This is a genomic window from Brevundimonas sp. Leaf363, assembly GCF_001424025.1.
Taxonomy (GTDB): domain Bacteria; phylum Pseudomonadota; class Alphaproteobacteria; order Caulobacterales; family Caulobacteraceae; genus Brevundimonas.
Window position 1 is genome coordinate 501,991 of record NZ_LMPZ01000002.1, and the last position, 111,150, is coordinate 613,140.

Below are 111,150 nucleotides of genomic sequence, written 5' to 3' on the forward strand. Positions count from 1 at the left end.
GGGCGTCGCCCGACGCGGCCTTCAGCTCATAGGCGCCCTTGGCCGACAGGTTCTCGGTCGAGGCGGTGGTGCGGACCGCCGGGGTCTTCTGGCGCGACAGGGCCAGGGCCGAAGGGCTGGTCTTCGCATCCAGCGCCGCCTGCCAGCACTCCATCGCCTCGATCGTGTCGGCCGGGCGGAAGACCAGCAGGTTGGGGATGGAGCGCAGGCTGGCCAGATGCTCGACTGGCTGGTGCGTCGGGCCGTCCTCGCCCAGGCCGATCGAGTCGTGCGTCAGCACGTGGATGGCCCGCACGCCCATGAGGGCGCCCAGGCGGATGGCCGGGCGGCTGTAGTCGGCGAAGACCATGAAGGTGCCGCCGTAGGGGATGACGCCGCCGTGCAGGGCCAGGCCGTTCATGGCGGCGGCCATGCCGAACTCGCGGATGCCGTAGTTGATGTAGCGGCCCTCATAGGTGGGCGCATCATAGATGGGCGTGCCGGCCACGAAGGTGTTGTTCGAACCGGTCAGGTCGGCCGAGCCGCCGATCATCTCGGGGATGGCGGGGAACAGAACGTCCAGCGCGGCGCCGGATGACTGGCGCGTGGCCTGGGCCGGCTTGGCCTCGACCAGTTCGGCGATCTTGGCGTCCAGCGCCTTGTAGGCCTCGGCAGGCAGGTCGCCGGCCATGGCGCGGGTGAAATCGGCGCCCTGTTTGGACGCGGCCAGACGCGCCTCCCATGCCTTGCGGTCTTTCGCGCCACGCTTGCCGACCTTGGCCCAGGCCTTCTCTATGGGCGCAGGCAGGTCGAAGGGTTCGTGCGTCCACGACAGGCCCAGACGCGTCGCGGCGACCTCTGCGGCGCCCAGGGCCGCGCCATGGGTCTTGTGGCTGCCTTCCATGGTGGCGGCGCCGCGACCGATCTTGGTCTTGCAGGCGATCAGCGTGGGCTTGTCCTGCTTCACCGCCCACTTCATGGCGGCGCGGATGGCGTGCATGTCGTGGCCGTCGATGGCCTTTACGGCCCAGCCGGCCGCCTTGAAGCGCGCCTTCTGGTCCGTGGCGTCGGACAGGCTGACCTTGCCGTCGATGGTGATCTCGTTGTCGTCCCACAGGACGGTCAGCTTGCTGAGCTTGTAGCGGCCGGCCAGGGCGATGGCCTCCTGGCTGACGCCTTCCATCAGGCAGCCGTCACCGGCGACGACCCAGGTGCGGTGATCGACCAGATCATCGCCGAAGCGGGCGGCCAGGTGACGCTCGGCCATCGCAAAGCCGATCGAGGTGGCGAGGCCCTGACCCAGCGGGCCGGTGGTCATCTCGACGCCTGGCATGTGGCCGTACTCGGGGTGGCCGGCGGTCTTGGAGCCCCACTGACGGAAGTTCGACAGCTCTTCCTTGGTCGCGGCCTTGTAGCCGGTCAGGTGCAGCAGGGCGTAGATCAGCATCGAGCCGTGGCCGGCGGACAGGATGAAGCGGTCGCGGTCGGCCCAGTCGGGGCGCGACGCGTCGAACTTCAGGAAACGACTGAACAGGACGGTGGCGACATCGGCCATGCCCATCGGCATGCCGGGGTGGCCGCTGCGGGCCTTCTCCACACCGTCCATGGCCAGGACGCGGATGGCGTCGGCCATCTGTTTCGGGGTGGCCTTGGCGTCGGCGGCATCGGTCACGGGCGGTCTCGTCGAAATGCGGGATGGGTCGAAAATCGGGAAGGCGCCGCTTTACCCCGGCGGCCGGGCGCGTTCTATACGGATTCTGGAGGTTGCGACCCATGTCCGACGCGACGACCGCCGCGCGACAGCGCGTGGACAAGGCCCTGGCCGCTGTAGAGCGCAAGATGCTGGAGCTGAAAGCCCGTCCGGCCGACGCCCCGCGCCTGGCCGACGACGACCTGTTCGCCTCCGTGCCCTCCGGCGCGGGCGACACCGTACGCGTGGCCGAACTGGAGCGCGCAGCGCGCGAGGCGGCCGGGGCGCTGGCCGAGGCGTCGCGCGTCATCGACGGCCTGATCTCCGATGCCGACCGCCCTGTTCAAGAAACGGAGGCCTGATGGCCACGGTGACGGTCGAGATCAACGGTCGGCCCTACGCCGTCGGCTGCGCCGACGGCCAGGAAGAGCGCGTCCGCATCCTGGCCAAGCAGTTCGACGTACAGGTGCGCCAAGTCGCGTCCGAAGTCGGGCAGGTCGGCGACATCCGCCTGTTCCTAATGAGCGCGCTGCTCCTGGCCGACGAACTGCACGAGGCGCGGCTGCAGGCGGGAGGACGCGCGGCGCCCGCCGCCGCCCCAGCGGCCCCGGCCAGCCCCAGCAACGACGGCGTGGCGGAGGCCCTGAACGCCGTCGCCGCCCGCCTGGAGAAGCTGGCTCAGTCGATCTGAAGTTCAGCCGCCCCCGAACAGGAAGCGGTCGAAGCTCTCATGCTCGCCGTTCAGCCGCACCAGCATGTCGGCCACGCCATCGCCGTTCACATCCACGGTCAGCGAGGTGATGTCGGTCGAGGCGTCGTAGCTTAGCACCAGTTCTCCGGCGTGGCCGCTGAAGCTGTCCACGATGGTGAAGCCCTGCACCCCCGCCGTGTTCACATCGCCGTCGATCTGGCGAAAATCGATCTTGTCCGAGTTATCGTTCAGGTCGGTGATGCGGTCGGAGTCTCCCAGCGTGGAGTCCGAGATCGAGGTGAACACAAAGGTGTCGGACGAGGCCTTCCCCGTCATGACGTCAGCCCCACGACCGCCGGTAATCACGTTCCGCCCCGCGTTACCGTAGATCGCGTTGGCCTTGGAGTTGCCGGTGGCGTTGATCCAATCGTCGCCCGTCAGCGTCAGAGCTTCAAGGTTGGCGCCCAGCGTCCAGCTGATCGAGCTGTACACCCAGTCACGACCCGATGACGAGGCCTCGGTCACGAGATCGCCGACGTTATAGACGTAATATCGGTCATCTCCCATGCCGCCAAACATGGTGTCGGCACCCAGCTCTCCGCGGAGGAAGTCATCCCCGTTTCCGCCATTCAGAGTGTCAGACCCCGCCCCCCCTCTGAGGGAGTCATTCCCGTCTGCACCACTCAGGATGTTGTCACCCGCGTTTCCGGTGATTTTGTTGGCAAGCCGATTGCCTGTACCCGCAAAGTTGCCAGAGCCGTCGAGGATCAAGTTCTCGATGCTGTCTCCCAAGGTGAAGCTGAGGCTTGAGTTAACAGTGTCGCTTCCCTCGCCATCCGCTTCTACCACTCGATCATTTAAGTCATCGATCCAGTATGTATCATTGCCCGAGCCTCCACTCATGTAGTCAGCGCCTGACCCGCCGTTGATCACGTCGTTGCCGGCTCCACCGTGGAGATTGTCGCCCCCAGCGCCTCCAAGCAAGGTGTCATTCCCAGCTAGGCCGACAAGCGTATTTCTACCATCGCCCCCGCGAAGCAGATCATTCCCGGATGTTCCAGAGCGGTCATTGTCAATAATAGGGACTGACACAATCGACGTTGTTGAACCATCTGAGAAATTAAGGCCTGTCACGTTGATGGCGACTGTGAATACGCCAGGAAAATCAATCTCCCAGTTATCTTGGATATAGATGGTGCCAAGCTCGATCACGTAATCCTGCGGAGGGCTGAATACACCGGCTATCGACAATGTTCCGCCGCTATAAAAGTCATCAATTCGCCCGTCAGGACGCCCGTACATTGCCGAGGATATAGTCGCGCTCAAGAATGAGACGTTGTGAATGGTAGCGGTGATGAAGGCATACCCACCTTCCGCCACGCTCGAAGGCGCGTTGATCGTTATCTCTGGCATGCTCCGCCTCCCCCAAAGCTCCACCCTAGCTAGAAAATTGCAGATTTCAACAGCAATCGTTTTTGGCTGCGTCGCCAGTTCATATTGAAAAGAAAGCGTGATTTTGATCCATGGGAGCGAAGAAAATCAGCGTCCGATTGTATCGCATGTAGGTAGCGGCTGTCTGCTGACCGATTTGTAGCTTGCAGCGGTGAACGGGGTGCTTGTCGCTCGAACTCCGCAAGCCTATCTTGCCTCTTGGCGGGTCTTGCTGCGGCTCTCGTCGAGGGCAACATATCCTCGCGGCCTTAATTCACTCGAAGGGAGCTGTCCCTGTCTGGGCTCGAGGGCCCGGGTATATGGCGCCCACCTGGTTATCCAGGCTCGAGAGGATCAAACCGACTCTCACGGCTCTCGCGGCGCCGCCAACCCTTTCTTTTTTGAAGACGCTATCGCGACCCGCGCGCCGGGTCGCTGCTTGAGCGTTGCGCGGCCTGGGACGGCCGCGCGCCTGCCGGGCGGATGCGCTAGGGTGGGGTGTGGCGACTTCTTCAGACAAATCTGAACTTCGGCGGGCGGCGCGTGCTTTGCGGCGGCGGCTGGCGGAGGCTGATCCACAGGCGGCAATGCGGGCGGCGGAGCATGCCCATGCGCTGCCGGATGGGGCCGTGGCGGCGCTGTATCGGGCGGCGGGGAGCGAGCTGGATACGGAGGCGCTGGCGCTGGCCTTGGTGGCGGGCGGGCGGCGGTTGTGTCTTCCGGTGGTGGTGCAGCGGGATGCGCCGCTGGTTTTCCGGACCTGGGCGCCGGGGGAGGCGCTGGCGCTCGACCTGGCGGGGTGCGCCGCGCCGCTGTTGGGGGCGACGGAGGTTTCGCCCGACCTGATCGTGACGCCGCTCCTGGCCTTCGACGCGTTTGGCGGGCGACTGGGGCAGGGCGGCGGTTATTACGACCGGACCTTTGCGGAGCGGCCGGCGGCTCTGCGGGTCGGGTTCGCCTATGCGGGGCAGGAGGTCGAGCGGCTGGTGCTGGAGCCGCATGACGCGCGGCTGCATGGCGTTCTGACCGAGAGGGGCTATAGGGCCTTCCCATGAGACTTCCCCAATGAGACTGGCGTTTTTCGGCGACGTGATCGGCAAGTCTGGCCGCGACGGGATCAGTGATCACCTGCCCGGGCTGAAGCGCGAGCTGAAGCTCGATTTCGTGGTGGTGAACGCCGAGAACGCGGCGGGCGGGTTCGGTATCACCGAGCATACGGCCAATGAGCTGTTCATGGCGGGGGCCGACTGCCTGACTCTGGGCAACCACTCGTGGGATCAGCGCGAGGCCCTGACCTACATCGTCCGCGAGCCGCGGCTGCTGCGGCCGCTGAACTATCCGCGCCTGATGGATGCGCCGGGGGCGGGGGCGAACCTGTTCCAGCTGCAGGACGGGCGGATGGTGCTGGTGATGAACGCGCTGGGCCGCATCCACATGGACGCCGTCGACGACCCGTTCGGGGCGGTCGAGAAGGAACTGGCGGCCTGTCCGCTGGGCGTCGCGGCGGACGCCATCATCGTCGACATGCACTGCGAGGCGACCAGCGAGAAGATGGCCATGGGCCACTTCTGCGATGGGCGGGCCAGCCTGGTGGTGGGGACGCACACCCACGTGCCGACCGCCGACGCTCAGATCCTGCCGGGCGGCACGGCCTATCAGACCGACGCGGGCGGGTGCTGCGATTATGACTCGGTCATAGGCAACGAGAAGGAGGAGCCGCTGCGGCGGTTCACGACGCGCATCTCGGGCGGGCGGTATTCGCCGGCGTCGGGGGCAGCGACGATCTGCGGCGTCTTCGTCGAGACGGACGACCGAACGGGGCTGGCCAAGCGGATCGAGCCGATCCGCGTCGGCGGTCGGCTGAGCCAGGCTGTGCCGGTGGTGGCGTAGTGCGCGGCTGGCTGGCGGCGCTGGCCCTGCTGACGGCGACGCCTGCCGTGGCCGAGAACCCCGTCATACCGGGATGGTATGCGGACCCCGAAATTCGCATCTTCGACGGCCAGTACTGGATCTATCCGACGATGTCGGCGCCGACGGCCGAGACGGTTCTGGACACCGACTTCACGCCTGAACAGGCGGCGATGCGGACCAATCCGGAGATCTGGGCGCCGTTTCTGAAGCAGACCTTCATGGACGCCTTCTCCTCGCCCGATCTGGTGCACTGGACGAAGCATGACCGGGTGCTGAGCGTCGAGAACGTCAGCTGGGCCGCCTATGCGGTCTGGGCGCCGTCGGCGATCGAGCGGAACGGGCGCTACTACCTGTTCTTCGGGGCCAACGACATCAAGACAGACCAGCAGCCGGGCGGCATCGGCCTGGCGGTGGCCGACCGGCCGGAGGGTCCGTTCAGGGACGCCCTTGGCCATCCGCTGATCGGGGCGATCCACAACGGCGCCCAGCCCATCGACCAGATGGTCTTTGTGGACGACGACGGCCGGACCTATCTGTTCTACGGCGGCTGGGGTCACTGCAATGTGGTGCGGTTGTCCGACGACCTGACGCAGGTCGTCCCCTTCGACGACGGCGAGACCTTCAAGGAGATCACGCCGGAGGGATACGTCGAGGGCGCCTTCATGCTGAAGCGGCGGGGCCTCTATTACCTGATGTGGTCGGAGGGCGACTGGACGACGTCGGAGTACCGCGTCGCCTATGCGGTGAGCGCCTCGCCGTTCGGTCCGTTCAAGCGTGAAGGGCTGATCCTGCAACAGGACGAGACCATTGCGCGCGGCGCCGGCCACCATTCGGTCGTCAACATACCCGGCACGGACGACTGGGTCATCGCTTACCACCGTCGCCCGCTGGACGAGACGGACGGCAACCACCGCGAGGTCGCGCTGGACCGACTGGTGTTCCGCGAGGACGGCCACATCGAGCCGGTGTTGATGACGAACGAGGGCGTGACGGCGCGGCCGCTGGACTGATCGGTCGCCTGTCCGAAACTTAATGCGGCGAGGGGCATCCGGAAGCGTGCGGCGCAGGCTCTAACAGGCGAAAGCCACTGGAGCCGTCATGCTGAAAGCCCTCGTCCTTGCCGCCGCCGTCGCGTTCGGCGCATCCGCTGTCCACGCCCAAACTCAGGCCCCGGCGCCGGAGCCGATCCAGGTGATGGTGGTCGGCGCCTTCCACTTCGACAATCCGGGCATGGATCTGGCCAATGCCCAGATCGACCCGGTGACGACGCCGGCGAAGCAGGCCGAGCTGGCGCAGGTGGCCGAGGACCTAGCGCGGTTCCGGCCGACGGCGGTGGCGGTGGAGCGGATCGCGACGGACACCGCGACTCTGGCCGATCAGCGCTGGCCCGAGTTCACGGCCGCGACCCTGACCAGCAATTCGGATGAGCGGGTGCAGATCGGCTATCGGCTGGCGGCGCTGACGGGCGTGAGCCGCGTCTACGCCATCGACGAACAGCCGGACGAGGGCGAGCACGATTACTTCCCGTTCGACAAGGTCGCCGCCTGGGCAGCCGCGCATGGTCGCGAGGCCGAGTTGAACGCCCTGATCGCCGAGCCCGGGCGGCTGAGCGCCGAGATGGAGGCCAACCAGCGCATCCACACCCTGGGCTGGATGCTGCGCGACATGAACCGGCGCGATCATCCGATGCACGGCGCCATCGACTTCTATTATCGGCTGCTGAGCTATGGCGATGCGGTGGAGCAGCCGGGCGCCGAACTGAACGCCGGCTGGTATGAGCGCAACGCCAAGATCTTCGCCAAGCTGATGCTGACGGCCAAGCCGGGCGACCGGATCGTGGTCGTCTACGGCGCGGGGCACCTGTACTGGCTGCGTCACTTCATCGAGAGCACGCCGGGGTTCGAGCTGGTCGAGGCGAACGACTATCTGACCGGGCGCTGATCCAGCGACTGGTGGCCGAGGAAGACCTCGATGGTCGGATGGGCGGCGGCGAAGCGGCGGAGGCGGTCGGCGGATGCGTCGGCCTGGGTGCGGGCGGCGGCGGAAAGCGGCTGGGGCAGGCCCTGCCAGTTCAGCCGGGTGCTGGTCGCGTCGCCGGTGACCAGCTTTGGACCATCGACGGCATTGACCAGATAGGCGGTCGAGCCGGGGGAATGGCCGGGGACGTGCAGGGCCCAGACCGAGCCGTCGCCGAAGATGTCCAGCACGCCGTTGAAGGCGCCGCTCGGGTCCGGCTGGAAGCGCCATTCGCGCAAGGGGCCGTGGCCGCGCAGGATGGCGTCGGCGGGGGAGCCGAGCAGGGTGTTGATGCGGCTGGCGTCGCGGGCGTCGCCCTGGCCGACATAGACCGGCGTCGTGGGGTTCAGGTCGATCAGGCCGCCGATGTGGTCGAAATGCAGGTGGGTCAGAAAGACGGCGCGCGGTGGCGTCTGGTCGGCGAAGACCTGGGCGGTGGTGCGCTCGACGCGGACCGACAGATCGTGGACGCCGCGCCGCATAACGGGGTTCAGGCGGCTCTCCAGATCGGCGGAGACGCCGCTGTCGATCAGGAAACGACCGCGCGTGGGGTGGTCGATGACGTAGGCGTAGATGGTCGCCGTCTCCTGCCCCTTGGGCGTGGCGGCGGTGCGCGGGTCCTCGCGGTCGATGAAGGCGCCGCGTCCGGCGGTCCATTCCGCGAAGGCGATGCGGGTCAGGGTGATGACGCCTGGCTGAGTCAGGCTAGCCTCAAGCGCGCCCGGCGCGGCCGGGACGCCGAGATCGGCGGGGGTCAGGGCGTGGTGGGTCATGGGGCTAGCGCAGGCGCTAAGCGTGGCGGCGAGGAGGGCGGGCATGACGAAACGGCGGGCGGCGGTCATGCGGCGGCTCCTTGCGTGTCCTTATCGAATGACATAAAGATTTGGCTGTCAATCGGGAGATCCGTGGCGTGAGCCAGCTTCTGTCCTTTCCGCCGCCGATGCCCGAAGAGGCGCCGGCGCTGGGCCGCATCCGCCTGCTGAGCCGGCCGCTGGCTTGGCTATTCACGGGGCTGCTGGTTCTGGGGTCGGTGGTGCTGGCCATCGCCGTGGTGGCGGTCCTGACCTATACGGGCACGCGACTGCAGGTCTGGCCGGGCGGGATGCAGATCTACATCGAGGCCAGCGTACCGCCGGTCCCGCCGACGTGGACGACGGTGGGCGCCCTGCCGTGGGTGCAGAAGATCGCGCTGGCGACCTCGGCCACGGTGATGATGGGGCCGGCGCTGGCCATCCTGTGGGAGCTGCGGCGGCTGTTCGGCCTCTATGCGTCCGGCGTGGTGCTGGCGGTCGAGAATGCGCGCCGCATCGGGCGGATTGCGGCGTGGTTGATCGCCTATGCGGTCGCGCCGACCGTTGGGCATTTCATCGTCGATCTGAGCGGCTTCGACGATCGCGGCTGGCTGCGGTTCGACAGTCTTCAGGCGCTGTTGCTGGGGCTGGTGCTGTTCGTCGTCGCGCGCGTCATGCTGTGGGGGGCGCAGGTGCAGGACGACGCCTCGCGGTTCGTCTGATGCCCCTGATCGTGCGGCTGGATGTGGTGATGGCCCGGCGCAAGGTGCGCTCCAACGTGCTGGCGCGCGCCATCGGCATTTCGGAAACCAACCTGTCCCTGCTGAAGTCCGGCAAGGTGCGCGGCATGCGGTTGGCGACGCTGGATGCGATCTGCCGCTACCTGGACTGCGCGCCTGGCGACATCCTGGAGTATGTGCCCGACGCCCCGGCCGAGAAGCAGCCGGTTAGCGAGCGGCGCGAGGCCTAGGTCAAGCAGCGACGATGCGGCTGGACCCGCGCTCGAGGGCGTAGGTTGCGCGCGTGGTCAGGGCTCCGCCACGTTCGGAGACCTTGTCGAGGACCTTGAACTCGGTGCGCCAGGCGTCGGGTGTCACATCGCAGACGACGTAGCCGCGCTGGGCGTTGTTGAACTTGAGGAAGGCGTTGTCGGCCAAGTAGCGTCGGCCATCGGCGCGCTGGTCCTGGCCGTCGCCGGAGGAGCTGAGCGAGGTCACGACGAACTCCGCCGCGACGGGCGCGTCATCCGGGTTCCGGCCCTCGATGTGGAGTTCGCCCGCATAGTTCTGATGCTCGTCGCCAGTCAGGACGACGACGTTGTCGATCCGGCGGTCGCGGATGCGTCGCAACAGGCGCTGGCGCGGGATGCGATACCCGGCCCAGGTGTCGAGGCTGTAGCCGACCTCGGGACCTTCCTTGCGGTCCAGGTCCATCATCATGATCTGCTGGGCCAGCACCTTCCAGCGCGCGGCCGAGGCGTCGAGGTTGCGATAGAGCCAGGCCTTCTGCGCTTCGCCCAGCACCTGGGCCTCGGCGGCGTCGACGCCGGCGCAGGTGGCGGCGCGCGCGTTCTCGCACGGCTGGATCGAGCGGTACTGGCGGGTGTCGAGCAGATGCAGGTCCAGCAGGTCGCCCCACTGGGCGTTGCGGTACATCTGCATGGCCGAGCCGGTCGGGAAGGCCGAACGGCGCAGCGGCATGTGCTCGTAATACGCCTGGAAGGCGGACTGGCGACGCAAGCGGAAGACCTCGGGCGGGGCGCCGTCCTCGTCGAAATCGCCGACCCAGTTGCTGTGCACGTCGTGGTCGTCGAAGGTGCAGAACCAGGCGGCGGCGGCGTGGCTGGCCTGCAGGTCCGGGTCCATCTTGTACTGGGCGTAGCGGCGCCGGTAGTCGTCCAGGCTGTAGCATTCGCCGCCGAGGTGGACGCGCGGGTTTTGGATTGTCCCGCCTGAGCCTGTGTAGGTGGGGGCGGCCGCGCCCTCGTAGATGTAGTCGCCGTAGCAGTAGACGAAGTCGGCGTCCTCGGCCGCCGCCCGCGCGTGGCCGGTGTAGAAGCCGTGCTCAAACGACTGGCAGCCCAGAACGACGAAGTCGGCGTGGTCCACGACGGCGCCGGGGGCGGGCGCGGTTTTGGCGCGGCCGACGGGGCTGGCGTGGCCACCGCAGCGGAAGCGATAAAAATAGGGCCGGCTGGGTCGAAGGCCCTCGACCTCGACGTGGACGGCATGGGCCAGTTCGGGGCGGGCGACGGCCTCGCCCTGGGCCACGACGGTGGCGAAGGCCTCGTCCAGGGCGACTTCCCATGTCACCGCCATGGGCGCGGCCGGCATGCCGTGGTCGGGCTCCAGCGGACGGGGCGCCAGGCGCGTCCAGATGACGAAGCCGTCCCGCAGCGGATCGCCCGCCGCGACGCCCAGCTGGAAGGGGCTTTCCGTGAAGGCCGCCTGGGCCAGCGCGGGGCCGGTCGGGCTCAGAAGACCGAAGCCGAAGCCGGTCAGCAGGGCGCGGCGAGGGAGGTGGAGCATCGGCTCGACCTAATCGCCGATCGTGACAGGCTCAAGTATGGGGCCAGGCTTGAAGACGGGCGGCCCAAGTTGACACCCCATGGCCCAGCTTTCATCAGGGGCCAGGATCGGGCGTCAGACCCGGCGGGGGAAATCGCTATGAAGACCGTGGGATCGGCGCCGGAGGCGCGTCTGGACATGGTGGACGGGCTGCGCGGCTATGCGCTGCTGGGCCTGTTCCTGGTGCACATGAATGAGCTGTTCGAGCTCTATTGGGCCGTGCTGCCGCCCCAGAATGTGTTCCACGATTGGGTGTTCGGCATCTTCGCCGGCAAGGCCTACGCCATCTTCGCCTTCTGCTTCGGCTTCAGCGTCTTCGTCATGATGGACGGGGCGGCGAAGCGGGGCGTGGACTTCACCGGGCGGCTGGCGTGGCGGCTGCTGATCCTGTTCGTGGTCGGCTGGGTTCACGGGCTGGTCTACCGGGGCGACATCATCACCGTGCTGTCGGTATTGGGGCTGGCGATGCTGGCCATCAACCGGATCCGGAGCGTGCGGTGGCTCTGGGTCGTGGCGGTCTTCTTCTTCCTGCAGCCTTGGAATCTGTTCCGCATCGCCTCGGCGCTGGCGGGGCAGGAATGGGCCAATGCGGCGCCGAACTTCTCCAACGACCCGGCGATGGCCGTCTATCTGAACGGCGACCTGATCCAGACCCTGGCCGTCAACGTCTGGACCGGCCAGGTGATGAAGTGGTGGTTCATGTTCGAGTCCGGACGGATGTCGCAGATCCTAGGCCTGTTCGTGGTCGGGCTGATCTTCGGGCGGATCGGGTTCTTCGCGGCGGAGGACCGGTTCAGGACGGCGCGGCGCGCAGCCATCGCGGCGGTGCTGGTGGCGACGCTGGCGTTCCGCGAACTGCGTGAGCCTCTGACGGCGGCGCTGTTTCCGAACGGGCTGGGCGGAGCGGAATGGGTCTGGGGAATGACGACCGGCGCCTGGGTCGATCTGGGCTGGACGGTGCTGAGCATCCTCGTCTTCGTCGAGGTGTGGCGTCTGTTGAAGGGGCGTGGGCTGGGCGTGCTGGCGCCGGCCGGGCGAATGACGCTGACGCTCTACATCGCCCAGTCGCTGGTGTTCGTGCCGGTCTTCTACAGCTTCGGGCTGGGGGGCTATGAGACGATCGGTCAGACGCAGGCGTTCTGGATCGGCGTCGTGGCGTTCGCGGTTCAGCTGGTGTTCGCGGGATTGTGGTTCCGGCGGTTCCGCTACGGCCCGCTGGAGTGGGGCCTGCGCTCGGCGACCTGGCTGCAGAAGGTGCGGATGCGGGCGGGCTGAAATCGCTCTCCGCCCGATGGGCGGAGACAGGCCGCGAAGCGGCCAGAGGCGGGCCCGAAAGGGTCGCACCCGGAGCTTGCCCGCCTCTGCTCGCTATGCTCGCTGTCTCCGCCCAGGAGGCGGAGAGCGTGCCGTGTCAGCCCGCGATCCACTTCGGCAACCAGCCTTCGTGCCACTCGCGCAGGTGCTTGACCGGGATGCGGAACAGCTCGCCCGAGGCGAAGTCGCTGCCCGTGACGCGGCCGACGACCGAGGCGTGAAGGCCGGCTTCCTGGGCCCTGGCGATCAGGTCGGTTGGGTTCGAGACGGCGGTCAGATAGCGCGCCTGGTCCTCTCCGAAGAGGAAGATGTGGGCGTGGGTCGCCGAGGTGGCGTCCAGCTCGATGCCGACGTCCGAGGCCAGGGCGACGTCGGCTGCGGCGCCGATCAGGCCGCCGTCCGACAGGTCGTGGATGCAGGTCAGGTCGCCGCTCTCGATGAGCTCGCGCACGAAGTCGCCCGTCTTGCGCTCCAGCTTCAGATCGACCGGCGGCGGGGCGCCGTCCTCGCGGCCCAGCACTTCACGCAGGTACAGCGACGCGCCAAGCTCTCCGACCGTCTCTCCGATCAGCACCAGCACGTCGCCCTCGACCGCGCCGCCGAAGCCGGCGACCACGTCGTAGTTGGGTAGAAGGCCGACCGCGCCTACGGTGGGCGTCGGCGGAATGGCGACGCCGTTGGTCTCGTTGTAGAGGCTGACGTTGCCGCTCACGACCGGGAAGTCGAGCACGCGGCAAGCCTCGGCCATGCCGTCGATGGCGCGGACGATCTGGCCCATGATCTCGGGGCGCTGCGGGTTGCCGAAGTTCAGGTTGTCGGTGATGGCGATGGGGCGGCTGCCGACGGCGGTGAGGTTACGCCAGGCCTCGGCCACGCACTGCTTGCCGCCCTCATAGGGGTCGTTCTGGACGTAGCGCGGCGTGCAATCGCTGGTGACGGCCAGACCCTTGTCGGTGCCGTGCACGCGGACCACGCCGGCGTCGGCGCCGGTGGCCGAGTCCTGCAGGGTGTCGGCCATGACGTGGCGGTCGTACTGTTCCCAGATCCAGCGCTTCGACGCCATGTCGGGACAGGCGACGACCTTCAGCACCGCATCGGCCCAGTTCTCGGGCGCGGGGATGGCGCTGTGGTCCAGTTTAGGCTGCAGCGTCGGCTGGACCCAGGGGCGGTCGTAGAGCGGGGCGTCGTCGAACAGGGGCGCCAGCGGCACGTCGCACACGGTCTCGCCGTGGTGTTTCAGGACCAGGCGGCCGGTCTCGGTGGTCATGCCGATGACGGCGGCGTCCAGGCCCCACTTCTGGAAAATTCGGTAGCCATCCTCCTCGCGGCCGGGCTTCAGGACCGCCAGCATCCGCTCCTGACTTTCCGACAGCATCATCTCATAGGCCGACATGCCGGTTTCGCGCTGGGGGACCCTGTCCATGTTCAGCTCGATGCCCACCCCGCCCTTGCCGGCCATCTCGACCGAGGAGGAGGTCAGGCCGGCGGCGCCCATGTCCTGGATCGCGGCGACGGCGCCGGACGCCATCAGCTCTAGCGTGGCCTCGATCAGCAGCTTCTCGGCGAAGGGATCACCGACCTGCACGGTCGGGCGCTTCGATTCCGACTCATCGTCGAACTCGGCCGAGGACATGGTCGCGCCGTGGATGCCGTCGCGGCCGGTCTTGGAGCCGAAATAGACCACCGACAGGCCGGGGCCGGGGGCCGCCGAGTAGAAGATGCTGTCGGCCCTGGCCAGGCCCACGCACATGGCGTTGACCAGAATGTTGCCGTTGTAGCCGGCGTGGAAATTGGTCTCGCCCGCCACGGTCGGCACGCCGACGCAGTTGCCGTAGCCGCCGATGCCGGAGACGACGCCGGTAACCAGACGCCGGGTCTTCTCGTGGCTGGGGTCGCCGAAGCGCAGGGCGTTCAGCAGGGCCACGGGGCGCGCGCCCATGGTGAAGACGTCGCGCATGATGCCGCCCACGCCCGTCGCCGCGCCCTGATAGGGCTCGATGTAGGAGGGGTGGTTGTGGCTCTCCATCTTGAAGATGCAGGCGTCGCCGTCGTCGATGTCGATGACGCCGGCGTTCTCGCCCGGGCCGCAGATCACGCGGGGGCCGGTGGTCGGGAATTTGCCCAGATGGATCTTGGACGATTTGTACGAGCAGTGCTCGGACCACATGACCGAGAAGACGCCCAGCTCGACGTGATTGGGCTCGCGGCCCAGCCGGTCCAGCACGACCTGATACTCGTTCGGGGCCAGGCCGTATTCGGCGGCCAGTTCGGCCATGGTCTTTTCGAGAGCGCTCATGGGCGCGCTTTAGCCGGACTCGGCTCCAGTGTCAGCCTGTGCGGAGGGGAACGGGCGGCGGCGCGGCGGATTTCCTCTGCAACAGGAGAGACCGCATGACATCGCAACCCATCGACCCCGCCGCCACGCCCGAAGAGACCGACGCGCCCGAGATCGCAGCGGACGACGTCGGCGCCTCGGCCCTAGCGGAAAAGGCCGGCAAGTCCGGCCAGCCCCACGAGGGCGAAGACGGGGAGGGCGTGTGATGAGCCGCACGCCCGGCCCCACCGCGCCCACCCCCGCCGACGGCCAGCAGATGGACCGCTCCAACGACCCCGCCCTCACGGCCGAGATGGACGCAGCCGCGCCGGAGGCGGCGTTGGCCAGCCGGCGTCAGCGTCTGACGGGCTCCGCGGCAGGGGTCGGCAGCGTCGGCTTTGACGAAACGGGCGCGTTCGACGTCGGCGCCGGCGACGATCCGCGCGAGGCGGACGACGACGCGACGCCATTCCCGCGCTAGCGCTCCACCCGGCGGCTGTGGGCGACGACAATGGCCGCCGACAGGATCAGGGTGACGCCCAGGGCGATCGCGGCGGCCAGACCCAGCGGCGGATTACGGTCAGACTCGGCCGAGGCCACGCCAAACAGGCCCCACGCGATGGGGAGCGTGTAGGCCATGACGCGCAACCGCCACGTCACGGCCAAGGCCGCAGCACTAACGGCGACGACGGCCAGGATCGCCCAGATTGTCGGTGAGACGGCGGTGGGCAGCTCTCCATTGCCGGTGAGGATGGTCAGAAGGTTGACCGGCGCCGCGATCGACAGCCAGCCCGCCAGCAGGGTCAACGGCCAGACCACCAGCCAGCGCTCACGCGACCCCAGGCGAAGCGACTGGATACGCCCGCCCTCCGCCAACAGCGGAACCAGAAGGACGATCGCCGATCCGAAGATCAGAGCCACCGTGGCCCATTCCCAATCGAAGGCCGCAGCCACGATCCAGACGCCGATGCCGAGCAGGGCGAGCGCGGACGGCCATCCCAGACGGGCCATCAGCGGACTGTCGCTGGTCTGCGGCAGAACCTGCCGGACCGCATAAACCGCGAGCCACAAATAGATCACGCCCCAGATGGCGAAGGCGAAGCCGGCGACCTTCAACGTCGCGTCGCTGTCTGCGGCGAATTCCGACGGCGTCTGGCCCCAGCCCATGACCATCTGAAGCTGGGCGATGACGATCGCGAAAACCGTCGCGATGAGGATGACGATGCTGCGGCGTTGTTTCGGTGTGTCCACGACGGAGTCCTGTGAAGTCCTGCTGCGGCCTGAACGCACGACGGAGCTCTTCGGGACTGACGGCTTGTTCGTCTTGCGCAGCTTTTCGATCACAGCGTTGTTTTTCCGCGCCGCCTGCGCCCACACCTCGGCCATGACGGCGAAGGCCTCGTCGACGCCGATCTCGGCGGAATCCTCGGTCTCGGGGTAGGCGCTGAAATCATCGTCGAACAACGTCGCCTGGTCGGGGAACCAGCTGCGGCGGACCGCTTCGTTGCTGTCACGGAAGGCGTCGCAAAAGGCCTGGGCGTCCGCGCGGGCCGGACGGCGCCCCTGGCCGCCGCCCTTCACATAGCGCTGCAGGGCGCCGCGCGCCGGGTTGGATCGACCATCGACGAAGAGTGGAATGAAGGCGTTCATGCGCCGCAGAAACTCCTGACGTTCGCGGCTGAGGCTCTCGTTCGGGCGGGACGCGGGTTCCTCGGCGACGACGCCCAGAAGGCCGGCGAAATCCTGCACGACGGAAAAGTCGTGTCGGGCGTCGCGGTCGAACAGGCGCACGGTCAGCCTCTCGCGCCCGAAGACGGTGCTCCAGCGCGTCAGCAGCGCGTCATAGTCGTAGAAGGTCGTGTTGATCTGGTCGGGGTTCAGCACGCTGGCGCGCGTCTGCCCGGCGCGAAGGGCCGTCGAATAGAGACTGGTCGCGACCCGGTCCTGACGCCGCAGATAGACAACCACCTGAACCTGATCAAACAACGGCTGCAGCAGGTCATGCAGCGCCTGCACCTCCGCGATCGTGGTCAGGCGGCTGTGGCAGTGCTCGCTGGAAAAGATGATCGTCTTGTCCGCATGGCCCTCCGCCTCTCGCGCCAGAGCTTTCGCGAAACTGGTGCGGAAGCCCGCGACGTCGGCCGGCGTCCGCAACCCTTGCCGCATGCGGACGTCGTCGATGATCTGAGGGTCACGGGCGTAGGCGCAGAGCCGCGTGTTGTTCGGCCGACCGGCGGCCTCGCAGTAGCGATAGCCCGCCTGGGCCAAGACGCTGTCGGCCTGATTCAGCCAGGACTGGATCGCCGTGCTGCCGGTCTTTTCGGTGCCTATGTGCAGGATCGCGCGTCGCATTGTGCTTGGCCGTAGTGGCTCGCCGGCCCGGCGGCAACGCATCTATTGCGGAACTGGCGCACCGGGCGTGGGTTTGATCTGGTCTGGAACACCGGAGCACCGCCATGGCCGACACCGACACCCCGACTGACAACCCGCACTTCGAGACCGATACGGTCGACGCCAATCTGGCGATCGAGCGCGGGCAGGGCATCGGCGCTCGCGAACTCGCCGCTCAGCGAGATCCCGGCGGCGTGGTGACGGCTGATGAAGACGAGGACGCGGTCGATCAGTCAGAGGCCGGCGAAGGACTGGCGGACGACGATCAACAGTTGGGATCGACCAGCGACGCCTGACGTCAGGCCGCGGCCATGACGCTGCGGAACAGGATCGCGCCATCGGCGGAGCCCAGCTCGGCCTCGAAGGCGCGATCCGGGTGGGGCATCATGCCCAGGACATTGCCGCGCGCGTTCTGGATGCCGGCGATGTCGGCGACCGACCCGTTAGGGTTATCGACGTAGCGGAAGACGACCTGCCCCTCGCCTTCGATGCGGGCCAGGGTCTCTGGATCGGCGAAATAGTTTCCGTCGCCGTTGCCCTGGGTCATCACGACTTCGCTCTGGCCCTGGTAGCCGGCGGTGAACCGGGTCTGCGCATTGGCGACGGTAAGGCTGATGGGCTTGCAGACGTATTTCAGGCCCGCGTTGCGCAGCAGGGCCCCCGGCAGCATCCCGGCCTCGCACAGAATCTGGAAGCCGTTGCAGATCCCCACGACGGCCACGCCCTTGTCGGCGGCCTGCCTGATCGCGCCCATGATGGGCGACTGAGCCGCCATGGCCCCGCAGCGCAGGTAGTCGCCGTAGGAAAAGCCGCCCGGGATGACGATCAGGTCGAGATCTTCGGGCAGGTCCGTCTCGGCGTGCCAGACCATGCTGACCGGCTCGCCGGTCGATCGCTCGACGGCGACCTTGCAGTCGCGATCGCAGTTGGAACCTGGATAGACGATGACGGCGGCGCTCATGGCGCGCGCTTAGCAGGGTTCGCGCGCGATGTCAGCGCGTCGCGTCCAGCCGGTACGACACGAACCAGATCGCCGCCCCGCCGAGCGCCAGAGCGACGCCGACCCACGCCGATGAAGTCCAGCCGAAGCCCGCGGCGATGGCCAGGCCGCCGAGGAACGGGCCCAGCGCATTGGCGGTGTTGAAGGCTGAGTGGTTCAGAGCGGCGGCCAGGGTCTGGGCCTCGCCGGCGACGTCCATCAGTCGCGTCTGCAGGACGGACCCCAGGCCGCCCGTACCGCCGATCATGACCACCACGACCAGCATGGCGGGCAGGTGTGGAGCCGCGAAGGGATAGAGGGCCATCGAGATCGCACTGAGCAGCAGCAGGCCCACGGCGGCGCGGTAGCCGAAGCGGTCGGCGGCCCATGCGCCGATCAGATTGCCGGCGAACATACCGGCGCCGAACACGGCGAATACCCAAGGCATGACCTGCGCCGACACGCCCGTCACTGCCGTCAGGGTCGAGGCCAAGAAGGCGTAGACGGCGAACATGCCGCCGAAGCCGATCGCGCCGACACCCAGGGTCAGCCAGACCTGGGAGCTTTTCAGCGCGGCCAGTTCCCGCATCGGGCTGGCGCCGGCCTCGGCCGGGTCGCGAGGCGCGAACAGGGCGACCACCAGCATTGTGACCAGAGCGCAGAAGGCCGCGCCGGCGAAAGCCCAGCGCCAGCCGAAGGCGTGACTGACCGCTGTGACGATGGGCACGCCCACCACGGTTGCGACAGTCAGGCCCATCAGCAGGGTGGATACGGCCCGCGCGCGATACCGGAGAGGCACGACCGAGGCGGCGACCAGGGCCGCGACGCCGAAGTAGGCGCCGTGCGGCAGGCCCGCGAGAAAGCGGAAGGCCAGAAGCCAGCCGTAGGTCGGCGCCAAGGCGCTGAGCCCATTGCCGATGGCGAACAGGGCCATGAAGGCGATCAACAGGATCCAGCGCGGATAGCGCGCGCCCGCCACCGCCAGCAGCGGCGCCCCGACCACGACGCCGGCGGCATAGGCGCTGATCACATGGCCGGCCGTCGGTGCGTCGACGCCCAGACCCGCAGCGAAGTCGGGCAGGACGCTCATGGCCGCGAACTCGGCGATGCCGATGGCGAATCCGCCCATGGCCAAGGCGCCGAGCACCAAGGCGACGGCTCCGCGCGATCGGCTGGGAGCGGAGTGGATCAGGGCGGCCTGGGTCATGTTGCAGTGCACACTAAACAGCGTTCATGGCGCCGCAAGGGCAAGATCGCCGGCAGCGCATTTTCTCTCACTGCAAGCGCTGGCGGTCAGGCGCTGGCTCCTATCGGCAGTAGATCTTGGCCCGATCCTTCGGACCCACGATCAGCCGATACTCCGCCTGGAAGCGGATAGGATTTGGCGGCTCATGGGCGTCTTCTTCAGAGCGGGCGCGTCCGGCGCCGTCGGCGTGCTTCTCTCGGCCTCTCCGGTGTGGGCGGAGCGACTGGACGAGCCCGGCGAGCCGGTCTGGACCTGGGGTTCCGCCTATACGGCCGACGTCATCGGCGTAGTCGATGGCGCCCCGTCGCGCGCGGGTCGATTCCTGGACAATCTGGACGTCGCGCTGGACGGCGACCTGGACCGGCAGTTCGGATGGCGCGGGGCCCGCGTCCACGTCAGCCTGTTGGCTAATGGCGGCGGGCAACCGAACGCCGTGGCCCAGACCCTGGAGGGGATCGACAATATCGAGGTGGGAAGCCCCGGCGTGCGTCTGTACGAAGCCTGGGTCAAACAGACGCTGGCCGGGGGGCGGGGCTCCGTGCTCGCCGGCCTTTATGACGTCAACAGCGAGTTCTACGTCACTGCGGCGTCCGACCAGTTGATCGCCCCGCCGTTCGGCATCGGCTCGGAGCTGGCGGCCACCGGGCCGAACGGCCCGGCCATCTTCCCATCGACCTCTTTGGCGGTCCGTTTCCGTCTCGGCGATCCAGAAGGGCGCTACGCTCAGGTCGCGGCGGTCAATGCGCAGGCGGGCACGCTCGGAGACGACGGCGGCGTCGATACGACCTTGGACCAGGGCGTGCTCTACCTCGCCGAGGCCGGCTGGTCCGGCCCCGTCAGGGTCGCTGTCGGCGGGTGGCGTTACAGCGAGGGCCAAGATGACATCCGCGACGTGCTGCCCGGCGGTGACCCCGCGCTGAGCCACGCCCAGGGAGCATATGCGGTCGTGGAGGGCACGCTGTTCGAAGCCGAAGACCAGCCCACGATTCGCGCCTTCATGCGGCTGGGCGTTTCGGACGGAGATACGACGCTGTTCTCAGGGGGATGGCAGGCCGGCCTTCGCGTCGACTCCGTCCTCGCCGCCCGCCCCGCCAGCACGCTCTCGCTCGGCTTTCACGAGGGCGTTCTGTCAGACAAAGCGCGCGCCAACGCTAGAGAGGCCGGGGTCCGTTTCGCCAGGGCGGAGGGGGGAATCGAGCTGACCTATGCGGACACGTTCGGCCCCGTCACGCTGCAGCCGAACCTGCAGTGGATCTACAATCCAGGCGGCGACGCAGACCGCGACCCCCTGCTGACGGCGGGGGTCCGGCTGATCCTTGCGCTACACTAGGCCTTGGTCTCGTAGGTCGCCGTGACCGAGGCCTTGGCCAGCGTGTGGAAGTGCAGGTTGAAGCCGTAGACGGCGCCGGAATCGTCGGGTGTGACTTCCAACGTGTTCGTATCCACGGCGAAGACCGTGAAGATATAGCGGTGCGGCCCGTGTCCCGGCGGCGGGGCGGCGCCGCCGAAACCGGCCTTGCCGTAGTCCGTGCGGCCTTCGACGGCGCCCGACGGGACCGGGCCCCCGGTCGGCAGTTCACTGACATCGGCGGGGATGTTCGCCACCGTCCAGTGCCAGAAGCCCGATCCTGTCGGCGCATCGGGGTCATAGACGGTGACGGCGTAGGACTTCGTTCCCTCCGGCGCACCGGACCAGGCCAGATGCGGCGAGGTGTTCCCCAGCGCCTTCACCTGTGCATCCGGAAGCACGCCGCCATCGGTGATGTCGTTGGAGGTGAGGGTGAAGGTCATGGTCGGCTCCTGAATGCTGAGAACCGAACGATCCTTCGACCGACCGGTTCAGTCGACCTCGATCCGGTAGCTCTCGATCACCGTGTTTGCGAGCAGGGTCTCGCACATCTTCTTGGCCTCGGCGGCCGGATCGGCCGCGCCGGCCAGGTCGAACTCGATCAGCTTGCCGACGCGGGCGTCGGAGACGCCTGGCCATCCGAGACCCCTGAGCGCGCCCTCGACGGCCTTGCCCTGAACGTCCAGGACGCCGGGCTTCAGGAAGACGTGGATCTTGACCTTGGCCATCAGTGCAGCCCGCCCTGAATGACCGTGGGCATGGCCTTCATGATGCCGAGGCGGCGGGCCACTTCGGTGTAGCTTTCGATGACGTTGCCCAGATCGCGGCGGAAACGATCCTTGTCCATCTTCTCGCCTGTCGTGGAGTCCCACAGGCGGCAGCTGTCGGGGCTGATCTCGTCGGCCAGGATGACCCGCGCGAAGTCGTTCTCCCAGATGCGGCCGAACTCGATCTTGAAGTCCACCAGGGTGATGCCGACGGCGCCGAACATGCCCGACAAATAGTCGTTCACACGGACGGTCATGGCCAGGATGTCGTCCAGCTCCTGGGTGCTGGCCCAGTTGAAGGCCGTGATGTGCTCTTCGGTGACCATCGGGTCGTTGAGCTCATCCTTCTTGTAGTAGAATTCGATGATCGAGCGGGGCAGCGGCGTGCCTTCCTCGATGCCGAGCCGCTGGCTCATGGAGCCGGCGACGATGTTGCGGCACACGACCTCCAGCGGGATGATCTCGACTTCGCGGATCAGTTGCTCGCGCAGGTTCAGGCGCTTGATGAAGTGGTTGGTCACGCCGATGCCGTTCAGGCGCGACATGATGAACTCGCTGATCTGGTTGTTCACCACGCCCTTGCCTTCGAGGACCGCCTTTTTCTGGGCGTTGAAGGCCGTGGCGTCGTCCTTGAAGTACTGGATCAGGGTGCCGGGTTCGGGACCCTCATACAGGATCTTGGCCTTGCCCTCGTAGATCTTCTTGCGCTTGGTGTTCATCGTCGTGTCCTAAACACCCGGCCGCGCCGAAAACAAAAAACGCGCGGCCAGAGGCGGGTCTGGGCGGCGCGATCCGGAATCAGGCTGGCGGAAGGGTCGTCTGGGCTGTCCTTAGCGGAATCGGCACGACGACACAAACCACGCACAGGCCGCGACCGCGGCGGTCGCGATGTCATGTTGCGTTCATCGGGCGGCGAGCTATAGACGGCCGCTGCCAGAACCCAATCGTTCGGGCGAACGGAGCTTTCGAGACAGAAATGACGACCTTCGACGATCGGGAACGGGCCTTTGAGTCCAAGTTCGCCCTCGATCAGGAGCAGGAGTTCAAGGCTGTCGCGCGCCGGAACAAGCTGCTGGGCCTCTGGGCGGCCGAGAAGATGGGTCTGTCGCCGGACAGCGCCGAGGAATACGCCAAGGCGGTCGTGCGCGCTGATTTCGAACAACCGGGCGAAGAAGACGTCTTCCGCAAGGTAGCGGGCGATTTCGAGGGGTCTGGCCTGACCGTCTCGGAAGGCGAGATCCGCCGCAAGATGGACGAGCTGGGCTCCCTGGCGCGGGATCAGATCCGCTCCGGCGAATAAGCGCGAGGCCGCCGCCGGCCTCTTTCACTTTCAGTCTCGATTACAATGCGATGTGGCCCAAAAGTGAAAGGGCCGCACTCGGGGGAAAGTGCGGCCCTTAGATCCGGGGGCTTGGGGGGAAGCCTCACCCGGTGTCTTTTGCGTCTTGCGCATTGTGGAAACGGCGACTGCGCCAATTGGTTTCAGCCGCTGGGCGAATTTTTTTGAAGCGCCGTTCCGAGGGTGTGGAAGACGCCGTTGGCGCTGGCTTCGTCGGGTTCCGCGATGGTCGCGATCGCGCCCGACCCATCCATGATCGTCAGCCGTCCGTCGCGGAACGCGACCTTTAGCGCGCCGCCTTCCACGGTGGTTAGATCAAAGACGCCGCCCGCCGCCGTCGCCCGCGCGGCCAGATCCGCCGTGGTCAGGCGGCCAGGGATGATGTGGTAGGTGATCAGCGCGCGCAGCGCGTCGCGGTTCTCTGGCTTCAGCAGCGGCTCCCGCTGCTCGACCGGCAGTTTGGCGAAGGCGTCGTTGGTCGGCGCAAAAACCGTCCACGGGCCGCCTGACCGCAGCAGGGGCTCGGCGCCCGCCGCGGCGGCCGAATCGGTGAAGGTCGTCAGGTCGGGTCGCGCGGTCATGCCGCCCCACACAGTCGACGTGGGCTGTGGCTGCGCGACGGGCGGAGCGGACGGCTGAGACGGCGCGGCCTCGCGCTCGCAGGCGGCGAGAGCGCACAGGACGGCCAGCAGGATGGGGGCGCGGGTCATGCGGCCTTAACGACCGACAAACCGCAATGGCTCCGCTTCAGTCGCCGAAGACGACGGTGCGTGCGCCGTGCAGCAGAACGCGGTCCTCCAGATGGCTGCGCACCGCACGGGCCAGGACGCGGCGCTCGATGTCGCGCCCTTTGCGGATCAGGTCGTCCGGCGTGTCGCGGTGGCTGATGCGCTCCACGTCCTGGGCGATGATCGGGCCTTCGTCCAGATCGCCGGTGACGTAGTGGGCGGTGGCGCCGATCACCTTCACGCCGCGCGCATGGGCCTGATGATAGGGCTTGGCGCCCTTGAAGCCCGGCAGGAAGGAATGGTGGATGTTGATGCAGCGCCCCGCCAGCTTGCCGGCCAGGTCGTCGGACAGGATCTGCATGTAGCGCGCCAGGACGACCAGCTCGGTCCCCGTTTCATCGATCAGCGCCAACAGCTGCGCCTCCTGCTCCGCTTTCGCGTCTGCATCGGCGGAGTTCTTCAGCGGCATGTGGTGGAAGGGCAGGTCGCCCAGCTCTACGTGACCGATCATGTCGCGGGGATGGTTGGAGACGATAGCCGTCACCTCCATGGGCAGCTCGCCGATGCGCAAGCGGTACAGCAGGTCGGCCAGGCAGTGGTCGAACCGCGAGGTCAGGATCATCACCCGTCGCGCTTCGGGCCCGCGCAGCGTCCAGTCCATTTCGAAGCGCGCGGCCAGCGCAGCGAAGGCGTCGCGCAGGGCATCGGGCGTATCGCCCTCGGCCGGGTCGAAGACGACGCGCATGAAGAACTTAATGTCTGTCGTGGCGTCGCCGAACTGCTGGGCGTCAGAGATGTTCGCGCCGCGTTCGAGCAGGAAGGTCGAGACGGCCGCGACGATGCCGCGGCGGTCGGGACAGGACAGGGTCAGGATCATGGATGGCGTCGGTCGGGGAGGAAGGCGGCGAGAACAGCCCAGCTTTCCGCCTTCCAGGCAAATGGTTTCGTCAGGGCGGGGCTGGAGGAGGGCAGGTCGATGAGCGTCAGGTCGGACCGATCACCGAGGATGCGACGACCCAGCTGCGCCGCCTTGCCGCCGTTGAAGGCGACGGCGCGCAGGTTCGGCAAGGTGGCGATCAGGCCGGGCAGGTCGGCGTGGACGGGCAGGCGGATGGCGGTGTCCAGGCTGCCCGTCCGCTCGGCCGAGGCGATGACGTCCCACAAACCGACGCCGCGCGCCTTCAAGCGTTCAAGCCGGTGGGCGTAAGGCTGCTGCGCCAAATCCTCGCCAAGAACGCCGCCGATCAGTCGCCACAAGGCGTTCTGCGGGTGGGCGTAGTATTGTGCGGCTTTCAGCGAGGCATCGCCCGGCAGGCTGCCGAGTATTAGAAGGCGGGTATCAGGCGTGACGACCGGCGGGAAGTGACTGGCCCGCTCGGTCATGCGGCGGCGTTCAAGCGCGGTTGGGCCATTTCGAATAGGCAAAAACGAACAACGCAACGAGGTTGAAGATCGGCACCATGTAGAGCAGCGCCCACCAGGGGCTGAACCCGGCCTTCTTGAGGACCTGCCCAATTGGAAACATCGGCGCCAGCGTGATCAGGATGATCAACCAGTGCCAGATCGACATCGAACCCATGACGCGCCTCCCTATCGTCGAACGACGATATCAACGCGCCGAAGTTGTGCAATGCCGACTTATCCCTCGCCGAACACCCGCGCGAACACCGTGTCCACGTGCTTGGTGTGGTAGCCGAGGTCGAACAGGGCTTCGAGCTGGGCTTCGGGCAGGGTGACGCGGGCGTCGGCCTTCAGGAAGTCCAGGAAACGGCCCTCGCCGCGCCAGACCCTCATGGCGTTCTCCTGCACCGCCGCATAGGCGTCCTCGCGCGAGACGCCCGCCTGCGTCAGGGCCAGCATGACCCGCTGCGAGTGGACCAGGCCGCCCAGCAGGTCGATGTTCTTCTGCATGTTCTCCGGATAGATGTTCAGCCGCTCGACCACGTTCGCCAGCCGATGCAGGGCGAAGTCCAGGTGGATGGTGGCGTCCGGGCCGATGCCGCGCTCGACCGACGAGTGGCTGATGTCCCGCTCATGCCACAGGGCGACGTTCTCCATTGCCGGCACGACGGCCGAGCGGACCAGACGGGCCAGGCCGGTCAGGTTCTCGGTCAGGATCGGGTTGCGCTTGTGCGGCATGGCTGACGAGCCCTTCTGGCCCTTGTCGAAGAACTCCTCGGCTTCGAGGACCTCTGTGCGCTGCAGGTGGCGGATCTCGACGGCCAGGCGCTCGACCGAGGAGGCGACGACGCCCAGGGCCGAGAAGAAGGCGGCGTGGCGGTCGCGCGGGATGACCTGGGTCGAGACCGGCTCGACGGCCAGACCCATCTGGTCGGCGACATAGGCCTCAACCGCCGGATCGACGTTGGCGAAGGTGCCCACCGCGCCGGAGATGGCGCAGGTGGCGATCTCTTCGCGGGCGGTCAGCAGGCGGCGTTTGGCGCGCTGGAACTCGGCATGATAGCCGGCCAGCTTCAGACCGAAGGTGATGGGTTCGGCGTGGATGCCGTGGCTGCGGCCGACTTCCGGCGTGAACTTGTGCTCCTTGGCGCGGGTCTCCAGCGCCGCCAGCACGCGGTCGACGCCTTCGACCATCAGGTCGGCGGAGCGGGCCAGCTGGACCGCGAAACAGGTGTCCAGCACGTCCGACGAGGTCATGCCCTGGTGCAGGAAGCGTGCTTCCTCGCCGACGATTTCCGACACGTGAGTCAGGAATGCGATGACGTCGTGTTTGGTGGTGCGCTCGATCTCGTCAATGCGGTCGGCGTCGAACGTCGCGTCCTTACCCTTGGCCCAGATGGCGTCGGCGGCTTCGGTCGGGATGACGCCCAGCTCGGCCATCTTGGTGGCGGCATGCGCCTCGATCTCAAACCAGATCTTGTACTTGGTCTCTTGCGACCAGATGGCGACGGCGGCGGGACGGGAATAGCGGCTGATCATGGGCGCGGGTAAGAAAGCGATGGGACGCCTGAGTCAAGGTTGAGGGGGATGAAGATGGAGCTTCTGATCGGACCGCGCCGGGTGTCGACATGGTCGCTGCGGCCGTGGCTGGTGCTGAAGCGCGCGGGGGCGGCGTTCACGACGCGCGATGCCCGCTATGCGAGCGAGGAAGACCGGGCGGCGCTGCGGGCGGTGTCGCCGTCGGGCTATGTGCCGGTCCTGACCGTGGCCGGCGAGCAGATATGGGATTCGCTGGCCATCTGCGAGTGGGCGGCCGAGCGATATCCGGGGCTGTGGCCTGTGGATGCGACGGCGCGGGCGCTGGCGCGGTCGGCGTGTTCGGAGATGCATTCGGGATTCCAGGCGATGCGGAACCTGTGCGGGACGGCGCCGGACCGACCACTGGTTGAGGCGGGCATCCGGTTCGAGACGCCGTCCGATCCGGCGCTGACGCGCGATCTGGATCGAGTGGTGGGGCTGCTGGGCCAGATGCGGCGGCCGTTCGGGGACGGCGGCGAGTGGCTGTTCGGCGACTGGTCGATCGCCGACGCCTTCTTCACTCCGGTGGCGGCGCGGTTCCGGCTCTATCAGATCGATCCGGTCGATCACGGCGACGACGGCGAGGTGGACGCCTATCTGAAGCGCCTGCTGGCCCAGCCGGATTATCTGGAATGGTCGGTGGCGGCCTAACGCCGGTTAACCGAACGCGGTGACGCCAGTTTAAGCGGAACGGATGCAGGGTGTGGCGGTTAGGGCTGCGACCGCCCGCAGGGAGACCGCTGATGACGACCAAAGTTCTCGCTGCTGCGGCCCCGCATGCACAGCGGTCCCCCGTACTCGGTTACGGCCTTGCGGCGCTTGTCAGCGGCTGCGTCTGGACGCTGCTGCTGGCCACCCTGCTGTAGTCAGCGCGTTCCGACCGGCGGAGCGACCGCGGCGACCTCCATCGACGCCGGCTGGACCGGTGCGGGAGGGGGCGCGACGTAGTCCAGGCTGATCGGTATGGCGGTGGCGCCCGATGCAACCGCGTCCAGAGTGTTCAGCGGTCCGCCGAACATACGCTGGTAGATCCAGTAGGCCGCAACGACCTTTTCGACATAGTCGCGCGCCTGGGGGACATCGATCGTCTCGATGAGCAGCAGGGGATCGGCGTCCGGGCCCAGCTTGCGCACCGCCGCGACCATTGGGCCGGGACCGGCGTTGTAAGACGCCACGGCCCGCAGCAGGTCGCCCTGAAGCGCCGGCATCTGCAGCACGCGGTTCACATAGACCTGGCCGAGCCGCAGGTTGGTCGCCGGCTGGAACAGGCGTTCGGGATGGGCGATGAAGTCGCGGTCGCCCGTCATCTGGGCCGCCGTGCCCGGCATCACCTGCATCATGCCGTAAGCGCCAACGCCCGAGCGGGCCGAGGCGTTGAAGCCGGTTTCCTTGCGGGCGATCGCGTAGACCAGGGCGCGTTCGATGGTGAAGCCGCCCTCGGGCTCCAGCACCGGGGTGGGATAGCGGGTCGCGTCGATGGTGGCGGCTTCGGCGCCGCCCGGCGTGCGCGGCCCGAGCGCGCGGGCCAGGGCGGTCCACAGGCGGCGGGCGTTGCCCTCGGTCGCGGTGCGGATGCCGGTGCGCAGTTCGGCTTCGGCGTCCTGTCGACGGCCGACCTCGAAGAAGGCGACCGAGCGTTTGGCGCGGGCGTCGGACTGCACGAAGGCTTCCAGCTGGCGGGCGTCAACGCCTGCCTCGGTGTTGCTGTCGGCGGTGAAGCTGGCGCGTTGCAGGCCGCCGGGCTGGTAGGGCGTGGGGCCCTGGTTCTGGATCGTGGGCTCGATGCCCAGCTGACGCAGCGCGATCTGCCCATAGAAGGTGGCGGGCCATTGAGCGGCCTGCTGAAGGTAGGGCGTGACGCGATCCTGATGCCCGACGCGTAGGGCGGCGCGAGCAGCCCAGACGCCGGCCCCGGCGCGGACCCAGGCATCCTGGGTGGGATCGTCGGCGACCCGGTCGAAGGCTTCGAGCGAGGCTTGGAACTGGTTCAACCGCCAGGTGGCGAGCCCGACCGTCCACCAGTCGCCGCTGTCGCGGCCCTTATCGACGGCGTCGGTCAGGTCGTCGTTGTTGTAGGCGATGCGCGCTTGCTTGGCGGGGTCTTCCGGATCGGCGCCACCGCCCGGCGAGACTATGTTCCAGGTGCGAGAGATCAGGGTGACGGGCCGGGGCGGGGGCGCCGCGCCGTCGGGCTGGCGGCGCAGGGCCAGATTGTAGACGCGCCCGGCGCACGGCATGTCCGCATAGTCGTTCAGCCAGGCCACCAGCTCGTCATAGGTGACGCTGTAGTCGGCGTGGAACATCCGCTCGAACTCGACCTGACCCAGCAGCACACGGTCGTGGGCGGCGCGGGCGGCCGCGCGCGCGGTCTCCAGATCACCCCGGCGAAGGGCGTCGAAGGCGGTGGTGTAGTTTATGCGATCCGCGCTGCTGAGGGCCGTCGGGGCTTCCATGGCGCGCGCACCCGCGGGCGCACCCAGCATCAGGGCCGATACAAGACCCAGCGTCAGCGCGAGGTTCGCGCGGCGAAACAACACCATACAGGCGGCCCCCTCGGCGGCGTCATCCCCTGTCTCGATTCAGGAGCGACGCACTTATCGATCGGTCGTCAATCCAGAACCATGCCGGAATCCGGGGCTTTTCTCAACCGGCGGTCAGGCGATCCGCCAGCGACAAGATGTCCTGCCAGGCCTGTCGCTTGAACTGCGGCTGTCGCAGCAGGAAGGCGGGATGCAGCGTCGCCATGGCGGGAGCGGAGACGCCGCCTTCGGCCAGTCGCCACTCGCGCCACTGGCCGCGCGCCTTCATCACGCCCTCGTCGGACTGGAGCACCGCCTTGTTGGCGGCAGCCCCGACCAGCAGCACCAGCTTTGGCTGAAGCAACGTCAGCACGCGTTCGAGGAAGGGCTGGCAGATGGCCTGTTCCTGGGGCGTGGGTGTCCGATTGCCGGGCGGGCGCCAGTAGACGGTGTTGGTGATGAAGACCTGATCGGTCAGGCCGCCGGCGGCCAGCATCCGATCGAGCAGCCGGCCCGCCTCCCCGACGAACGGCTTGCCCTGGGCGTCCTCGTCCGCGCCCGGCGCCTCGCCGATGACCAGGATCGGCGCCTGGGGGTTGCCCCGCGCGAAAACGGCCTTCGTCGCGCCCATGCCGACCAGCGGGCAGCCCCGGAAACCGGCGACGGCGGCTTCCAGTGCTTCGAGACTGTCGGCGGCGGCGGCCAGGGCGCGGGCCTCGGCGATGGCGTCGGGGTTCGCCGCACCGGGCGGAGGCGCGACCGAGGCGGTCGCGCGGGCGATGGCCTTGACTACGGGCGGCGGCGCCATCTGGGTGCGGTCGATCGGCGCGTCCAGATAGCAGGCGTCCACACCGGCTTCCGACCAGAAGGCCAGCAGGCTTTCCAGCGCGCGATCGGACGGGAGGGTTTGCATCTCCATAGGTGAGGGATGGATATGCCTTGACCGCCGTTGCGTCACGTCCCGATAAGCAGGCGACGGAACAAACACCACAAAGTTGGGGACGATGGCCGAGGAAGCGATCGAGGGCGGCGCGCAAACGCCGGCCCAGGAAGCCATTCTGGACAACCTGCCGCCGCTGGAGGCGCTGCAGGGCGTCGAGCGCGAGGTGATGGAATATGACCTGGTGATCGTCGGCGGCGGTCCGGCCGGCCTGTCCGCCGCCATCCGCCTGAAGCAGCGCGCAGAGGCCGAGGGCCGCGAGGTCAGCGTCGCCGTGCTGGAGAAGTCGGCCGAGGTAGGGGGGCATATCCTGTCGGGCGCCGTCATCGATCCCAAGGCGCTGAACGAGCTGTTTCCCGACTGGAAGGAACGCGGCGCGCCTCTGGAGACCCCGGTCACCAAGGACCGCTTCATGCTGCTCGGGCCGCAGGGGCAGGTCAGCCTGCCGATGGCACTGATGCCGCCGATCATGCACAACGACGGCTGCTACATCGCCTCGCTGGGCAATGTGACGCGCTGGCTGGGGGAGCAGGCCGAGGCGCTGGGCGTCGAGGTCTACCCCGGCATGGCCGCCAGCCATGTGGTCTGGGAAGAAGAGACGGGCCGGGTGAAGGGCGTCGTCGCCGGCGTCTTCGGCATCGACAAGCACGGAGCCCCGACCGGCGACTTCCAGCCGGGGATCGAGCTGCACGGCAAGTACGTCTTCATCGCCGAGGGCGTGCGCGGCTCGCTGGCCAAGACCATCATGGCCCGCCACAACCTGTGCGACACCGCCGAGCCCCAGAAGTTCGGCATCGGCCTGAAGGAGCTGTGGCAGGTCCCGGCAGAGAAGCACCAGTCGGGGCTGGCCCAGCACACCACCGGTTGGCCGCTCGACGAGCACACCGGCGGCGGCAGCTTTATGTACCACTTCGGCGACCGCTACGTGGCCGTCGGCTATGTGGTGCACCTGAACTACAAGGACCCGTTCCTGTCGCCGTTCGACGAGTTCCAGCGGTTCAAGCATCACCCCGCCATCGCCGAACACCTGGAGGGCGGAACGCGCATTTCCTATGGCGCGCGAGCCATCACCGAGGGCGGCTATCAGTCGGTGCCGAAGCTGTCGTTTCCCGGCGGCGTTTTGATCGGCTGTTCCGCCGGCTTCGTGAACGTGCCGCGCATCAAGGGCAGCCATAACGCCATGAAGACCGGCATGCTGGCCGCCGACGCCGCCTATGAGGCGCTGAAGGCCGGTCGCGAGGGCGACGCCCTGGTCGAATACCAGGCTGCCTATGAGAAGAGCTGGGTCGCCAGGGAGCTGAAGCTGGTCCGCAACGCCAAGCCCTATCTTTCGAAGTTCGGCACCACGATCGGCGGGGCGCTGGGCGTCGTCGAGATGTGGCTGGGCTCGATCACCGGCCTGACGGTTCCGTGGACGATGAAGCACGGCAAGACCGACGCGAAGGCGACCGGCTTGGCCAAGGACTACAAGCCGCGCGTCTATCCGAAGCCGGACGGCAAGCTGTCGTTCGACAAGCTGTCCAGCGTGTTCATCTCGAACACCAACCACGCCGAGGAACAGCCGGCCCACCTGAAGCTGCTGGACCCGACCGTGCCGATCCGGGTGAACCTGCCGAAATACGGCGAGCCGGCGCGGCTTTACTGTCCGGCGGGGGTCTATGAAGTGGTCTATGCGGATGAGGTGGCGCAGACCGATCCGCGCTTCGTCATCAACGCCCAGAACTGCGTCCACTGCAAAACCTGCGACATCAAGGATCCGTCGCAGAACATCGTCTGGACGACGCCCGAGGGCGGCGGCGGACCGAACTATCCGAACATGTAGGGGGTGAGGCGCGGCGGCTCTTGCAGGCCGCCGTCAAACCCGCGAGGGTCGAGACATGACGTCTCGCCGCCTCCCGCTTCTTCTCGGTTCGTGCATCGCGGCTCTGCTGCTGACCAGCCCCGTCTTGGCGCAGGACGCGGCGCCCGTCGCGGCGCCTGTAGAGACGCTACCCGCCATCCTGCCGGCCGAGCCGACGCCCGCGCCGGCGGACGTCTCCCCGATGCCGGCGGCTGATGATGAAGACGGCGGACCGGCCAACGGCGGCCCGGAGCTGCCCGCGCTGGAGGAGCCCGCCGCGCCCGCCATTCCCGCGGTCTGGGCGCCCGTGCCGCGCGACGCGCAGGGCGCCTCGGCCTATGGGCTGTATCTCGCCGGGCGGGTCGCCCTGGCAGGAGGCGTCGGCGAGGAGGGGGCGACGCTGCTGGCCCGCGCCCAGGCCCTGACGCCCGAGCAGCCGACCGTGACCGAACAGGCTTTCATCGCCGCCTTGATGTCCGGCGACATGGGCGTGGCCGGGCGCACGGCTCCGACCGACGCGACCGCCGCGCCGCTGTTCGTCGAGACCGGCAAGCTGGTGCGCGCGGTTCAGGCGTTTTCAACCGGCGATGCGCGCGGCGCCTATGCCCAGCTGAAGCAGCCGATCGGTCAGCCGCATATCGGCGTGGTCCTGTTGTTGAAGCCGTGGGTGGCGGGCGCGGCGGGCGACTGGCGCGCGGCCCTGGCCGAACCGCCGACGGGGCTGGACCCGGTTTCGTCGGCCTTCGCGCGCGCCAACCGGGCGCTGCTGCTGGAGATGCGCGGTCGGACGGCCGACGCGGAGACCGAGTTCAAGGCGCTGTCGGAGCAGCCCGGCGCGGGCGCCCTGTTCAAGATTCCCTACGGCGAGTTCCTGGAACGGCGCGGACGGCGCGCGGAGGCGCAGGCTGTCTATGAGGCCGCCATCGCGGGCGGTCAGAACGACGTGCCCACGCATCAGGCGCTGCGCCGCGTACGGGACGGCGGCGCGGCGCCCGCGGCCCCGACCCTGAAGACCGGCGCCGCCCTGGCTCTGACCACGGCGGCGGCCCAGGCCTCGGTGGCGCGATCGAACGAGGTGGCCGTCGTCTATCTGCGGCTCGCGCTGAACCTGGATCGCGATCCTGAGGTCCTGTACCGCCTGGGTCAGACGCTGAGCCGCGCGGGCCTGACCGGACCGGCGCAACAGGTGCTGAACCAGATCACGCCGCGTGACAGCCTGCTGTACGCCGCCGCGCGTCTACAGCTGGGGCTGGCGGCCGAGGCGGCCAAGGACAATGAAACCGCTCTGGCCCGCTTGCGCGAAGCTGCCGCGGCCGCGCCCGACGACGCCGTGATCGCCCGTGTCCTGGCCAGCCAGCTGCTGAACATGAAGCGGTTCGACGAGACGCTGGCGGTGCTGGACAGCCCGCTGCTGAACACCGGCGAGCAGGATCCGGACGTACGCTTCATGCGCGGCGCCGCCTATGAGGCCAAGGGCCGGATCGAGGACGCTGAGGCCGAGCTGTGGGCCGCCTTGCAGGCCGAGCCGAACAGCGCCTCGGTGCAGAACTATCTCGGCTATCTATGGGTGGATAAGGGCCTGCGGGTCGCGCAGGGCGCTGAACTGATCGCGCGCGCCCACGCCTCCCAGCCGGATGACGGCAACATCCAGGACTCGCTCGGCTGGGCCCAGTATCGCCAGGGTCAGTATGACACGGCGGTCGAGACGCTGGAGGCGGCGGTCGCCAAACTGCCGGCCAATCCCGAGATCAACGACCACCTGGGCGACGCCTATTGGCGCGTCGGGCGCAAACGCGAGGCCGGCTTCCAGTGGCGGCGCGTCCTGACGCTGGACCCTGACGCGGAACAGAGGGCCGCCGTCGAACGCAAGCTGGCCGAGGGTCTGACCGAGGCGCCCGCCGCCGGCGCCCAGCCCTGAGGCCTGGCGTGTCGCTGACCGCCTTCGCGCCGGCCAAGGTCAATCTGCTGCTCCACGTCGGCCCGCCCGGCGCGGACGGCTTCCACCCGCTGGTCAGCCTGGCGGCGTTCGCGGACGTTGGCGACCGGCTGAGCGTGATCGAAGGCGGCGCGCCGGGCCTGACGGTCGGCGGGCGGCTGGCCGGCGAGGCGCCGGCGGGGCTGGACAATCTGGCGCTGCGGGCCGTGACCGATCTGGCGGCGGCACTGGGGCGGCCGCAGGACCTGTCGATCCGACTGGACAAGGAACTGCCCATGGCGGCCGGGCTGGGCGGCGGCTCGGCCGATGCAGCGGCGGCCCTGCGGTTGGCGGCGCGGGCCTGGGGCGTCGCGATCGACGATCCGCGCCTGCTGGCGGTGGCGGAGGGCTTGGGGTCCGATGTGCCGATGTGTCTGGTCTCGCGGCCCGTCTGGGGCGAGGGGCGTGGAGAAGTTTTGAGCGCGGCCGACTGGCTGCCGCCGCTTCACGCCGTACTGGTCAACCCTGGCGTCGCCTCGCCGACCGGGCCGGTCTACCGCGCCTATGGCGCCGATCCGCGCCCGCTGGATGCGCGGCCGGAGCGGCCCGCCGACCGGTCGTTCGCCGGTCTGATCGACTGGCTGGGCCGACAGCGCAACGACCTGGAACCGCCTGCGGTTCGGCTGGAGCCAGCGATCGCAACGGCCGTCAGCGCTGTGCGGGCCGACCCGGACGTGGCGATGGCCCGCATGTCCGGGTCCGGCGCCACCGTCTTCGGGCTGTGCGGAGATGCAGACGCGGCGGCGGCTGCGGCGGACCGGATGTCGCGGCCAGAATGGTGGGTGCGCGCCTGCGTGCTCGGGGCGCCGAAGGGAACCTGACGGCCGGGCCGGGCCTTGATTGGGCAAGTCGGACAATCCCGATCGCAGTGCGGTCGAACCAGGAGCCCATCATGCGCCTCGCCCTCATGACCAGTGTCGCCGCCGCCTCGACCCTGACGGCCGGCGCCGTCGCTGCCCAGGACGCCATGTCCGCCACGACCCCGGCGCCCGCCGGGATGAACGCCCCGAGCGGCGAGCAGGCCGAGACGGTCACCACGGTCGCTTCGCCGCCCGTTCATAACCCGACGGACGGTCAGGTGGACGGCATGCCGGGCGCCAGCGCGCCTTCGGCCGAGCCGGAGATGCCGGCCATGCCGGCGTCCAGCGAGGCCATGACGCCGCCGCCCGCGCCGACCCCTATGACCACCACCGATCCCGCGACCATGGACCTCAACGCGCCGAGCGGCATGCCGGCCAGCACGGTCACGACCGTCGCCTCGCCGCCCGTGCCCAATCCGACCGATGGTCAGGTGGACGGCATGGCGGACCCCAACGTGCCCAACCCGCCGGTCCTGCCGGACGCGGACGGCATGGAGACCGACAATCAGCCCGACACGGCCACCCCGCCCGCGCCGCAGGGCTGATCGGCTTGACGCCCCGGCGTGTATGAGGCCAAGGACGGCGGGCCCGAAACGGCCCGCCCATTCCTCGCCCAGAGCCCGCCTTGCCCGCCTCCGACCAGCCGCTCGCCTTCCAGGACCTGATCCTGACGCTCCATCGCTATTGGGGCGATCAGGGCTGCGCCATCCTGCAGCCCTATGACATCGAGGTCGGGGCCGGCACCTTGCACCCCGCGACGGTGCTGCGCGCGCTGGGCCCGCGCCCGTGGAAGGCCGCCTATGTCCAGCCCAGCCGCCGCCCCGGCGATGGTCGCTATGGCGAAAACCCCAATCGGCTGCAGCACTATTACCAGTATCAGGTGATTTTGAAGCCGAACCCCGACGACCTGCAGGCCCTGTATCTTGGCTCGCTGGAAGCCATCGGCATCGATCCGAAACTGCACGACATCCGCTTCGTCGAGGACGACTGGGAGAACCCCACCGTGGGCGCCTGGGGCCTGGGCTGGGAAGTCTGGTGCGACGGGATGGAGGTGACGCAGTTCACCTATTTCCAGGGCGTCGGCGGCATCGAGGTGGACGTGGTCTCCGGCGAGTTGACTTACGGCCTGGAGCGTCTGGCGATGTATGTCCAGGGCGTTGATAATGTTTACGATCTGAAGTTCACCAAGGAGGGGCTGACCTATGGCGAGGTCTTCCTGGAGAACGAGCGCCAGCAGTCAGAGGCCAACTTCCACGGCTACGACGTGGACGGTCTGAAGCGGCGGTTCGAAGACATGGTGGCCGAGGTGTCGCGCCTGCTGGCCATGAAGGGCCCGCAAGGCCAGGCGCTGGTTCTGCCCGCCTACGACCAGGTGCTGAAGGCGTCGCACCTGTTCAACCTGATGGACGCCCGCGGCGCCATCGCCGTCGCCGAACGCCAGAGCTACATCGGCCGCATCCGCGACCTCTGTAAGGCCTGCGCCCTGGAATGGGTCGAACAGGAAAGGGGGCGCGTCTGATGCCCCAGCTTCTTCTTGAAATCTTCTCCGAGGAAATCCCCGCGCGGATGCAGCAGGGCGCCGCGCGCGATCTCGAGCGGATGGCGACCGAGCGGCTGAAGGCGGCGGGTCTGACGTGGGAGGCGCTGACGACGTTCGGCGGGCCGCGGCGGCTGACGCTGGTGGTCGAGGGACTGCCGGCGGCGACGGCGGACGTGGAGGAGGAGCTGAAGGGCCCGCGCGCCTCGGCGCCGCCCCAGGCGCTGGAAGGCTTCCTGCGCAAGACCGGCCTGGCGCGCGAGCAGCTGGAAGACCGCGACGGCGTCCTGTTCGCGGTGATCCGCCGCCAGGGCCAGTCGACCGCCGCCATGATCCCCGAGATGGTCGACCAGATCATCCGCGCCTTCCCCTGGCCCAAGTCGATGCGCTGGGGCACGGGCACGCTGCGCTGGGTGCGGCCGATCAAGCGCATCCTCGCCCTGTTCGACGGGGCGGTGGTGCCGTTCGACATCGACGGCATCCAGAGCGATGCCCTGACCGAGGGCCACCGCTTCATGGGCTCGGGGGAGGTGCTGCGGGTCAGCGACTTCTCCGACTATCGCAGGCAGCTGGAGACGAATTACGTCCTGGTGGACGTGGCGGATCGCAAGCTGCGCATCCTGGAACAGGCCAAGGCGGCGTGCGCCGAACGCGGCCTTAAGCTGGTCGATGACGACGGCCTGCTGGACGAGGTGGCGGGCCTGGCCGAATGGCCGACGCCGATCGCGGGCGATATGGACCCGCAGTTCCTGACCCTGCCGCCGGAGGTCATCCGGCTGTCGATGAAGGTGCACCAGAAGTATTTCGCGGTGCGGCCCGCAACGTCGACACCCTCTACGCTCGATGCGGACCAAACCTCCACGTTCGTAGAGGTTTCACAGCGGCTGGCGCCCAATTTCGTCGTGGTAGCCAACGTCGAGGCGACGGACGGCGGCGAGGCGCTGGCGGCCGGCAACAGCCGCGTTTTGTCGGCCCGCCTGAACGACGCCCGCTTCTTCTGGGACGAGGACCAGAAGGTCGGCTTCGACGCCTGGCTGGAAAGGCTGAAGGGCGTCACTTTCCACGCCAAGCTGGGGACGATGGCCGAGCGGGTCGAGCGCATCGCCGCCTTGGCCCGCGAGATCGCCCCGCTGGTCGGCGCCGACCCGGACAAGGCCGCCGAGGCCGCGCGCCTTGCCAAGGCCGACCTGGCCTCGGGCATGGTGGGCGAGTTCCCGGAACTGCAGGGGATCATGGGCGGCTACTACGCCCGCGCCTTCGGCCTGCCGCACGACATCGCCGATGCCGTGCGCGACCACTACAAGCCGCAGGGCCCGGCCGACACCGTGCCGACCGCGCCCCTGACGGTGGCGGTGGCGCTGGCGGACAAGCTGGACACCCTGGTCGGCTTCTTCGCCATCGACGAAAAGCCGACGGGGTCGAAGGATCCGTTCGCGCTGCGGCGGGCGGCCTTGGGCGTGATCCGGCTGATGCTGGACAACGACATTCGCCTTCCCATCGGCGAAACGACGATTTTGGTTCACTGGGCGCACGGCACGCTGGGTCCGCACTGGCATCGACTGCTCGACGAAGGCTCGCTGAAGTACGACGTGCAAGACTTCTTCGCCGACCGCCTGAAGGTCCTGCTCCGCGATCAGGGCAAGCGCCACGACCTCGTGGACGCCGTGTTCGCGCTGGGCGACGACGACCTCGTCCGCATCGTGCGGCGGGTCGAGGCGCTGGACGCCTTCCTCGCCACCGACGACGGGGCGAACCTGCTGGCCGGCTACAAGCGGGCGTCCAACATCTTGCGCGCCGAGGCCAGGAAGGGCGAGGTGCCGACCGGCATGATCCAGACCGGCCTGCCGGGCCAGCCGGAAGCCGAGACCGCCCTGGCCTTCGCCGTCGCATCCGCCGATGGGCAGGTACGAGACGCGGTCGAGGCCGAGGACTACGCCGCGGCCATGACGGCGCTGGCGGCCCTGCGCGGTCCGGTGGACGCCTTCTTCGAGGGCGTGATGGTCAACTCCGACGTGGCGGCCGAGCGGGACAACCGGCTGAAGCTGCTGGGTCAGGTGCGAGATGTGACGAACCGCGTGGCGGACTTTGGGCTGATCGGGGGGTAGGGGGCCGCCGCGCCTCCCACAAAGCCGAAAGGCGGCCTAAGCTCAGGCGATGAGTCGCCGCCCGTGATCAAATACATCGGCTCGAAGCGCGCGTTGATCGAGCCGATCCTGACGGCCGTGCGCGGCGCCCTGCCGCAGGGCGGCCGGGTCTGCGATCTGTTCTCGGGGACGGCGCGGGTCGGGCGGGCGCTGAAGGCGGATGGCTTCGACGTCTGGTCCAACGACCTGAACGCCTACGCCCATGTGCTGGCCGCCACCTATGTCCAGGCCGACGCCGGGCATTGGCGCGAGCGGGCCGCGCAGGTGATCGCCGAGCTTGCCGATGTAAAGCCCGAGGCCGGGTGGTTCACCCGCACCTTCTGCGAGCAGGCGCGCTACGTCCATCCCGACAACGGCGCCAGGATCGATGCGGTTCGCGAGCGGATCGCGGCGATGGCGCTGGAGCCCGAACTGGAAGCCATCGCCCTGACCAGCCTGATGGAGGCGGCCGACCGGGTCGATTCCACGGCCGGGGTGCAGATGGCCTATATGAAGGCCTGGGCGCCGCGCGCGTTGAAGCCGTTGGCGCTGCGCCTGCCGGACATGCTGCCGGGCACGGGGCGGGCGACGCGGGCCGATGCGGTCGAACTGGCGGCCGAGGTGGAAGCGGATCTGGTCTATCTGGACCCGCCCTACAACCAGCATTCCTACCTCGGGAACTACCACGTCTGGGAGAGCCTGGTGCTGTGGGACAAGCCCGAAACCTACGGCGTCGCCAACAAGCGGGTCGACGTTAAGACCCGCAAGAGCGCCTTCAACCGGCGCGGCGAGATCGGTCCGGCGATGGAGGCGGTCATTCGGGATCTGAAGGCGCCCAACCTGATCGTGTCGTTCAATGACGAGGGCTATCTGAGCCGCGATCAGCTGGTCGACATGCTGTCGGCGCGCGGCCACGTCTCGGTCGTCGAGATCGCGCGGCCCCGATACGTCGGCGCCCGCATCGGGATCCACAATCGGAAGGGCGAAAAGGTCGGCCAGGTGGGGCGGCTGCGAAACGTCGAGCACCTGTTCATCGTCACCGACCGGCGCATCGAGGTGGCCGCCGCGGCCTGACGGGAACGGTCTGCCCGCGATGTCGTTTTGGCGACATGGAAACGATGCGCAACCCCACCGTCCGATCGTTCGACACCGCCCAAACCTTCGGGACCGGCTGGCGAGAGCCGGCCGCGCCCCGCTACCAGCCGACCCCAGTCGCCGACAGTGAGCCGATGCCAAGCCTGATGGAAGAGCTGCGGCGTCTCCCGCGCATTGTCTATGCGGTCGGCGGCGGCGTGTTCGCGGCGATCATGGGCGCCATGCTCGGCGGGGCCATGCACATCTGACACGCTTCCGGGCATCCCGGCGGAAGCCGGGACCCAGTGCTTTGGCCAAGATCGCAATAGCCAGCCGGGTGCGTTTAGCTCTTACTGGATCCCGGCTTCCGCCGGGATGAGCGGTTAGGCTTGTTCCCCCAACAATGCCTTGATCGGCGACCAGGACCGGCGATGCGCCGGGCAGGGGCCATGCTCTTTGAGCGCCGCCGAGTGGATAGGGGCGTTGTACCCCTTGTGGCTGGCGAAGCCGTAGGCGGGATATTCCGCGTCTAGCTCGATCATCAACCGATCTCGCGCCACCTTGGCCAGGATCGACGCCGCCGCGATGGACAGGCTCAGCCCGTCGCCGCCGACGACCGTCTGAACATCGCACGGCAGCTTGAAGCGATAGTTGCCGTCGACCAGGGCCGCCTTCGGCTCGACGCCCATCGCCGCCACCGCGCGGCACATGGCCAGGCCTGTGGCGTGCAGGATGTTCAACTCGGCGATCTCCTCCACCGAAGCGAAGCCGACGCCCCAGGCAACGGCGCGGACCTTGATCTCGATCTCCAGCGCCTCGCGGCGGGCGGCCGTCAGGGCCTTTGAATCGTCGATGCCGGACGGCAGGTCCTCGGCGTTCAGGATCACCGCCCCGGCCGAAACCGGCCCGGCCAACGGGCCCCGCCCGGCCTCGTCCACGCCGCAGACCGGCCCGCCGACCGACCGGATCAGCACCGCCTCCAGCGCCATCGTCGGAAAGGCGCGCGGTGTCTTGGGCTTGGTCGCGCGGGCAGTCGTCATGACCGGCCCATAGCCCGGACCTCTTCGTACCGGAAGCAGCGATCGACGTGGTCGTTCACCATGCCGACAGCCTGCATGAACGCGTAGACGATGACGGGGCCGCAAAAGTTGAAGCCCCGCTTCTTCAGCGCCTTGGCCATCGCGACGGACGCATCGGACTGGGTCGGATAGGGCTCGCCCGCGATCAGCCTTCCATCCACCGGCGCCCCGCCGACAAAGCTCCAGAGCCAGGCCGAGAAGTCCTCGCCGTCGTCCCGCATCTGCAGCCAGATTTGAGCGCCCCGGATCGCGGCGTTGATCTTGGCGCGGGAGCGGATGATGCGCGGGTCTGCCAGCAGCCGCTGAATGTCGGCCTCCCCATAGCGGGCGACGATCTCGGGATCGAAGTCATCGAAGGCGTCGCGGATGCCCTCGCGTTTCCTGAGGATGGTGATCCACGCCAGCCCGGCCTGCATCCCGTCCAGCACCAGCTTTTCCCACAGCGCGCGCGCGTCGTACTCGGGCACGCCCCATTCCTGGTCGTGATAGGCGACGTAGAGGGGATCGGTCCCGCACCAGCGGCAGCGGTGAAGCTGTGATTCGGACATGGACGCAGCATGGCCGCGTCCGGCGATCAGATCGAGAAGCTGACCCCGCAGCCGCAGCTGGACGCCGCGTTCGGGTTGCGCACCACGAACTGGCTGCCCGCCAGCTCATCGACATAATCGACGACCGAGCCCGTCAGGAAAGGCAAGGAGACCGGATCGATCAGGGCCGCCTGACCGTCCGCCTCGATCCGCAGGTCGTCGGCGTCCGCCGTCTCGACCAGTTCGAACCGGTACTGAAAGCCCGAGCAGCCGCCGCCGTCGACGGCGACGCGCAGCATGACCGCGTGGCCCTCGGCGGCCGACAGTTTCGCCAGCCGACGCGCGGCGCCGGCCCCCAGCGCGATCGGCGCGGAAGATGACCGTGTGGCCAGCTCGAAGGAGGGAGATTGGACGGTGCTCACGCCCGCCTATATGAGGCGGCCGGGGTCGTTCGCAAAGGCCCGCGCCGGAAACTGTCTTGACCGCCTCGGATCCAGATCGCGCCTCCTACGCCGAACGGCCCTCGCTGAGCCGGGGACGGCGTGTCCCCGAAGCCGAGAGCCGCACCCGCACCGCCTTCGCCCGCGACCGCGACCGGATCATCCACTCGACCGCCTTCCGCCGCCTGAAGGAGAAGACCCAGGTCTTCGTGGCGCACGAGGGCGACCACTACCGCACCCGGCTGACGCACAGCCTGGAGGTGGCGCAGATCGCGCGCTCCATCGCCCACGCCCTGAGGCTGGACGACGATCTGGCCGAGACCATCGCCCTGGCCCATGACCTGGGGCATCCGCCGTTCGGTCATGCGGGCGAGGACGAGCTGCAGGCCCAGATGACCGCGCACGGCGGCTTCGACCACAACGTCCAGACCTTCCGCGTCGTGACCAAGCTGGAGGTCCGTTACCCGGCCTTCGATGGTCTGAACCTCAGCTGGGAGACGGTCGAGGGCGTCATAAAGCACAACGGTCCGGTGGCTGATCGCCTGGACGAACCGGCATGGCGCGCCATTTCCGACTACGCCGCCGGCTGGGATCTGCGGCTGGGTGAGTTCGCCTCGCTGGAGGCGCAGGTCGCCGCGATCGCCGACGACATCGCCTACAACAACCACGACGTTGACGATGGCGTGCAGTCCGGTCTGCTCAGCCTGGCCGAACTGGATCAGGTGCCGCTGATCGGCCCTGCGCTGCGATCGGTGCGTGACGACTGGCCGTCCATCGACGACCGGATGCTGCGGCTTGAGGCGGTTCGGCGGATGATCGGGATCATGGTCGATGACGTCCTGGCCGAGACGGAGCGGCGCATCGCGGCGGCGGGCGTCGTGACGACCGAGGACGTCCGGCGCGCCGGACGAACGCTGGTTCAGTTCTCGGACGGGATGCTGGCGGACCTGGGCCGGCTGCGGGCCTTCCTGTTCGAGCGGATGTACCGCCACTACCGGGTCAATCGCACTCGCAGCCAGGCGCGGCGCATTCTGGCGGAGATGTTCCAGCTGTTCATGAAGGAGCCGGCCGTCATGCCGCCCGAATGGTCGGCCAAGGCGATGGTGGACGATCCGGATCGCCGCGCCCGGGCGGTGTGCGACTACATCGCCGGCATGACGGACCGTTTCGCCATCGAGGAACACAGAAAGCTGTTCACACTGGACCTGGCGCTGGACCTGTAACGTCCGGGCTGGGGTTACACTCACGGTTCGGCCCGCTGATTCGGCCGAGGGAGCAACGCCATGTCCTTTGACGACGAAGATCGCGGTCGTGACCGGGGGGCCTATACGCCGCCGACCGATGACGATCTGACGTTCCGCCGCTCGGCCTATGACGCCCGTCGCTCGGGCGGCGGCGGCGGGGGCAAGGCGCCGCCGGTGACGCTGATGGTGTCGGCCGGCGTGCTGTTGGCGCTGATCATCGCCGTGGTGGTGTTCTACAATCTCGGACACAAGCGGTCCGAGGACGCGCCCGCCATCGGCCAGCCGGTCGGCGACCTGAAGGTCGATGCGCCGCTGGAAGCCCAGCCCGTCGATCCCTCGCAAGGCGTGCGCGTCTATCGCGATGAAGCCGACCAGATCCCCGAGACACCGACCTTCGCCCCGCCGCCCGAGACGCCGGCGCCGCGCCCGACCGCGCCTACGTCCACCACGCCCCCCGTAACCGCCCCGCCGCGCGCGCCGGCCGCGACCGCTCCGGTCGTCGCACCGCCGCCGGCCAAGACGGACGCCGCTGTCCCGCCGCCGGCGGCGGGGGGATCCGCCTCGGTCCAGATCGGCGCCTTCTCGTCCACCGCCATCGCCGACCGCGAGTTCGCCGCCGTCGCCGGCCGCTTCAGCCAGTACGCCTCGGGCGCCGGCAAGCGGGTGCAGGAGGTGACGGCGTCCAACGGCTCGACCGTTTACCGGACCACCTTCACCGGCCTGAGCCGCGAGCGGGCCGTGGCCTTCTGCAACGCGCTCAAGGCCGCTGGTCGGGACTGCCTGGTCCGGTGACGACCGCCGCGATCCTCGGCTGCGCCGGAACGGTTCTCAGCGCCGACGAGCGGGCCTTCTTCGCGGACGCGCAGCCGTGGGGCTTCATCCTGTTCCGGCGCAACGTCGAGAGCCCCGAGCAGGTGCTGCGCCTGACGTCGGATCTGCGCGACGCGGTCGGTCGGGACGCGCCCATCCTGGTCGATCAGGAGGGCGGCCGGGTCCAGCGGCTGGGTCCGCCGCACTGGCGCAAATATCCGCCGGGCGAGGCCTTCCTGAAGGCGACCAACGACCCGCTGGCGGCGCGCGAACTGGCGCGGTTGGGCGGGCGGCTGATGGCGCATGACCTCAAGGCGGTGGGCATCAACATCGACTGCGCCCCGGTCATCGACGTGCCGACGCCCGGCGCCCACGACATCATCGGCGACCGCGCCTACGCCCAGGATCCGGCGACCGTGGCCCAGATCGGCCGGGCGGTGGCCGAGGGCCTGCTGGCGGGCGGCGTTCTGCCGGTCATCAAGCACATGCCCGGCCACGGCCGCGCCTTCGCCGACAGCCACAAGGAGCTGCCGACCGTCCACGCCGATCTCGACGCGCTGGACGGCTGGGACTTCGCGCCGTTCAAGGCCCTGTCGGACATGCCGATCGGCATGACGGCCCACATCGTCTTCACGGCCGTCGACAAGAAGCGGCCCGCGACGCAGTCGAAGAAGGCCATCAAGCTGGTGCGCGAGCATCTGGGCTTCGGCGGCCTGTTGCTGTCCGACGACCTGTGCATGAACGCCCTGTCGGGGAACCTGACCGAGCGGGCGCAGAAGTCGCTGAAGGCCGGGTGCGATCTGGTCATCCACTGGACCGGCGACCGGGCCGAGATGGAACTGGTCATGGCCGGCGTCGGCAAGCTGAAGGGCGGGGCCAAACGCCGGGCCGACGCGGCCCTGGCCCGCATCGTCCATACGCCGGAGCCGCTGGATCTGGCCGAGGCGCAAGACCGGTTCGACGCCCTGCTGGCAGGTCGGCTGACGGCGGCGCAGGGGCCGGATGTGGGGGAGGCCCAGGCCTGATGGGGATGGCGCCGGCATGACCGAGGCCTTCCAGCCCAATCTGGATTTCACGCCCGTCGATCCGGTCGATGACCGCGACGCCTTCGTGGTCGATCTGGAAGGGTATGAAGGCCCGCTGCACGTCCTTCTGGCGCTGGCGCGGGCGCAGAAGGTGGACCTGCTGAAACTGTCGATCACGCGGCTGGCCGAACAGTATCTGCTGTTCGTGCACGAGGCGCGGCGGCGCAACTTCTCGCTGGCGGCTGACTACCTGGTGATGGCCTCATGGCTGGCCTATCTGAAGTCCCGCCTGCTGCTGCCGCGGGGCGAGAAGGGCAAGGCCGACGAGCCGCCCGCCGAGGTGATGGCTCAGGCCCTGGCCTTCCGCCTGCAGAAGCTGGAGGCCATGCGCAAGGCGGTGGAGGCGATCACCAGCCGGCCGCAGCTAAAGCGCGACGTCTTCACGCGCGGCGACCCCGAGGCGACCGTCATCATCCCGTCGGACCGCATCGACGCCAGCCTCTATGAGCTGATGGCCGCCTATGTGATCCAGCGCCGCCGCGAGGAGGCGCGCCGTTACAATCCGACCCAGCGCATCGAGGCCTTCTCGCTGGAACAGGCGCGCGACTGGCTGCGCGACCGCTTGCCGGCGCTGGAGACCTGGACGCCGCTGGAGCAGGTGGCGCCGATCCCGTCGCAGGAGGACGGTCCGACGCGCGCCAGCTATGTCGCCTCCACCCTGTCGGCCAGCCTGGAGCTGGTGAAGGAGGGCGCGCTGAACGCCCGCCAGGCGGCGGCCTTTGAAGCTGTTTATCTGAAGCGCCGCGATGAAGGCCAGGCGCTGGAGCTGACGCCGTGAGTCGCTACGCTTTCTCCTCCCCACAAGGTGGGGAGGGGGACCACGAAGTGGTGGAGGGGCTGTTCAAGCGCTGCGCCTGTGATCGCCCCTCCACCCTTCGGGTCCCCCTTCCCATCAGGGATGGGGAGGAAAACTGATGTCGAACCTCTCTTTCACACCCGACCACGCCGAGATCGAACGCCGCGTCGAGGCCCTGTTGTTCGCCGCCGCCGGGCCGCTGTCGGTCGAGGAGATCGCGCGCCGCCTGCCCGAGGGGGCGGACGTCTCGGGCGCCATGACGGCCCTGCGTGACCGCTACGCCGGGCGGGGGGTGGAGCTGGAGCAGGTCGCCGACCGCTGGCGTTTCCGCACCGCGCCGGACCTGTCGTTCATGATGACCGAGGAACGCGAGGAGCCGCGCCGCCTTTCCAAGGCCGCGCTCGAGACCCTGGCCATCATCGCCTACCACCAGCCCGTCACCCGCGCCGAGATCGAGAGCGTGCGCGGCGTCTCCCTGTCCAAGGGCACGCTGGACCTGTTGCTGGAGATGGGCTTCGTGCGCCTGCGCGGCCGCCGCCGCACGCCGGGCCGGCCGGTCACCTATGCGACGGCCGACCGGTTCCTGGAGCACTTCAGCCTGGCCAACCTCTACGACCTGCCGGGCCTGTCGGAGATGAAGGCGGCGGGCCTGCTGGACCTGTCCATGCCGGCGGGGTTCGAAGTGCCGGACCCCACGCGCGGCGGGGCCGACGACGAGGACCCGATCGGGCCGGAGGATGCGGACGGCTCGCCGGAGTTCGCGCAGGACTTCGTGGGGGAAGAGGAGCGGTAGGATCCCCTTCAGCTGACCGATGCGAACGTCAGGTCAGGGTCGCAAGCGGACAATCGCGTGCGAGCACTCGGCCTTGGGGAACAGCCACGGACGATGAGTGGCGGTTTCGCTGTAGTCACCAGCTAAGTTTGGCTGCAAGACCCGTAGTCTCGACGGCCCAGGAGACATCAAATGACACTACGTCGTCGGCAGTTCTTCAAGGGCGTTCTGGCGGGCGGCGCGGTACCGCTTCTCGGCGCCGCTCAGGCATCCGCCGCTGCGGAGCCGTGCGAACCCGCCGCCGAACCGACGTGGGGACGCGGCCCTGAAGGCCAGCGGATCGCCGATCTGGGCGACGGGACCTTCCGCAACCCCATCGTCTCGGGCGACCACCCGGACCCGACCATCCTGAAGGATGGCGACACCTATTACATGACCTTCTCCAGCTTCCTGTCCTATCCGGGGCTGGTCATCTGGAAGTCGACCGATCTGGTGAACTGGACCCCCGTCGGGCCGGCGCTGCACAAGCCGCTGGGCGACATCTGGGCCGTCGATCTGTGCAAGCACGACGGGCGGTATTTCATCTACATACCGGCCGATCCGCACCGGACGGGCTGGTCGATCTTCGTCATCTGGGCCGACCGGATCGAGGGGCCGTGGAGCGATCCGATCGACCTGAACATCAACGGCCCGATCGATCCCGGCCACGTCGTGGGCGAGGACGGGCGGCGCTATCTTTTTGTGAACGGCATCCGCAAGATCCGCCTGACCGACGACGGCCTGGCCACGGACGGGGTGCTGGAGCCGGCCTATGAACCGTGGCGTTATCCCGACGACTGGATCGTCGAGAATTTCGCACCCGAGGGCCCCAAGCTGCTGCGCAAGGACGGCTGGTTCTATCTGGTCACGGCGGTGGGCGGCACGGCCGGGCCGGTGACGGGGCATATGGTCATCGCGGCGCGGTCCCGATCGGTGCACGGCCCGTGGGAGCATCACCCGCACAATCCGCTGGTGCGAACCCCGTCGGAGGCCGAGCCCTGGTGGTCGAAGGGACACGCGACCCTGGTCGAGGGGCCGGCGGGCGACTGGTGGATGGTCTATCACGGCTATGAGAACGGGTTCCGCACGCTGGGCCGCCAGACCCTGCTGGAGCCGATCGAGTGGACCGACGACGGCTGGTTCCGGGCGACCGGCGGCGACCTGTCACGGCCGCTGGCTAAGCCGCGCGGCGGCCGCGCCGGGCCATCGGGGCGGGCGCTGTCGGACGACTTCTCGGCTGACCGCATGGGCGGGCAGTGGGCCTTCCACGACCCGAAGCCGGAGGATGCCGACCGGCTGCGGCGCGGGGACGGCGGCCTGACCATCGCCGGGCGCGGAGCGTCACCGGCCGACAGCCCGCCGCTGACGTGCGGGGTCGGCGACCGGGCCTATGAGGCCGAGGTGTCGATCACCCTGGACGGCGACGCCGAGGGCGGCCTGCTGCTGTTCTACAACCCCAAGGCCTTCGTCGGCATGGGCTTCACGGCCCAGAGCTTGAAGCATTTCCGCTATTCGGAAGAACAGACCTGGATGCGGTCGCCCCAGACGGCGCGGACGCTGCGGCTGAAGGTCACCAACGACCGCAACATCATCACCTTCGCCCGGTCGCGCGACAACGGCCGCACCTGGAGCCGCCAGGAATTCCGCGCCGAGGTATCAGGGCTCAACCACAACGTCTTCGGCGGCTTCCTGAGCTTGAAGGTGGGGCTGTATTCGGCGGGGGACGGTGCGGTGAAGTTCAGCGATTTCAAGTATCGGGCGCTCGTGCCGGCGATCTGAGATCGGGTGCGCCGTCGAACGTCCAACGAGGTTCTTATCGACGGACAAGGCCATCGCCCCGGCCGTGTGCCCCTAAGCCTCGCGCCCCGACTTCCACAGGGTGTGGGTCAGCGGTTCGATCAGGTAGCTGAGCGCGGTGCGCTTGCGGGTCGGGACGACCACCTCGACCTCCAGGCCCGGCTGCAGGGGGCGGGTGACGCCGCCGTCGCGCAGGCGTTGGAGCTCGCTGGCCGGGACCGAGACCTGGGCGCGGAAGAAGCTGCGGCCCGACTGTTCGTCGGTGAAGGCGTCGGGCGACACCTTTTCCAGCTTGCCGTGGAGGATCGGCAGGGCGCGTTCGTGGAAGGCGGCGAAGCGGATCTGGGTGGGCTGGCCGACCGCCAGATCGTCGGCGTCGTTGGGCGAGACGCGGGCGTCGATGACCAGGCGGGCGTCATCCGGCACGATCTCCATCAGGGTCTGGGCGCCCTGGATGACGCCGCCGACCGTGAAGGTGCTGAGGCCGATGACGCGGCCGGTGGCGGGGGCGCGGACCTGGGCGCGGGCGATTTCGTCGCGGGTGGCGGCCAGGCGGGGTTGCAGCTCGTTCAGCGACACCTCGATCTGGCGCAACTGGTCGGCGACCTCCTCGCCCAGCGTGGTGTCCACGCCGTTCATCTGCAGGCGGGTCTCGCCGATGGCCTCGCCTGCGGCGGCGATCTGGGCCCGCAACTGACCCTCCGTCCCGTCCAGATCGGCGGCGGCGCGTTCCAGCGCCCGCACGCGGGTGACCGGGGCGTAACCGCGCTCGGCCAGCGAACGGGTGCCGGCCAGCTCCTCGCTGATCAGGCGGGCCTGCTCGCGGTTGCTGTCGATCTGACGCTGGTAGCCCTCGATCTGGTCGGTCAGCTGGGCGACGCGCTGGTTGAGCACGCCGGTCTGGGTCGAGCGACCCGAGCCGCGCGCGCGGAACTGCAGCTGCTGCAGGCGCACGGCCTCGTCGGCCAGCCGCTTGTCATCGCCCTGGAGGCTGAAGAACTCGGCCGGCGGGGTGAAGACGCTGCGGCCCTCGCGCTCGGCGATCAGGCGGGCGCGCTGGGCCTGTAGGCTGAAGACCTGGGCGGCGAGGCCGCGTTCGGTGGCGCGCAGATCGGGCCCGGCGATCTCGACCAGCACTTGTCCGGCCACGACGTGGTCGCCCTCGGAGACGTGCAGGGCGCTGACGATGCCGCCATCGCGGTGTTGAACCGCCTGGCGGCTGCCCGAGACGACGATCTTGCCCGGCGCATAGGCCCCGGCGTCCAGCGGCACGAAGGCGGCCCAGCCGAGGAACAGCACGAAGAAGGCGAAGGCGACGGCGCCGCCGATGATGATCTCCGGGCGCGGATTGTCGGCCAGCAGGCCTGTGCGCGTCGGGGCGGGCAGGGGTTCGGACGCGGTGGTCATTGCACGCTCGCGATGCGCGGACCGGGCTTGGGATTGAGACGCGACAACACGTCCTCGCGCGACCCCTGCATCTCCACCTGGCCGTTCTTCATCAGCAGCAGGCGGTGCGCGACCTGGAGGAAGCCGGCCCGGTGAGCGACGACGACGACCGCGGCGCCGCGCTCAGCCGCCGCGACCACGGCCTGCGCCAGCGCCTGCTCGCCCTCCTGATCCAGCGCCGAGTTGGGCTCGTCGAGAACCAGCAAGGCGGGCTCGCCATAAAGGGCGCGGGCCAGGGCGATACGCTGGGTCTGGCCCGCCGAAAGGCCAGAGCCGTCCGCGTTCAGCATTGTGTCGTAACCCTGCGGCAGACGCAGGATCAGCTCGTGCACGCCGGCCGCCTGCGCCGCGGCGACGGCGGCGGCGTCAATCTCGACCGGGGATAGTTTCTGGTCGCCGCCGAAGCGGGCGATGTTGTCCTTGATCGTGCCGGCGAACAGGACGGGCTGTTGCGGCAGATAGCCGACGTGGCTCGCCAGCCGGTCGCTGTCCCAGGCCTGATAGTCGGCGCCATCCAGCCGCACGACGCCCAGACCGGGCCGTAGTGCGCCGGATATGACGCGCGACAAGGTGGTCTTGCCCGAGCCGCTGGGGCCGATGATCCCCAGGATCTGGCCGGGTTCGAGCCGGGTGGATATCGACTTCAGCTGTGGCTCGGCGCCTTCGGCGAAGCGGACGCTGACGTTCTCGACCTCGATCCGCCCCATGGGCCGGGGCAGTTCTGTGCGGTCGTGTTGGGGGTCGGGGACCCCGGCGAACAGGGCGACCAGATTGGTCCAGGCGGTGCGGCCCTGGATCAGGTTGGGCCAGCCGCCCACGATCTGTTCAATCGGGGCGACGGTGCGGCTCAGCAAGACCGACGACGCGATGATGGCGCCGGCCGAAATCTCGCCCTTCACGGCCAGGAAGGCGCCGAGGCCCAGAGCCAGAGACTGCATGGCCAGGCGGGCGAACTTGATGGCGCCGCTGAAGCCGCCGCCCGAGAACTGGGCCTGGGCCTGGGCCACCGTGGCGGTCTCCCGCTCGGCCAGCTGGCGGCCGATCATGGCGCGCTGCATGCCCAGGGCGCGCACGGTCTCGGCGTGGCTGCCAAGCGTCTCCTGCGCGGCGTAGGCGGCCGAAGCGGCCTTCAGCGAGGCCTGCAGTTTGGGCCGGGTCGCCTTCTCGTTGGCCACGGCCAACGCCAGCAGAATGCCCGCGCCGGCCAGCGACAACAGGCCGATCAGCGGATGCAGCAGGAAGCAGACCGCCAGGTAGACGACGGTCCACGGCAAGTCGAAGGCGGCGCTGACGCCTGGGCCGCTGAGGGCCGCGCGCACGCTGTCCAGGTTGCGCATCGCCTCGCCGGCATGGCCGCGCCCACGGCCGGATCCCACGACGCGGCTGAGCACCGCCCCGGCCAGCAGGCGATCCAGCCGCAGTCCGGCGCGGTACAGCAATCTGGTGCGCAGCGAGTCCAGCGCCGTCAGCGTCGCCAGCGCGAATAGGACGATGACGGTCAGGAGCGCCAGGGTCGTCAGCCCGCCTGTCGGCACGACGCGGTTGTAGACCTGCATCATGTACAGCGTGGGCGTCAGGTAGAGGATGTTGACGAGGGCGCTGAAGACGCCCGCGACGACGAAGTGGCGCTTGCACGCCGCCACAGCCTCGGTGAGGGCCGGCGCGCCCGACGCATCGGGCAACAGCCGCTGGCCGTTGTTCAACCTGGGGTTTGACGCTCTCACAAGGCGCTTTCTAGCAGACCCGGAAACGCTCCGCATCCATCCCTTAGCGGCTGGCGGTTAAAGCCCGGTCAGCGTCGCCGCGTGCTGGCGGACCAGAGCCAGGGTGGTCGCATCGCTGTCGAACACGCCGTACCAGCCCTGCGGTTCGTGCGGGGGGTCGCCCAGGAAGGCGGTGTCGCCGCTGTGGAAGCGCCAGTCGGCGTGTCTGGCGCGGCCCTCGCCGTTCCAGGCCCAGAAGTTGGACCCCTGCAGCGGCCCGCCCTCGCGGATGCTCTTCTCCACGGCGGCGAAGATCAGGCGGTAGTAGCGGTCGCGGTAGACGGTGGTGGCGGAGGGCGCATAGCCGACGTCGCGCGGATAACCGAACTCCTCGATCACCAGCGGCTTGGCGATCTGGCGGGCGATGGTCAGGTGGCGGTCGATATAATCCTGCACCTGGGCCTCGCCGGCTGCGGCGGTGCCGGCCAGGTCATCGTCGTCCACCCAGCTCCAGTTCAGCGGCCAGATGTGGATGGTCAGATAGTCGATCTGCGGGATCGAGTGTTCGGCGACGACGCAGGCGGCCTGTTCGAGACAGCCCTTCAGACCCTCGCTGCCGGTCGAGACCAGTTGCCTGGGCGCCAGCGACTTGATTAGGACCGCCGTGTCGCGAACCCAGGCGTAGAAGTTCGGCAGGTTGGGCTCGCCCACGGCGGCCGAGCCGCCCGGGCGCGGCTCGTTGGCCAGCTGCCAGCTCATGATCGTGGGATCGTCGGCGTAACGCACGCCGGTGACGGTGTTGGTCCGGCCGACCACGGCGCGGATGTAGTCGTGATAGAGCCGGATGGCCTCGCCCGACTGGTAGAACTGGGCGTTGAAATCGGCGAAGGCGGGCCAGGGATGGGCCGGGTCGTTCATGTTGATGTATTGGCCGCCGTTGGTCCAATACAGGTAGGTCATCATCCCGCCCGACCACTCCCAGAAGTTGGTCAGATAGACGACGGCGGTCATGTCGCGCCGAGCCATCTCGGCCAGGGTGACGTCCAGGCCCTTGAGCAGGCTTTCGTTGTATTCGGCGGAGTGGTCGCGGAAGGCCGGCTTGACCGAGTTGGTCAGCGGCGAATCCTCGCCCGAGCCGGCCAGGCGGATGTTCTTGATGCCGGCGGCCTGCATCCGGTCCAGTTCGCGGGTCAGGCGGCCTCGGTCGCCGAAGGCGCCATCCGAGCCGATCCAGGCCGCGTACCACATGTTGGTGCCGACGTAGTGATAAGGCGCGCCGTTCCGCCTGAAGCCCATGCCGTCGACGCTGACGAATGCGTCCGACCCGGTCGATGCGGAGCCGGGGACGCTGGCGCAGGCCGTCGCCGTCAAAGCGGCGACGCCCATCAGAAGGTGGCGGCGGTCGAGCATCATGGCGTCCTCCCGACGATTCAGCGTCGTCTAGGAATGAGTCCTAGCGGGCCGCGACCGTCGCCGTAAAGGCGGGTTCGGCTTGACCTTTGTCGCAGGGGTCGGCACCCCTGCCGCATCGCCTCCCGAGAGAACTGAAGCGTCAATGAGCACCACGGACGAGCGCGCACGCATTGCGGGGGTCGAGCTGGGCGGGACCAAATGCGTCTGCGTCCTGGCTGATGGGGAGGGCGTGATCCTCAAGCAGGCGCGGGTCGACACGACCACGCCGGAAGAGACTCTGTCGGGCGTCGAGGCCATCCTGGACGGCTGGCGGGCGGACGACGGATTCAGCGCGCTGGGGATCGCATCGTTCGGCCCGTTGGACCTCGATCCGGCCTCGCCCGCCTGGGGCTCGATCCCGGCGACGACCAAGCCTCACTGGAGCGGCGCCGACGTGGCGAAGCGCCTGACCGGTCGCTATGGCGTGCCCTATGCGTTCGACACCGACGTCAACGGCGCAGCCTTCGCGGAGGGCCGGTGGGGTGCGGCTCAGGGTCTGAACGACTTCGCCTATGTCACCGTCGGCACCGGCGTCGGCGTCGGCCTGATCGCCAACGGCAAGGCGATGCGCGGCTTTGGTCATTGTGAACTGGGCCACATGCGTGTGCAGCGGTTGGATGGCGATGACTGGCCTGGCTGGTGCGTCTTCCACGGCGGCTGCGTCGAGGGACTGGCCTCGGGATCGGCCATCCGGGCGCGGCTGGGACGCGAGGACATCAGTAGTCTGACGGCCGACGATCCGGTCTGGGCCAATGTCGCCCATACCCTGGCGCAACTGGCGCACACCCTGTGCCTCACCGCCGCGCCGCGCCGCATCCTGATCGGCGGTGGCGTCGTGACCGGGCAGCCGCATCTGCTGCCGCTGATCGAGACCAAGCTGCGCGAGAGCCTGAACGGCTATCTGGTTCTGCCGGACGAGACGATCGTGCGTGCGCCGGGCCTGGGCGACCGCGCCGGGCCGCTGGGGCCCGTGGCGATGGCGCTGGACCAGCTTTAGGCCGCGTCGGCCGCTGCTTCGGCCTCAGGCTCGGCCCACAGCGCGGTGCCGCGTGGCAGCAGGAAGTGGCTGAGCGGCAGGATGGCGGCGCCGACGGCCGGCGCGTCTTCCGCCAGGGCGGCGCAGCGCACCGGTGCGATCACCGGAGCGGACGTGGCCCGCTCGCGCAACAGGGCGTTCAGCCGGTTGGCCAGCCGATCCACCGCCGCGACCGGCAGCCGCCCGCCGATCAGCACCGCCGCCGGATTGATCAGGCAGTTCACTGCGGTCAGCGGGTCGATCAGTCGTTCCGCCGCCGCGTCCAGCCACGTCGCGACGGCCGGATGGATCGGCCCTTCGGCGCTCATGCACTCCGTCAGCGTCAGCCCCTCGGCCTTCAGCGCCTCGCTGAGGCCGGACAGGGACACGAAGGTCTGGATTTGCTCGCGGCCGCCGCCGGGCGTCTCGCCCATCATGAACCCGAGCTCGCCGCTGCGCCCCTGCGCGCCCCTGCGGTAGGCGCCGTCGATGACCAGCCCGCCGCCCAGCGCCCATGAGATCAGGATGTAGAAGAAGCTGGAATAGCGCTGGCCGTGGCCCAACTGCACCTCGCCTGTGGCGGCCGCGGCGGCGTCGTTCTCGGTGAAGGTCGGCAGGTCGTAGGGCGCCTTGAACAGGCTCGTTACGTCCAGCCCATGCCACTGGGCGTAGTCGGCCGGACGGCCCGGCAGATCGACCAGGCCGAGGTCGTCGGGGGCGGCGACGCCCACGCCCAGCAACTGATCCGCCTTGACCCCCGCCTCCTGCAACAGCAGCGGCGCGCAATGTTGATAGAAGGCGCGCACGTCGTCCGGCAGGGCGAAAGCGATCTCCTTCGTCGCCCGGGCGCGCGTCTTGCCCAGGAAATCGACGACCACGACGGTGATGTGGTCCCGGTCGATGTTCACGCCCAAGCAGAAGCAGGCGTCCGCATTGATCGTCAGGTCGGTCGGCGGCTGGCCGCGTCCGCCGCGCCGCTGGCCTGCCTCCTCGATCATGCCATCGGCCAGCAAACGGCGCGAGATGTTGGCGATCGTCGGTGTCGTGAGGCCGGTGATCTTGGCCAGCTCGACGCGCGTCAGCGAGCCGTTGACGCGAATGGCGTGCAGGGTGATGCGCTGATTGTGATCGGCCGCGCGCACCAGATTGGTGCCGGACAGGCGGATGCCAGCTCGTGGCGGACCCATGAACGCGTGAACTCCTGCGGCGAGGGCCAGCCCCCCAAGCCGCGACGTTCTTTCGATAACGCCCTGTTACAACCAAGGGAAGCGTTTCCAGCGACCAAAAGGCGCAGCAGTCCTATTTCGGATTTCAATTTGTTGATTAGCTGAGCCGCAGCGCTAGGCTAGTCTCAAGTGTTGGACTGGCGCGCAGACGCCGGGCGGGAGGACGAACGATGCGTTGGCTTCATGGAGCGGCAGCCCTGGTGCTTGCCTTTGCGGCGTCGCAGGCGGAGGCCGGCGTGCCCGAGCAGGGTGGCCCGTATAACGTCAGCGTGCTGGCGGGCGGCGTAGGCGTCGAGCGTGACCTGAACGCGCCGGCCCTGATGGCCGAGGGGTCCAGCTTCAGCTTCAGCGCCTGGGTCCGGCCTGAGCTGGCGCAGGGCGGCACGGTCACGCTGCTGGCGTTGGGCGCGGCGGGGGCGAACTGCCGCTGTCTCGTGCTGACCGACGGCCGTCTGGGATATCAGTCAGGCGGCCAGACCCTGACCACGCGCGAGCGGATCGCGCCGGGGCAGTGGACCCATGTCGCTGTGTCCTCCGAGGGGGATCAAGCGACCCTCTACGTCAACGGTCGCCGCGTGGCGCGCGGACGTGTCGCGGCGGTCGCGACCTCGGCGAAGATCGGCGTGGCCCCGGTGGTGGGGGCGGGGGAGAGCCTGCGTCACTTCGGCGGTCAGATGGCCGAGGCGACCCTGCACGACACGGCGCTGGATGGCGCCGCCGTCACTGCCTTGGCCGGTGATCGGCCGAACTTCGACGTCGTCCATTTCTGGCGCGTGAACCAGGGCTGGGAATGGCAGAACCGCGCCAACACCGGCTACTTCCGCCCGCAGGACCCCTGGACCCTGCCGCAGGCGCGCGGCGAGGGCACGGCGCCGGTCGCCACGCCCGTCGCGGCCCGCCCCGTGCTGGAAGCCGGCGAACCTGGCCGCTGGACGATCAACGGCTGGACCCTGGCCGCCGCGCCCGAAGTGACGGCCGACGGCGCCGCCCTGTCGCAGCCGGGCTCGCCCGCCGGGACGTGGCGCCCCGCCACCGTTCCGGGCACCGTCCTGACCACCCTGGTCGACCGGGGCGTCTATCCCGACCCCTATTACGGCCTGAACAACCTCGAGATCCCCGAAAGCCTGGCGCGTCAGGATTACTGGTATCGCACCAGCTTCACCGCCCCGTCCGAGGCCGCCGGGCGTCGACACACCCTGGTGCTCAATGGCGTGAATTACGCCTCCGAGGTCTGGTTAAACGGCGAAAAGGTCGGCTCGACGCGCGGCGCCTTCGTGCGCGGCCAGTTCGAGGTGACGCTGAAGCCGGGCGAGAACGTCGTGGCCATCCAGGTCTCGCCGCCGCCGCACCCCGGCACCCCGCACGAACAGTCGATCCGTGGCGGCGTGGGCGAGAACGGCGGCCAGCTGGCCATCGACGGCCCGACCTTCGTAGCCACCGAGGGCTGGGACTGGATCCCCGGCATCCGCGACCGCAACACCGGCCTGTGGCAGAATGTCGAGCTGGTCACGCACGGCGATGTCCGTGTCGTCGATCCGCAGGTCATCACCGACCTGCCCCTGCCGCGCACCGACAGCGCCGACGTGCACATCAATGTCCCGGTCGAGAACGAGGCCGACGGGCCGCGCACCGTCACCGTCCGCGCCGCTTTCGACGACGTGGTGGTCGAGAAGACCGTCACCGCCCCGCCGGGACGCTCGGTCGTCGCCTTCGCCCCGTCCGAGTTCGCGGCCCTGCGTGTCGCCAACCCGCGCCTGTGGTGGCCGAACGGGTACGGCGATCCGGTGCTCCACGACCTGACCGTCACCGCCATCGTGGACGGCCAGACCTCGGACACGGCGACCAGCCGCTTCGGCATCCGCGAGGTCAGCTACGACCTGTCGCTGTTCGCCGCTGACGGCGAGCTGCGCCGCGTCAACGTCCAGACGACTGACGGCGGTCTGGCGGGCCAGCGGCTGATCGACGTGACGCACGAGGGGATAAAGCAGTCGCCGCGTGGCTGGGCGGAATCGCTGACGCCCGCCGGCGAGGCCTCAGCCGCCGTTGTCGCCATCGACGAGACCCTGCCGGAGCCTCACCTGACCATCCGCGTCAACGGCGTGCGCATCGCCGCGCGCGGCGGCAACTGGGGCATGGACGACGCCATGAAGCGCGTCAGCCGCGAGCGTCTGGAGCCTTATTTCCGGCTCCAGCGCGACGGCCACATGAACGTCATCCGCAACTGGATGGGCAACAACTATCAGGACAGCTTCCTCGACCTCGCGGACGAGTACGGCATGATGATCCTGAGCGATTTCTGGCAGTCGACGCAGAACTTCCAGGTCGAGCCGCAGGATCCGCAGCTGTTCCTGGACAACGCCCGCGACACGGTTGCCCGCTATCGCAACCACCCCTCGATCATCCTCTGGTTTGGCCGCAACGAGGGCGTGCCCTATCCGATGCTCAACGAGGGTCTGGACGATGTGGTCGCCGAGCTGGACGGCACCCGCTGGTTCACCGGCAGTTCGAACAGCATCAACCTGCAGGGCTCCGGCCCGTACAACTACCGCCCGCCCGTGGGCTATTTCACCGACCTGGCGACGGGCTTTTCGGTCGAGACCGGCACGCCGTCGCTGTCCACGCTGGAGTCGATCCAAAGCTATGTTCCGGCCGAGGACCTGTGGCCGCTGTCGGACACCCTAGCCTATCACGACTGGCATTTCGCCGGGAACGGCGACACGGCCACCTTCATGGCGGCGCTGGACACCATGTTCGGCGCGGCGACCAGCTTCGAGGACTTCGAGCGCAAGGCGCAGATGATGAACCTCGAGACCCACAAGGCCATGTACGAGGGCTTCCTGGGTCACCTGTGGACCAAGAACAGCGGCCGGCTGCTCTGGATGACGCATCCGGCGTGGCCGTCGAACGCCTGGCAGATCTATAGCTGGGACTACGACACCTCGGCCGCCTATTACGGTTCGCGCACGGCGACGGAGCCGCTGCACGTTCAGATGAACCTGCCGGACAACGGCGTGGTGGTGCTGAACACCACGCGAGACGACCGGTCGGGCCTGTCGGTGAAGACGCGGATCGTCAGCCTGGACAACCGCGAGCTCTTCACCCGCACCGACGCGGTCGACGCCCTGTCGAACCGGGTGACGACGGTGGGCGACACCCCGCTGGCGTCGATCCTGGAGACTGAGCGCGCGGCGCTGGTGGTGCTGCAACTGGTGGACGGGGAGGGCCGGGTGCTGTCCGACAACCGCTACTGGCGCGGCGCGACCCCTGCCGACTATCGCCGCCTGAACGATTTGCCGGCCCAGCCGGTCACGGTCAGCCTGAGCGCGGCGCGCGTCGACGGTGATGAGCGCATGGTGACGGCCGAGCTGGCCAACACCGGCGCGGCGCCTTCGTTGAACCTGAAGCTGACGCTGGTGGACGGCGAGGGGCGGCGCATCCTGCCGGCCTACTATGCTGACAACTATGTCACGCTGCTGCCGGGCGAGAGCCGCCGGATCGACATCCGTTATCCGGCGACGGCGACGGGCGCCCCGTCGGTAAGGTTGCGCGGCTGGAACGCCGTGGCGGCCCAGGCGACGGCGAACTGACGCGTTCAACCGGCCGTCGCCCGCATGGATTGCGACGGCCGGTTCGCCTTCAAATAGTCGCTACGCGAACCACCGGTTTGTTCCCCAGCGAACACGGTGTGTGGCTGTGATTCCACAGTGTCAGGATCGCAACGAAACGGTCTAGGAACGGCCCATTACTCCGCCCATTTGAGCCCCTGCTGGATGGGGCACGGCGACGAACTCCCCTTCGTCGCCACATCTAGGAGTGATAAGAAAATGCGTACTCTCATTCTCGCTGCTGTCGCCGCCACTGCCTTCGCGGCGCCCGCCATGGCTCAAACCGTCTCGTCCCCACAGTGGTACGGCACGCTGGGCTATGGCCAGGTCGATGACGACTTCGCCGACCTCGGCACGGTGACCGGCCGTATCGGCGCGCGCTTCACGCCGTACCTGGGCGCCGAGGCGGAAACCTCGTTCGGCGTCGCGGACGACAAGAAGGACTTCGGCGCCGTCAACGGTGTGGTTCGTCACCGCTATGACGCGGCCGCCTATGCCGTCGCCACCCTACCGGTCGCGCAAAACTGGTCGATGTTCGGCCGCGTCGGCTATGGCGTTACCGAGCTGCAGAGCGAAGCGGCCGGCGTGCAGAGCTCGGACCACCAGACCAGCGTCAACTACGGCGCCGGCGTGAACTATGACTTCGACGCCCAGAACGGCGTGCGGGCTGACTTCACGCGCCGCGACTACACCGACGATGCGGGCAAGGCCGATGTCTATTCGGTCAGCTACGTCCGTCGCTTCTAGGGACAGACGACCATCCCGGGCTTTGGTCCGGGGGTGCGGGGGGCGCGCTGGCGACAGCGCGCCTCTTCCAGTTTCAGGCGTGGCCCGCCAGGGCCCAGCGCTGCGATCCCTCGCCGAACGGCCGAACGAACAGGTCGCGATAGTGCTCGAGGGCCTCGACGATCATGCGCGGCAGATCGTTGACCGTCTCGCCTCGCTGGCGATGCATGGCGGCGACGCAGTCGACAACCACGGTCTGGTGCGCGGAGCCGCCCATTCGGGTCAGCACCTCGGTCACGTCCCGCACCAGTTGATCCCAGAAGTTCGGCTTGGTCTGAGCCATTCGGGCGTCCCCTTGTTCTCGACGTCTTATGGGGTTGCAAACTTGGGCCCGCGGCGCAAGCGTGGCCGCAGATAATGTGAACGCGGCAGGCGGCCGCGGCTGGGGAAAATTGTCATGGCGATCGATCCGGCGGCCGAGACCGCGCGTTGGCTGGCGACCCTGTCGCCCGAGGATACCGCGCGAGCGGTGGCCTACACCCACGGCGGCCACTGGCTGATCATAGGCTCGCTGATCGTCTCCATTCTGATCGGCTGGATCATCATTAAGACCAACTGGCTGGGGGCCGCGCGCGACTGGGTCGAGCGGAAAAAGCGGCGACCCAAGCTGGCCAGCTTCGTCGTGGCGCTGGTCTATGGCGTCATGAGCTTCGTGCTGAACCTGCCGTGGTCGGCCTATGCGTCCTGGTACCGCGAGAAGCACTACGGCCTGACGCAGCAGGCGTTCGGCGGCTGGCTGACCGAGGACCTGATCGGGGCGGCGATCTCGGTGGTGGTGTCGGCCCTGCTGCTGATCGCCATCTATGCCCTGATCCGGCGGGCGCGGCGCTGGTGGTGGGCGTGGGCGGCGGCGGTGACGGCGGTGTTCGTCATCCTGGGCCTGGTCGTCTCGCCGATCCTGATCGAGCCGATCTTCAACACCTACACTCCGGCGCCGAACGGCCCGGTCCGCGATGCGGTGGTCAAGCTGGCCGAGGAGACCGGCACGCCGTCCGACAAGATCTACATCTTCAACGGCTCGAAGCAGTCGGACCGCTACACCGCCAATGTCTCGGGCCTGTTCGGCTCGGCGCGCGTGGCGATGAGCGACGTGATGTTCCAAAAGGGCGCCGATTTGGCCGAGGTGCGCGGCGTCGTCGGCCACGAGATGGGCCACTATGTGCGCGGCCATATCCTGTGGCTTGTCGGCATGATGATCGTCATCGCCACGGCCGGCTTCTGGCTGACCGACCGTCTCTATCCGCTGGCGCGGCGGTGGCTGGGCGCGAACAAGGTGGGCGACATCGCCGACCCGGCCGGCCTGCCGGTGCTGAGCGTGGTGCTGGCGGTGCTGGGCGTGCTGGCGACGCCGGTCTTCTCGAGCATGACGCGGATCACCGAGGCCGACGCCGACCACTTCTCCCTGGTCCACGCCAATGAGCCGGACGGGCTGTCAAAGGCGCTGATCAAGACAGCCGAATACCGTGCGCCCAGCCCCTCGGCGATCGAGGAGTTCATCTTCTACGACCACCCCAGCGTCGGAAACCGCATCCGCAAGGCGATGGAATGGAAGGCGGCGCATCCGCCGGAAACGCCCGGGACGCCCGCGCCGTAGCAATCTCCGCCTCCTGGGCGGAGACAGCGAGCGCAGCGAGCAGAGGCGGGCAAGTTGTCCTGCCTCGACCTTTCGGGCCCGCCTCTGGCGCCTTGCGGCGCCTGTCTCCGCCCAGGGGGCGGAGAGCGATGCCTGCGCTACGCGCGCTTCTTCACGAACACCGTGCCCGCTGAGTAACCCGCGCCGAAGCTGCAGATCAGGCCGACGTCGCCGCGCTCGAAGCCGTCGTGGTGCAGGTGGAAGGCGATGATGGAGCCGGCCGAGGAGGTGTTGGCGTAGTCGTCCAGGATGATGATGTTCTCGCCCGGTTCGGGGTCGCGGCCCAGCACCTTGCGGCCGATCATCTCGTTCATGTTGATGTTGGCCTGGTGCAGCCACAGACGCTTGAGGCCCTGCGGGTCCAGGCCCAGGTCTCCGGCGTGGTCGACGATCATGTCCGAGACCATCGGCACTACATCCTTGAAGACCTTACGACCCTGCTGGACGAACAGCTTGTCCGACTTGCCGATGCCCTCCGGCGCGGCGTTGTTCAGGAAGCCGAAGTTGTTGCGGATGTTGTTCGAGAACACCGTCTTCAGCCGCGTGCCCAGTACGTCCCAGCCGCCGGGGCCGGCGGTGTCGGAAGACTCCACGATCACGGCGGTGGCGACGTCGCCGAAGATGAAGTGGCTGTCGCGGTCCTTGAAGTTCAGGTGGGCCGAGCAGACCTCCGGATTGACCATCAGCACCGCCTTGACCGAGCCGGAGGCGATGAAGTCGGCGGCGGTTTTGATGCCGAATGTGGCGCTGGAGCACGCCACGTTCATGTCGAAGGCGAAGCCATCGATGCCCAGCGCCTGCTGCACCTCGATCGCCATGGCCGGATAGGCGCGCTGCATGTTCGACGCGGCGCACAGGACGGCGCCGATCTCCGAGACCGGTTTGCCCCAGGCGGCGATGGCCTCGCGCGCGGCCTTCACGGCCATCTCGGCCAGGATCGACAGCTCGTCGTTGGAGCGTTCGGGCAGGTTGGGCGCCATCCGCCTGGGATCCAGCACGCCGGCCTTGTCGAGGACGAAGCGGCTCTTGATGCCCGAGGCCTTCTCGATGAAGGCGGCCGAGGACGGCGTCTTGGCCTCCAGCTCGCCCTCGGCGATGGCGCGGGCGTTGTCGGCGTTCCACTGTTCGGCCCAGGCGTCGTAGGCGGCGACCAGCTCCTCGTTGGAGATCGACTGTTCGGGGGTGAACAAACCGGTGGCGGCGATAACAGCGTTTGGCACTGGTTTGTTTTCCTATCGCTCGGCCCGCGGGGCCTCGCTGCTTGAGGAAGGTCTGTTCTTTTGACGAACGCTCAATAGGACGGTGGCGGCGTCCGGTCGAGGCTGGCGCGGATGCCCTTCCACCAGCGGGCGATCTGGTTGGAGGGGGCGGTGGGCGCTGGCGTGTCGCGCGCCTTGATCAGGGCCTCGACCAGATCCTCGGCCTCGCAGGGCCAGCCGGCGGGCGTGACGTAGACCGGGTAGGCGATCAGGGCGGCGTGGACCAGTTCGTCCAGGCTGGCGCGGCGGCTGCGACGCGGGAAGTCCAAGCGATCCTCGGTCAGGCCCCAGCCGGCGTAAAACGGGCGGCCATAGACCGATACCGCCTTATGCCTGATCAGGGCCTCGAACCCGGTCAGGGAGGTCAGGGTGGCCAGCCGGTCGCAGGCGTTCAGGCAGTCGATGATGTCCAGCCCGTCGGCCACGGCGTCCACCGCGTCCAGCGCCGAGGCGTCCAGTAGGCCCGGCCGGTTGCCGGCGAGGACGTCGGGATGGTTGCGATAAATCAGGAAGGCGTCGGGGTGATCGGCGCGGGCGGCGGCGACCAGGCCGGAGTTGGTGTTCAGATCGGGCGCGCAGCCCAGCAGGATCGACTTGTCGTTCTCGACCTGACCGACGACCAGCAGGCGCGGCCGGTCGGTCGGCCAGCCCGACGGTGGCTGACCCTTCAGATTGTATTTGGACAGACCGGTCTCGACCACGCGTTCGCGCAGGGCGGCGGCGCGGGTCAGGTCGCGGGTCGAGACGTCGCCCACCTCTATCAGGGCTTCTAGCCGCGAGGGGCGGGACGGGTCGTAATAGACGCCGAGGTCATCCAGCGCGACGCTGAGGGCGCCGAAGAAGTCCGAGCCCAGGCCGCGCGAGCGGATGAAGCCGTCCTCCATCCGCACCTTGGGCCCGTCGAAGGCGGCGGCGGCCTGACGCGTCGCCTCGCTCTCCTTGCCGGCCCACCAGATCATCCGGCCGCCGGTCGTCTGGGCATGGGCGGCCGCGCGGGCGGCCGAGCCGAAGTACCGCAGGTCCGCCTTGGGCGAGTTCAGCAGGCGGCGCACCGGCGGGCGCTTGGCCGGGGCGAAACCGACGGCGGCCCACGAGCCCGCCAGCCGGTCTGCGCGGGCGCGCAGATTGATCAGCCGCTCGATCGCCCATTCGGCGGTGCAGGGGCGGCCGGTGATCGGATCGACGTAGCGGGTGTAGGCGATCAGACAGGCGGCGGCGACGGTCTCCAGATCACGCGCGACGCCTCGACGGCCGGTGTGGACCGCGTCCTCGGTCAGGCCCCAGCCGGTGTAGAAGCCGGCGCCGAAGGTCCGCACGGTCAGGCCGCGCAGCACGGCTTCGAAGCCCAGGGCGCTGGTCACCGCATAGACCACGTCCACCTCGGCCAGCAGGTCGGCCCCACGCACGTCGGTGTCGATCAGGGTCAGGCCGTCCAGCACCTCGGGAGGAATGCAGCCCTGCTTCTTGCCGGCGGCGACGGCCGGGTGGCGCTTCACGATCAGCTGGGCGTCCGGCTCGTCGCGGCGCGCGGCGGCGACCATGTCGAGGAAGCTCTGCGGCGAGGCCAGGCCATTGGCGATGGACTGATCGCCCGCCGTCTGGTCGACGATCAGCACCCGCCGGCCGGGGCGCAGCAGCGACCGGTCCAGCGGCCCGCCCATATTGGTCTTGGACAGGCCGGTCTCGATGATGCGGTCCACAAGAAACCGCGCGCGGGCCTTCATGGCGCTGTCGCACCAGTCGGGGGCGGTCTCGATCAGCCGCTCCAGGCGCGAGGGGCGGGTCGCGTCATAATAGATGCCCAGGTCGTCGACCGACAGGCTGAGGCTGGTTGCGCCGGCTTCGCCCAGACCGACCGAACGCAGGAAGCCGTCCTCCAGCGCGATGTAGGGCAGGCCGCGCGCGGCCGCGAGGCGTCGCCCGGCGGCGGCGCTGGGCTTCAGGCCCCAACCGATGACGGCCTGCACATCCGGCGTCGGCAGACGGCGCAGGTCATAGTCGGGCAGGAAGGTCTGGAGGAAGGGAATCCTGAGCACACCGGGCGCGCTGACCCAGGCGATGGTCGGCGCGTCGGTCGAGGGGCGGGCGGCGTCGGTCAAGGTAGCGCTGGTTTAGGACGGGCAGGCGGCGACGACCAGACCTCCTGTCCTTCTCCCAGAGGGAGAGGGCTTGAGCGCACGGCGGCGATAGCCGTCGTTCTTGCGCGAAAGGGTGAGGGGTTCAGGGCTGACAAGACAGGGCGTAACCCCTCACCCCTTCGGCTTACCCAATCGCCTTCGGGTCCTGGAGCCTCAAGCCCTCTCCCTCTGGGAGAGGGAAGCCAGCAGGCGTTGCGCAGCTTCCAGATGCAGCCGTTCCGTCATCTGGCCATCGATCGTCAGCACGCCGGCCGTCGGATTCTCAGTGAAGGCGGCGACGACGGCGCGGGCGTGGGCGATGGCGGCCTCGGACGGGGCGAAGGCGGCATGGGCGGCGGCGATCTGGTTGGGATGGATCAGGCTCTTGCCGTCGAAGCCGTATAGGCGGCCCTGCGCGCACTCGGCGGCGAGGCACTCGGGGTCGTCCAGCCGGTTGAAGACGCCGTCGATGGCGGTGAGGCCGTTCAGGCGGGCGGCGGCGACCACGGCGGCCAGCCAGGGCTTCAGCGGCTCGCGGTCGGGCGAGGATGCGGTGTTTAGCGTCGCAGCCAGATCGTTGACGCCCAGCATCAGCGCCTCAAGCCGGCCCCCGGCCTCCGCGATAGCCCACAGGTTCTTCAGCGCCAGCGGCGTCTCGATCATTGCGACCAGGGCGGCCCGCCCGCCAAGGGCGCGGGCGGCGTCTGCCACGGTTTCGGGCTTCTCAACCTTTGGCAGGACGACGAGATCGACGCCCGTCTCGGCCAAGGCGACCAGGTCATCAGCGGCCCAGGGCGTATCGGCGGCGTTGACGCGCACGGCCAGTCGCGGACGGAACCCGCCTTGGCGCACGGCTTCGACAGCGGCGGCGCGAGCCGCGGCCTTGTGGTCAGGCCCGACGGCGTCCTCCAGATCCAGCACGGCGACGTCGCAGTCCAGACCACGCGCCTTCTGAACCGCGCGCGCATTGTCGGCGGGCAGGAAGAGGACGGAGCGGAAGAGGTTCATACCCGGCCCGTGACGGGGATCAGGGCGCCGGTAACGGCGCGGCTGTCGGGCGAGGCCAGGAACAGGATGACGGCGGCCAGATCGGCCGGGGCGACCCAGGCGGCCGGATCGGCGTCCGGCATATCCTTGCGGTTGGCCTCGGTGTCGATGATCGAGGGCAGGACGGCGTTGACCGTCACCGAGGTGGTCTTCAGCTCTTCGGCCAGCGCCTCGGTCAGGCGGTGCACGCCGGACTTGGCGGCGGCATAGGCGCCCATGCCGGCGGCGGCCTTCAGCGCGCCATGGGCGCCGACGTTGACGATCCGGCCTTCCGACGAGGTCTTCAGGTGGGGCAGGGCGGCGCGGCTGGCGTTCACGGCCGTGGCGACGTTCAGCGCGTGCATCTTGTCCCAGGCCGGGTGGTCGTCGTCGACCGTCTGCCAGACGAAGCCGCCGGCGACGTTGATCAGGGCGTCCAATCCGCCGAAGTGCGCGGCGGCCCGTTCTATGGCGGCCATGGCCTGGACCGGGTCCGTCAGATCGACGCCGCCGATTTCGAAGACACCGTCGCGCGCGCCCTCGCCGTCGGCGTGATCGATGGACGCCACCCGCAGACCGGCGGCCAGGGCGGCGTCGACGACGGCCTGGCCCAGGGCGCCGCGTCCGCCCGTGACGACGATGGCGCGGCTCATGCCTTCGCTCCGAAGATGCGGGCCATCAGCCGTTCCAGCGCCTCGGCGTCCTGGGCGTCGAAGGCGGCGGTCACGGTCGCGTCCACGTCCAGCACGGCGATCAGTGCTCCATCAGCATCGAAGACCGGCGTGACGATCTCGCTGGCCGAGCGGCTGTCGCAAGCGATGTGGCCGGGGAATGCGTGGACGTCCTCGACAATCTGCGTCTGGCCCGTGCGCGCCGCCGCGCCGCAGACGCCCCGGTCGAAGCCGATTCTCAGGCAGCCCAGCGTGCCCTGGTAAGGGCCGACCACCAGTTCGCGGTCCTTGGCCGGATCGACGACATAGAAGCCGGTCCAGAAGAAATGATCGAAGGCGTCCGCCAGCATGGAGGCGACCGTGGCCATGCGCGCGGTACGATCTGGCTCGCCGTCCAGCACGGCGGCGATTTCTTCTTCAAGCTCCAGATACCGCGCGGCCTTGTCGGCGGGGCGGTCGAGACGGGCGGCGTAGGCCATTACAAACTCCGAGGACGGGCCGCTCATATAGGCCTCGCGCCGATCTTGGCGAATGGACGACGGCGGCGGGCCTCTGGGCGTCCGCAGCGCCGGCGGATTCCAAGTCTGAACGAACGACGAAACATTCTGGCCGCCCTGCGGCAACGCTTATGGTGAAGCTGCGTTAACCTTGACAGCACGTTAACGGTCGCTGACCATCGGTCTGGGAGATGGTTAACGGATGGACACGCGTAAGTGGTGTCCTGAAGTGGGGTGAGGGGTATGGCGGACCGCGACATCGATGACGGACGCGCGCGACCCCGGCGTATGACGACGCCCGTCGTCAGCGTAGCGGCGGCGATCATACTGCTCATCCTTATCGTCCTCGCGCTGGCCAGCTGCGACTATCGCGGCGGCGGCGGGGGGCTTCAGTTCTGGCGCCGCGACAACTACGCGGCCAACGCCTGCCCGCGGCCGGCATCGGTGACCGGGTCCGAATTCAATGCTCAGGAGATCGGTCTGCGCCAGCTGCGCCGGGCCGCCTTCCGTGGCGATTTCTTCGCCCAGCTTGAACTGGGTTCGCGCTATTCGGCCCAGCGCGCCACCGACAAGAATATCGAAGATCCGATCGAAAGCTCGGTCTGGTACGCCATGGCGCTGACCAACGGCGAGGGCTATGCGCCGATCAATCGGCAGGAGCGCGGCGGCTTCGGCGGTTGGCGGCCGCTGTCCCGGTTCGACGACTGTCGCGCCTTCGAGCGCCACGTTGCGTACGAGCGGCTGGACCGCCAGCTGTCGCAGATGAGTCGCGAGGAGCAGGACAAGGTCCGCGACCGCGTCGTCTACGTGCTGTCGACGCAGGACGCCGAAGGCTTCCGCACCCTGGCGCGCCTGCACGACGGCCTTTACGGCCCCTTCGGCGAGCCCGAGGACAACCGCGAGGCGCGCGAGGCCTGGGGGCGGGGGCAACCGGGGCCGAACGGGCGCGGCCGCCACGGCTACTGGACCGCCGCGGGCCTGTTCCAGCGTAACGACGTGGACGCCTATCTTTACAACTATCTGGCGGTGCAGACCGGCGACGTGGGCGCCTATGTGCTGCTGAAGGACTTCGAAGCCTCCTCACCCAACCGCGCTCAGTACGGCCGCTTCGTCGAGGCCAAGGCGCGCCAGTGGGTGCCGCCCTATGAGTTCTATCCGAACGACGCGCCCCAGTCAGGCGTGCCCTTCTCGGACGAGAGCCGCCCGCGCGGCGACGCCTATGAATACGCCCTGTCGCGGATGGGCGGCGAGCTGCCCTTCGTCCACGTGGCGCGGGCCCTGCGCTATCTGGGGGTGACCGACACTGTGGCCCTGCGGCCCGAGGACCTGTCCAAGCACCAGATCGAGACCCTGGAGGCCATGCTGGGCCATCCGATGGAATCGCGCCTGTCCTATCTGGAACGGGTGCGCGCCATCCAGCTGGCGGCGGTCAACGGCTCCTCCGAGGCGCAACTGGTGCTGGCGGTCATGTACGCCGAGGGCATCGGGGTTCCGACCGACTATGCCCGCGCCTTCCACTGGTTCGACCAGGCCGCCCGCCAGGGCAGCCCGGAGGCCAAGTTCGCCATGTCCAGCTACTTCGCCCTGGGCGTCGCGGGGGTGGCCGACCAAGACAAGGCCCAGGCCGTCGCCTTCCGCATCGAATCGGCGCTGTCGGGCTTCGCGCCCTCCGCGTCGCGCCTGCAGGCGGTCCTCGCCCAGGTGTCCCGCTCGCAGCGCCGCTAAAGGAGGGCGTAAGTCATGACCATTCGCCGTCCCAAACTGATCACCGCCCTCGCGACCGGCCTGATCGCCGCCCTGGCGATCACCGGCGCCGCCGCGTCCCAGACCAGCTATGGCCAGGTCGCCGCCAAGGTCGAAAGCCAGACGCGCCCCAACTTCGGCGCCCTGCTGGATCCGCCGACACGCGGCACACGGTATCGTCCCCACCAGCGGCGCTGGAACTATGGCCAGTATCGTCATGGCCCGGGCTTCCTGCCGGCCCCGCCCATCCTGGGCGGCGAAGAAGTCGTGCTGGTGGACTGCGGCGGCAATCCGGGCTCGGGAGCGGTCGAGACGGCCGTGCAACGGGTTCGTCCCGGCGGCACCCTGATCATCCGCGCGCGCGCCGGCGGCTGCGTCGGATGGCTGAACATCGACAAGCCCATGACCGTCATGGGCGAGGGCCGCTTCGATCCGCGGGATGACGAGTTTTCGGCCCCCAGCACCCTGCAGGCGCCGGACGGCGCGCCCTGCATGACGGTGGCGCGCGGCGTGCGGGTGCAGGTGCGGGACATCGTCTTCGCCTCGCCGCGCGCCGGTGACGCGGCCTGCATCGTGTCATACGGCGGCGAGGTCGTGGCCCAGAACGTCGGCATGCGCCACACCGGCGACGAGGCGGCGATCTATGCCGACGGCGGCCTGCTGGACCTGCGCGACATGCGGGTGAACGCCGACACCGTCGCGCCCGCAGTGGTCGCAGACGGCGCGACGCTTCGGACGGATGAAGTCTACATCGCCGGCTCGTCCTCGGGCCTGGAGGTCGTGCCCGGCGCGGGCGGCCAGACGCAGATCAACCGCACCCGCATCATCGGCCCCAGCCGCCAGAGCACCTTCGGCCCGCGCGCCATCGGCATCCTGGTGCGCGCCATGCGCGACTACGGCGAGATCGCCATCACCAACTCCAAGGTCTGCGGCTATCCCGAAGGGATCGTGGTGGAGGGCGCGACGGTGCGTCTGGACCGCACGCGCATCTGCAAGGCTGATACCGCTGTGTCGCTGCATGGCGGTGAGGTCTCCATCGAGAACTCGCGGCTGGTCGCCGAGACCTATGGCGTCGCCGTGGTCGCCGGTCAGGCGACGATCAAGAACAACATCCTGGCCGATGTCAGCCGCCGGGCCTGGTACCAGGAGAACCGCGGCGTGATCGTGGCCGAGGGCAATCGCGTCTGGTCCACCAGCCTGTGCCCGCTGGGATACCAGCCGGTCTATGGCAACCGCTTCGCGCCCGTGTGGTCGGGCGGCGGCGGCCAGGGCTATACCTGCATGAGCTATCCCTATCCGCGCGAATGGTGGCGCCGGGATGAAAGCTCGCTGGGCGTCGCCTATGACCCGCGCGTGACCATCCCGGAATACTACGACCAGTTCCGCACCGGCTACGGCTGGTACGATTGCCGGGGCCGATTCGTCTCAGAAGGGCGCTATTACGGCGAGGATCGCTGGAGCCGAGGCTCTCAAGGATTCACCCGCGAATGCCCCCGCCCGCGTAACTATGGCAGCGGTTACGGCGGCGGCTATCGCAACAGCCCCTGGTCGGACGGCTACTCGGACTACGACATCGATTTCGACGCGGGCTTCTCTTACGGGCTTTGAGGCCTAGCCGAGACTGATCGCCGAGATCAGGCGGCCGAAGTCTGGCTCGTCCCTCTGGAAGGCGCGGCGGTTGGAGAAGAAGCGGGCCTCGTCTGCGCAGGTGTCGTCGCCGGTCCAGGCGGCGCGGCCGACGCCGGCGTCGCTCAGATGGCCCAGTACGTAACCGGGCAGGTCGAACTGGCGGTGCGCCGCATCGCGGCCAGGGGCGAAGAAGGCGGTCGATCGCGGATCGGGATGGACAAAGCGATCCTCGAAGGCGGCGTCGACCTCATAGGAGGCCTGGGCGATGCAGGGGCCGACGACGGCGACCATGCGCGACGGCTCAGCGCCCAGGGCCTGCATGGCCGCAACGGTGGAGTGAATCACGCCGCCCAGCGCGCCCTTCCAGCCCGCATGCGCCGCGCCTATCACGCCGGCCTGCGCATCGGCCAGCAGCACCGGCGCGCAGTCAGCCGTCAGGACGGCGCAGACCGGTCCCCGCACCGCGGTGACCACGGCGTCGCCGTCCGGCCGCTCGCCCTTCCACGGTCCTTCGGCGACCCGAACGAGGGCGGAATGGATCTGGTAGCAGGCGGCCAGATCATCGAGGTCGCCGCCCATCCAGGCGGCGGCGCGGCGGCGGTTTTCCGTCACGGCCGCTGGATCGTCGCTGGAGCCGACGCCGACGTTCAAGCCCTGATACAGGCCGGTCGAGACGCCGCCCGCGCGGGTGAAGAAACCATGGCGCACGCCGGCCTCGGTCAGCAGCGGATGGGTGATCGGCTCGGGCGCGCGTTCGGTCATTTCAGCCCGTCTTGCGCAAGCGTGTAGGCGACCACGGCGTTCGCGTGACCGTGGCCCATCCCGTGCTGGTCCTTCAGGACGGCGACCAGCTCCATGTGTTTGGCCGGGTATGCATCCCGCACGACCCGCTGCCATTCGACGATGGGGCGGCCGTACTTCTTTTCAATCGATGGGAAATAGGACGCTGGGCCTTTCACCGGTTCGGTCATGCAAGCTCCTCCTCGAATCCCGGGGCGATGAAACCGGGCGCGGTGACGGCGGCGACCTTGAACAGCCGGCCCATCTGATCGGGACCGATCAGGCGGTCCAACTGGCGGTCGATCACGCGGGCCTGATCGGGACGGCCCGACTTCAACCGATGGGCGCGGTGCTCGATCCCCAGCAGCGACAGGAAGTCGCCTTGGGTCAACAGACGGGGCGAGGCCGCGCCGGCCTCTCGCGCCGCCGCCTGGACCGTGGGGAAGTCGGCCCATTGGGTCAGGTCGGCATGGCCCGGCTCGGCCAGCGGATCGACCTTCTGATGCGCTTTCAGGGCCTGCAGGGTGTCGCCCGGGCCCGGCGCGTCGCGGCCATAGTCGATCAGCAGGGCGGCGCCGCCCGCGCGCGACACCTTGTCCGCCACGGCGCCGGCGAAGGCGATCTGGGCGGCTGAGGTCTCGACCGTCTGTCCGATTTCGACGGGCCAAGAGGGGGGCGTGAAGCCGGGAGCCGCCGTCAGGCCGAAGACGAGACCCTCCGCATCGTCCACACCGATGCGCCGCTCGGCCCAGCCGGCGTCGGTGCGCACGAACTGGCGCGCGGGCAGGCAGTCCAGCACCTCGTTGGCGATCAGGATCATCGGCGCGTCTTCGGGCAGGGCCGGAACGCTCTCGAGCCAGCGGGGGGTGAGGCCCAGCGGCTCCAGACGCGCCGCCTGCGCCGCACGCAGCGGTGCGCTGGGCTCCACCAACACCAGGTCCAGCGCCGCCATGAATTCCGGCGCCAGCCGCGCGGCGCGCAGGGCGTCGGCCATAAGCGTCCCGTCGCCCGGCCCGACCTCGGCCAGGGTGACGCGGGCGGGCGATCCCAACCGGGTCCAGCACTCGATAGCCCAGAGGCCGATCAGTTCGCCGAACATCTGGCTGACGCCGGGCGCGGTGATGAAGTCGCCGCCCTCGCCCAGACGCGGGCGCACGGCGTAATAGCCGTCCTCGGGATCGTGCAGGCAGCGGCGGACGTAGTCGGCCACCGTCATAGGCCCGGTGAGGGCGATCTCGCGCACCAGTCGCTGTTTCAGCGACACGCTTGCCTCACGCGGCGGCGGGCGGCCGGTTCCAGGCCCGCCAGATTAGATAGCCGCCGACCAGGATCATCGGGATCGACAACATCATCCCCATGGTCAGGCCCAGCGGGAAGTTCGGCATGCCGAAGTCCGGCTCGCGCACATTCTCCAGCAATGCCCGCGAGAGGCCGTAGCCGACCAGAAACAGGCCGGCGATGTAGCCTGGCTTGGACAGCAACCGCAGTCGCCAGATCGCGAAGCTGAGCACGCCGAACAGGGCCAGGCCCTCGAGCCCCGCCTCATACAGCTGGCTGGGATGGCGCGGCGCATCGCCGGCCGGACAGACGCCGTACAGCTCGATGATCTTCTGGTTACAGAAGCGGATGGCCCAGGGGACGGTCGTCTCGCGGCCCCACAGCTCGCCGTTGATGAAGTTGGCCAGGCGACCGAAGAACAGGCCGATCGGCACGACCGGCGCGACCAGGTCGGCCAAGGCCAGCAGGTTGAGTTTGCGCTGCCACGCGAACCAGACCAGCGCCGCCGTGACGCCCAAGAAGCCGCCGTGGAAGCTCATGCCGCCGCCCCACAGCTGGAACAGCTCCAGCCGCTCGCCGAGCGTGTCGCCCGTGAACAGCTGGGCGAACATCGCCGGCTGGTAGAACAATGCATAGCCGAAACGCCCGCCCAGGATGATGCCCAGCGTGATCCACAGCACCAGATCGTCCAGCTGCGGCGTCGTCACCGGCGGCTTGCGCGGCGCCCAAAGCGCCTCGTTGCGGGCCAGGCGGGCGGCGTACCACCACCCCAGAACGATCCCGGCCACATAGGCCAGGGCGTACCAACGGATGGGCAGGGGGCCGATGCTGATGAGCACCGGATCGAATTCTGGAAAGATCACGCGTCGGTCCTGAGAAGCCTGCGGCCGCCGCTGTCTAGCAAGCGGCGTCGGACACGTCGCGCGGTTTTCAACGGCGAACCGCGCCTTGCCTTGTGGTCGTCAAGGTTTCGTTCACCATATGCGGTAGACCCTCCTTAACGAAGTTCGGCTGCGCCGACCGGAGCCTTCATGCAGACCCGCAATCCAATTCTCGACGAGTTCGCCAAGCTGACGACCGGCGCCATGGGCCTGGCCCAGGCGGCGGGCGAGGAGGCCAAGTCGGCCTTCCGCGCCCAGACCGACCGCGTCGCCGCCGAACTGGACCTAGTGCGCCGCGACGAGTTCGACGCCCTCAAAGCCGAGATCGCCGCCTTGCGCGCGGAGATCGCTGGACTGAAGGGCGAAGAGCCTGCCGCCGCCCCGAAGCCGCGAAAGAAGCCTCAAACGGGAACGTCCACAGGCGGAACTCCCGCTCCGGACGCAGCCGGTTGAGCCGAATCCGACAACACGCCTACCGTCTGTCCATACGCCGCGAGTCGCGGTTCTCCCCGCCAACGAACGGAAAATCCTGATGGACGCTGCCAGTCCGGAAGTGCTCGACGCGCCCATGGATCCGCTGGACGTGGTCGAACACGTTCTGAACGCGGAGAACCTGCCGTTCGACCGCACGGACGACGGCGACCTGGCCTTCGCCCTGGCGGGCGACTGGAAGGACTATGAGCTGTGGTTCGCCTGGCGGCCCGAGGGCGATTGCCTGCAGCTGTGCTGTGCGCTGGACCTGCGCGTCGGCAAGTCGAAGCGGGTCCACGCCAACGAACTGGTCAGCCTGATCAACCAGCGCACCTGGATGGGGCATTTCGAGGTGTGGAGCGCGGACGGCGAGGTGGTGTTCCGCCACTCCCTGGCCCTGCCGCACGGCGAGCGCCCGACCCTGGCGCAGGCGGCGTCCATGATCGATGCGGCGGTCGAGGCGGCGGATCGCTACTATCCGGCCTTCGACTTCATGATCCGTGGCTCGAAGAAGCCGCAGGAAGCGATCGACGCCTGCATGTTCGAGACGGTCGGCAACGCCTGATCCGATGACCGACGGCCCGATCGTGACCGAGGGGGCTGTCGCACTGATGGGCTGTGGTCGCCTGGGCTCGGCCATTCTCGAGGGCTGGCTGAAGACGGGCGCGGTCGCGCCTGAGCGGCTGATCATCCTGACGCCGTCGTCCAAGCCGGCCGCCGAGGCCGCGCGGGCGAAGGGCGCGCGGATCAATCCGGGCGCAGCGGCGCTCGGCGAAGTCTCCACCCTGGTGATCTCGGTGAAGCCGGCCATGTGGCGGGCGGCGTCCGAGCCTGTGGCGCCGTCGCTGGCGGTGGACGCGACGGTGGTCTCGGTCATGGCGGGCGTACGCGCCGCCAGTCTGTCGGAGGTGTTCGGCCAGCGGGCGGTTGCGCGCGTCATGCCGACGACCGGCGTGGCCCAGGCGCAGGGCGTGGCCTCGATCTGGGCCGCGACCCAGGCGGCCCGGGAGGCGGCGCGCGGCCTGTTCGCGCCGGTGGCCGAAGTGGTCGATCTGGCCGACGAGGGTCTGATCGACGCGGCGACGGCCGTGTCTGGCTCGGGCCCGGCCTATTTTCATGCCTTCGCCAAGGCCCTGGCCGAAGCGGGGGAGGCCGAAGGGCTGGACCCCGCCGATGCGGTTCGGCTGGCGCGGGCGACCCTGCGCTCGGCGGCGGCGGGACTGGAAGACGGCGCCGATCTGGACGCCCTGATCGCGCGCGTGGCCTCGCCGGGCGGCACCACCCAGGCCGGGCTCAAGGCCCTCGCCGAGGCAGGCATGTCGACGGCGGCGGGGGCGGCTGTTCAGGCCGCCGTCCGGCGGGCGCGCGAGCTGTCCGCTAACGGCTGACCAGCCGCCCTTCGGCGACATTGACGGCGAAGCGGTCAAAGGCGCGGTCGGCGTCCCACCACGTGCCCATGCCGCGTGACCAGCTGATGTCGTTCGAATAGCGCGAATAGCGGACAGGCTCGCGGCGGCCGTCCGCCAGGATCACCTCGCCCTCGATCGCGGCGCCGCCGATGCTGAAACTGTCGATGATCGACAGGCCGGGACGCTGGTTCGCCTGCTCGATCGTCGGGCGGTTGGGCTTCAGATCGGTGAGCACAAGGTTGACCTGGGCGCCGTCCAGATAGTCGCTGTTGGCCAGGGCGCGGCGCACGGCCTCGCCGAGGCGGTCGGCCTGTTCGGTGATATCGCGTTGACCCAGATTATCCCGATCGCGCTGCAAGGTCGGGCCGAGAGCCACGGTGACCCGAGGGGCTTGAGCCTGCGCCGCGGCCGCCAAGCTGACGGTCAGGGCCAGAGGTGCGAAGAAGGCGAGCCGGCGCATGATGATCTCCATCTCGACCGCGTGGTCGTGAAGGGAAGATGGCCCTGCGCGAGGCGTCGCGCCAGAGGGGTCAGCCCGGCAGGCGCACCATGGCTTTCAGCCCACCCAGTTCGCTGCGGTCCAGGGTGATGTCGCCGCCGTGGCCGCGCGCTACATCGCGGGCGATCGCCAGACCCAGGCCCACGCCCTTGCGGTTCTGGTTCCGCGACGGGTCGAGGCGCGAAAACGGGCGGAAGGCCTCCTCGTGCATGGCCTCTGGAATGCCCGGCCCGTCGTCCTCGACCACGATCTCGACGCCGCCGGAGGGCAGGGGACGGGCGCTGAGGCGCACGTGGTCCCCATGCGCGGCGGCGTTGCCGGCCAGATTGGTCAGGGCGCGGCGCATGGCCAGCGGCCGCAGCGAGGCGGTCAGGCCGGCAGGCGCGTTGACCTGGACCTTCGCGCCGGCGCGGCGGGCATCCTCGGCGGCGCGCTCCAGCGCTTCGGGGATGGCGACGGTCTGAGGGCTCTCGCCGCCCTCTCCGCGCGCGAAGTCCAGGTACTCGTCGATCATATGCTCCATCTCGTCGAGATCGGAGCGCATGGCGTCTGCGCGTTTGAACGGCGGGGCCAGGGCCAGCTCCAGCCTCAGGCGGGTCAGGGGCGTGCGCAGGTCGTGGCTGACCGAGGCCAGCATGGCGGTGCGCTGGTCGATGTGCCGCTGGATCCGGTCGCGCATGGCCAGGAAGGCGACGGCGGCCGCACGGACCTCGCGCGCGCCATGCGGCTTGAACTTGGGCGAGGTCTCGCCGCGCCCGAACGCCTCGGCCGCCTCGGCCAGCCGCTCGATGGCGCGCACCTGGTTGCGGATGAACACGATGGCGACGCCCATCAGAAGGACGGTCGCCACCAGCAGCCACAGGACGAAGATGTGCGCCTGGGTCGCCACGGCGCGCTCGCGCGGGGCGATGATCCGCAAGACGCCTTCGCGCGCCTGGACCCGGATGTCGATGTAGTTGGGGTATCGGGTGCTGTCGAACCAGAAGGGCCGGTCCAGCCGCTCGCGCAGGCCACGCTCGATGGTCCGGTCAACGACGCCCAGCGGGCCGCGCCGCTGCTCGGTCGGCAGTGTGCGGTCTTCCTGAAGCGCGATCGACAGCGACATGGACCGCTCGGCCCGCTCTGAGATCAGCGCCAGATTGGCCGTCGTCGGATCGTCCTCATAGCTCTCGACCGCCCAGGCCACGTCGCCCGCCAGACCCTCGGACAGGCGCGCCGTCACGGTCTGCCAGTGGGCGTCGAAGAAGACCCAGGTTACCGCCACCTGCATCACCGCGACCGGCAGCACGATGATCAGCAGCGACCGGCCCCATAGGCTGGTCGGCAGCCGCCGCTTGAGGATGCGCTTCCACAGGGCGATGGGCAGCTTCACGGCCGGTCAATCCGGCGCGAGCATGTAGCCGACGCCGCGCACCGTCTGCAGATAGCGCGGGTTCTTCGGATCCGCCTCAAGCTTGCGACGCAGACGGGTGACCTGGACGTCGACGGCGCGGCCGGTGATATCGGCGGTGTCCGGCGACAGGCTCATCCGCTCGACCGGGGCGTGGGCGTGGATGGCCAGGGTCTTCAAGAGCTGCGCCTCCGCCTCGGTCAGGCGCATCGGCCGCCCGTCGCGGGTCAGTTCCAGCCGCTCCATGTCGAAGACGGCCGGACCCAGCTTGATCTCGCGCGGGGTGATCGGCTTGCCGCCGGTGCGGCGCAGGATGGCGTCGACGCGCAGCGCTAGCTCACGCGGTTCGAACGGCTTGGACATGTAATCGTCGGCGCCGCGCGACAGTCCCTCGATGCGGTCCTCGGCGTCGCCTTTGGCGGTCAGCAGCAGGACCGGCGTCTTGGACGTTTCGGCCTTTTCGCGCACCCAGCTGGTCAGGTCGAAACCGCTCTCGCCCGGCATCATGACGTCCAGCACCACCAGGTCGAACTCGATCAACTCCAACAGGCGCTTGGCGGCGGCCGCGTGGGCGGCGCCGGTGGTGCGATAGCCTTCGCGGGCCAGGAACTCCTTGATCAGTTCGCGGATGCGGTCGTCGTCGTCGACAACAAGCAGGTGTCGGCCGACGCCGGGTCCGGCGATCGGGCCTGACCGGCCGGACGGGCGCGATTCGGTGAAGCTCACCGACCTGCTCCGCCGTTGACGCGGGCGAGATCGGCGGCTCTAAGCACCGTACTGACGCAGGAGTTCTTCAATGGCCTTCGTTCCCTTCGACGATCGTGACGGCTGGATCTGGTTTAACGGCGATTTCGTGCCTTGGCGCGATGCAAAAACGCACGTTCTGACCCACGCCCTCCACTACGGTTCGTCGGTGTTCGAGGGTGAGCGTATGTATGGCGGCGAAATCTTCAAGCTGACCCAGCATAGCGAGCGTCTGAAGCGCTCCGCGGAATTGCTGGACTTCGAGCTGCCCTACAGCGTGGCCGAGATCGACGAAGCCTGCAAGGCGACGGCCGCCAAGATGGGCTACGAAGACTGCTACCTGCGCCCCGTCGCCTTCCTGGGCCCGGAAAAGACCTCCGTCTCGGCGCTGGAAAACAAGGTCCATGTGGCTATCGCGGCCTGGGAATGGCCCAGCTATTTCGATCCCGAGGTGAAGGCCAAGGGCATCCGTCTAGAGTGGGCCAAGTGGCGCCGCCCCGACCCGGCCACGGCGCCGACGACGGCCAAGGCCGCCGGCCTCTACATGATCTGCACCATGTCCAAGAACGCGGCGGAGCGGCGCGGCTATGCCGACGCCATGATGCTGGACTGGCGCGGCTACGTCGCCGAGGCGACCGGCGCCAACGTCTTCTTCGTGCAGGACGGCGTCATCCACACCCCGAACGTCGAGGCCATCCTGGACGGCATCACCCGCAAGACGGTGATCGAACTGGCCCAGGCCAAGGGCATCGAGGTGATCGTGCGCCACATCCGCCCCGAAGAACTGTCGACGTTCTCGGAATGCTTCCTGACGGGCTCGGCCGCCGAGGTCACGCCGGTGTCGGAAATCGGCGAATACCGCTTCAAGCCGGCCGCGATCTCGCTGGGCCTGATGGAGGATTACTCCAAGCTGGTGAACGGCCAGCTGAAGTAGGCGCAAGCGTAGCGCTCTCCGCCACCGGGCGGAGAGCCTTCGGCCCCTAGTTCCTGACCTCGACGTCGTCGATCCAGAGCGTCCTCGGCCCGTCGGTCTGGTATGATTCCCAGCCGATGCTGACCCGCTCCATCACAGGGATTTCCCACGGATAGTCGGCCGGCGCCCAGAGGCATCCCTGCCCGCGGTCGCGGACATCCAGTCCGTGGATCGCTCGGCCGTCCAGCGAGAGGCGCAGGCCCTCCTGGCCGATCGTCCAGTCGACCTGAACCCAGCGGCCCTCGGGCATGACGTCCGTGTCGCCGGCATGGGCCCAGCAGTCCGAACCGGGCCCGGGCGGCGTCGCATAATATTCGGGGGAGTCGTAGTTCGACATCAGCCTGGACCCCAGACCCGGGATGGGGTGCTGGCCGCCGAAACGGACCATGGCCTGACGCCCGTCGCTGCGACGACGCCCGCCCGCCTCGATGAGGGTCCAGTGCACGTTGTCGGTAGGGCCGGCTTCCAGCCAGACCTTCATCCGGCCCGACAGGTGATCCTGGCCCGCCGGAAACAGTGGCCCGCCGCGCAGGGTCAGCAGCACGCCGCCCCTCTCGGTCAGATGGATCTTCAGCGACCGACGACCCGAGGCCGCGCGCGTGTCGTCAATGACCGCCTCGCCGTTTGAGGTCGCGACCGACCACGGCCCGGTGGGCTGGGCGCCCACGGCATAGGCCTCGAAGTCGTCGGTGACACGGACGACGGCCGGATCGGCGGTCGGTGCCGATGCGCAGGCGGCCAGCAGACCCGCAAGGATCAGGGGGGCGACGCGCCTCACAGCCGCAGCACCACGTCGTCCACCTGAACCCCGCCACGATCGACAACCAGGTTCTGATAGCTTCGCTGCCCGTCCTGGGTCTCGGCCTCGACGTCGGTGACCTCTCGCGCGAACTGGCGGCGCAGATAGGTCGACAGCTCGCCGGCGGTGATCATGTCGTCGCCATCCAGATTGGCGGCGCCGGCCATGCCCGTCCGCAGGAAATGGCTGAGATAGCCGCCGGCCTCGAACTTGTCGGCCACCTGGCTGGTCAGATCCTCCTCCGAGCTGAACAGGCCCAGCGTGCCCGGACGACTGACCACGTTGCGGGCGAAACCGCCCGAGAAGCAGCTGTCCAGCACCAGCATCGACATGCGGGTCCGCAGGCGGCCGAACATCTCGCCCAGCTCGACGTCACTGATCTCACCGTCGCGCAGCACGAGGGTCTCGGTCTTGCCGTCGGGCTCCATCGCGCTGGTCTGGCCGTCGATCTGGTTGCCGTGGCCCGAGAAGAAGAAGAGGAAGACGTCGTCAGGCCCGGCCTGTTCGGCCACACGGTTGAACGCGGCGCGGACGCCGCCGACCGTGGCCTGGGCGTTCGTCAGGGTGATGCTGGCGGGATTGAGCACACCCTCGCGGCGCAGGGCCTGCCCCAGTTTGTCGGCGTCCTCGGCGGTGTAGGGCAGGTCTGGCTGCTCGCCGCCGTAATCCGTGACGCCGATCATGACGGCGAAGACGCGCGGTCCGCCCTGGACGTCCTGCTGCCGCGGCGACCCGTTGCTGGGCGCGACAGTCAGACGATAGGCGCCGGTTTCGCCGCCTTCGAACGAAGTGACCATGGCGGTGTATTCGCCATCGGCCTGCAGCACCGCATCGACGCGGCTGTTGGTGCCGTCCGGGCCGTCGTCGTTGTCATACTGCTGGTCGTTCGGGCCCTGGATGCTGAGGTAGGCGTCGAAGTCGGACGATTCCAGCACGCCCGCGATCCGGTCGCCACGTCGGGCGCGGAAGTTGAAGCGGTCGGCGTATTCGCCGTCCTCCAGCGTCGCGTCGCCTCGGCTCAGCGAGCCGCGCTGGTCGACCAGGATCGGGCCCGAGGCGTTGGGGCGCGGCGGCGCTGGTCGGTCTTCCGGCTCGGGCCAGGCGTCCGGCCGGTCAGGACGCGGCGGCGGGGCGTCGCGACCGGCCATGGCCGCGGCCAGCCGATAGCCGCCCGTCTCGCCGGCCTTATAGCTGGTCGCCACCACGCGATACTCGCCGTCGGCCGGCAGGGTGACGATCAGGCGGCTGTTGGTCCCGTCCTCTCCACTATCGTCGTCATCGTTGGCGGCGGTGAAGTCGCCGGGGCCGGTGATGAACAGATAGGGGTCGAACTGTGTGGAGGTCAGGCGCAGGTCCAGCCGGTCGCCGCGACGGCCGCGCAGCGCATATCCGTCGGCGTACTCGCCCGAGCGGAGCTGGGACGAGCCCGAAGCCAGCCGCCCGCTGACGTCGCCGCCCACCATCAGATTTCCGGTCGCGGGGGTCTGGGGCGCGGGACGACCGCCCCCCTGATTGCGTCCGTCGCCGTCTTCCTCGACCCACAGCGTATAGGCGCCGGTCTCGCGGGGCTGATAGCTGGTGGTGGTCAGTTCGACCTCGCCGCTGCGTGGCATGATGAACTCGAGCCGGCTGTTGCGATCACCCCGGCCGGAGGGGTCGTCGTCGTTATCCTCCGACACGCCATCGCCGCGCGCCATCAGATAGGCGTCGAAGTCGCCGGCGTTCAGCCGCGCGGTGTAGCGAGCGCCTGGCCGGCCGCGTAGCGTCCATGTGTCGGTGTATTCGCCTGTGTCCAGACGCTGGTCGCCGCCGCCCAGAAAACCGGCGTTGGCGTCGCCGACGCGGGCCTCTCCGCCGCCCGCGGCGCCCGAACTCGCGGGGGGGCGACCGCCGCCTCCACCGATCGATTGTGTATAGCCGCCCTGATCGCGCCCGCCGCCGCCGGCGCCTCGGACATCCAGCGACAGCGCGTAGCGTCCGGTCTCGCCCGCCTCGAAGCTGGTGGCCATCAGTCGATATTCGCCATCGGCCGGCAGGCGCACATCGAGCGCCGAGTCGGTCCCGCCGCTGCCCGCGTCGTCATTCTCTTGCGAGAAGCCTGACGGCCCCCGGATCATCAAATAGGGGTCGAAGTCGCCGGACGAGAGCCGCGCATCGACCCGCTGACCGGCCCGGCCGCGAAAGACGTAGGTGTCCACGAGCTCGCCGCTGTCCAGCCGACTGTCACCCTGCTGCAAAGAGCCCGACGCCGAACCGCCCGGCTGGATCGCCTGTTGCGCCCCCGCCGGCCCGGCCCCCAAAGCCGTCATCAGCGCGACGCCTGCACAGGCGGTCCGGCCAGCCAAAGTCCTGAAGCGACGCATGGCGTTTCCCCCGAAAGCCCCTGGTCGCAGCGGTAGCAGACACTGTGGCGGCGGAGAAGCATCCGCGCGACGCTTGCCAGATGGGGCCCCGTGTCGTTGAAGCCTGTCTTGGCGCCGGCGCGGCAGCCGGGGGATCGACGCCATGTTCAACCTGCTCAATCTGCAGAGCCTGCTGGGTCTGGCCGTCATCGTGGCCGCCTGTTGGGCGGTCTCGGAGAACAAGCGGCTGTTCCCGTGGCGGCTGACGGTCGGGGCGATCGGCGTACAGGCGCTGCTGGTGCTGGCGCTGTTCGCCATCCCGGGGTCGCAGGCGGTTCTGGCCGCGGTGACGGGGGCCGTCGACGGGCTGGCGGTGGCGACCAACAAGGGCACGCAGTTCGTATTCGGCTATCTGGCCGGCGGGTCGCAGCCCTATCCCGTCGACAACCAGCCGGCGCTGTTCACCTTCGCCTTCCAGGTGCTGCCGCTGATCCTGGTGATCTCGGCGCTGTCGGCGCTGCTGTGGCACTGGAAGGTGCTGAAGTGGATCACCTACGGCTTCGGCCTGCTGTTCCAGAAGACGATGAAGCTGGGCGGCGCCTCGGCGCTGGCCGTGGCGGCCAACATCTTCCTGGGCATGATCGAGAGCCCCATCGTCATCAAGGCCTACCTGGACAAGCTGACCCGGTCGGAAGTGTTCCTGATGATGGTGGTGGGCCTGGCGACCGTCGCCGGTTCGACCATGGTGGCCTATGCGACCATCCTGGCACCGGTGCTGCCCAATGCGGCGGGCCATGTGCTGGTGGCCTCCATCGTCTCGGCGCCGGCGGGGGTGCTGCTGGCCCGGATCATCGTGCCGGAGATCCCGGGGCAGGGCGGCGAGGTCGCCGACTACGGATCCGCCCTGAAGTACGACAGCGCCATCGACGCCATCGTCAAGGGCACCTCGGACGGCCTGATGGTCGTGCTGAATATCTCGGCGGTGCTGATCGTGTTCGTGGCGTTGGTCGCGCTGGTCAACGTCATGCTGGGCGGGTTCAGCCTGTGGGGCGAGCCGGTGACGGTCGAGCGGCTGCTGGGCTTCCTGTTCACGCCCGTCGCCTGGCTGACGGGGGTGGAGTGGTCCGAGGCGGGCGTGGCCGGCTGGCTGCTGGGCGTCAAGCTGACCCTGACCGAGTTCGTCGCCTTCATCGACCTGGGCCAGGTGCCCGCCGAGGCCATGAGTGAGCGGACGCGGATGCTGATGACCTACGCCCTGTGCGGCTTCGCCAACATCGGCTCGGTCGGCATCACGGTGACGGGCCTGTCGGTGCTGATGCCCGAACGCCGCGAGGAGGTGCTCAGCCTTGTGTGGAAGGGCCTGTTCGCCGGCTTCCTGGCCACCCTGATGACCGCCTGCGTCGTGGGTGCGATGCCGGCGGCGATCTTCGGCTAGCGCGGCGTGAACTTTTTGATGACGCCGGAGAAGGTCATCAGGGTGCGCTGACCGGTGGTGATCTGGCCGCGGACGAAGATCAGTGAACCGCCGGCGCGGGTGACTTCGCCCGTCGCCTCGATCAGCTCGCCCACGCGCGCGCCGTCGATGAAGGTCGAGTCCAGCTGGACCGTCACGCCATTCTTCCCCTCCATCTCATTGTAAGCGATCTGGAACAGGCCGATGTCGGCGAAGGTCATCAGGCAGCCGCCGTGCATCCGGTCGCCGGCGTTCATGTGCTTGGGCTCGGCGCGGAAGGCGCAGCGCATGCGGCCGTCGGCGTCGGGCTTGAAATAGAAGGGACCGACCGTCTGGTCGAACGTGCCGTGAAGGTCGTACATCTGCCATCCGGCGAACTCGCCGTCCGAAACCGTAACCTTCGCGACCATGCCACTGCCTTCTTTTCGCTGTTGCAGTGCAGCATATAGGCCCAATGACCGATCCGATCGAAGCCGAAATCTTTTCGCAACTGGCCCGCAAGGAGCCGGGCAAGTCCATCGACCCCTCCGAGGTCGCCAAGGTGCTTCAGCCTGAGCGCTGGCAACGGGTGATGAGCAAGGTGCGCGGCGTCGCCGTCGGCCTGGCCCGCGAGGGCCGTCTGGTCATCACCAAGAAGGGCAAGCCGGTCGATCCCGCCGGCTTCAAGGGCGTCATCCGCTTCCGCCTGCCGGTCGAGGGCGATGTCCTGCCCGAGCCGAAGCCCGAGGCCGCGACCGAGGAATGATCCGCGGGGCGGCCTTGGCGATGGTGCTGGCGGCGCTCGGCGCCTGCGCGCCCTACGTCCAGCCGCCGCTGCATCCCGCCGCCGATTTCGCTGGCCCCGCTATCCGGCCGCGCGACGACAACACCGGCGTTCTGGTCATGGAGGACGGCGCGCGGCTGCCGTACCTGCACTGGGCGCCCGAAGGACGACCGACGGCTGTCGTCGTCGCTTTGCACGGCATGAACGACCATGACGCCTCGTTCCGACTGGCCGGGCCGTGGTGGGCCGAGCATGGCGTCGAGACGTACGCCTATGATCAGCGCGGCTTTGGCCAAGCCCCCGGCCGCGGTCTCTGGGCCGGGCAGGACCGGATGGTCGAGGATGTGCGCCAGGCGGTGGCTCTGGTGCGTGGCGCTCGGCCGGGCGTGCCGGTCGTCGTCATCGGCGAGAGCATGGGGGGATCGGTCGCCGTCGCCGCCTTTGCTTCGGATCGCCCGCCTGCCGCCGACCGCGTCATCCTGCTGGCCCCCGGCGTCTGGGGCTGGTCCAGCCAGCCGCTGGCCAACCGGGCGGCCCTGTGGCTGGCCGCGCGCGCCATGGGCGATCTGGCCTTAGAGCCGCCCGAGTTCGTCGCGCGCCTGATCCGCGCGTCCAGCAACACCGCAGAACTGGTTCGCAACGGGCGGGATCCCGACAGCATACTGGCGACGCGGTTCGACGCCGTTTCGGGACTGGTCGACCTGATGGAGACGGCCAGCCGCCACCTTGGCGACATCCGCACGCCGGCGCTGTTGATGTACGGCGCCAACGATCAGGTCGTGGAGAAGGGACCGATGAAACTGGCCCTTCAGCGCGCGGGCAGCCCGCCCAACCTCCGCACGGCCTATTACGAAAAGGGCTGGCACCTGCTGAACCGCGACCTGGACGCCGAGACTGTCTATCGCGATGTGCTGGCCTATCTGGCGGACCCCGCCGCGCCTCTGCCGTCCGGCGCGCCGCCCGTCCTGCCGGCTCTGATCGCGGAATCGTCCGGGCGTTAAGCCCCCTTAACGAGGCGTTTACCACGCGGGCGGCACTTTCTGCCTAGCGGGTCGTCTGTGGGGGCCCGCCAGTATCGAGGCGGGACGCGTGGGCGGCTTTACGGCGGCGTTGCAAAGGTTTGGGATCGGTCGTCTGGCGGCCGTCCTGGGCGTGGCCGCGGGCGTCGCCGCCGTGCTGGTCGCCATCATGCTGCGGATCGGCCAGGCGCCGGACGCACTGCTGTATTCCAACCTCGACCTGCGCGAGGCGTCGGAAATCACGGCGGCCCTGGAGCAGGGCAACATCAAGTACAGCACCAAGGGCGACGGCTCGACCATCATGGTCAGCCGCGACGACGTCGGCTCGGCGCGCCTGATGCTGGCCGGCAAGGGTCTCGTGACCTCTGGCTCTGTCGGGTACGAAATCTTCGACAACCAGTCGGTGCTGGGCCAGACCGAGTTCCAGCAGCAGCTGAACGAACAGCGCGCCCTGCAGGGCGAACTGGCGCGCACCATCATGTCGATGCGCGGCATCTCCTCGGCCCGCGTGCAGATCGTCATGCCGCGCCGCGAGATGTTCCAGGCCAACTCGCAGGAGCCGACCGCCGCGGTCGTCGTGGGCCTGGGCGGCCGCGACCTCAGCAACGATCAGGTCCGCGCTATCCGCAACGTCGTCGCCTCCTCGGTGCCGAACCTGAAGCCCGCGCGCGTCACCGTCGTGGACGACACCAACCGCACCCTGGCCGCCGGCACGGATGACGAGGGCTTCACCGCCGCCTCGGCCGAGCAGTCGCGCGCCAACACAGAGGGCCAGCTGCAGGCCCGGATCAAGGATCTGGTCGAGGGCGTCGTCGGCGCCGGCGCGGCCCGCGTGCAGGTGACGGCCGACATCGACCACAGCCGCTCAACCACCCAGGAGCAGAAGTTCGACCCGGACGGCCAGGTCGTCCGATCGACCTCGACCAACGGTTCGGAATCCTCGGACACCTCAGGCCAGCCCGACGGCGCCGCGACCGCCACCGCCAACATTCCGGGCGGCGCGGCGCCGGCCGTCACGCCGGCCGGTTCGCGCGACACCCAGACGGGCGAGACCACCAACTACGAAATCTCGAACACGACCACGACGACCGTGCGCGAGGCGGGCGAGATCAAGCGTCTGGCCGTCTCGGTCGCCATCGACGGCAAATGGACCCCCGCCGCCGACGGCAAGGGCGAACCGACCTACGCCGCCCGCACGCCGCAGGAGATCGAGCAGATCAAGTCGCTGGTCGCGGCGGCGGTCGGCATCGACCCGGCGCGCGGCGACAAGATCGAGGTGCTGAACGTCCGCTTCAACCGCGACACGCCCGCCATCGGCGGCACGGACGGCGGTCCCTCGATGTTCAACTTCTCCAAGGACGACATCATGCGGGGGGTGGAGCTCTTGGTCCTGCTGGTGACCGGCCTGCTGCTGATCTTCTTCGTCCTGCGCCCCCTGCTGAAGACGGCCTCGACGCCGGGCTCCGGCGGCCTGGTCATGGCCGGCCCGAACGGCACCACTATCACCTCGCTGCAGACCAGCATCGTCGGCGGCGCGGGTGACCCGATGGGCGCCGGCGGCGGTCATGCCCAGTTGGGCGGTCCGTCCGAGATGGACCAGCGGCTCGACATCGCCCGCATCGAGGGCCAGGTGAAGGCGTCGTCCGTCAAGAAGGTCGCCGAGTTCGTCGAGCGCCATCCGGATGAAAGCTCGGCCATCCTGCGCAGCTGGGTGCACGAAGGCTGATGGCCGCCCGTCTCGTCTCGAAACGTCCGGCCGTAGAAGACGCCCGCAAGCTGACGGGGCCCGAGAAGGCCGCCGTCATCCTGCTGTCGCTCGGCGAAGAGCACACGCGTCTGTGGCAGGGCCTGGACGAGGACGAAATCAAGGAAATCTCCCAGGCCATGGCCGGCTTGGGCACCGTCAGTTCGCAGGTCGTCGAGGAGCTGCTGGTCGAATTCGTCTCGGGCATGAGCGGTTCGGGCGCCGTGATGGGCAGCTTCGAGCAGACCCAGCGCCTGCTGGCCGCCTTCATGCCGGCGGAACGCGTCGACGGCCTGATGGAGGAAATCCGCGGTCCCGCCGGGCGGACCATGTGGGACAAGTTGGGCAATGTGAACGAGGCCGTTCTCGCCAACTATCTGAAGAACGAATATCCGCAGACGGTCGCGGTGGTCCTGTCCAAGGTTAAGTCGGACCACGCTGCGCGCGTGCTGACGGCGCTGCCCGAGGACTTCGCCCTGGAGTGCGTGCAGCGGATGCTGCGCATGGAGCCGGTGCAGCGCGAGATCCTGGACAAGATCGAACAGACCCTGCGCAACGAGTTCATGTCGAACCTGGCGCGGACGTCCAAGCGCGACAGCCACGAGATGATGGCCGACATCTTCAACAGCTTCGATCGCCAGACCGAGGCCCGCTTCATCGGCGCGCTGGAAGAACGCAACCGTGAGGCGGCTGAACGCATCCGCGCGCTGATGTTCGTGTTCGAGGACCTGTCCAAGCTGGATCCGGGCGGCGTGCAGACGCTGCTGCGCGCGGTCGAGAAGGACCAGTTGGGCCTGGCGCTGAAAGGCGCCTCGGAATCCCTGCGCGAAATGTTCTTCTCCAACATGTCAGAGCGCGCCGCCAAGATCATGCGCGAGGACATGGAGAGCATGGGGCCCGTCCGTCTGAAGGACGTCGACACCGCCCAGATGACGATGGTGCAGGTGGCCAAGGACCTGGCCGCCAAGGGCGAGATCATGCTGGTCGGCCAGTCCGGCGACGACGAGCTGATCTACTGACATGACCCAGCACCGCCCCTTCACCTTCGAGACCGAGTTCGACGCCGACGGCGGGGTCGTGCGCCCGTCGACCTTCCGGCCGATGAAGCGCTCCTACATGCCGGCCGAGGTCGAGGCTCTGACCGCCCAGGCCCGGCTGGAGGCCCGCCAGGCCGCGCTGGGCGAGGTAGAGAGCATGAAGGCGCAGGCCCTGAACGCCATCGCCCAGTCGGTGGTGTCCGCCATGCCGATGCTGGCGCAGGTCGCCAACCAGCACCGCGAACAGTCGGCCGCCCTGGCCATGGCGGCGGCGCGCTCTGTGTCCGGGGCGGCGCTGGACCGCTTCCCGCTGGGCGCGATGCAGACGGCGCTGGAGGCGCTGGGCCAGGAGATCGACGCCTCGCCCCGCCTGGTCATCCGCGCGCCGGGCCTGGACGACAGCGGCCGCGCAGAAATCGAGAAACTGTGCGCCGACGCCGGCTTCGGCGGCCAGGTCGCTTTCCGCGGCGGCGCCGGTCCCACGGCCGCCTTCCAGCTGGAATGGGCCGACGGCCGCGCCGAGTTCGATCCTGACGCCGCCTTCGGCCGCATCGCCGAAGCCCTCTCATCGGCCCTGGCTTCCGAAGCCGGGCACGCCGAAGCCCTCAACGAAAGGATGTCGTGATGGCCTCCGACGCCATGGCCCTGGAAGAGTTTCCGGACGGCACGAGTCTGAACCCCGTCGACGACGCGGGCGATAAGACCGCCGCCGACCTGGCCCCCGTCTTCGACGTGCCGGTCAACATCTCCGCCGTGCTGGGCAAGGCGCACATGTCGGTGTCGCAGCTCCTGAAGCTGAACCGCGGCAGCGTGCTGGAGCTGGACCGAAAGGTCGGCGAGGCGATCGACATCTTCGTCAACAACCGCCTGGTCGCGCGCGGCGAGGTGGTCGTCGTCGAGGACCGCCTGGGCGTGACCATGACGGAAATCATCAAGACCGAGGACTCGGGCGCCTAAGCGGCGACCGGCTGTAGAGATTAGAGGAGAAGACCCATGCGGCTTCTGGTGGTTGGCAGGCTCAGCGGACAGCTGGCGACGGCAGTGAAGATGGCCATGGCGCACGGCGCCAAGGTCCATCACGTCGAGCGCGGCGATCAGGCGACGGAGCAACTGCGTCGAGGGCAGGGGGCCGACCTGCTGATGGTCGACTACCGCGTAGACATCGGCGCCCTGATCGCCGCCAACGACGCCGAGCGCATCCATGTGCCGGTCGTGGCCTGCGGCGTGGACGCCAGCGCCACGGAGGCGGCCGACGCTATCCGCGCCGGGGCCAAGGAGTTCATCCCTCTGCCGCCCGAGGCGGACCTGATCGCAGCCGTCCTGTCGGCCGTCGCCGACGACGAGCGCCCGCTGATCTCGGCCGACCCGTCGATGAAGCACGTGATCCAGCTGGCAGACCAGGTCGCCCGCTCAGAAGCCTCCATCCTGATCACCGGCGAAAGCGGCGTCGGTAAGGAAGTCATGGCGCGCTATCTGCACGCCGGCTCCAAGCGCGCGGACCGCCCCTTCATCAGCGTCAACTGCGCCGCCATTCCCGACAACCTGCTGGAATCCGAGCTGTTCGGGCACGAGAAGGGCGCCTTCACCGGCGCCATGGCCCGCCGCATCGGCAAGTTCGAGGAGGCCGACGGCGGCACGCTGCTGCTGGACGAAATCTCGGAGATGGACGTCCGGCTTCAGGCCAAGCTGCTGCGCGCCATTCAGGAGCGGGTGATCGACCGGGTAGGCGGCTCCAAGCCGGTGCCGGTCAATATCCGCATCATCGCCACGTCAAACCGCGACCTGGCCAAGTCGGTGGCCGAGGGCAGCTTCCGCGAGGATCTGCTCTATCGCCTGAACGTCGTGAACCTACGCCTGCCCAGCCTGCGTGAACGCCCGGGCGACATCGCCGTCCTGGCGGATCACTTCATCAAGAAATACGCCGCCGCCAACGGCATGCCGGCCAAGCCGATCTCGGTTGACGCCCGCCGCGCCCTGACCGCCCACCGCTGGGCGGGCAACGTGCGCGAACTTGAGAACGCCATGCACCGCGCGGTGCTGCTGTCGGTTGGACCGGAGATTGACGTCGATGCCATCCGCCTGCCGGACGGTCAGCCGCTCAGCGCCGGAGGGGCCACCCCGTACGACGCCGGCCCGGCCGGTCGCGCCGCCCAAGTCGCCGACGCCATGACCCGCAGCTACGTCGGCCAGACGGTGGCGGCGATGGAGAAGACGCTGATCCTCGACACCCTGTCGCACTGCCTGGGCAACCGCACCCATGCGGCGAACATCTTGGGCATCTCGATCCGCACCCTGCGCAACAAGCTGAACGAATACGCCGACGAAGGCACGCCGATCCCGGCGCCCCAGTCTGGCGTCGCGGGCCTGAGCGCGGCCTGACGGATGAGAGGCGGCGCGGATCGAAGGCATGTTCTGAGCGGACTGGCGGGGCTTGGTCTCGTCGGCTGCGGACCCGCGCCGGCCGCGTCAGAAGTCGAGGGCCGCGTGGCCGCCACGGACACGGTGCTGGACCTGTCCGGGCTGGAGCGTGCGGACGGGGGTCGCATCGGATCCGCCGCCCACAACACCGCGACGGGGGAGAGGCTCCACTGGCGCGGTGACGAACGCTTCGTCTACTGCTCGACCTTCAAGATGTATCTGGCCGCCGCGACCCTGATGCGTGTGCAGGCAGGCGAAGAGCGGCTGGACCGCCGCATCCCGATCACGCGCGCCGACATGATCAACCACGCGCCAGTGACCCAGCCGGCTGTCGGCGCCGGCCTTACGGTCGAGCAGCTAATGAAGGGCACGGTCGAGGTCTCTGACAATCCGGCCGCCAATCTGCTGTTGAAGGCGATGGGCGGGCTCGAGACCATGCAGGCCTTCTATCGCGGCCTCGGCGACCCCTCGACGCGCGTGGACCGCTTCGAGCCGGAGATGAACCGCCTGGACGGCAACAAGGACACGATCACCCCGTCCCAGTCAGTCGCGAACATGCAGCGCCTGTTCATCGATCCGGCCTCGCCTCTGTCGGCGGCCTCGAAAGCGATGCTGCTGGGCTGGATGACCACGTCGCCGACCGGGACGGACCGCCTCAAGGGCGGCGTGCCGGCAGGATGGCGCGTAGCGCACAAGACGGGCACCGGCGGCTATGGCCCGACCAACGACATCGGCGTTCTGTATCCGCCCTCGGGCGCGCCGGTCATCGTCGCCGCCTACTATCACGCCACCCGCGACACGACGGACGCCCGGAACGCGGCGGTGATCGCAGCCGCGACGCGCCTGGCCCTGGCCAGCTTCAACCTGACGACGCCCGACCATGTCTGACGCCCCCATCCTGATGAAGGACGGCTACGCCCGCCCGACCGTGTCGGACATGCGCGGCTGGCTGGGTCGCGGCGAGGTGCTGATGGCGGTGGGCGTCATCGGCGTCATCCTGCTGCTGATCCTGCCGGTCCCCGCCTTCCTGATGGACTTCCTGCTGGCGATCTCGATCGTCTCCAGCGTGCTGATCCTGATGACGGCCGTGATGATGAAGCGGCCGCTGGACTTCGCCATCTTCCCGACCGTGCTGCTGGTCTCGACCCTGTTCCGTCTGGGCCTGAACCTGGCCTCGACGCGCCTGATCCTGACGCATGGCCAGGAGGGTCACGCCGCCGCCGGTCAGGTGATCCAGGCGTTCGGTCAGCTGATGATGGGGGGCAACTTCATCATCGGGGTGATCATCTTCGCCATCATCCTGGTGGTGAACTTCGTGGTCATCACCAAGGGTTCGACCCGGATCGCCGAGGTGTCGGCCCGCTTCACCCTGGACTCCATGCCGGGCAAGCAAATGGCCATCGACGCGGACCTGTCTTCGGGACTGATCGACGAGGCGACCGCCAAGCTGCGCCGCAAGGAACTGGAGCAGGAATCGACCTTCTTCGGCGCCATGGACGGCGCCTCCAAGTTCGTGCGCGGCGACGCCGTGGCCGGTCTGATCATCACCTTCATCAACGCCATCGGCGGTATCCTGATCGGCGTCATTTCGCATGGCCTGCCGATCCAGGAAGCGGCCAACACCTATATCCAGCTGACCATCGGCGACGGTCTGGTCACTCAGGTGCCGGCCATTATCATCTCGATCGCCGCCGGTTTCCTGGTGTCGAAGGCGGGCGTCGAGGGCACGGCGGACAAGGCCTTCGTCAGCCAGCTGGCCACGAACCCGATCAGCCTGGGCGTCGTGTCGGGCGCCTCGGCCCTGATCGGCCTGGTGCCAGGGATGCCGCTGATCCCCTTCATGGCGCTGGCGGGCGCGACCGGCTTCATGGCCTGGCGCCTGGGGCGGGCGCGGCTGAAGCCGCAGCCGAGCGAGGCCGAACTGGCCGCCGCCGAGCTCGGTTCCAAGCCGAAGGAAGACATCGAGGAGCCCATCGGGACGGCTCTGGCCATCGACGAGGTCAAGATCGAGCTGGGCTATAGTCTGCTGTCGCTGATCAACGACCTGGAGGGCCGCCGGCTGACCGACCAGGTCCGCGCCCTGCGCCGCTCGATGGCGCAGGAGTACGGCTTCGTCATGCCGTCGGTGCGCATCCTGGACAACATGCGCCTGCCGACCCAAGGCTACGCCATCCGCATCAAGGAGATGGAGGCCGGCGCCGGCGACGTGCGTCTGGGCCACTTGATGGCGATGGATCCGGCGGGCCGCCAGGTCGAACTGCCGGGCGAACATACGCGCGAGCCGGCTTTCGGCCTGCCCGCCACCTGGATCTCGGACAGCCTGAAGGAAGAGGCGACGTTCCGGGGCTACACCATCGTCGATCCGTCGACGGTGCTGACCACGCACCTGACCGAGATCCTGAAGGAGAACATGGCCGACCTGCTGAGCTATGCGCAGGTGCAGAAGCTGCTGGCCGAGTTGAACGGCGAGGAGAAGAAGCTGGTCGATGAACTGATCCCCTCGGTCGTCACCGTCACCACGCTGCAGCGCGTGCTGCAGGCCCTGCTGAAGGAGAAGGTGTCGATCCGCGATCTGGGCGCCATCCTGGAAGGCCTGGCCGAGGCCGCGCCGCATACCTCGAGCGTTACGGCCCTGATCGAACATGTGCGCGGGCGCCTGGCGCGCCAGCTGTGCTGGCAGCATCGCGGCGACGACGGGGCCCTGCCGATCGTCACCCTGTCACCCGAGTGGGAGGCCGCCTTCGCCGAAGCCTTGGTCGGGACGGGCGAGGAGAAGCAGCTGGCCATGGCGCCGTCACGCCTGCAGGATTTCATCCGCAATGTCCGCGACGTGTTCGAGCGGGCGGCGATGGCGGGCGAGACGGCGGTGCTGCTGACCGGACCGGCGATCCGGCCCTACGTCCGCTCCATCATCGAACGCTTCCGCGGCCAGACCACGGTGATGAGCCAGAACGAGGTCCACCCCAGGGCCCGCCTGCGGACCATCGGGCAGGTCTAGGCTTCGTCCGCCGGGCCGAGCAGGCTGTCCATCGCGCGCGCGACATTCTCCAGCGTGTAGGGCTTCTGCACGATCAGCCGGCCGCGATGCTCGATCGGCGGATTGGCCTGCTCGCCGTAGCCGGTGGCGAAGATGAAGGGGATGTTCAGTTCGGCCAGCCGATCAGCGATCGGATAGGAGTTCCGGTCGCCCAGATTGATGTCCAGCATGGCGACCGTGGGCCGGGCGGCGTCGATGTTGTCCAAGGCGCCTTCGACCGTCGCGGCGGTCGTGACCGTGGCGGCGCCCAGGCGCGTCGCGATGTCCTCGGCGTCCAGGGCGATGATCAGGCTATCCTCGACCAGCAGGATGTCCTGACCCTTCAGCAGCGTGTCCGGAGTCGGTTGCGGATGGCCGATCGCGGCGCGGGGATATTTGATCGTCGGCGCGCCCGTAATGGTGCGCGGCTCGGACAGATGGCGCGCGGGGATGCAGAATACCGCGTGCACCCCGGTCGGCGCGTAATCGACCTTGGCCGTACCCCCCAGATCGTATGGGACCGAACGGTGAATGATCGTGGTGCCGAAACCCTTGCGCGTGGGCGGGGTGACGGCTGGGCCGCCCGCCTCGCGCCATTCGAGCTCCAGATCGCCGCTGGATGTCCGATGCCAACCCAGCGTCACCCGGCCGCCGGGCGTCGACAGGCTGCCGTATTTATTGGAGTTGGTGACCAGTTCGTGCACCACCAGGGCCATGGTCGAATAGGCGTTAGGGTTCAGATGGACCGCCTCGCCCTGGGTGACGATGCGCTCGCGCTCATCGACGAACGCCGCCGCCTCCGCGTCGATCAGCGCCTGCAGCGGTGCGGGGCCCCAGTGGTCGTCGGTGATCTGGTTGTGGGCGCGGGCCAATGCATGGATGCGGCCGTCGACCACCTTCACGAACTCCGCGACGTCCTGCTCCTCCGCGTTCGACTGGCGGATTAGGCCGCGGATCAGTCCCAGGATGTTGCGGACGCGGTGATTGAGCTCCGCGATCAACAGTTCCTGGCGGGCGCTGGCCTGCTGGCGTTCGGCCGACGCTTCGTCCGCCAGGCGCAGCACCACCTCGATCAGGGTGGCGCGCAGAGTTTCGGCGACGCGAACCTCGGAGGCGGTGAAGGGCTGTGAGTGGGCCTCGACCAGCTGCTTCCACTCGGCGAAGCTCTCGCGCGGGCTCAGGCGCGGGCCGTTGGGGCCATAGCTGACGGGTTTGTGCGGATCGCCCGCCCAGCGCACCGAATGGATCAGTTCCTTGCGGAACAGCACCACATAGTCGCGCGGAGACCGCGAGATCGGAATAGCCAGCATCCCTGCCACGTCCGCCGCGAAGTCTCCGGCGCCGGGCACTATGGACGCGATGCTGTCGGTCGCGAACACCTTGCCCGCCGCCGTGCCGTTCAGCGCCCGGACGATGCGTCGAAAATCTTCGACGGACGGCGTGGCGCCGGAAAAGGCGTGCTTGCCGCTTAGCCAGACGCCTACGCCGTCAGCAGGGATGGCGTGTGTCAGGATGTCGCCTAGCCAGTCGGGGTCCTGCAGCAGCGTCTCGTCCGACGCCACGGCGCCCAGAAGCTGGTCGGACACGTCGCGCGCGCGACGCTCGTATTCGACGGTGTCCTGCCGCTCGCGGCTCTCCAGGCGCATCGAGAACATCTGGGCGAACAGCTCAGCCACCGAGCGCCGCTCGAAGGTCGGGCAACGCGGCGAGTAGTGGTGGCAGGCGAACAGCCCCCACAGCTTTCCGTCGACGATGATCGAAATGGACAGCGAGGCGTCCACGCCCATGTTCTTCAGATACTCGATGTGGATCGGCGACACCGATCGCAGGACCGAGAGCGACAGATCCAGCGGCTGGCCCGTCTCGTCCCGCTGGGGCACGATCGGCACCGGCGTAGCGTTCACGTCGGCGATGATCCGCAGCAGATTGCGGCGATAGAGTTCGCGCGCCTGGGCCGGGATGTCCGTGGCCGGGTAGTGCAGGCCCATGAACTTGCCGATCCCGGCGCGCACCGCCTCGGCCACGACCTCGCCCGAGCCGTCCGCGCCGAAGCGGTAGACCATGACCCGGTCGAACCCGATCAGGGCCCGGACCTGTCGGGCGCCCTCGCGATAGAAGCTGGCGAAGTCTTGCGCCTGGTCGAGGCGGGCGATCATCGACCTCACAGTGCCGCTGGCGTCGCCATGCTCGCCGGACGCCGGCTCGGCTTCGATAACGACCTGACCGCCCGAGAAGTGAAGTGCGACGTCGAAGGCCTGACGACCGTCTGTAAGGACGCAGTCGAACAGCCGCTCCACCGCATCGGGCCCGCGCAGGATGGCTGCGCGGTTGCGAAGATCGTGCACCGCCTTGGTCGTGAAGACGTCCGACAGCGGCCGTCCGAACAGGTCATCCGGCGCCAGACCGATGAACTCATGCGTGTTGGCTGACGCCCGCGCGATCAGCCAATCGGCGGTCAGGGCGATCAGGAAACCGATCGGCTGGATGGCGCCCAGGATGTGGATGGGCTCGCGGTCGCAGTTGGTCAGATCGACCTGAGCGGCATCGGTCAAAGGCGGTCGGCTCCAAGCACGCGTAGGGCGGACGCCGTGAAGATGTCGAATACCGCTGAAGCCGACCGGGCCGCCTCGGTACGCTCATCCGCGGAGCTGAGCCTTTTTTCCAGAATCGCTACGAACGACCGCCAATGCAATGGGTTCCCGGGCGCGAGAAAAGAAATTGGCGCCGTGTCAGCGACCGTACGAACCAGCATGGCCCCGCCCAGGCGCGATCCCTCGATGACGTAAGCTGCGCCCAGAATGGCGGCCGGGTTCGGCAGCAGAGGCTCAGGCATGGCCTCCGGTACGGCCTCCTTAAGCGCGATGAGGTCGTCGCGCAGGGCTTGCGAGCGGCGACGCGCGGGCCAGTCGGGCAGGACGACATCGGCCCCGGCCTTGTCCAGCGCCGCCTCGACGCCGAAAAACGCGCCCGCCTGAGCCTTCAGAAATCGGGCGTAGTCGGCACGGTCAGCCAGGTCGAAGCCCGAGAACAGGACATCCAGCCGTGCATGGGCGTCGGCCGTCGCCTCCCTGAGGAAGAACCGCGCGCTGTCGACCAAACCTGCACCTCACGCGATCCCAACAGGCGGCGTCGTGCCATGCGTCGCGCCTGGGCGCAAACGGCGCGCGGTTCGGGACGGCGAGTGCCTTTGGGCGCGGCCCGGAACCGCTCTAACGAACGCTGACCCAGCCGCCGGCCGAGGCGTTGCGCGCTTCATCGTTCGCCGGCCGGGCGATCAGGCCCGACTGGGTGATCCAGACCTCATAGCGGGCGTTATTCGCCATCGGCATATAGGCCGCGCCTCCGTACAGGGTATCCACGGCGTTGACGTACCGGCGATAACGGCGCGCGGCGTCCCAGGCGTCGATCCGCCAAGGCAGGGCGTCCACGTCGTCTCCGCCGCTCAGCGCGTGAACGCTGCGCTCGGCGTTGATCTCCTGATCAATCCGCTGATAGCGGCCCGACAGGCGGTCGAGGCGGTACTGTGTGTCCAGGCCCAGCACGTTGGCCCACGGCTTCCACTTCAGCACCTGCGCCTCGATGCGCCAGTCATCGCCGTGTAGCGGATAAACGGCGGCGCGGGCTGGTTCCGCCTCGCCGCGGGCCGGCTGGATGACGGTCGCCTCGTAGTATTGCGGGCCGATCTGCTTCAGTTGCAGCGTGGCGATGGGCCGCTCGTAGGTCAGTCGGCTGTAGGTCTGGACATTCAGGCCCAACAGGGCAGCGGCGCCGGCCGCGGCGATGACGCCGCCGCCCAGGATGGTCCCGACCCCTCCCGTGAAGATCCGACCCCGAAATAGCCGGCCCAGACTGGTCAGCAGCAGGGTGACGCCCAGAAGCGCCACCACAGCCGGAAGGATCCACCACCACCAGATCATGCCTGCACTCCCTCAGCCCCGAGCCAGGTTAACCTAAGTCTCCGCAATGGCGAAGGTTGCACCCGTGTGGGGCGTATCGTCAGTGCTGGACACCGCCCTGTCAGCCGCTAAAGCTGCGCCGTGATGAAGTTGGTTTCGCGCGACACCGCCCAGGCGGTCATCCGGTTCCTGCGAACACCGACGCTCAGCCGCTCGGTGGCGTTGCTGTTGTCGCTGGCCATCGCGCTGCTGCTGGCCGCCAACCTCGCCACCTATGTGATGATCGCTCGCACCAGCGCCTTCAACCAGACGGTGGAGCAAAGCTATCGTCTGCGGCTGGCCGCCAAGGACGTGCTGATCCAGTCGGTGGACGCCGAAACGGGCCAGCGTGGATTTTTGCTGACGGGCCGGTCGGATTACCTCACCCCCTACGTGCACTCGGTCGACAGTCTGCCGACGACCTTCGCCGAGTTGAACCGGCTGGCGCGGGGCGACGCGGATCTGCAGCCGCGTGTGGCGCGGTTGCAGGATCTGTCGAAGCTGCGGATGCAGCGCATCGCCCTGACGCTGGACCTGGCGCGGGCAGGGCGCATCGGCGAGGCGGTTGCGGCGATGCGCAACGGCGAGGGCAAGCGCCTGATGGACGCCATGCGTGTGGAAACCGGCGCCATCGATGAGGTTCTGGCCACGCGCCTGTCGTTCCGCACGCGCCAGTCGGAATGGGGGTCGACCGTCACGCTGATCGTGAACGCCATTGGCGGAGCGCTGATACTGGTCCTGGCCGGCATGACCGCCTGGTTGGTGCGGCGCTATGTGAGGGATCTGCAGACGGCGCGCGAGGGTATCGCCGCGGCCAATGCGGGGCTCGAGGCCAAGGTCCGGGAACGCACCGGCGATCTGACCCGGGCCAACGAGGAGATCCAGCGGTTCGCTTACATCGTCAGCCATGATCTGCGCGCGCCCCTGGTGAACGTCATGGGCTACACCTCCGAACTGGAGTTGGCCGGCCAGACCGTCGAGCGCGCCATCAGCGAGGCGGAAAAGAGCCGGCCCGTCGATCAGGACGTCGTCGTCGCGGTGCGCGAGGATATGCCCGAGGCTATCGGCTTCATCCGCGCCTCGACCGAAAAGATGGACCGGCTGATCAACGCTATCCTGAAGCTGTCACGCGAGGGGCGGCGTTCGCTGCTGCCTGAGGTCATCGAAATGACCCCGCTGGTCCAGGCCATCGCCGACAGCGTCAACCATCAGACCTCGGAAGCGGGCGCCGTCATCACCGTCGAGGACCTGCCCCGCCTGGACAGCGACCGGCTGTCGATCGAGCAGATCTTCGGCAATCTGATCGACAATGCGGTCAAGTACCTGGATCGCTCGCGCCCCGGCCAGATCACGGTGTCGGGCGAGGCCACGGCGGGCGGTTGGGTGGTCTATCGCGTCGCCGATAACGGCCGCGGGATATCGCCCAAGGACCACGAACGCATCTTCGAACTGTTCCGCCGGTCGGGCCGTCAGGATCGACCGGGGGAGGGGCTCGGTCTGGCCTTCGTGCGCAACAGCGTCCGCCGTCTGGGCGGTTCGATCGACATCGAGAGCGAACTGGACAAGGGCTCGACTTTCATTTTGAAATTCCCCAAACGCCTTGTCCTTCATGACATCGGAGACGCCGTATGAGCAGCGCCGTGAAAATCGTCATGGTCGAGGACGACCATGGCCACGCCAAGCTGATCGAAAAGAACATTCGGCGGGCCAACATCAGCAACGAAATCAAGCACTTCGACGATGGCGGATCGGCGCTGGACTATCTGTTCAGTGCGGAAATCCTGGCCAATGGCCCGCTGCTGATCCTGCTGGATCTCAACCTGCCGGATATGTCGGGAACTGACATTCTGGAGAAGGTGAAGTCGGACGACCGGCTGAAGCGCGCGCCGGTGGTGGTTCTGACCACCACGGACGACAAGGTCGAGATCCAGCGCTGCTACGACCTGGGCTGCAACGTCTACATCACCAAGCCCGTGGACTATGAGAGCTTCGCCGGCGCGATCCGCCAGCTGGGCCTCTTCCTGTCCGTCATGCAGGCGCCCGAAATCGAGTGACGATAGACCTGGCCGCAGCATTTGCGCCGATCCGCCTGCTCTACATCGACGATGATCGCGGGCTGTCGCGGCTGGTCGAGAAGGAGCTGGGGCGGCACGGCTACGTCGTGACCTGCGCGCCGGACGGCGATGCGGGGCTCGAGGCGTTGCAGAGCGGCGAATACGACGTTTGCGCCCTCGACCACTACATGCCCGGTCGTGAAGGCCTCGACGTGCTGCCCGACATCATGGCTCTGAAGGCCCCGCCGCCGGTCGTGTATGTGACGGGCGCGCAGGAGGGCCGGATCGCTGTCGCCGCGCTGCGGGCCGGGGCCGCGGACTACGTCATCAAGGACGTGTCGGAAGACTTCACCAGCCTGCTGCGTTCGGCCCTGGAGGACGCCTTGCTGCGTCGCCGGCTTCAGCGCGAGAACGAGGCGGCGCAGGAGCAGGTGCGCCTGGCCCGCGACCGCGCAGAGGCCATGCTGCGCGAGGTGAACCACCGCGTGGGCAACTCGCTGCAACTGGTCTCCAGCTTCATCTCGCTGCAGCAGCGGCAGCTGGTCGACGAGGGCGCCCGCGCCGCGCTCAGCGAGGCCAAGGCCCGCATCGAGGCCGTCGCCCACGTCCACCGCCGGCTCTACACCTCCGACGAAATGGGCTCGGTGGCGATGGACGAATATCTGTCCGGTCTGATCGAGGAGCTGGGCAAGTCGGTCGGCCCGGAAGGGACCGCGCCGAGGATCACGCTGGACGCCTCGTCCATGGTCGTGACGACCGATCAGGCGGTGTCGCTGGGCGTCGTCGTCACCGAGCTGGTCACCAATGCTGTCAAGTACGCCTACGGGCCCGGGGAGACGGGCGAGATCCGCGTCATCCTGAAGCCCGGACCGGATGGCCGTGCGCTGCTGACCGTCGAGGATGACGGGCCGGGTCTGGGCGAGGACGCCAAGCCCAAGGGCACGGGTCTCGGCGGCAAGATCATCTCGGCCATGGCCGGCGGGCTGCGCTCAGCCGTCGAATACGACCACAGCCATCGCGGCGTCCGAGCGAAGCTGGCGTTCGACCTGACGCATGGCTGAACCGCGCCTGCAGTTTGGGACGCCTGACGCGGGCGTCGACTACACCTATCGCCATGCGACCTTCGGGATCGTGCTCCAGGACGGCCTGCTCGCCTGTGTGCGCGTCGAGCGGGGCGTGAACAGCTACTTCGATCTGCCGGGCGGCGCGGTGGACGGCGAGGAGACCGAAGCAGAAGCCCTGTCCCGCGAGTTCATCGAGGAAACCGGCCTGTTCATCACCGTGCAGGATCGCTTCGCCGAGGCGGCGCAGACCTTCCGCAAGACTGACGGCCAGCCGGTCAACAACGTCGGCGGGTTCTGGACCGCCACGATCCAGCGGCACGACCCGACCGCCAAGGTCGAGGCCGACCACACCCTGGTCTGGCTCGATCCAGCCTTCGCCGTCGCCAACCTGCGACACGACGCCCACGCATGGGCCGTGGCGTCCTGGCTGCGACGATAGAGCCGTCTCGAGGGGGCGGAACCCGCTCTCGCGGCGGGGGTTTTCTCATCGACGCGGCGCCGTTGGGGCGTCGCCATCAACAGGGAGCTCCCTATGCCCGATCACGATCGCGTCGAAGGCGCCGCCAAGAACCTCGGCGGCAAGGCCAAGGAACTGGCCGGCAAGGTCACCGGTGACAGCAAGCTGGAAGCCGAAGGCAAGGCCGATCAAGTCGAAGGCAAGGTCCAGAACGCCGTTGGCGGCGTGAAAGACACCCTGCGCGACGACAAGCGCAACTGATCCATAGGGTCAGTCAAGACGACAAGGCCGCCGGTACGCCGGCGGCCTTTTCTTTGGCCCTACAGCCGCACGTGGATCGAGCGCCGATGCAGCGGCACGAGGATCAAGGTCATCACCGCGACCATCAGGACGGCGCAGGCAAAGGACGCCCAATGCGGCTCGCCGAGAAGGCTGAGCATCCGCGCATTCAGCCAGCCCTGCGGCGTTCGCTGTGCTGCATCTGCTGTGGGCAGGAAGGGGAAGCCGTAGAGCCGCCCCAGCAGCGTGGAGATGACGAAGGCCAGAATGGCGTTCCCGCCAAGGACGCGGAACGGGCTCATGACGCCGTCGATGATCCTGTGGCGGGGCAGGGCTATGAGGGCCGCCAGCATAACAGCCGAGACCCCCGCGCTCAGCAAGGCGAAGCTCGAGGTCCAGATCCGCTTGTTGACGACTAAGACGGGATCCAGCGCCATGCCGGCGATAAACAGGACCAAGCCTCCGGCGGCGAGGAAAATGGTCGCCCGTGCGGCGCGGGCGCGGCAGACGTGACCCGCCAGCACGCCGAAAAGGACATTGGCGGTCGCCGGCAGCGAGGATAGCAGCCCCTCCGGATCGTAGACCACGGGCCCGCCCCAGGTGACGGACCCCAGCGGCCAGAGATGCGCGGGCGTGAACAGCGCCCGGTCGATGACCGCCCCCAGATTGCCCTCCGGGTCAGTCCGCCCGTCGCCCACGAAAACCAGCAGCAGCCAGTAGCCGATCAGGATGGCCGCGATGACGGTGCCGACCCGGCCGGGTCGCAGACTGACGCGTCGGCCGGCCCACTGTCCGGTCATGACCACCAGCGCGGTCGCCAGCCCATAGCAGAGACCGATCCGCTGCAGCACGCCGGGGATGCGCAGGTGGCCCAGGTCGCCTTGGCCGGGACCGCCGGACCCCATCGCGACCATTAGATTGTAGGTCGCCTCGGTCGCCAGCCCCAGGGCGATCAGAAGCAGCACCCGCCGTCCCACCCGCATCCAGAACGCGCCGTCCACGTCACGCGGAAAGGCCAGGGCCACCGACACGCCCACGCTGAACAAAAAGGTCGGGAAGACCATGTCGGCCACGCGCCAGCCGTCCCACTCCGCGTGCTGGAGCCATGTCCAGGCCATGCCCCAATCACCGGGGCTGACCACCAGGATCATTCCTGCGACCGCCAGCCCGCGCAGCACATCCAGCGCCGTCAGCCGCTCAACACCCGTCGCGCTCATCACCACCCCCTGACAGCGCTGACAACTACCACGGTTGAGATCGTTCTCAAGCGGCTTGCGCGGCTACGCCGCCAGTCGCCGCATGGCCCGGTCCAGGCCGTCGAGAGTGAGAGGATACATGCGACTGTCGACCTGATCGCGGATCAGGCCGACCGAGGCCGTATAGCTCCAGTAGGGCTCGGCCACGGGGTTCAGCCAGACCGATCTGGGCCACTGCTTCACCGCTCGATCCATCCAGACGGCGCCGGCCTCCTCGTTCCAGTGCTCGACCGAGCCGCCGGGCATGGTGATCTCGTAGGGGCTCATGGTGGCGTCGCCGACGAAGATCGCCCGCCAGTCGCCGTTGTAGCGGTGCAGCAGGTCCCACGTCGGCGTCCGCTCGTTGTGGCGACGCCGGTTGTCTTTCCAGACGCCCTCGTAGAGGCAGTTGTGAAAGTAGAAGAACTCCAGGTGCTTGAACTCGGTGCGGGCGGCCGAGAACAGCTCCTCGCACTGGCGGATGTGTGGGTCCATCGAGCCGCCGACGTCCAGGAATAGCAGCACCTTCACCGTATTGCGCCGCTCGGGCCGCATTTGGATGTCCAGCCAACCCTGGCGCGCCGTGCCGTCGATGGTGCCGTCGATGTCCAGCTCGTCCGCCGCCCCCTGACGGGCGAAGCGGCGCAGGCGTCGCAGGGCCACCTTGATGTTGCGCGTGCCCAGTTCGACGCTGTCGTCCAGGTTCCGGAACTCGCGCTTCTCCCACACCTTCACCGCGCGGCCGTGCCGGCCCGGTCCGCCGATACGGACGCCCTCGGGATTGTAGCCGCCGTGCCCGAACGGGCTGGTCCCGCCCGTGCCGATCCACTTGTTGCCGCCCTGATGCCGTTTCTGCTGTTCGGCGAGCCGCTGCTTCAGCGTCTTAATCAGCGTGTCGAAACCGCCCAGCGCCTCGATCTGCGCCTTCTCCTCGTCGGTCAGATACTTTTCGCTCAGCAGCCGCAGCCACTCCTCCGGCACGTCCATAGACAGCGCATCGCCCGGCCCGACCGTCTCGACGCCGGCGAAGACCTTGCCGAAGATCTGATCAAAACGGTCGTAGTGTTTCTCATCCTTCACCAGCACGGCGCGCGACAGGTGATAGAAAGCGTCCACCCGCCGATCCGACACGCCACGATCCAGCGCTTCCATCAGATGCAGCCACTCCTTCAGCGACACCGGAACCCGGGCCTCGCGCAGGGCGGTGAAGAAGGGGAGGAGCATCGAAGGACCGTGAGCCGGGATCAGCCGCGCCGCAAGATGAACTCGTGGTCCAGCCAGGCGCCGACGGGGTAGTCATATTCGCCGACCTTCTCGAAACCATAGGCGGCGTAAAGCTTCTGGGCCTTGAGGTTGCCGCTCCACACGCCGATCCACAGGGGGCCGTCGGTATTGGCCTCCATCCACTCCAGCGACTGCTTCAGCAGTCCTGTGCCGAGGCCGAGGCCTTGCGCGGCCTTGCCGACGTACAGGCGGCGCAGCTCCATGTGAGAGGGGCGCGCGTCGAGGTGGGGCAGGCTGTTGGGGCCGGTGTTGGCGAAGGCCAGCAGTTCGCCGCCGCGGTCGGCCACCCACCAGGCGGCGCCCGGCTCCGCCAGCTTCTTCGCCGTCGCCGCCTCGCTGAACCCTGCATCCAGGAAGCTGGCCAGATCGTCCTTCGGATAGGGGATGCCGAAACCGGTGACGAAGGTGTCGATGAAGGTCTGGCGGCCGACGGCCCCGAGGGCGGCGGCGTCGTCCGGGCGGGCGGGGCGGATGTCGATGCTCATCTCGTGCCTCTAGCATCAAACGCCGCTCGCGGGAGCCGGACGGGCGCGCTAGGATCGGCGGATGTCGGTGACCCTTTTCACCCATTCCCACATGGTCGCGCACAATGCGGGCGAGGGGCATCCCGAGCGGCCGGCGCGGTTGACGGCGGTGCTGGACGCACTGGCGGACGGCGCCCTGGCGCGCGACCGGCGCGAGGCGACCGAGGCGTCGGTCGCGGATCTCGAGCGGGTGCATCCGGCCGACCATGTGGCGCGCCTGCTCGGGGCGGAGCCTTCGTCGGGCTTCAATCGGCTGGATGCGGACACGGTTCTTTCGCCCGGCAGTCTGCGCGCGGCGCGGCTGGCGGCCGGCGCGGTCGTCGATGCGGTGCGAGCCGTGGCGCGGGGCGAGATGGCGCGGGCCTTCGCCGCCGTGCGCCCGCCGGGCCACCACGCCGAGCCCGACCGCGCCATGGGCTTCTGCCTGTTCTCCAACGTCGCCGTCGCCGCGCGCGTCGCGCAGGCCGAGGGGATGGCGCGGGTGGCGGTGATCGACTTCGACGTCCACCACGGCAACGGCACCCAGGCCGCGTTCGAGGCGGACGACGCCCTGTTCCTGGGGTCCATCCACCAGATGCCCCTCTATCCCGGCACGGGCGCGGCCAGCGAGACGGGCGTGGGCAACATCGTCAATGCGCCGGTGCCGCCCCATGCGGCGCGCGAGGCGTGGCGCGCGGCCTTCGCCAGCCGCCTGATGCCCGCGCTCGATTCGTTCGCGCCGGACCTGGTGCTGATCTCGTCCGGCTTCGACGCCCATCGCCGCGACCCCTTGGCGCACCAGTCGCTGGAGGCGGAGGACTTCGCCTGGGCCACGCGGGCGGTTCTGGACGTCGCGCGCGCCCGGTGTGGCGGCAAGGTTGTTTCGTCGCTCGAGGGGGGCTACGACCTCGAAGGGCTCGGCCGTTCCGCCGCAGCTCACGTTCAGGCGCTCGGGGAGGACTGAGGACGCCCATCGAGTGGTTCGTCCCAACGTCATGACCGTGCACCAGCCGATTCCCGCCGACGAGGCCCAGCCCGTCACCGACCTGGTGGCCCAGAAGCCCGGCGCCATCATCCTGACCCGCCACGGCGAGCCGGCCCTGTCGCGCAAATGTCTGATCTCGGCCAGGCAGTACGGCGACTGGTGGGGCAAGTATGAGATCGGCGGCCTGCTGGCCGGCCAGACGCCGCCGCCGGAACTGCTGATCGCGGCCGAAGGCGCCGGGGTCATCTACGCCTCGACCCGCCCGCGCGCGCAGGAAACGGCCATCGCCGCGGCGCGCGGCAAGGCGATCGTCTCGGACGCCCTGTTCATCGAGGCGCCGCTGCCGCCGCCGAACTTCCCCGACTGGTTCAAGCTGTCGCCGAAATGGTGGGGCGTGGTGTCGCGCTTCTGGTGGCACGCCTTCGATCATCACGACGGCCAGGAGACGCGCCGTCAGGCCGAGGCGCGGGCCGAACAGGCGGCGCAGGTTCTGATCGATCGGGCCTCGGGCGGCCGCGACGTGCTGGTCTTTGCGCACGGCTACTTCAACCATATGGTCGGCCGCCGCCTGAAGGCGGACGGCTGGCGACTGGCCCATAATCAGGGCTTCAAATACTGGTCGCAGCGCCGGTACGAGAAGCGCTGACTTCGCCTGACCGTTGAACCGCCGCGCGGGCCTCTCTAAGGCATTGCGTATGACCGATGCGGCCCCCCAATCCGACCTCAGCTTCGAACAGGCGCTCGCGCGGCTTGAGACCATCGTCTCGCGCCTGGAGTCCGGCCAGGCCCCGCTGGAGGAATCGATCGCTCTCTACGAAGAAGGCGCCCAGCTGAAGGCCCTGTGCGAGGCGCGGTTGAAGGCCGCGCAGCTGCGGGTCGAGAAGATCGTCATGGGCCCGGACGGTCAGGCCAAGGGCGTCGAACCGGCCGAGTTCGGCTGATGACCGGCGATGCGCGCGCGCCGCAGATCGTCTTCGAAGACTTCCAGAAGGTCGATATCCGGGTGGGGCAGGTCGTGAAGGCCGAACCCTTCCCGGAGGCGCGCAAGCCGGCCTTCAAGCTGACCATCGACTTCGGACCAGACATCGGCCTGAAGCGGTCGTCCGCCCAGATCACCCGCCATTACACGCCCGAGCAGCTGAACGGCCGCAAGGTCGCCGCCGTGGTCAACTTCCCGCCGCGCCAGATCGGGCCGTTCATGTCCGAGGTGCTGACGCTGGGCTTCCCGGATGCGGACGGCGAGGTTGTGCTGGTCGGGGTCGATCGCGACCTGCCGCTGGGCGGGAGACTGTTTTGAGGGTCGTCGCAGCCAACTCGCCCGAACAGGCCGTCATCGACCGGGTGGCGGAGGTCGCCGACCTGGTCACCGTGGCGCTGGATCAGTTGCTGCCGCGTGCGGAAGGGCCGGAATCGCGGCTGACCGAGGCCATGCGCTATGCGGCGCTGGGGCCGGGCAAGCGGTTGCGGCCCTTCTTCGCCCTGGAGGCCGGGCGGCTGTTCGATCTGGACGAACGCAGCGTCCTGCGCGCCGCCTGCGCTCTGGAATGCGTCCACGCCTACAGTCTGGTTCACGACGACCTGCCCTGCATGGACGACGACGACATGCGCCGGGGCCGCCCCACCGTGCACCGCGCCTATGACGAGGCGACGGCAGTGCTGGCCGGCGATGCGCTGCAGACCGCCGCCTTCGACATCCTCCTGCACGATGACACTCACGACGACGCGGCCGTACGCTGCGAGCTGGCGGCGCGGCTGTCGCTGGCCAGCGGCGCGCGGGGCATGGCGGGCGGCCAGATGATCGACCTGCTCGGCGTGCGCGACGATCTGGGCGGGGTCGCGCGGATGCAGCGGTTGAAAACCGGGGCCCTGTTCACCTACGCCTTCGAGATCCCGCTGATCATCGCGGATGCGTCGGGCCCGCACCGCCACGCCTTGATCAGCTTCGCGCACGACATCGGCCTGGCCTACCAGATCGTCGACGACCTGCTGGACGTCGAGGGTGACGCGGCCGTTCTGGGCAAGGCGGCGGGCGGCAAGGATGCGGCCCTGGGCAAGACCAACTTCGTCACCCTTCTCGGGATCGATCAGGCCAAGAGCCGCGTCGCCCATTTGCGGGAACAGGCACGTGCGCATCTGGATGTTTTCGGCCGCGACGCGGAAATCCTGAAAGCCAGCGTGGACTTTGTGCTAGATCGTCGTTCCTGATCGCCGCACTCCGCTCTTCAGGCTTTCAACGTCAGGTCGCGTGGTTATAGACTCCCGAATGCCCGAAACGCCGTTGCTCGACACCGTCACCGTTCCCGCCGACACGCGGGGCTTCTCGACGGCCCAGCTGAGGCAGCTTGCGGACGAGCTGCGGGCCGAGACGATCGACGCGGTATCGGTCACCGGCGGCCACCTGGGCAGCGCCCTGGGCGTGGTCGAACTGACCGTCGCGCTGCACCATGTGTTCGAGACGCCGGACGACATCCTGATCTGGGACGTCGGCCACCAGTGCTATCCGCACAAGATCCTGACCGGGCGGCGCGACCGCATCCGCACCCTGCGCCAGGGCGACGGGCTGTCGGGCTTCACCAAGCGTTCCGAGAGCGAATACGACCCGTTCGGAGCGGCCCACGCCTCGACCTCCATCTCGGCGGCCCTGGGCTTCGCGGCGGCGCGGGATCAGCAAGGCAAGGCCAACAAGGTCGTGGCCGTGATCGGCGACGGCTCGATGTCCGCCGGCATGGCCTATGAGGCGATGAACAACGCCGTCGAGGGCACCAACGGCCAGTTGATGGTCGTGCTGAACGACAACGACATGTCCATCGCCCCGCCGGTCGGCGGCATGAGCGCCTATCTGGCCAAGCTGGTCTCGGGCGGCGCCTATCGCAGCGTCCGCAAGCTGGGCCGCGACTTCGCCCAGCATCTGCCGCGTCCATTCCGGCAGGCCGCCAAGAAGGCCGAGGAATACGCCCGGGGCATGGTCACCGGCGGCACCTTCTTCGAGGAACTGGGCTTCTACTACGTGGGGCCGATCGACGGGCACGACATGGAGCACCTGGTTCCGGTGCTGAAGAATGCGGCCGCCATCACGGATCGCCCGGTGCTGGTCCACGTCGTGACCCAGAAGGGCAAGGGCTATGCCCCCGCCGAGGACAGCGCCGATAAATACCACGGCGTCGTCAAGTTCGACGTCGTTTCGGGCAAGCAGGCCAAGGCGATTTCCAACGCGCCCAGCTACACCAAGGTGTTCGGGACCGAGTTGATCAAGCACGCCCGGCGCGATCCCAAGGTGGTGGCCATCACCGCCGCCATGCCCACCGGCACCGGTCTGGACCTGTTCGGCCAGGCCTTCCCGGACCGCACCTATGACGTCGGGATCGCCGAGCAGCACGCGGTGACCTTCGCGGCCGGTCTGGCGGCGGACGGCATGAAGCCGTTCTGCGCCATCTATTCAACCTTCCTCCAGCGCGGCTACGATCAGGTCGTCCACGACGTGGCGATCCAGAAGCTGCCGGTGCGTTTCGCCATGGACCGGGCGGGTCTGGTCGGCGCGGACGGCGCGACCCACGCGGGCAGCTTCGACATCGGCTTCATGGGCGCCCTGCCGGGCATGGTGCTGATGGCCGCCGCCGACGAGGCCGACCTGGCCGCCATGATCGCCACCGCCTGCGAGATCGACGACCGCCCCAGCGCTTTCCGCTATCCGCGCGGCGACGGCGTAGGCGTCGAAATCCCCGATCTGGCCGCGCCGCTGGAAATCGGCCGGGGCCGCATCGTCCGCGAAGGCACGTCGGTCGCCCTGCTGTCGCTGGGCACCCGTTTGCAGGAGACGCTGAAGGCCGCCGATCTGCTGGCCGCGCGCGGTGTGTCGGCCACGGTCGCGGACGCCCGCTTCGCCAAGCCGCTGGACGCCGAACTGATCCTGCGTCTGGCGCGCGAGCACGAGGCGCTTATCACGGTGGAGGAGGGCGCCATGGGCGGCTTCGGCGCCTTTGTCCTGCAGTTGCTGGCCGAGGAGGGCGCGCTGGATCACGGGCTGAAGGTCCGCAGCCTGCACCTGCCCGACGTCTTCCAGGACCAGGACAAGCCCGAGGTCCAATACGCCGAGGCCGGCTTGAACGCCGAGCACATCGCCGCGACGGCCCTGGTCGCCCTGGGCGTCGACGCCAGCCGCGCGGCGCGGGCTTAATCTACCAAGTGTGAGGGGTGGAGGGTCACAGGAGAGGGCGCACCCCTCACCCTTTCGGCTTACCCAATCGCTTCGCTCTTGGAGCCTCAAGCCCTCTCCCTCTGGGAGAGGGAATTCGGTAGCGAGCAATATTCTTCGCGCGCCCGATCCCGGCGCCGTCCGGACACGCTTCTCTCTGCGCCGTTCGGACGCTAAGCAGCCGCCATGCCCGATCCTGCCCAGACGCCCCGCATCCTCGAACACCTGTCCGAGGTCGCCGCCGATTATGACGTGCTGCTGTGCGACGTCTGGGGCGTGATCCACAACGGTCGCGAAAGCTGGCCCGCCGCCTATGGCGCGCTGCAGGCCTTCAAGGATGCGGGCGGCGCGGTCATCCTGATCTCCAACGCCCCGCGCCCTTCGGCGGCGGTGCATGAACAGCTGGATCTGCTGAAGGTGCCGCGCAACTGCTGGGACGCCTTCGTCACATCGGGCGACGCGACGCGCGTCGAGCTGGGTCGCCGCGCACCGGGTCCGGCTTGGCTGATCGGGCCCGAGCGCGACGCGCCCCTCTATGCCGGTTTGGGCCTCGACACGGCGCACGACGCGGACGCCGCCGCCTTCATCTCCGTCACTGGCCCCTACGACGACACGACCGAGACGCCCGAGGACTATCGCGAGCGCCTGACCCCGGCGGCCGCCAAGGGCCTGGAGCTGATCTGCGCCAACCCCGACCGGGTGGTGCAGCGCGGCGACCAGCTGATCTATTGCGGCGGCGCCCTCGCCGATCTGTACGAAAGCCTGGGCGGCCGTGTCGTCATGGCGGGCAAGCCCTATGCGCCGATCTACGATCTGGCCCTGAAGGAGGCCGAGGTGGTGCGCGGCGGACAGATCGACCGGTCGCGGGTGCTGTGCATCGGCGACGGCGTCATCACCGACGTGCTGGGCGCCAACAGCCAGGCGCTGGACTGCCTGTTCATCGCGCGCGGCATCCACGGCGACAGCGCGCTGGGCGCTGACGGCAGGCTGGACGGCGGCAAGACGGCCGACCTGCTGAGGGCCGAAACGGCCTATGCGCGCTACGCGACCGCCGAACTGGCTTGGTAACTCTCGCCATTTTGTCGCACGCCGTCTAAACCCGAGCGATGGTCGAAATGGTTACGCAGCATCCGTCCGGCGGATACATCCTGGACGAACTCCACGCCGGCATGGCGGCGGAGAAACTGGTGCACGTCACCGAGGCCCGCATCCGCCAGTTCGCCGAGGCGTCCGACGACTTCAATCCGGTGCACTTGGACGAGGCCTTCGCCTCGCGAACGGCCTATCGCGGCCGAATCGCCCACGGACTGCTCAGCGCCTCCTTCGGCTCGGCCGTGGTCGGCACCATCCTGCCGGGCGCAGGCTCCATCTACATTTCCCAGACCCTGGCCTTCCATCTGCCGGTGCGCATCGACGACACGGTGCGCATCGTCATCACGGTGATCTCGGTCGATCAGGAAAGCGCGCGCACCGAGTTGAAGTGCGAAGGCTTCGTCGGCGACAACCTGATCATGGACGGCGTCGCCGTCGTCCGCGTGCCGCGCCGCCGCAAGCCCGCCAAGGGCTAGACCCTTGGCCGCGCGGATCATCCGCGACTGGCGCGGGCTGGACGCCGCCGACCAGGGTGCGGCCGTGGCGGTCGGCGCCTTCGACGGCGTGCACCGCGGCCACCAGGCCGTCATCGCCGAGGCCAAGGCCGCCGCCGACCGGCTCGGCGCGCCGCTGGGCGTCGTCAGCTTTGATCCGCATCCGCGCCGCTTCTTCCAGAAGGACGTCGCCCCATTCCGCATCATGACCGCCGAACAGATGGCCGAGGCGCTGGGTGAGCTGGGCGTGGATCGCCTCTACCTGCTGCCCTTCGACGCCGAGATGGCCGGCATGACCGACGCCGACTTCGCTCGCCGGGTGCTGGCCGAAGGCCAGGAGGGCGGATTGGGCGTTCGCCACGCCGCCGTCGGCTTCGACTTCACCTTCGGCAAGGGCCGCACGGGCTCGCCCCAGGCCCTGGCCGGCTACGGCGCCGATCTCGGCTTCACCGTCTCGACCTGCGAACGCCGTGACGATCCCGATGGGCTGAAGCTGTCGTCCAGCGCCGTGCGCGAGGCGCTGAAGGCCGGCGACATGAACCGCGCCGCCGCCATCCTGGGCCGCTCCTTCGCCATCGAGGGCGTGGTCGAGCACGGCGACAAGCGTGGCCGGACCATCGGCGTGCCGACCGCCAATGTGCCGCTGGGCGACTACATGCGCCCGGCGTTCGGCGTTTATGCGGTGCGGGTGCGGCTTCAAGACGGACGTCGCTTCGACGGCGTCGCCAGCCTGGGCGTGCGGCCGATGTTCCCGACCGAGCCCAAGCTGGAAGTCTGGCTGTTCGACTTCGACGGCGACCTCTACAGCCAGACC

General features: G+C 68.5%; 111 protein-coding genes and 1 other RNA gene (2 of these 112 cut by a window edge). 65 read left to right on the plus strand and 47 right to left on the minus strand.

Features of this window, described 5'->3' with window-relative positions:
* Positions 1-1,612, minus strand: partial view of a transketolase gene (gene tkt, locus ASG17_RS05425; RefSeq protein WP_056103128.1) — the 5' portion only. Its footprint begins 338 nt before the window's first position; 1,612 of the gene's 1,950 nt are visible here — the first part of the coding sequence; it begins with the start codon at positions 1,610-1,612; its stop codon lies beyond the left edge, outside the window.
* Between the two features lie 140 nt (positions 1,613-1,752).
* On the opposite strand from tkt, the gene ASG17_RS05430 reads away from it, so the two are divergent.
* Together ASG17_RS05430 and ASG17_RS05435 are read left to right on the plus strand one after the other, a co-directional pair.
* On the plus strand, positions 1,753-2,031 hold the full coding sequence (locus ASG17_RS05430; protein ID WP_056100242.1) for a hypothetical protein: 279 nt from the start codon (positions 1,753-1,755) through the stop codon (positions 2,029-2,031).
* The gene (locus tag ASG17_RS05435) at positions 2,031-2,360 is read left to right on the plus strand and encodes a cell division protein ZapA (protein ID WP_056100245.1); all 330 of its coding nucleotides are present in this window, start codon (positions 2,031-2,033) and stop codon (positions 2,358-2,360) included. Before ASG17_RS05430 ends, ASG17_RS05435 begins: the two co-directional genes overlap by 1 nt.
* Before the next feature lie 3 nt (positions 2,361-2,363).
* On the opposite strand, the gene ASG17_RS15135 is transcribed toward ASG17_RS05435, so the two are convergent.
* Positions 2,364-3,773, minus strand: a complete 1,410-nt coding sequence (locus ASG17_RS15135; RefSeq protein WP_082496131.1) for a calcium-binding protein — start codon at positions 3,771-3,773, stop codon at positions 2,364-2,366.
* Positions 3,774-4,017: 244 nt separating this feature from the next.
* Between ASG17_RS15135 and ssrS the strand changes: the two genes are divergently transcribed.
* From ssrS to ASG17_RS05460, 5 genes are all read left to right on the plus strand, one after another.
* Positions 4,018-4,179: non-coding RNA, 6S RNA (gene ssrS, locus ASG17_RS15140), on the plus strand.
* A 112-nt stretch (positions 4,180-4,291) separates the two neighbouring features.
* Entirely contained in the window at positions 4,292-4,846 is a 555-nt protein-coding gene (locus tag ASG17_RS05445) for a 5-formyltetrahydrofolate cyclo-ligase (RefSeq protein WP_056100251.1), read from the plus strand.
* A gap of 10 nt (positions 4,847-4,856) precedes the next feature.
* Positions 4,857-5,681 carry a TIGR00282 family metallophosphoesterase gene (locus tag ASG17_RS05450; protein WP_056100254.1) on the plus strand — a complete coding sequence of 275 codons (825 nt, stop codon included), beginning with the start codon at positions 4,857-4,859 and terminating at the stop codon, positions 5,679-5,681.
* Entirely contained in the window at positions 5,681-6,712 is a 1,032-nt protein-coding gene (locus ASG17_RS05455) for a glycoside hydrolase family 43 protein (protein ID WP_056100257.1), read from the plus strand. The genes ASG17_RS05450 and ASG17_RS05455 overlap by 1 nt, the downstream gene beginning before the upstream one ends.
* 88 nt (positions 6,713-6,800) lie before the next feature.
* A complete protein-coding gene (locus tag ASG17_RS05460) occupies positions 6,801-7,643 on the plus strand; it encodes a DUF5694 domain-containing protein (RefSeq protein ID WP_056100260.1) in 843 nt (280 codons plus the stop codon).
* On the opposite strand, the gene ASG17_RS05465 is transcribed toward ASG17_RS05460, so the two are convergent.
* Positions 7,625-8,560, minus strand: a complete 936-nt coding sequence (locus ASG17_RS05465) for an MBL fold metallo-hydrolase (protein WP_235560364.1) — start codon at positions 8,558-8,560, stop codon at positions 7,625-7,627. The genes ASG17_RS05460 and ASG17_RS05465 overlap by 19 nt on opposite strands.
* 68 nt (positions 8,561-8,628) lie before the next feature.
* Between ASG17_RS05465 and ASG17_RS05470 the strand changes: the two genes are divergently transcribed.
* Positions 8,629-9,231: a hypothetical protein gene (locus ASG17_RS05470; RefSeq protein ID WP_056100263.1), complete on the plus strand. Its 603-nt coding sequence runs from the start codon at positions 8,629-8,631 to the stop codon at positions 9,229-9,231.
* Positions 9,231-9,479: a helix-turn-helix transcriptional regulator gene (locus ASG17_RS05475; RefSeq protein ID WP_056100266.1), complete on the plus strand. Its 249-nt coding sequence runs from the start codon at positions 9,231-9,233 to the stop codon at positions 9,477-9,479. Before ASG17_RS05470 ends, ASG17_RS05475 begins: the two co-directional genes overlap by 1 nt.
* Position 9,480: 1 nt before the next feature.
* Here the strand turns inward: ASG17_RS05475 and ASG17_RS05480 are convergent, their stop codons facing one another.
* Positions 9,481-11,037 (minus strand): alkaline phosphatase, encoded by a 1,557-nt coding sequence (locus ASG17_RS05480; protein WP_056100267.1) that lies wholly within the window; start codon positions 11,035-11,037, stop codon positions 9,481-9,483.
* Positions 11,038-11,175: 138 nt separating this feature from the next.
* On the opposite strand from ASG17_RS05480, the gene ASG17_RS05485 reads away from it, so the two are divergent.
* Positions 11,176-12,351 (plus strand): DUF418 domain-containing protein, encoded by a 1,176-nt coding sequence (locus ASG17_RS05485; protein ID WP_056100272.1) that lies wholly within the window; start codon positions 11,176-11,178, stop codon positions 12,349-12,351.
* Between the two features lie 136 nt (positions 12,352-12,487).
* Here ASG17_RS05485 and purL read toward each other — a convergent pair whose 3' ends face one another.
* A complete protein-coding gene (purL, locus tag ASG17_RS05490; protein WP_056100275.1) occupies positions 12,488-14,686 on the minus strand; it encodes a phosphoribosylformylglycinamidine synthase subunit PurL in 2,199 nt (732 codons plus the stop codon).
* Positions 14,687-14,781: 95 nt separating this feature from the next.
* On the opposite strand from purL, the gene ASG17_RS15410 reads away from it, so the two are divergent.
* Positions 14,782-14,931: a hypothetical protein gene (locus ASG17_RS15410; protein ID WP_156367736.1), complete on the plus strand. Its 150-nt coding sequence runs from the start codon at positions 14,782-14,784 to the stop codon at positions 14,929-14,931.
* Complete coding sequence (locus ASG17_RS05495) at positions 14,931-15,185, plus strand: hypothetical protein (RefSeq protein ID WP_056100278.1); 255 nt, start codon at positions 14,931-14,933, stop codon at positions 15,183-15,185. Before ASG17_RS15410 ends, ASG17_RS05495 begins: the two co-directional genes overlap by 1 nt.
* Here ASG17_RS05495 and ASG17_RS15745 read toward each other — a convergent pair.
* The gene (locus ASG17_RS15745) at positions 15,182-17,056 is read right to left on the minus strand and encodes a DMT family transporter (protein WP_235560365.1); all 1,875 of its coding nucleotides are present in this window, start codon (positions 17,054-17,056) and stop codon (positions 15,182-15,184) included. The two genes, ASG17_RS05495 and ASG17_RS15745, sit on opposite strands and share 4 nt — an antisense overlap.
* A gap of 104 nt (positions 17,057-17,160) precedes the next feature.
* On the opposite strand from ASG17_RS15745, the gene ASG17_RS05505 reads away from it, so the two are divergent.
* Positions 17,161-17,391 carry a hypothetical protein gene (locus tag ASG17_RS05505; RefSeq protein ID WP_056100281.1) on the plus strand — a complete coding sequence of 77 codons (231 nt, stop codon included), beginning with the start codon at positions 17,161-17,163 and terminating at the stop codon, positions 17,389-17,391.
* 2 nt (positions 17,392-17,393) lie between these two features.
* Here ASG17_RS05505 and purQ read toward each other — a convergent pair whose 3' ends face one another.
* On the minus strand, positions 17,394-18,056 hold the full coding sequence (gene purQ / locus ASG17_RS05510; RefSeq protein WP_056100283.1) for a phosphoribosylformylglycinamidine synthase subunit PurQ: 663 nt from the start codon (positions 18,054-18,056) through the stop codon (positions 17,394-17,396).
* 31 nt (positions 18,057-18,087) lie between these two features.
* Complete coding sequence (locus ASG17_RS05515; RefSeq protein ID WP_056100285.1) at positions 18,088-19,281, minus strand: MFS transporter; 1,194 nt, start codon at positions 19,279-19,281, stop codon at positions 18,088-18,090.
* 184 nt (positions 19,282-19,465) lie between these two features.
* On the opposite strand from ASG17_RS05515, the gene ASG17_RS05520 reads away from it, so the two are divergent.
* A complete protein-coding gene (locus ASG17_RS05520; protein ID WP_056100287.1) occupies positions 19,466-20,650 on the plus strand; it encodes a carbohydrate porin in 1,185 nt (394 codons plus the stop codon).
* On the opposite strand, the gene ASG17_RS05525 is transcribed toward ASG17_RS05520, so the two are convergent.
* The 3 genes from ASG17_RS05525 to purC are packed head-to-tail and all read right to left on the minus strand — an operon-like array spanning position 20,647 to position 22,154.
* Positions 20,647-21,111, minus strand: coding sequence for a YbhB/YbcL family Raf kinase inhibitor-like protein (locus tag ASG17_RS05525; protein ID WP_056100289.1), 465 nt, complete (start codon positions 21,109-21,111; stop codon positions 20,647-20,649). The two genes, ASG17_RS05520 and ASG17_RS05525, sit on opposite strands and share 4 nt — an antisense overlap.
* Positions 21,112-21,159: 48 nt before the next feature.
* Positions 21,160-21,396: a phosphoribosylformylglycinamidine synthase subunit PurS gene (gene purS / locus ASG17_RS05530; RefSeq protein WP_056100292.1), complete on the minus strand. Its 237-nt coding sequence runs from the start codon at positions 21,394-21,396 to the stop codon at positions 21,160-21,162.
* A complete protein-coding gene (gene purC, locus ASG17_RS05535; protein WP_056100295.1) occupies positions 21,396-22,154 on the minus strand; it encodes a phosphoribosylaminoimidazolesuccinocarboxamide synthase in 759 nt (252 codons plus the stop codon). The genes purS and purC overlap by 1 nt, the downstream gene beginning before the upstream one ends.
* Before the next feature lie 257 nt (positions 22,155-22,411).
* Here purC and ASG17_RS05540 point away from each other — a divergent pair, with 257 nt between their 5' ends.
* Positions 22,412-22,735, plus strand: a complete 324-nt coding sequence (locus ASG17_RS05540; RefSeq protein ID WP_056100298.1) for a DUF1476 domain-containing protein — start codon at positions 22,412-22,414, stop codon at positions 22,733-22,735.
* A gap of 182 nt (positions 22,736-22,917) precedes the next feature.
* Here ASG17_RS05540 and ASG17_RS05545 read toward each other — a convergent pair whose 3' ends face one another.
* From ASG17_RS05545 to purB, 5 genes are read right to left on the minus strand one after another with little or no spacing between them, the layout of a single operon-like run.
* Positions 22,918-23,484 carry a fasciclin domain-containing protein gene (locus ASG17_RS05545; protein WP_056100301.1) on the minus strand — a complete coding sequence of 189 codons (567 nt, stop codon included), beginning with the start codon at positions 23,482-23,484 and terminating at the stop codon, positions 22,918-22,920.
* 37 nt (positions 23,485-23,521) lie between these two features.
* Positions 23,522-24,379 (minus strand): formyltetrahydrofolate deformylase, encoded by an 858-nt coding sequence (purU, locus tag ASG17_RS05550; protein WP_056100304.1) that lies wholly within the window; start codon positions 24,377-24,379, stop codon positions 23,522-23,524.
* Positions 24,376-24,885: a DNA-deoxyinosine glycosylase gene (locus ASG17_RS05555; RefSeq protein ID WP_056100306.1), complete on the minus strand. Its 510-nt coding sequence runs from the start codon at positions 24,883-24,885 to the stop codon at positions 24,376-24,378. The genes purU and ASG17_RS05555 overlap by 4 nt, the downstream gene beginning before the upstream one ends.
* Before the next feature lie 10 nt (positions 24,886-24,895).
* Entirely contained in the window at positions 24,896-25,081 is a 186-nt protein-coding gene (locus ASG17_RS05560) for a hypothetical protein (RefSeq protein WP_056100308.1), read from the minus strand.
* Between the two features lie 59 nt (positions 25,082-25,140).
* Positions 25,141-26,442: an adenylosuccinate lyase gene (purB, locus tag ASG17_RS05565; RefSeq protein ID WP_056100310.1), complete on the minus strand. Its 1,302-nt coding sequence runs from the start codon at positions 26,440-26,442 to the stop codon at positions 25,141-25,143.
* Positions 26,443-26,496: 54 nt separating this feature from the next.
* Here purB and ASG17_RS05570 point away from each other — a divergent pair, with 54 nt between their 5' ends.
* Both ASG17_RS05570 and ASG17_RS15915 read left to right on the plus strand, forming a co-directional pair.
* Positions 26,497-27,132, plus strand: coding sequence for a glutathione S-transferase (locus tag ASG17_RS05570; RefSeq protein ID WP_056103136.1), 636 nt, complete (start codon positions 26,497-26,499; stop codon positions 27,130-27,132).
* 92 nt (positions 27,133-27,224) lie between these two features.
* Positions 27,225-27,347, plus strand: coding sequence for a hypothetical protein (locus tag ASG17_RS15915; RefSeq protein ID WP_255353999.1), 123 nt, complete (start codon positions 27,225-27,227; stop codon positions 27,345-27,347).
* On the opposite strand, the gene ASG17_RS05575 is transcribed toward ASG17_RS15915, so the two are convergent.
* The gene (locus ASG17_RS05575; RefSeq protein WP_056100313.1) at positions 27,348-29,021 is read right to left on the minus strand and encodes a lytic transglycosylase domain-containing protein; all 1,674 of its coding nucleotides are present in this window, start codon (positions 29,019-29,021) and stop codon (positions 27,348-27,350) included. It lies immediately after the preceding gene.
* Positions 29,022-29,124: 103 nt separating this feature from the next.
* A complete protein-coding gene (locus ASG17_RS05580; RefSeq protein WP_056103139.1) occupies positions 29,125-29,913 on the minus strand; it encodes a uracil-DNA glycosylase in 789 nt (262 codons plus the stop codon).
* A gap of 196 nt (positions 29,914-30,109) precedes the next feature.
* On the opposite strand from ASG17_RS05580, the gene ASG17_RS05585 reads away from it, so the two are divergent.
* The 8 genes from ASG17_RS05585 to ASG17_RS05620 all read left to right on the plus strand — a co-directional run bounded on the left by ASG17_RS05585 (position 30,110) and on the right by ASG17_RS05620 (position 39,618).
* Positions 30,110-31,762 (plus strand): electron transfer flavoprotein-ubiquinone oxidoreductase, encoded by a 1,653-nt coding sequence (locus ASG17_RS05585; RefSeq protein WP_235560416.1) that lies wholly within the window; start codon positions 30,110-30,112, stop codon positions 31,760-31,762.
* Positions 31,763-31,817: 55 nt separating this feature from the next.
* Entirely contained in the window at positions 31,818-33,698 is a 1,881-nt protein-coding gene (locus ASG17_RS05590; protein WP_056100319.1) for a tetratricopeptide repeat protein, read from the plus strand.
* Between the two features lie 8 nt (positions 33,699-33,706).
* On the plus strand, positions 33,707-34,576 hold the full coding sequence (locus ASG17_RS05595) for a 4-(cytidine 5'-diphospho)-2-C-methyl-D-erythritol kinase (RefSeq protein WP_056100322.1): 870 nt from the start codon (positions 33,707-33,709) through the stop codon (positions 34,574-34,576).
* Positions 34,577-34,647: 71 nt separating this feature from the next.
* Complete coding sequence (locus tag ASG17_RS05600; protein ID WP_056100325.1) at positions 34,648-35,160, plus strand: hypothetical protein; 513 nt, start codon at positions 34,648-34,650, stop codon at positions 35,158-35,160.
* 80 nt (positions 35,161-35,240) lie between these two features.
* Positions 35,241-36,134: a glycine--tRNA ligase subunit alpha gene (locus ASG17_RS05605; RefSeq protein WP_056100329.1), complete on the plus strand. Its 894-nt coding sequence runs from the start codon at positions 35,241-35,243 to the stop codon at positions 36,132-36,134.
* Positions 36,134-38,257 (plus strand): glycine--tRNA ligase subunit beta, encoded by a 2,124-nt coding sequence (glyS, locus tag ASG17_RS05610; RefSeq protein WP_056100331.1) that lies wholly within the window; start codon positions 36,134-36,136, stop codon positions 38,255-38,257. Before ASG17_RS05605 ends, glyS begins: the two co-directional genes overlap by 1 nt.
* A gap of 63 nt (positions 38,258-38,320) precedes the next feature.
* A complete protein-coding gene (locus ASG17_RS05615; protein ID WP_056100334.1) occupies positions 38,321-39,349 on the plus strand; it encodes a DNA adenine methylase in 1,029 nt (342 codons plus the stop codon).
* Between the two features lie 44 nt (positions 39,350-39,393).
* On the plus strand, positions 39,394-39,618 hold the full coding sequence (locus ASG17_RS05620; RefSeq protein ID WP_156367737.1) for a hypothetical protein: 225 nt from the start codon (positions 39,394-39,396) through the stop codon (positions 39,616-39,618).
* Between the two features lie 114 nt (positions 39,619-39,732).
* Here ASG17_RS05620 and ASG17_RS05625 read toward each other — a convergent pair whose 3' ends face one another.
* Genes ASG17_RS05625 through erpA form a run of 3 tightly spaced genes read right to left on the minus strand, consistent with a single transcriptional unit; the run spans position 39,733 to position 41,347 of the window.
* Positions 39,733-40,389, minus strand: a complete 657-nt coding sequence (locus ASG17_RS05625; protein WP_156367738.1) for a ribonuclease HII — start codon at positions 40,387-40,389, stop codon at positions 39,733-39,735.
* Positions 40,386-40,976: a DNA-3-methyladenine glycosylase I gene (locus ASG17_RS05630; protein WP_056100340.1), complete on the minus strand. Its 591-nt coding sequence runs from the start codon at positions 40,974-40,976 to the stop codon at positions 40,386-40,388. Before ASG17_RS05630 ends, ASG17_RS05625 begins: the two co-directional genes overlap by 4 nt.
* Before the next feature lie 26 nt (positions 40,977-41,002).
* Entirely contained in the window at positions 41,003-41,347 is a 345-nt protein-coding gene (gene erpA / locus ASG17_RS05635) for an iron-sulfur cluster insertion protein ErpA (protein WP_255354025.1), read from the minus strand.
* A gap of 86 nt (positions 41,348-41,433) precedes the next feature.
* Here erpA and ASG17_RS05640 point away from each other — a divergent pair, with 86 nt between their 5' ends.
* The 6 genes from ASG17_RS05640 to ASG17_RS05665 all read left to right on the plus strand — a co-directional run bounded on the left by ASG17_RS05640 (position 41,434) and on the right by ASG17_RS05665 (position 47,920).
* Entirely contained in the window at positions 41,434-42,618 is a 1,185-nt protein-coding gene (locus ASG17_RS05640) for a deoxyguanosinetriphosphate triphosphohydrolase (protein WP_056100343.1), read from the plus strand.
* 60 nt (positions 42,619-42,678) lie between these two features.
* The gene (locus ASG17_RS05645; RefSeq protein ID WP_056100345.1) at positions 42,679-43,431 is read left to right on the plus strand and encodes an SPOR domain-containing protein; all 753 of its coding nucleotides are present in this window, start codon (positions 42,679-42,681) and stop codon (positions 43,429-43,431) included.
* Entirely contained in the window at positions 43,428-44,474 is a 1,047-nt protein-coding gene (gene nagZ, locus ASG17_RS05650) for a beta-N-acetylhexosaminidase (protein ID WP_056100347.1), read from the plus strand. The genes ASG17_RS05645 and nagZ overlap by 4 nt, the downstream gene beginning before the upstream one ends.
* Before the next feature lie 16 nt (positions 44,475-44,490).
* Positions 44,491-45,312, plus strand: coding sequence for a ScpA family protein (locus ASG17_RS05655; protein WP_056100350.1), 822 nt, complete (start codon positions 44,491-44,493; stop codon positions 45,310-45,312).
* A 136-nt stretch (positions 45,313-45,448) separates the two neighbouring features.
* The gene (scpB, locus tag ASG17_RS05660) at positions 45,449-46,123 is read left to right on the plus strand and encodes an SMC-Scp complex subunit ScpB (protein WP_056100354.1); all 675 of its coding nucleotides are present in this window, start codon (positions 45,449-45,451) and stop codon (positions 46,121-46,123) included.
* A 171-nt stretch (positions 46,124-46,294) separates the two neighbouring features.
* Entirely contained in the window at positions 46,295-47,920 is a 1,626-nt protein-coding gene (locus ASG17_RS05665; RefSeq protein ID WP_056100356.1) for a family 43 glycosylhydrolase, read from the plus strand.
* A gap of 72 nt (positions 47,921-47,992) precedes the next feature.
* Here ASG17_RS05665 and ASG17_RS05670 read toward each other — a convergent pair whose 3' ends face one another.
* The 3 genes from ASG17_RS05670 to ASG17_RS05680 all read right to left on the minus strand — a co-directional run bounded on the left by ASG17_RS05670 (position 47,993) and on the right by ASG17_RS05680 (position 52,500).
* Complete coding sequence (locus tag ASG17_RS05670) at positions 47,993-49,345, minus strand: HlyD family type I secretion periplasmic adaptor subunit (protein WP_056100359.1); 1,353 nt, start codon at positions 49,343-49,345, stop codon at positions 47,993-47,995.
* Positions 49,342-51,087 (minus strand): type I secretion system permease/ATPase, encoded by a 1,746-nt coding sequence (locus ASG17_RS05675; RefSeq protein WP_235560366.1) that lies wholly within the window; start codon positions 51,085-51,087, stop codon positions 49,342-49,344. Before ASG17_RS05675 ends, ASG17_RS05670 begins: the two co-directional genes overlap by 4 nt.
* A gap of 78 nt (positions 51,088-51,165) precedes the next feature.
* The gene (locus ASG17_RS05680; RefSeq protein WP_056100361.1) at positions 51,166-52,500 is read right to left on the minus strand and encodes a mannanase; all 1,335 of its coding nucleotides are present in this window, start codon (positions 52,498-52,500) and stop codon (positions 51,166-51,168) included.
* Between the two features lie 142 nt (positions 52,501-52,642).
* Between ASG17_RS05680 and ASG17_RS05685 the strand changes: the two genes are divergently transcribed.
* On the plus strand, positions 52,643-53,536 hold the full coding sequence (locus ASG17_RS05685; protein ID WP_056100364.1) for an ROK family protein: 894 nt from the start codon (positions 52,643-52,645) through the stop codon (positions 53,534-53,536).
* Here the strand turns inward: ASG17_RS05685 and ASG17_RS05690 are convergent.
* A complete protein-coding gene (locus tag ASG17_RS05690; protein WP_082496134.1) occupies positions 53,533-54,741 on the minus strand; it encodes an ROK family transcriptional regulator in 1,209 nt (402 codons plus the stop codon). The two genes, ASG17_RS05685 and ASG17_RS05690, sit on opposite strands and share 4 nt — an antisense overlap.
* Positions 54,742-54,950: 209 nt before the next feature.
* Between ASG17_RS05690 and ASG17_RS05695 the strand changes: the two genes are divergently transcribed.
* Positions 54,951-58,367, plus strand: a complete 3,417-nt coding sequence (locus ASG17_RS05695) for a glycoside hydrolase family 2 (protein ID WP_056100370.1) — start codon at positions 54,951-54,953, stop codon at positions 58,365-58,367.
* A gap of 237 nt (positions 58,368-58,604) precedes the next feature.
* Complete coding sequence (locus tag ASG17_RS05700) at positions 58,605-59,132, plus strand: porin family protein (protein WP_056100373.1); 528 nt, start codon at positions 58,605-58,607, stop codon at positions 59,130-59,132.
* A 73-nt stretch (positions 59,133-59,205) separates the two neighbouring features.
* On the opposite strand, the gene ASG17_RS05705 is transcribed toward ASG17_RS05700, so the two are convergent.
* Positions 59,206-59,454, minus strand: a complete 249-nt coding sequence (locus ASG17_RS05705) for a hypothetical protein (RefSeq protein WP_056100375.1) — start codon at positions 59,452-59,454, stop codon at positions 59,206-59,208.
* Between the two features lie 114 nt (positions 59,455-59,568).
* Here ASG17_RS05705 and ASG17_RS05710 point away from each other — a divergent pair, with 114 nt between their 5' ends.
* A complete protein-coding gene (locus tag ASG17_RS05710; RefSeq protein ID WP_056100378.1) occupies positions 59,569-60,765 on the plus strand; it encodes a M48 family metallopeptidase in 1,197 nt (398 codons plus the stop codon).
* A 137-nt stretch (positions 60,766-60,902) separates the two neighbouring features.
* Here ASG17_RS05710 and ASG17_RS05715 read toward each other — a convergent pair whose 3' ends face one another.
* The 5 genes from ASG17_RS05715 to ASG17_RS05735 form a co-directional block, all read right to left on the minus strand.
* Positions 60,903-62,024 carry a beta-ketoacyl-ACP synthase III gene (locus tag ASG17_RS05715; protein WP_056100380.1) on the minus strand — a complete coding sequence of 374 codons (1,122 nt, stop codon included), beginning with the start codon at positions 62,022-62,024 and terminating at the stop codon, positions 60,903-60,905.
* A gap of 71 nt (positions 62,025-62,095) precedes the next feature.
* The gene (locus tag ASG17_RS05720; RefSeq protein WP_235560367.1) at positions 62,096-64,162 is read right to left on the minus strand and encodes a capsular polysaccharide biosynthesis protein; all 2,067 of its coding nucleotides are present in this window, start codon (positions 64,160-64,162) and stop codon (positions 62,096-62,098) included.
* A 192-nt stretch (positions 64,163-64,354) separates the two neighbouring features.
* A complete protein-coding gene (locus ASG17_RS05725) occupies positions 64,355-65,188 on the minus strand; it encodes a CoA ester lyase (protein ID WP_056100384.1) in 834 nt (277 codons plus the stop codon).
* Positions 65,185-65,859, minus strand: a complete 675-nt coding sequence (locus ASG17_RS05730; RefSeq protein WP_056100386.1) for an SDR family NAD(P)-dependent oxidoreductase — start codon at positions 65,857-65,859, stop codon at positions 65,185-65,187. The genes ASG17_RS05725 and ASG17_RS05730 overlap by 4 nt, the downstream gene beginning before the upstream one ends.
* Positions 65,856-66,356 (minus strand): GAF domain-containing protein, encoded by a 501-nt coding sequence (locus ASG17_RS05735; protein WP_056100388.1) that lies wholly within the window; start codon positions 66,354-66,356, stop codon positions 65,856-65,858. Before ASG17_RS05735 ends, ASG17_RS05730 begins: the two co-directional genes overlap by 4 nt.
* 306 nt (positions 66,357-66,662) lie before the next feature.
* Here ASG17_RS05735 and ASG17_RS05740 point away from each other — a divergent pair, with 306 nt between their 5' ends.
* Both ASG17_RS05740 and ASG17_RS05745 read left to right on the plus strand, forming a co-directional pair.
* Positions 66,663-68,099, plus strand: a complete 1,437-nt coding sequence (locus ASG17_RS05740) for a tetratricopeptide repeat protein (protein WP_235560368.1) — start codon at positions 66,663-66,665, stop codon at positions 68,097-68,099.
* Between the two features lie 15 nt (positions 68,100-68,114).
* Positions 68,115-69,725 (plus strand): hypothetical protein, encoded by a 1,611-nt coding sequence (locus ASG17_RS05745; RefSeq protein ID WP_200935033.1) that lies wholly within the window; start codon positions 68,115-68,117, stop codon positions 69,723-69,725.
* A 3-nt stretch (positions 69,726-69,728) separates the two neighbouring features.
* Here ASG17_RS05745 and pgeF read toward each other — a convergent pair whose 3' ends face one another.
* The 4 genes from pgeF to lgt are packed head-to-tail and all read right to left on the minus strand — an operon-like array spanning position 69,729 to position 72,667.
* The gene (gene pgeF, locus ASG17_RS05750; protein WP_056100394.1) at positions 69,729-70,508 is read right to left on the minus strand and encodes a peptidoglycan editing factor PgeF; all 780 of its coding nucleotides are present in this window, start codon (positions 70,506-70,508) and stop codon (positions 69,729-69,731) included.
* Positions 70,505-70,717, minus strand: a complete 213-nt coding sequence (locus tag ASG17_RS05755; RefSeq protein WP_056100397.1) for a DUF4287 domain-containing protein — start codon at positions 70,715-70,717, stop codon at positions 70,505-70,507. The genes pgeF and ASG17_RS05755 overlap by 4 nt, the downstream gene beginning before the upstream one ends.
* Entirely contained in the window at positions 70,714-71,790 is a 1,077-nt protein-coding gene (locus ASG17_RS05760) for a class I SAM-dependent methyltransferase (protein ID WP_056100401.1), read from the minus strand. The genes ASG17_RS05755 and ASG17_RS05760 overlap by 4 nt, the downstream gene beginning before the upstream one ends.
* Positions 71,791-71,797: 7 nt before the next feature.
* Positions 71,798-72,667 (minus strand): prolipoprotein diacylglyceryl transferase, encoded by an 870-nt coding sequence (gene lgt / locus ASG17_RS05765; RefSeq protein WP_056100406.1) that lies wholly within the window; start codon positions 72,665-72,667, stop codon positions 71,798-71,800.
* 168 nt (positions 72,668-72,835) lie between these two features.
* Between lgt and ASG17_RS05770 the strand changes: the two genes are divergently transcribed.
* The 3 genes from ASG17_RS05770 to ASG17_RS05780 all read left to right on the plus strand — a co-directional run bounded on the left by ASG17_RS05770 (position 72,836) and on the right by ASG17_RS05780 (position 74,544).
* Positions 72,836-73,138: an accessory factor UbiK family protein gene (locus ASG17_RS05770; protein WP_056100409.1), complete on the plus strand. Its 303-nt coding sequence runs from the start codon at positions 72,836-72,838 to the stop codon at positions 73,136-73,138.
* A gap of 79 nt (positions 73,139-73,217) precedes the next feature.
* The gene (locus ASG17_RS05775) at positions 73,218-73,721 is read left to right on the plus strand and encodes a YbjN domain-containing protein (RefSeq protein WP_056100412.1); all 504 of its coding nucleotides are present in this window, start codon (positions 73,218-73,220) and stop codon (positions 73,719-73,721) included.
* Positions 73,722-73,725: 4 nt separating this feature from the next.
* Positions 73,726-74,544 (plus strand): pyrroline-5-carboxylate reductase, encoded by an 819-nt coding sequence (locus ASG17_RS05780; RefSeq protein ID WP_056100415.1) that lies wholly within the window; start codon positions 73,726-73,728, stop codon positions 74,542-74,544.
* On the opposite strand, the gene ASG17_RS05785 is transcribed toward ASG17_RS05780, so the two are convergent.
* The 3 genes from ASG17_RS05785 to ASG17_RS05795 all read right to left on the minus strand — a co-directional run bounded on the left by ASG17_RS05785 (position 74,534) and on the right by ASG17_RS05795 (position 77,138).
* Positions 74,534-75,025, minus strand: a complete 492-nt coding sequence (locus tag ASG17_RS05785; RefSeq protein WP_056103153.1) for a hypothetical protein — start codon at positions 75,023-75,025, stop codon at positions 74,534-74,536. The genes ASG17_RS05780 and ASG17_RS05785 overlap by 11 nt on opposite strands.
* A gap of 70 nt (positions 75,026-75,095) precedes the next feature.
* A complete protein-coding gene (locus ASG17_RS05790; protein ID WP_056100418.1) occupies positions 75,096-76,436 on the minus strand; it encodes a HAMP domain-containing sensor histidine kinase in 1,341 nt (446 codons plus the stop codon).
* Between the two features lie 6 nt (positions 76,437-76,442).
* Positions 76,443-77,138 (minus strand): response regulator, encoded by a 696-nt coding sequence (locus ASG17_RS05795; RefSeq protein WP_369796693.1) that lies wholly within the window; start codon positions 77,136-77,138, stop codon positions 76,443-76,445.
* A gap of 112 nt (positions 77,139-77,250) precedes the next feature.
* Between ASG17_RS05795 and ASG17_RS05800 the strand changes: the two genes are divergently transcribed.
* On the plus strand, positions 77,251-78,132 hold the full coding sequence (locus ASG17_RS05800) for a branched-chain amino acid aminotransferase (protein ID WP_056100424.1): 882 nt from the start codon (positions 77,251-77,253) through the stop codon (positions 78,130-78,132).
* A gap of 46 nt (positions 78,133-78,178) precedes the next feature.
* Here ASG17_RS05800 and ASG17_RS05805 read toward each other — a convergent pair whose 3' ends face one another.
* The gene (locus ASG17_RS05805) at positions 78,179-78,949 is read right to left on the minus strand and encodes a hypothetical protein (RefSeq protein WP_056100427.1); all 771 of its coding nucleotides are present in this window, start codon (positions 78,947-78,949) and stop codon (positions 78,179-78,181) included.
* Positions 78,946-81,279 (minus strand): pre-peptidase C-terminal domain-containing protein, encoded by a 2,334-nt coding sequence (locus ASG17_RS05810; RefSeq protein WP_156367739.1) that lies wholly within the window; start codon positions 81,277-81,279, stop codon positions 78,946-78,948. The genes ASG17_RS05805 and ASG17_RS05810 overlap by 4 nt, the downstream gene beginning before the upstream one ends.
* A gap of 196 nt (positions 81,280-81,475) precedes the next feature.
* Here ASG17_RS05810 and ASG17_RS05815 point away from each other — a divergent pair, with 196 nt between their 5' ends.
* A complete protein-coding gene (locus ASG17_RS05815) occupies positions 81,476-82,747 on the plus strand; it encodes a NupC/NupG family nucleoside CNT transporter (RefSeq protein ID WP_056100431.1) in 1,272 nt (423 codons plus the stop codon).
* Here ASG17_RS05815 and ASG17_RS05820 read toward each other — a convergent pair.
* The gene (locus tag ASG17_RS05820; protein WP_056100434.1) at positions 82,744-83,175 is read right to left on the minus strand and encodes a PaaI family thioesterase; all 432 of its coding nucleotides are present in this window, start codon (positions 83,173-83,175) and stop codon (positions 82,744-82,746) included. The two genes, ASG17_RS05815 and ASG17_RS05820, sit on opposite strands and share 4 nt — an antisense overlap.
* A gap of 44 nt (positions 83,176-83,219) precedes the next feature.
* On the opposite strand from ASG17_RS05820, the gene ASG17_RS05825 reads away from it, so the two are divergent.
* The 9 genes from ASG17_RS05825 to flhA all read left to right on the plus strand — a co-directional run bounded on the left by ASG17_RS05825 (position 83,220) and on the right by flhA (position 92,744).
* Positions 83,220-83,510: a DUF3253 domain-containing protein gene (locus ASG17_RS05825; protein ID WP_056100437.1), complete on the plus strand. Its 291-nt coding sequence runs from the start codon at positions 83,220-83,222 to the stop codon at positions 83,508-83,510.
* Positions 83,507-84,529, plus strand: a complete 1,023-nt coding sequence (locus ASG17_RS05830; RefSeq protein ID WP_056100440.1) for an alpha/beta fold hydrolase — start codon at positions 83,507-83,509, stop codon at positions 84,527-84,529. The genes ASG17_RS05825 and ASG17_RS05830 overlap by 4 nt, the downstream gene beginning before the upstream one ends.
* A gap of 88 nt (positions 84,530-84,617) precedes the next feature.
* Positions 84,618-86,273 (plus strand): flagellar basal-body MS-ring/collar protein FliF, encoded by a 1,656-nt coding sequence (gene fliF / locus ASG17_RS05835; protein WP_056100441.1) that lies wholly within the window; start codon positions 84,618-84,620, stop codon positions 86,271-86,273.
* Positions 86,273-87,310, plus strand: coding sequence for a flagellar motor switch protein FliG (gene fliG, locus ASG17_RS05840; protein WP_056100444.1), 1,038 nt, complete (start codon positions 86,273-86,275; stop codon positions 87,308-87,310). The genes fliF and fliG overlap by 1 nt, the downstream gene beginning before the upstream one ends.
* Position 87,311: 1 nt before the next feature.
* The gene (locus tag ASG17_RS05845; RefSeq protein ID WP_056100446.1) at positions 87,312-87,953 is read left to right on the plus strand and encodes a flagellar assembly protein FlbE; all 642 of its coding nucleotides are present in this window, start codon (positions 87,312-87,314) and stop codon (positions 87,951-87,953) included.
* Positions 87,953-88,285 (plus strand): flagellar motor switch protein FliN, encoded by a 333-nt coding sequence (gene fliN / locus ASG17_RS05850; protein ID WP_056100449.1) that lies wholly within the window; start codon positions 87,953-87,955, stop codon positions 88,283-88,285. The genes ASG17_RS05845 and fliN overlap by 1 nt, the downstream gene beginning before the upstream one ends.
* 36 nt (positions 88,286-88,321) lie before the next feature.
* Positions 88,322-89,707, plus strand: coding sequence for a sigma-54 dependent transcriptional regulator (locus ASG17_RS05855; protein WP_056100452.1), 1,386 nt, complete (start codon positions 88,322-88,324; stop codon positions 89,705-89,707).
* A gap of 105 nt (positions 89,708-89,812) precedes the next feature.
* Positions 89,813-90,634, plus strand: a complete 822-nt coding sequence (gene bla, locus ASG17_RS05860; protein ID WP_235560369.1) for a class A beta-lactamase — start codon at positions 89,813-89,815, stop codon at positions 90,632-90,634.
* Between the two features lie 13 nt (positions 90,635-90,647).
* A complete protein-coding gene (gene flhA / locus ASG17_RS05865; protein WP_235560417.1) occupies positions 90,648-92,744 on the plus strand; it encodes a flagellar biosynthesis protein FlhA in 2,097 nt (698 codons plus the stop codon).
* Here the strand turns inward: flhA and ASG17_RS05870 are convergent.
* The 3 genes from ASG17_RS05870 to ASG17_RS05880 form a co-directional block, all read right to left on the minus strand.
* Complete coding sequence (locus ASG17_RS05870) at positions 92,741-95,314, minus strand: HWE histidine kinase domain-containing protein (protein ID WP_056100458.1); 2,574 nt, start codon at positions 95,312-95,314, stop codon at positions 92,741-92,743. The two genes, flhA and ASG17_RS05870, sit on opposite strands and share 4 nt — an antisense overlap.
* Positions 95,311-95,859 carry a biliverdin-producing heme oxygenase gene (locus tag ASG17_RS05875; RefSeq protein WP_056100461.1) on the minus strand — a complete coding sequence of 183 codons (549 nt, stop codon included), beginning with the start codon at positions 95,857-95,859 and terminating at the stop codon, positions 95,311-95,313. The genes ASG17_RS05870 and ASG17_RS05875 overlap by 4 nt, the downstream gene beginning before the upstream one ends.
* Before the next feature lie 112 nt (positions 95,860-95,971).
* The gene (locus ASG17_RS05880; RefSeq protein ID WP_056100464.1) at positions 95,972-96,679 is read right to left on the minus strand and encodes a hypothetical protein; all 708 of its coding nucleotides are present in this window, start codon (positions 96,677-96,679) and stop codon (positions 95,972-95,974) included.
* Between the two features lie 123 nt (positions 96,680-96,802).
* On the opposite strand from ASG17_RS05880, the gene ASG17_RS05885 reads away from it, so the two are divergent.
* From ASG17_RS05885 to ASG17_RS05905, 5 genes are all read left to right on the plus strand, one after another.
* Positions 96,803-98,329: a CHASE3 domain-containing protein gene (locus tag ASG17_RS05885; RefSeq protein ID WP_056100468.1), complete on the plus strand. Its 1,527-nt coding sequence runs from the start codon at positions 96,803-96,805 to the stop codon at positions 98,327-98,329.
* Positions 98,326-98,751, plus strand: a complete 426-nt coding sequence (locus tag ASG17_RS05890; protein WP_056100471.1) for a response regulator — start codon at positions 98,326-98,328, stop codon at positions 98,749-98,751. The genes ASG17_RS05885 and ASG17_RS05890 overlap by 4 nt, the downstream gene beginning before the upstream one ends.
* Positions 98,748-99,812, plus strand: a complete 1,065-nt coding sequence (locus ASG17_RS05895) for a sensor histidine kinase (RefSeq protein WP_235560370.1) — start codon at positions 98,748-98,750, stop codon at positions 99,810-99,812. Before ASG17_RS05890 ends, ASG17_RS05895 begins: the two co-directional genes overlap by 4 nt.
* Complete coding sequence (locus tag ASG17_RS05900) at positions 99,805-100,254, plus strand: NUDIX domain-containing protein (RefSeq protein ID WP_056100474.1); 450 nt, start codon at positions 99,805-99,807, stop codon at positions 100,252-100,254. The genes ASG17_RS05895 and ASG17_RS05900 overlap by 8 nt, the downstream gene beginning before the upstream one ends.
* Positions 100,255-100,347: 93 nt before the next feature.
* On the plus strand, positions 100,348-100,533 hold the full coding sequence (locus tag ASG17_RS05905; protein WP_056100477.1) for a CsbD family protein: 186 nt from the start codon (positions 100,348-100,350) through the stop codon (positions 100,531-100,533).
* 59 nt (positions 100,534-100,592) lie between these two features.
* On the opposite strand, the gene ASG17_RS05910 is transcribed toward ASG17_RS05905, so the two are convergent.
* The 3 genes from ASG17_RS05910 to ASG17_RS05920 all read right to left on the minus strand — a co-directional run bounded on the left by ASG17_RS05910 (position 100,593) and on the right by ASG17_RS05920 (position 103,555).
* Positions 100,593-101,768 (minus strand): acyltransferase family protein, encoded by a 1,176-nt coding sequence (locus ASG17_RS05910; RefSeq protein ID WP_056103159.1) that lies wholly within the window; start codon positions 101,766-101,768, stop codon positions 100,593-100,595.
* A gap of 63 nt (positions 101,769-101,831) precedes the next feature.
* Positions 101,832-103,010 carry a VWA domain-containing protein gene (locus tag ASG17_RS05915; RefSeq protein ID WP_056100480.1) on the minus strand — a complete coding sequence of 393 codons (1,179 nt, stop codon included), beginning with the start codon at positions 103,008-103,010 and terminating at the stop codon, positions 101,832-101,834.
* 20 nt (positions 103,011-103,030) lie between these two features.
* Positions 103,031-103,555, minus strand: a complete 525-nt coding sequence (locus ASG17_RS05920) for a GNAT family N-acetyltransferase (RefSeq protein ID WP_056100483.1) — start codon at positions 103,553-103,555, stop codon at positions 103,031-103,033.
* A 61-nt stretch (positions 103,556-103,616) separates the two neighbouring features.
* On the opposite strand from ASG17_RS05920, the gene ASG17_RS05925 reads away from it, so the two are divergent.
* The 9 genes from ASG17_RS05925 to ASG17_RS05965 form a co-directional block, all read left to right on the plus strand.
* Positions 103,617-104,537 carry a histone deacetylase family protein gene (locus ASG17_RS05925; RefSeq protein WP_056100486.1) on the plus strand — a complete coding sequence of 307 codons (921 nt, stop codon included), beginning with the start codon at positions 103,617-103,619 and terminating at the stop codon, positions 104,535-104,537.
* A 31-nt stretch (positions 104,538-104,568) separates the two neighbouring features.
* Positions 104,569-105,204, plus strand: a complete 636-nt coding sequence (locus ASG17_RS05930; RefSeq protein ID WP_082496205.1) for a histidine phosphatase family protein — start codon at positions 104,569-104,571, stop codon at positions 105,202-105,204.
* Between the two features lie 49 nt (positions 105,205-105,253).
* On the plus strand, positions 105,254-105,499 hold the full coding sequence (locus ASG17_RS05935; RefSeq protein ID WP_056100488.1) for an exodeoxyribonuclease VII small subunit: 246 nt from the start codon (positions 105,254-105,256) through the stop codon (positions 105,497-105,499).
* Complete coding sequence (locus ASG17_RS05940) at positions 105,499-105,855, plus strand: tRNA-binding protein (RefSeq protein ID WP_056100491.1); 357 nt, start codon at positions 105,499-105,501, stop codon at positions 105,853-105,855. Before ASG17_RS05935 ends, ASG17_RS05940 begins: the two co-directional genes overlap by 1 nt.
* 35 nt (positions 105,856-105,890) lie before the next feature.
* A complete protein-coding gene (locus ASG17_RS05945) occupies positions 105,891-106,763 on the plus strand; it encodes a polyprenyl synthetase family protein (RefSeq protein WP_056103166.1) in 873 nt (290 codons plus the stop codon).
* Between the two features lie 58 nt (positions 106,764-106,821).
* Complete coding sequence (dxs, locus tag ASG17_RS05950) at positions 106,822-108,732, plus strand: 1-deoxy-D-xylulose-5-phosphate synthase (RefSeq protein WP_056100494.1); 1,911 nt, start codon at positions 106,822-106,824, stop codon at positions 108,730-108,732.
* A gap of 204 nt (positions 108,733-108,936) precedes the next feature.
* The gene (locus tag ASG17_RS05955) at positions 108,937-109,818 is read left to right on the plus strand and encodes a TIGR01459 family HAD-type hydrolase (RefSeq protein ID WP_056100497.1); all 882 of its coding nucleotides are present in this window, start codon (positions 108,937-108,939) and stop codon (positions 109,816-109,818) included.
* A gap of 47 nt (positions 109,819-109,865) precedes the next feature.
* Positions 109,866-110,318 carry a MaoC family dehydratase gene (locus ASG17_RS05960; protein WP_235560372.1) on the plus strand — a complete coding sequence of 151 codons (453 nt, stop codon included), beginning with the start codon at positions 109,866-109,868 and terminating at the stop codon, positions 110,316-110,318.
* Positions 110,319-110,322: 4 nt separating this feature from the next.
* Positions 110,323-111,150: the 5' portion of a bifunctional riboflavin kinase/FAD synthetase gene (locus tag ASG17_RS05965; RefSeq protein ID WP_056100503.1), read on the plus strand. 117 nt of this gene lie beyond the right edge of the window; 828 of the gene's 945 nt are visible here — the first part of the coding sequence; the start codon lies at positions 110,323-110,325; its stop codon lies off the right edge, out of view.

Bases quoted from the DNA above. Each gene is read 5' to 3' on its own strand.
- ASG17_RS05515 (WP_056100285.1), bottom strand. From the start codon at position 19,281: ATGACCCAGGCCGCCCTGATCCACTCCGCTCCCAGCCGATCGCGCGGA.
- ASG17_RS05520 (WP_056100287.1), top strand. From the start codon at position 19,466: ATGGGCGTCTTCTTCAGAGCGGGCGCGTCCGGCGCCGTCGGCGTGCTT.
- ASG17_RS05430 (WP_056100242.1), top strand. From the start codon at position 1,753: ATGTCCGACGCGACGACCGCCGCGCGACAGCGCGTGGACAAGGCCCTG.
- ASG17_RS05925 (WP_056100486.1), top strand. From the start codon at position 103,617: ATGTCGGTGACCCTTTTCACCCATTCCCACATGGTCGCGCACAATGCG.
- ASG17_RS05545 (WP_056100301.1), bottom strand. From the start codon at position 23,484: ATGACCCGCGCCCCCATCCTGCTGGCCGTCCTGTGCGCTCTCGCCGCC.
- ASG17_RS15915 (WP_255353999.1), top strand. From the start codon at position 27,225: ATGACGACCAAAGTTCTCGCTGCTGCGGCCCCGCATGCACAGCGGTCC.
- ASG17_RS05525 (WP_056100289.1), bottom strand. From the start codon at position 21,111: ATGACCTTCACCCTCACCTCCAACGACATCACCGATGGCGGCGTGCTT.
- ASG17_RS05655 (WP_056100350.1), top strand. From the start codon at position 44,491: ATGACCGAGGCCTTCCAGCCCAATCTGGATTTCACGCCCGTCGATCCG.
- ASG17_RS05815 (WP_056100431.1), top strand. From the start codon at position 81,476: ATGTTCAACCTGCTCAATCTGCAGAGCCTGCTGGGTCTGGCCGTCATC.
- ASG17_RS05780 (WP_056100415.1), top strand. From the start codon at position 73,726: ATGACCGACGGCCCGATCGTGACCGAGGGGGCTGTCGCACTGATGGGC.
- ASG17_RS05690 (WP_082496134.1), bottom strand. From the start codon at position 54,741: ATGGGTCCGCCACGAGCTGGCATCCGCCTGTCCGGCACCAATCTGGTG.
- ASG17_RS05935 (WP_056100488.1), top strand. From the start codon at position 105,254: ATGACCGATGCGGCCCCCCAATCCGACCTCAGCTTCGAACAGGCGCTC.
- ASG17_RS05820 (WP_056100434.1), bottom strand. From the start codon at position 83,175: ATGGTCGCGAAGGTTACGGTTTCGGACGGCGAGTTCGCCGGATGGCAG.
- ASG17_RS05625 (WP_156367738.1), bottom strand. From the start codon at position 40,389: ATGACGACTGCCCGCGCGACCAAGCCCAAGACACCGCGCGCCTTTCCG.
- ASG17_RS05590 (WP_056100319.1), top strand. From the start codon at position 31,818: ATGACGTCTCGCCGCCTCCCGCTTCTTCTCGGTTCGTGCATCGCGGCT.
- ASG17_RS05680 (WP_056100361.1), bottom strand. From the start codon at position 52,500: ATGATGCTCGACCGCCGCCACCTTCTGATGGGCGTCGCCGCTTTGACG.
- ASG17_RS05900 (WP_056100474.1), top strand. From the start codon at position 99,805: ATGGCTGAACCGCGCCTGCAGTTTGGGACGCCTGACGCGGGCGTCGAC.
- ASG17_RS05810 (WP_156367739.1), bottom strand. From the start codon at position 81,279: ATGACGGCTTTGGGGGCCGGGCCGGCGGGGGCGCAACAGGCGATCCAG.
- ASG17_RS05960 (WP_235560372.1), top strand. From the start codon at position 109,866: ATGGTTACGCAGCATCCGTCCGGCGGATACATCCTGGACGAACTCCAC.
- scpB (WP_056100354.1), top strand. From the start codon at position 45,449: ATGTCGAACCTCTCTTTCACACCCGACCACGCCGAGATCGAACGCCGC.
- ASG17_RS05665 (WP_056100356.1), top strand. From the start codon at position 46,295: ATGACACTACGTCGTCGGCAGTTCTTCAAGGGCGTTCTGGCGGGCGGC.
- ASG17_RS05800 (WP_056100424.1), top strand. From the start codon at position 77,251: ATGGCCTTCGTTCCCTTCGACGATCGTGACGGCTGGATCTGGTTTAAC.
- ASG17_RS05915 (WP_056100480.1), bottom strand. From the start codon at position 103,010: ATGCTCCTCCCCTTCTTCACCGCCCTGCGCGAGGCCCGGGTTCCGGTG.
- ASG17_RS05785 (WP_056103153.1), bottom strand. From the start codon at position 75,025: ATGCGCCGGCTCGCCTTCTTCGCACCTCTGGCCCTGACCGTCAGCTTG.
- ASG17_RS05905 (WP_056100477.1), top strand. From the start codon at position 100,348: ATGCCCGATCACGATCGCGTCGAAGGCGCCGCCAAGAACCTCGGCGGC.
- ASG17_RS05920 (WP_056100483.1), bottom strand. From the start codon at position 103,555: ATGAGCATCGACATCCGCCCCGCCCGCCCGGACGACGCCGCCGCCCTC.
- ASG17_RS05890 (WP_056100471.1), top strand. From the start codon at position 98,326: ATGAGCAGCGCCGTGAAAATCGTCATGGTCGAGGACGACCATGGCCAC.
- ASG17_RS05670 (WP_056100359.1), bottom strand. From the start codon at position 49,345: ATGACCACCGCGTCCGAACCCCTGCCCGCCCCGACGCGCACAGGCCTG.
- ASG17_RS05845 (WP_056100446.1), top strand. From the start codon at position 87,312: ATGACCCAGCACCGCCCCTTCACCTTCGAGACCGAGTTCGACGCCGAC.
- fliN (WP_056100449.1), top strand. From the start codon at position 87,953: ATGGCCTCCGACGCCATGGCCCTGGAAGAGTTTCCGGACGGCACGAGT.
- ASG17_RS05570 (WP_056103136.1), top strand. From the start codon at position 26,497: ATGGAGCTTCTGATCGGACCGCGCCGGGTGTCGACATGGTCGCTGCGG.
- ASG17_RS05855 (WP_056100452.1), top strand. From the start codon at position 88,322: ATGCGGCTTCTGGTGGTTGGCAGGCTCAGCGGACAGCTGGCGACGGCA.
- ASG17_RS15410 (WP_156367736.1), top strand. From the start codon at position 14,782: ATGACATCGCAACCCATCGACCCCGCCGCCACGCCCGAAGAGACCGAC.
- ASG17_RS05695 (WP_056100370.1), top strand. From the start codon at position 54,951: ATGCGTTGGCTTCATGGAGCGGCAGCCCTGGTGCTTGCCTTTGCGGCG.
- fliG (WP_056100444.1), top strand. From the start codon at position 86,273: ATGGCCGCCCGTCTCGTCTCGAAACGTCCGGCCGTAGAAGACGCCCGC.
- ASG17_RS05580 (WP_056103139.1), bottom strand. From the start codon at position 29,913: ATGCAAACCCTCCCGTCCGATCGCGCGCTGGAAAGCCTGCTGGCCTTC.
- ASG17_RS05730 (WP_056100386.1), bottom strand. From the start codon at position 65,859: ATGAGCCGCGCCATCGTCGTCACGGGCGGACGCGGCGCCCTGGGCCAG.
- ASG17_RS05705 (WP_056100375.1), bottom strand. From the start codon at position 59,454: ATGGCTCAGACCAAGCCGAACTTCTGGGATCAACTGGTGCGGGACGTG.
- ASG17_RS05495 (WP_056100278.1), top strand. From the start codon at position 14,931: ATGAGCCGCACGCCCGGCCCCACCGCGCCCACCCCCGCCGACGGCCAG.
- ASG17_RS05505 (WP_056100281.1), top strand. From the start codon at position 17,161: ATGGCCGACACCGACACCCCGACTGACAACCCGCACTTCGAGACCGAT.
- purS (WP_056100292.1), bottom strand. From the start codon at position 21,396: ATGGCCAAGGTCAAGATCCACGTCTTCCTGAAGCCCGGCGTCCTGGAC.
- glyS (WP_056100331.1), top strand. From the start codon at position 36,134: ATGCCCCAGCTTCTTCTTGAAATCTTCTCCGAGGAAATCCCCGCGCGG.
- ASG17_RS05725 (WP_056100384.1), bottom strand. From the start codon at position 65,188: ATGAACCTCTTCCGCTCCGTCCTCTTCCTGCCCGCCGACAATGCGCGC.
- ASG17_RS05575 (WP_056100313.1), bottom strand. From the start codon at position 29,021: ATGGTGTTGTTTCGCCGCGCGAACCTCGCGCTGACGCTGGGTCTTGTA.
- ASG17_RS05735 (WP_056100388.1), bottom strand. From the start codon at position 66,356: ATGGCCTACGCCGCCCGTCTCGACCGCCCCGCCGACAAGGCCGCGCGG.
- ASG17_RS05940 (WP_056100491.1), top strand. From the start codon at position 105,499: ATGACCGGCGATGCGCGCGCGCCGCAGATCGTCTTCGAAGACTTCCAG.
- purL (WP_056100275.1), bottom strand. From the start codon at position 14,686: ATGAGCGCTCTCGAAAAGACCATGGCCGAACTGGCCGCCGAATACGGC.
- ASG17_RS15135 (WP_082496131.1), bottom strand. From the start codon at position 3,773: ATGCCAGAGATAACGATCAACGCGCCTTCGAGCGTGGCGGAAGGTGGG.
- dxs (WP_056100494.1), top strand. From the start codon at position 106,822: ATGCCCGAAACGCCGTTGCTCGACACCGTCACCGTTCCCGCCGACACG.
- ASG17_RS05700 (WP_056100373.1), top strand. From the start codon at position 58,605: ATGCGTACTCTCATTCTCGCTGCTGTCGCCGCCACTGCCTTCGCGGCG.
- ASG17_RS05930 (WP_082496205.1), top strand. From the start codon at position 104,569: ATGACCGTGCACCAGCCGATTCCCGCCGACGAGGCCCAGCCCGTCACC.
- purU (WP_056100304.1), bottom strand. From the start codon at position 24,379: ATGATCCTGACCCTGTCCTGTCCCGACCGCCGCGGCATCGTCGCGGCC.
- ASG17_RS05600 (WP_056100325.1), top strand. From the start codon at position 34,648: ATGCGCCTCGCCCTCATGACCAGTGTCGCCGCCGCCTCGACCCTGACG.
- ASG17_RS05450 (WP_056100254.1), top strand. From the start codon at position 4,857: ATGAGACTGGCGTTTTTCGGCGACGTGATCGGCAAGTCTGGCCGCGAC.
- ASG17_RS05460 (WP_056100260.1), top strand. From the start codon at position 6,801: ATGCTGAAAGCCCTCGTCCTTGCCGCCGCCGTCGCGTTCGGCGCATCC.
- ASG17_RS05480 (WP_056100267.1), bottom strand. From the start codon at position 11,037: ATGCTCCACCTCCCTCGCCGCGCCCTGCTGACCGGCTTCGGCTTCGGT.
- ASG17_RS05710 (WP_056100378.1), top strand. From the start codon at position 59,569: ATGGCGATCGATCCGGCGGCCGAGACCGCGCGTTGGCTGGCGACCCTG.
- ASG17_RS05885 (WP_056100468.1), top strand. From the start codon at position 96,803: ATGAAGTTGGTTTCGCGCGACACCGCCCAGGCGGTCATCCGGTTCCTG.
- flhA (WP_235560417.1), top strand. From the start codon at position 90,648: ATGAAGGACGGCTACGCCCGCCCGACCGTGTCGGACATGCGCGGCTGG.
- ASG17_RS05585 (WP_235560416.1), top strand. From the start codon at position 30,110: ATGGAATATGACCTGGTGATCGTCGGCGGCGGTCCGGCCGGCCTGTCC.
- ASG17_RS05755 (WP_056100397.1), bottom strand. From the start codon at position 70,717: ATGACCGAACCGGTGAAAGGCCCAGCGTCCTATTTCCCATCGATTGAA.
- ASG17_RS05620 (WP_156367737.1), top strand. From the start codon at position 39,394: ATGCGCAACCCCACCGTCCGATCGTTCGACACCGCCCAAACCTTCGGG.
- ASG17_RS05465 (WP_235560364.1), bottom strand. From the start codon at position 8,560: ATGACCGCCGCCCGCCGTTTCGTCATGCCCGCCCTCCTCGCCGCCACG.
- pgeF (WP_056100394.1), bottom strand. From the start codon at position 70,508: ATGACCGAACGCGCGCCCGAGCCGATCACCCATCCGCTGCTGACCGAG.
- ASG17_RS05645 (WP_056100345.1), top strand. From the start codon at position 42,679: ATGTCCTTTGACGACGAAGATCGCGGTCGTGACCGGGGGGCCTATACG.
- ASG17_RS05955 (WP_056100497.1), top strand. From the start codon at position 108,937: ATGCCCGATCCTGCCCAGACGCCCCGCATCCTCGAACACCTGTCCGAG.
- ASG17_RS05630 (WP_056100340.1), bottom strand. From the start codon at position 40,976: ATGTCCGAATCACAGCTTCACCGCTGCCGCTGGTGCGGGACCGATCCC.
- ASG17_RS05475 (WP_056100266.1), top strand. From the start codon at position 9,231: ATGCCCCTGATCGTGCGGCTGGATGTGGTGATGGCCCGGCGCAAGGTG.
- ASG17_RS05435 (WP_056100245.1), top strand. From the start codon at position 2,031: ATGGCCACGGTGACGGTCGAGATCAACGGTCGGCCCTACGCCGTCGGC.
- purC (WP_056100295.1), bottom strand. From the start codon at position 22,154: ATGAACACCAAGCGCAAGAAGATCTACGAGGGCAAGGCCAAGATCCTG.
- ASG17_RS05560 (WP_056100308.1), bottom strand. From the start codon at position 25,081: ATGGGTTCGATGTCGATCTGGCACTGGTTGATCATCCTGATCACGCTG.
- ASG17_RS15745 (WP_235560365.1), bottom strand. From the start codon at position 17,056: ATGCGACGCGCGATCCTGCACATAGGCACCGAAAAGACCGGCAGCACG.
- ASG17_RS05880 (WP_056100464.1), bottom strand. From the start codon at position 96,679: ATGATCTGGTGGTGGTGGATCCTTCCGGCTGTGGTGGCGCTTCTGGGC.
- ASG17_RS05910 (WP_056103159.1), bottom strand. From the start codon at position 101,768: ATGAGCGCGACGGGTGTTGAGCGGCTGACGGCGCTGGATGTGCTGCGC.
- purQ (WP_056100283.1), bottom strand. From the start codon at position 18,056: ATGAGCGCCGCCGTCATCGTCTATCCAGGTTCCAACTGCGATCGCGAC.
- ASG17_RS05685 (WP_056100364.1), top strand. From the start codon at position 52,643: ATGAGCACCACGGACGAGCGCGCACGCATTGCGGGGGTCGAGCTGGGC.
- ASG17_RS05740 (WP_235560368.1), top strand. From the start codon at position 66,663: ATGACGACGCCCGTCGTCAGCGTAGCGGCGGCGATCATACTGCTCATC.
- ASG17_RS05555 (WP_056100306.1), bottom strand. From the start codon at position 24,885: ATGACCGAGCGGGCCAGTCACTTCCCGCCGGTCGTCACGCCTGATACC.
- ASG17_RS05745 (WP_200935033.1), top strand. From the start codon at position 68,115: ATGACCATTCGCCGTCCCAAACTGATCACCGCCCTCGCGACCGGCCTG.
- ASG17_RS05540 (WP_056100298.1), top strand. From the start codon at position 22,412: ATGACGACCTTCGACGATCGGGAACGGGCCTTTGAGTCCAAGTTCGCC.
- ASG17_RS05825 (WP_056100437.1), top strand. From the start codon at position 83,220: ATGACCGATCCGATCGAAGCCGAAATCTTTTCGCAACTGGCCCGCAAG.
- ASG17_RS05770 (WP_056100409.1), top strand. From the start codon at position 72,836: ATGCAGACCCGCAATCCAATTCTCGACGAGTTCGCCAAGCTGACGACC.
- ASG17_RS05775 (WP_056100412.1), top strand. From the start codon at position 73,218: ATGGACGCTGCCAGTCCGGAAGTGCTCGACGCGCCCATGGATCCGCTG.
- ASG17_RS05485 (WP_056100272.1), top strand. From the start codon at position 11,176: ATGAAGACCGTGGGATCGGCGCCGGAGGCGCGTCTGGACATGGTGGAC.
- ASG17_RS05830 (WP_056100440.1), top strand. From the start codon at position 83,507: ATGATCCGCGGGGCGGCCTTGGCGATGGTGCTGGCGGCGCTCGGCGCC.
- purB (WP_056100310.1), bottom strand. From the start codon at position 26,442: ATGATCAGCCGCTATTCCCGTCCCGCCGCCGTCGCCATCTGGTCGCAA.